At 59.9% G+C, this 102242-nt stretch carries 93 protein-coding genes, 2 pseudogenes and 1 riboswitch; of the genes and pseudogenes, 50 read left to right on the top strand and 45 right to left on the bottom strand.

The genetic code is table 11. The features are described 5' to 3' along the window. From RSF91_RS12240 to RSF91_RS12290, 11 genes are all read left to right on the top strand, one after another. The coding region (locus RSF91_RS12240) for a urate hydroxylase PuuD (RefSeq protein WP_332568682.1) at positions 1-1084 on the top strand (1084 nt) is incomplete at its 5' end. Positions 1085-1249: 165 nt separating this feature from the next. Continuing rightward, positions 1250-1888 carry a Crp/Fnr family transcriptional regulator gene (locus tag RSF91_RS12245; RefSeq protein WP_332568683.1) on the top strand — a complete coding sequence of 213 codons (639 nt, stop codon included), beginning with the start codon at positions 1250-1252 and terminating at the stop codon, positions 1886-1888. Between the two features lie 225 nt (positions 1889-2113). Then, positions 2114-4210 carry a sensor domain-containing diguanylate cyclase gene (locus tag RSF91_RS12250; protein ID WP_332568684.1) on the top strand — a complete coding sequence of 699 codons (2097 nt, stop codon included), beginning with the start codon at positions 2114-2116 and terminating at the stop codon, positions 4208-4210. Positions 4211-4351: 141 nt separating this feature from the next. Next, positions 4352-5284 carry a LysR family transcriptional regulator gene (locus RSF91_RS12255; protein WP_332568685.1) on the top strand — a complete coding sequence of 311 codons (933 nt, stop codon included), beginning with the start codon at positions 4352-4354 and terminating at the stop codon, positions 5282-5284. A 76-nt stretch (positions 5285-5360) separates the two neighbouring features. Then, on the top strand, positions 5361-6923 hold the full coding sequence (locus RSF91_RS12260; protein WP_332568686.1) for an ABC transporter ATP-binding protein: 1563 nt from the start codon (positions 5361-5363) through the stop codon (positions 6921-6923). Further along, positions 6916-8010, top strand: coding sequence for an ABC transporter permease (locus RSF91_RS12265; RefSeq protein WP_099736020.1), 1095 nt, complete (start codon positions 6916-6918; stop codon positions 8008-8010). Before RSF91_RS12260 ends, RSF91_RS12265 begins: the two co-directional genes overlap by 8 nt. A gap of 3 nt (positions 8011-8013) precedes the next feature. Then, positions 8014-8934, top strand: a complete 921-nt coding sequence (locus tag RSF91_RS12270) for an ABC transporter permease (RefSeq protein ID WP_332568687.1) — start codon at positions 8014-8016, stop codon at positions 8932-8934. Positions 8935-8986: 52 nt separating this feature from the next. Beyond that, positions 8987-10135: a BMP family ABC transporter substrate-binding protein gene (locus tag RSF91_RS12275; protein WP_332568763.1), complete on the top strand. Its 1149-nt coding sequence runs from the start codon at positions 8987-8989 to the stop codon at positions 10133-10135. Positions 10136-10327: 192 nt separating this feature from the next. Further along, on the top strand, positions 10328-11485 hold the full coding sequence (locus RSF91_RS12280) for a BMP family ABC transporter substrate-binding protein (RefSeq protein ID WP_332568688.1): 1158 nt from the start codon (positions 10328-10330) through the stop codon (positions 11483-11485). 79 nt (positions 11486-11564) lie between these two features. Next, complete coding sequence (locus RSF91_RS12285; RefSeq protein ID WP_332568689.1) at positions 11565-12539, top strand: aromatic ring-hydroxylating dioxygenase subunit alpha; 975 nt, start codon at positions 11565-11567, stop codon at positions 12537-12539. Beyond that, the gene (locus tag RSF91_RS12290) at positions 12539-13588 is read left to right on the top strand and encodes an adenosine deaminase (RefSeq protein ID WP_332568690.1); all 1050 of its coding nucleotides are present in this window, start codon (positions 12539-12541) and stop codon (positions 13586-13588) included. The genes RSF91_RS12285 and RSF91_RS12290 overlap by 1 nt, the downstream gene beginning before the upstream one ends. Before the next feature lie 106 nt (positions 13589-13694). Here RSF91_RS12290 and RSF91_RS12295 read toward each other — a convergent pair whose 3' ends face one another. Then, positions 13695-14726, bottom strand: coding sequence for a LacI family DNA-binding transcriptional regulator (locus RSF91_RS12295; RefSeq protein ID WP_332568691.1), 1032 nt, complete (start codon positions 14724-14726; stop codon positions 13695-13697). 351 nt (positions 14727-15077) lie between these two features. Here RSF91_RS12295 and RSF91_RS12300 point away from each other — a divergent pair, with 351 nt between their 5' ends. Genes RSF91_RS12300 through RSF91_RS12310 form a run of 3 tightly spaced genes read left to right on the top strand, consistent with a single transcriptional unit; the run spans position 15078 to position 19763 of the window. Beyond that, positions 15078-17888, top strand: coding sequence for a xanthine dehydrogenase family protein molybdopterin-binding subunit (locus RSF91_RS12300; protein WP_332568692.1), 2811 nt, complete (start codon positions 15078-15080; stop codon positions 17886-17888). Further along, entirely contained in the window at positions 17888-18457 is a 570-nt protein-coding gene (locus RSF91_RS12305; protein WP_332568693.1) for a (2Fe-2S)-binding protein, read from the top strand. Before RSF91_RS12300 ends, RSF91_RS12305 begins: the two co-directional genes overlap by 1 nt. Beyond that, a complete protein-coding gene (locus RSF91_RS12310; protein ID WP_332568694.1) occupies positions 18450-19763 on the top strand; it encodes a cytochrome c in 1314 nt (437 codons plus the stop codon). Before RSF91_RS12305 ends, RSF91_RS12310 begins: the two co-directional genes overlap by 8 nt. Before the next feature lie 202 nt (positions 19764-19965). Here the strand turns inward: RSF91_RS12310 and RSF91_RS12315 are convergent, their stop codons facing one another. The 3 genes from RSF91_RS12315 to dkgB form a co-directional block, all read right to left on the bottom strand. Continuing rightward, positions 19966-20406, bottom strand: a complete 441-nt coding sequence (locus RSF91_RS12315; protein ID WP_332568695.1) for an HIT family protein — start codon at positions 20404-20406, stop codon at positions 19966-19968. Positions 20407-20471: 65 nt separating this feature from the next. Further along, positions 20472-21644 (bottom strand): MFS transporter, encoded by a 1173-nt coding sequence (locus RSF91_RS12320; RefSeq protein ID WP_332568696.1) that lies wholly within the window; start codon positions 21642-21644, stop codon positions 20472-20474. Between the two features lie 28 nt (positions 21645-21672). Then, positions 21673-22476, bottom strand: a complete 804-nt coding sequence (dkgB, locus tag RSF91_RS12325) for a 2,5-didehydrogluconate reductase DkgB (RefSeq protein WP_332568697.1) — start codon at positions 22474-22476, stop codon at positions 21673-21675. A 150-nt stretch (positions 22477-22626) separates the two neighbouring features. Between dkgB and RSF91_RS12330 the strand changes: the two genes are divergently transcribed. Next, positions 22627-23526, top strand: coding sequence for a LysR family transcriptional regulator (locus RSF91_RS12330; RefSeq protein ID WP_332568698.1), 900 nt, complete (start codon positions 22627-22629; stop codon positions 23524-23526). 46 nt (positions 23527-23572) lie between these two features. Here the strand turns inward: RSF91_RS12330 and RSF91_RS12335 are convergent, their stop codons facing one another. Further along, the gene (locus RSF91_RS12335; RefSeq protein ID WP_332568699.1) at positions 23573-24814 is read right to left on the bottom strand and encodes an alpha-hydroxy acid oxidase; all 1242 of its coding nucleotides are present in this window, start codon (positions 24812-24814) and stop codon (positions 23573-23575) included. 99 nt (positions 24815-24913) lie between these two features. After that, a complete protein-coding gene (gene glaH, locus RSF91_RS12340; RefSeq protein ID WP_332568700.1) occupies positions 24914-25837 on the bottom strand; it encodes a glutarate dioxygenase GlaH in 924 nt (307 codons plus the stop codon). Between the two features lie 109 nt (positions 25838-25946). On the opposite strand from glaH, the gene RSF91_RS12345 reads away from it, so the two are divergent. From RSF91_RS12345 to dcd, 4 genes are all read left to right on the top strand, one after another. Further along, the gene (locus RSF91_RS12345) at positions 25947-26843 is read left to right on the top strand and encodes a LysR family transcriptional regulator (RefSeq protein WP_332568701.1); all 897 of its coding nucleotides are present in this window, start codon (positions 25947-25949) and stop codon (positions 26841-26843) included. 462 nt (positions 26844-27305) lie between these two features. Further along, on the top strand, positions 27306-28397 hold the full coding sequence (locus RSF91_RS12350; protein ID WP_332568702.1) for a BMP family ABC transporter substrate-binding protein: 1092 nt from the start codon (positions 27306-27308) through the stop codon (positions 28395-28397). Between the two features lie 207 nt (positions 28398-28604). Further along, positions 28605-29897 (top strand): guanine deaminase, encoded by a 1293-nt coding sequence (gene guaD, locus RSF91_RS12355; protein WP_332568703.1) that lies wholly within the window; start codon positions 28605-28607, stop codon positions 29895-29897. A 63-nt stretch (positions 29898-29960) separates the two neighbouring features. Beyond that, on the top strand, positions 29961-30527 hold the full coding sequence (gene dcd, locus RSF91_RS12360) for a dCTP deaminase (RefSeq protein WP_099736037.1): 567 nt from the start codon (positions 29961-29963) through the stop codon (positions 30525-30527). 69 nt (positions 30528-30596) lie between these two features. Here the strand turns inward: dcd and nadB are convergent, their stop codons facing one another. The 3 genes from nadB to RSF91_RS12375 form a co-directional block, all read right to left on the bottom strand. Further along, on the bottom strand, positions 30597-32123 hold the full coding sequence (gene nadB / locus RSF91_RS12365) for an L-aspartate oxidase (RefSeq protein ID WP_332568704.1): 1527 nt from the start codon (positions 32121-32123) through the stop codon (positions 30597-30599). A gap of 9 nt (positions 32124-32132) precedes the next feature. Then, on the bottom strand, positions 32133-33278 hold the full coding sequence (gene nadA / locus RSF91_RS12370) for a quinolinate synthase NadA (protein WP_332568705.1): 1146 nt from the start codon (positions 33276-33278) through the stop codon (positions 32133-32135). A gap of 225 nt (positions 33279-33503) precedes the next feature. Beyond that, a complete protein-coding gene (locus RSF91_RS12375) occupies positions 33504-34463 on the bottom strand; it encodes a delta(1)-pyrroline-2-carboxylate reductase family protein (RefSeq protein ID WP_332568706.1) in 960 nt (319 codons plus the stop codon). A gap of 167 nt (positions 34464-34630) precedes the next feature. Between RSF91_RS12375 and RSF91_RS12380 the strand changes: the two genes are divergently transcribed. The 3 genes from RSF91_RS12380 (at position 34631) to RSF91_RS12390 (ending at position 37626) form a co-directional block, all read left to right on the top strand. Next, a complete protein-coding gene (locus RSF91_RS12380; protein WP_332568707.1) occupies positions 34631-34960 on the top strand; it encodes a hypothetical protein in 330 nt (109 codons plus the stop codon). 151 nt (positions 34961-35111) lie between these two features. Beyond that, the gene (gene ypfJ, locus RSF91_RS12385) at positions 35112-35993 is read left to right on the top strand and encodes a KPN_02809 family neutral zinc metallopeptidase (protein ID WP_332568708.1); all 882 of its coding nucleotides are present in this window, start codon (positions 35112-35114) and stop codon (positions 35991-35993) included. 211 nt (positions 35994-36204) lie between these two features. Beyond that, positions 36205-37626, top strand: a complete 1422-nt coding sequence (locus RSF91_RS12390; RefSeq protein ID WP_332568709.1) for a DEAD/DEAH box helicase — start codon at positions 36205-36207, stop codon at positions 37624-37626. A gap of 61 nt (positions 37627-37687) precedes the next feature. On the opposite strand, the gene RSF91_RS12395 is transcribed toward RSF91_RS12390, so the two are convergent. Then, complete coding sequence (locus RSF91_RS12395) at positions 37688-38542, bottom strand: symmetrical bis(5'-nucleosyl)-tetraphosphatase (protein WP_332568710.1); 855 nt, start codon at positions 38540-38542, stop codon at positions 37688-37690. A 1396-nt stretch (positions 38543-39938) separates the two neighbouring features. On the opposite strand from RSF91_RS12395, the gene RSF91_RS12400 reads away from it, so the two are divergent. Then, the gene (locus tag RSF91_RS12400) at positions 39939-40229 is read left to right on the top strand and encodes an H-NS histone family protein (protein WP_099736043.1); all 291 of its coding nucleotides are present in this window, start codon (positions 39939-39941) and stop codon (positions 40227-40229) included. Between the two features lie 122 nt (positions 40230-40351). After that, positions 40352-41542: an FAD-dependent monooxygenase gene (locus tag RSF91_RS12405; RefSeq protein ID WP_332568711.1), complete on the top strand. Its 1191-nt coding sequence runs from the start codon at positions 40352-40354 to the stop codon at positions 41540-41542. Positions 41543-41615: 73 nt separating this feature from the next. Here the strand turns inward: RSF91_RS12405 and RSF91_RS12410 are convergent, their stop codons facing one another. After that, entirely contained in the window at positions 41616-42881 is a 1266-nt protein-coding gene (locus RSF91_RS12410) for an MFS transporter (RefSeq protein ID WP_332568712.1), read from the bottom strand. A gap of 115 nt (positions 42882-42996) precedes the next feature. Then, positions 42997-43872, bottom strand: a complete 876-nt coding sequence (gene kynA, locus RSF91_RS12415) for a tryptophan 2,3-dioxygenase (RefSeq protein WP_332568713.1) — start codon at positions 43870-43872, stop codon at positions 42997-42999. A 145-nt stretch (positions 43873-44017) separates the two neighbouring features. Here kynA and RSF91_RS12420 point away from each other — a divergent pair, with 145 nt between their 5' ends. Continuing rightward, on the top strand, positions 44018-44890 hold the full coding sequence (locus RSF91_RS12420) for a methylated-DNA--[protein]-cysteine S-methyltransferase (protein WP_332568714.1): 873 nt from the start codon (positions 44018-44020) through the stop codon (positions 44888-44890). 108 nt (positions 44891-44998) lie between these two features. Further along, a complete protein-coding gene (locus RSF91_RS12425; protein WP_332568715.1) occupies positions 44999-45970 on the top strand; it encodes a DNA-3-methyladenine glycosylase family protein in 972 nt (323 codons plus the stop codon). On the opposite strand, the gene RSF91_RS12430 is transcribed toward RSF91_RS12425, so the two are convergent. After that, on the bottom strand, positions 45971-46546 hold the full coding sequence (locus RSF91_RS12430; RefSeq protein WP_332568716.1) for a helix-turn-helix domain-containing protein: 576 nt from the start codon (positions 46544-46546) through the stop codon (positions 45971-45973). It lies immediately after the preceding gene. Positions 46547-46642: 96 nt separating this feature from the next. Here RSF91_RS12430 and RSF91_RS12435 point away from each other — a divergent pair, with 96 nt between their 5' ends. Continuing rightward, a complete protein-coding gene (locus tag RSF91_RS12435; RefSeq protein ID WP_332568717.1) occupies positions 46643-48043 on the top strand; it encodes an L-lactate permease in 1401 nt (466 codons plus the stop codon). A 68-nt stretch (positions 48044-48111) separates the two neighbouring features. Here RSF91_RS12435 and kynU read toward each other — a convergent pair whose 3' ends face one another. The 5 genes from kynU to RSF91_RS12460 all read right to left on the bottom strand — a co-directional run bounded on the left by kynU (position 48112) and on the right by RSF91_RS12460 (position 53105). Next, entirely contained in the window at positions 48112-49419 is a 1308-nt protein-coding gene (gene kynU / locus RSF91_RS12440) for a kynureninase (protein ID WP_332568718.1), read from the bottom strand. 71 nt (positions 49420-49490) lie between these two features. Beyond that, complete coding sequence (gene kynB / locus RSF91_RS12445) at positions 49491-50123, bottom strand: arylformamidase (protein WP_332568719.1); 633 nt, start codon at positions 50121-50123, stop codon at positions 49491-49493. 78 nt (positions 50124-50201) lie between these two features. Next, a complete protein-coding gene (locus RSF91_RS12450) occupies positions 50202-51581 on the bottom strand; it encodes an amino acid permease (RefSeq protein WP_332568720.1) in 1380 nt (459 codons plus the stop codon). A gap of 99 nt (positions 51582-51680) precedes the next feature. Further along, positions 51681-52472, bottom strand: coding sequence for an AraC family transcriptional regulator (locus tag RSF91_RS12455; protein WP_332568721.1), 792 nt, complete (start codon positions 52470-52472; stop codon positions 51681-51683). A gap of 9 nt (positions 52473-52481) precedes the next feature. Then, complete coding sequence (locus RSF91_RS12460) at positions 52482-53105, bottom strand: LysE family translocator (RefSeq protein WP_332568722.1); 624 nt, start codon at positions 53103-53105, stop codon at positions 52482-52484. A gap of 231 nt (positions 53106-53336) precedes the next feature. On the opposite strand from RSF91_RS12460, the gene RSF91_RS12465 reads away from it, so the two are divergent. Continuing rightward, positions 53337-54068 (top strand): Stp1/IreP family PP2C-type Ser/Thr phosphatase, encoded by a 732-nt coding sequence (locus RSF91_RS12465; RefSeq protein WP_332568764.1) that lies wholly within the window; start codon positions 53337-53339, stop codon positions 54066-54068. A 22-nt stretch (positions 54069-54090) separates the two neighbouring features. On the opposite strand, the gene RSF91_RS12470 is transcribed toward RSF91_RS12465, so the two are convergent. Further along, positions 54091-54411, bottom strand: a complete 321-nt coding sequence (locus RSF91_RS12470; RefSeq protein WP_198461616.1) for a YkgJ family cysteine cluster protein — start codon at positions 54409-54411, stop codon at positions 54091-54093. Positions 54412-54651: 240 nt separating this feature from the next. Between RSF91_RS12470 and RSF91_RS12475 the strand changes: the two genes are divergently transcribed. From RSF91_RS12475 to RSF91_RS12485, 3 genes are read left to right on the top strand one after another with little or no spacing between them, the layout of a single operon-like run. Next, positions 54652-54987, top strand: a complete 336-nt coding sequence (locus RSF91_RS12475) for a FeoA family protein (RefSeq protein WP_332568723.1) — start codon at positions 54652-54654, stop codon at positions 54985-54987. Next, positions 54984-56960, top strand: coding sequence for a ferrous iron transporter B (gene feoB / locus RSF91_RS12480; RefSeq protein WP_332568724.1), 1977 nt, complete (start codon positions 54984-54986; stop codon positions 56958-56960). Before RSF91_RS12475 ends, feoB begins: the two co-directional genes overlap by 4 nt. Positions 56961-56987: 27 nt before the next feature. Next, a complete protein-coding gene (locus RSF91_RS12485; RefSeq protein ID WP_332568725.1) occupies positions 56988-57182 on the top strand; it encodes a hypothetical protein in 195 nt (64 codons plus the stop codon). Between the two features lie 63 nt (positions 57183-57245). Here the strand turns inward: RSF91_RS12485 and RSF91_RS12490 are convergent, their stop codons facing one another. The 5 genes from RSF91_RS12490 to RSF91_RS12510 form a co-directional block, all read right to left on the bottom strand. Next, the gene (locus tag RSF91_RS12490) at positions 57246-57809 is read right to left on the bottom strand and encodes a dihydrofolate reductase family protein (protein WP_332568726.1); all 564 of its coding nucleotides are present in this window, start codon (positions 57807-57809) and stop codon (positions 57246-57248) included. A gap of 154 nt (positions 57810-57963) precedes the next feature. Further along, positions 57964-58329, bottom strand: a complete 366-nt coding sequence (locus tag RSF91_RS12495) for a YkgJ family cysteine cluster protein (RefSeq protein ID WP_332568727.1) — start codon at positions 58327-58329, stop codon at positions 57964-57966. Positions 58330-58452: 123 nt separating this feature from the next. Further along, complete coding sequence (locus RSF91_RS12500; RefSeq protein ID WP_332568728.1) at positions 58453-58707, bottom strand: hypothetical protein; 255 nt, start codon at positions 58705-58707, stop codon at positions 58453-58455. Between the two features lie 38 nt (positions 58708-58745). Further along, positions 58746-59669: an ornithine carbamoyltransferase gene (argF, locus tag RSF91_RS12505; RefSeq protein WP_332568729.1), complete on the bottom strand. Its 924-nt coding sequence runs from the start codon at positions 59667-59669 to the stop codon at positions 58746-58748. Between the two features lie 18 nt (positions 59670-59687). Continuing rightward, positions 59688-60884 (bottom strand): aspartate aminotransferase family protein, encoded by a 1197-nt coding sequence (locus RSF91_RS12510; RefSeq protein WP_332568730.1) that lies wholly within the window; start codon positions 60882-60884, stop codon positions 59688-59690. 238 nt (positions 60885-61122) lie between these two features. Between RSF91_RS12510 and RSF91_RS12515 the strand changes: the two genes are divergently transcribed. Next, positions 61123-61443 (top strand): DUF3579 domain-containing protein, encoded by a 321-nt coding sequence (locus RSF91_RS12515; RefSeq protein ID WP_332568731.1) that lies wholly within the window; start codon positions 61123-61125, stop codon positions 61441-61443. A 280-nt stretch (positions 61444-61723) separates the two neighbouring features. Here RSF91_RS12515 and rpsT read toward each other — a convergent pair whose 3' ends face one another. Next, entirely contained in the window at positions 61724-62017 is a 294-nt protein-coding gene (gene rpsT, locus RSF91_RS12520; protein ID WP_099736066.1) for a 30S ribosomal protein S20, read from the bottom strand. Between the two features lie 263 nt (positions 62018-62280). Between rpsT and murJ the strand changes: the two genes are divergently transcribed. Together murJ and RSF91_RS12530 are read left to right on the top strand one after the other, a co-directional pair. After that, positions 62281-63846 (top strand): murein biosynthesis integral membrane protein MurJ, encoded by a 1566-nt coding sequence (gene murJ / locus RSF91_RS12525; RefSeq protein ID WP_332568732.1) that lies wholly within the window; start codon positions 62281-62283, stop codon positions 63844-63846. 104 nt (positions 63847-63950) lie between these two features. Beyond that, the gene (locus RSF91_RS12530) at positions 63951-64799 is read left to right on the top strand and encodes a SirB1 family protein (protein WP_332568733.1); all 849 of its coding nucleotides are present in this window, start codon (positions 63951-63953) and stop codon (positions 64797-64799) included. 4 nt (positions 64800-64803) lie between these two features. Here RSF91_RS12530 and RSF91_RS12535 read toward each other — a convergent pair whose 3' ends face one another. Together RSF91_RS12535 and purM are read right to left on the bottom strand one after the other, a co-directional pair. After that, a complete protein-coding gene (locus tag RSF91_RS12535) occupies positions 64804-65862 on the bottom strand; it encodes an AI-2E family transporter (protein ID WP_332568734.1) in 1059 nt (352 codons plus the stop codon). A 37-nt stretch (positions 65863-65899) separates the two neighbouring features. Beyond that, the gene (gene purM / locus RSF91_RS12540) at positions 65900-66952 is read right to left on the bottom strand and encodes a phosphoribosylformylglycinamidine cyclo-ligase (protein WP_332568735.1); all 1053 of its coding nucleotides are present in this window, start codon (positions 66950-66952) and stop codon (positions 65900-65902) included. Positions 66953-67312: 360 nt separating this feature from the next. On the opposite strand from purM, the gene hda reads away from it, so the two are divergent. The 4 genes from hda to folK are packed head-to-tail and all read left to right on the top strand — an operon-like array spanning position 67313 to position 70858. Next, a complete protein-coding gene (gene hda, locus RSF91_RS12545) occupies positions 67313-68011 on the top strand; it encodes a DnaA regulatory inactivator Hda (protein ID WP_332568765.1) in 699 nt (232 codons plus the stop codon). A 57-nt stretch (positions 68012-68068) separates the two neighbouring features. Beyond that, positions 68069-68773: an HAD family hydrolase gene (locus RSF91_RS12550; protein ID WP_099736072.1), complete on the top strand. Its 705-nt coding sequence runs from the start codon at positions 68069-68071 to the stop codon at positions 68771-68773. Then, positions 68770-70338: a polynucleotide adenylyltransferase PcnB gene (gene pcnB / locus RSF91_RS12555; RefSeq protein ID WP_332568736.1), complete on the top strand. Its 1569-nt coding sequence runs from the start codon at positions 68770-68772 to the stop codon at positions 70336-70338. Before RSF91_RS12550 ends, pcnB begins: the two co-directional genes overlap by 4 nt. After that, complete coding sequence (gene folK, locus RSF91_RS12560; RefSeq protein WP_332568737.1) at positions 70331-70858, top strand: 2-amino-4-hydroxy-6-hydroxymethyldihydropteridine diphosphokinase; 528 nt, start codon at positions 70331-70333, stop codon at positions 70856-70858. Before pcnB ends, folK begins: the two co-directional genes overlap by 8 nt. 104 nt (positions 70859-70962) lie before the next feature. On the opposite strand, the gene RSF91_RS12565 is transcribed toward folK, so the two are convergent. Both RSF91_RS12565 and RSF91_RS12570 read right to left on the bottom strand, forming a co-directional pair. Beyond that, the gene (locus RSF91_RS12565; RefSeq protein WP_332568738.1) at positions 70963-71931 is read right to left on the bottom strand and encodes a Bug family tripartite tricarboxylate transporter substrate binding protein; all 969 of its coding nucleotides are present in this window, start codon (positions 71929-71931) and stop codon (positions 70963-70965) included. 120 nt (positions 71932-72051) lie between these two features. After that, positions 72052-73098, bottom strand: a complete 1047-nt coding sequence (locus RSF91_RS12570) for a CDP-6-deoxy-delta-3,4-glucoseen reductase (protein WP_332568739.1) — start codon at positions 73096-73098, stop codon at positions 72052-72054. Positions 73099-73267: 169 nt separating this feature from the next. Here RSF91_RS12570 and RSF91_RS12575 point away from each other — a divergent pair, with 169 nt between their 5' ends. After that, a complete protein-coding gene (locus RSF91_RS12575; protein ID WP_332568766.1) occupies positions 73268-74143 on the top strand; it encodes an SDR family oxidoreductase in 876 nt (291 codons plus the stop codon). A 62-nt stretch (positions 74144-74205) separates the two neighbouring features. Here the strand turns inward: RSF91_RS12575 and RSF91_RS12580 are convergent, their stop codons facing one another. Next, positions 74206-74892, bottom strand: coding sequence for a DUF4124 domain-containing protein (locus tag RSF91_RS12580; protein ID WP_332568740.1), 687 nt, complete (start codon positions 74890-74892; stop codon positions 74206-74208). A gap of 89 nt (positions 74893-74981) precedes the next feature. After that, positions 74982-75608, bottom strand: coding sequence for a hypothetical protein (locus RSF91_RS12585; RefSeq protein ID WP_332568741.1), 627 nt, complete (start codon positions 75606-75608; stop codon positions 74982-74984). 256 nt (positions 75609-75864) lie between these two features. Continuing rightward, positions 75865-76036, top strand: a riboswitch (FMN riboswitch). An 89-nt stretch (positions 76037-76125) separates the two neighbouring features. Here RSF91_RS12585 and RSF91_RS12590 point away from each other — a divergent pair. After that, the gene (locus tag RSF91_RS12590; protein WP_332568742.1) at positions 76126-76668 is read left to right on the top strand and encodes a 6,7-dimethyl-8-ribityllumazine synthase; all 543 of its coding nucleotides are present in this window, start codon (positions 76126-76128) and stop codon (positions 76666-76668) included. 242 nt (positions 76669-76910) lie between these two features. Further along, the gene (locus RSF91_RS12595) at positions 76911-78047 is read left to right on the top strand and encodes a branched-chain amino acid ABC transporter substrate-binding protein (RefSeq protein ID WP_332568743.1); all 1137 of its coding nucleotides are present in this window, start codon (positions 76911-76913) and stop codon (positions 78045-78047) included. A gap of 156 nt (positions 78048-78203) precedes the next feature. Here the strand turns inward: RSF91_RS12595 and RSF91_RS12600 are convergent, their stop codons facing one another. Next, a complete protein-coding gene (locus RSF91_RS12600; protein WP_332568744.1) occupies positions 78204-79130 on the bottom strand; it encodes a LysR family transcriptional regulator in 927 nt (308 codons plus the stop codon). Positions 79131-79238: 108 nt separating this feature from the next. On the opposite strand from RSF91_RS12600, the gene RSF91_RS12605 reads away from it, so the two are divergent. The 3 genes from RSF91_RS12605 (at position 79239) to RSF91_RS12615 (ending at position 82364) form a co-directional block, all read left to right on the top strand. Then, positions 79239-79898: an NAD(P)-dependent oxidoreductase gene (locus RSF91_RS12605; protein WP_332568745.1), complete on the top strand. Its 660-nt coding sequence runs from the start codon at positions 79239-79241 to the stop codon at positions 79896-79898. A 124-nt stretch (positions 79899-80022) separates the two neighbouring features. After that, positions 80023-81243 carry a sugar transporter gene (locus RSF91_RS12610; protein ID WP_332568746.1) on the top strand — a complete coding sequence of 407 codons (1221 nt, stop codon included), beginning with the start codon at positions 80023-80025 and terminating at the stop codon, positions 81241-81243. A gap of 71 nt (positions 81244-81314) precedes the next feature. Further along, entirely contained in the window at positions 81315-82364 is a 1050-nt protein-coding gene (locus RSF91_RS12615; RefSeq protein WP_332568747.1) for a porin, read from the top strand. 109 nt (positions 82365-82473) lie between these two features. On the opposite strand, the gene RSF91_RS12620 is transcribed toward RSF91_RS12615, so the two are convergent. From RSF91_RS12620 to RSF91_RS12630, 3 genes are all read right to left on the bottom strand, one after another. Then, entirely contained in the window at positions 82474-83442 is a 969-nt protein-coding gene (locus RSF91_RS12620) for a tripartite tricarboxylate transporter substrate binding protein BugE (RefSeq protein WP_198461585.1), read from the bottom strand. 127 nt (positions 83443-83569) lie between these two features. Beyond that, the gene (locus RSF91_RS12625; protein ID WP_332568748.1) at positions 83570-84820 is read right to left on the bottom strand and encodes a CaiB/BaiF CoA transferase family protein; all 1251 of its coding nucleotides are present in this window, start codon (positions 84818-84820) and stop codon (positions 83570-83572) included. Between the two features lie 265 nt (positions 84821-85085). After that, entirely contained in the window at positions 85086-86279 is a 1194-nt protein-coding gene (locus tag RSF91_RS12630; protein WP_332568749.1) for an acyl-CoA dehydrogenase, read from the bottom strand. Positions 86280-86472: 193 nt separating this feature from the next. Here RSF91_RS12630 and RSF91_RS12635 point away from each other — a divergent pair, with 193 nt between their 5' ends. After that, positions 86473-87429 carry a LysR family transcriptional regulator gene (locus RSF91_RS12635; protein ID WP_332568750.1) on the top strand — a complete coding sequence of 319 codons (957 nt, stop codon included), beginning with the start codon at positions 86473-86475 and terminating at the stop codon, positions 87427-87429. Between the two features lie 14 nt (positions 87430-87443). Here the strand turns inward: RSF91_RS12635 and RSF91_RS12640 are convergent, their stop codons facing one another. The 3 genes from RSF91_RS12640 to RSF91_RS12650 all read right to left on the bottom strand — a co-directional run bounded on the left by RSF91_RS12640 (position 87444) and on the right by RSF91_RS12650 (position 89571). Beyond that, positions 87444-88070, bottom strand: coding sequence for a TetR/AcrR family transcriptional regulator (locus RSF91_RS12640; RefSeq protein ID WP_332568751.1), 627 nt, complete (start codon positions 88068-88070; stop codon positions 87444-87446). A gap of 62 nt (positions 88071-88132) precedes the next feature. Further along, entirely contained in the window at positions 88133-88378 is a 246-nt protein-coding gene (locus RSF91_RS12645; RefSeq protein ID WP_332568752.1) for an AMP-binding enzyme, read from the bottom strand. 20 nt (positions 88379-88398) lie between these two features. Further along, positions 88399-89571: an aromatic ring-hydroxylating oxygenase subunit alpha gene (locus RSF91_RS12650; protein ID WP_332568753.1), complete on the bottom strand. Its 1173-nt coding sequence runs from the start codon at positions 89569-89571 to the stop codon at positions 88399-88401. A gap of 93 nt (positions 89572-89664) precedes the next feature. Here RSF91_RS12650 and RSF91_RS12655 point away from each other — a divergent pair, with 93 nt between their 5' ends. Continuing rightward, positions 89665-89787, top strand: a complete 123-nt coding sequence (locus RSF91_RS12655) for a hypothetical protein (protein WP_332568754.1) — start codon at positions 89665-89667, stop codon at positions 89785-89787. 399 nt (positions 89788-90186) lie between these two features. On the opposite strand, the pseudogene RSF91_RS12660 reads toward RSF91_RS12655, so the two are convergent. After that, positions 90187-91002: pseudogene (locus RSF91_RS12660) on the bottom strand (hypothetical protein); the annotation flags it as partial. Positions 91003-91338: 336 nt separating this feature from the next. On the opposite strand from RSF91_RS12660, the gene tenA reads away from it, so the two are divergent. Next, on the top strand, positions 91339-92022 hold the full coding sequence (tenA, locus tag RSF91_RS12665; protein WP_332568756.1) for a thiaminase II: 684 nt from the start codon (positions 91339-91341) through the stop codon (positions 92020-92022). Between the two features lie 757 nt (positions 92023-92779). Here the strand turns inward: tenA and RSF91_RS12670 are convergent. Next, on the bottom strand, positions 92780-93736 hold the full coding sequence (locus RSF91_RS12670) for a LysR family transcriptional regulator (protein ID WP_332568757.1): 957 nt from the start codon (positions 93734-93736) through the stop codon (positions 92780-92782). 93 nt (positions 93737-93829) lie between these two features. On the opposite strand from RSF91_RS12670, the gene RSF91_RS12675 reads away from it, so the two are divergent. Continuing rightward, on the top strand, positions 93830-94762 hold the full coding sequence (locus RSF91_RS12675; protein WP_332568758.1) for a DMT family transporter: 933 nt from the start codon (positions 93830-93832) through the stop codon (positions 94760-94762). Between the two features lie 48 nt (positions 94763-94810). Here RSF91_RS12675 and RSF91_RS12680 read toward each other — a convergent pair whose 3' ends face one another. Next, positions 94811-95551 (bottom strand): LrgB family protein, encoded by a 741-nt coding sequence (locus RSF91_RS12680; protein WP_332568759.1) that lies wholly within the window; start codon positions 95549-95551, stop codon positions 94811-94813. Then, entirely contained in the window at positions 95548-95949 is a 402-nt protein-coding gene (locus RSF91_RS12685; RefSeq protein ID WP_332568760.1) for a CidA/LrgA family protein, read from the bottom strand. Before RSF91_RS12685 ends, RSF91_RS12680 begins: the two co-directional genes overlap by 4 nt. 196 nt (positions 95950-96145) lie before the next feature. Here RSF91_RS12685 and RSF91_RS12690 point away from each other — a divergent pair, with 196 nt between their 5' ends. Further along, entirely contained in the window at positions 96146-96364 is a 219-nt protein-coding gene (locus RSF91_RS12690; protein ID WP_099736092.1) for a hypothetical protein, read from the top strand. A 1316-nt stretch (positions 96365-97680) separates the two neighbouring features. On the opposite strand, the gene RSF91_RS12695 is transcribed toward RSF91_RS12690, so the two are convergent. Both RSF91_RS12695 and RSF91_RS12700 read right to left on the bottom strand, forming a co-directional pair. Continuing rightward, positions 97681-97875: a hypothetical protein gene (locus RSF91_RS12695; RefSeq protein ID WP_332568761.1), complete on the bottom strand. Its 195-nt coding sequence runs from the start codon at positions 97873-97875 to the stop codon at positions 97681-97683. Positions 97876-99074: 1199 nt separating this feature from the next. Continuing rightward, positions 99075-99815, bottom strand: coding sequence for an integrase (locus tag RSF91_RS12700; protein ID WP_332568762.1), 741 nt, complete (start codon positions 99813-99815; stop codon positions 99075-99077). 94 nt (positions 99816-99909) lie between these two features. Between RSF91_RS12700 and RSF91_RS12705 the strand changes: the two genes are divergently transcribed. Further along, complete coding sequence (locus tag RSF91_RS12705) at positions 99910-100809, top strand: phage portal protein (protein ID WP_332568767.1); 900 nt, start codon at positions 99910-99912, stop codon at positions 100807-100809. A gap of 12 nt (positions 100810-100821) precedes the next feature. Here the strand turns inward: RSF91_RS12705 and RSF91_RS12710 are convergent. Next, positions 100822-102242, bottom strand: a pseudogene (locus RSF91_RS12710) (hypothetical protein); the annotation flags it as partial.

Consider the following 102242-nt stretch of genomic DNA (forward strand, 5'->3'; position numbering starts at 1 on the left):
TAACCTGCACTGGTTCTACTGGGAAAGCTACAGCACGTGGCTGTCCGGTTTTGCCTTGCTGACGGTTTCCTACCTGTGGAACGCAAACATCTACCTGGTCACTCCTGGTGATGCCAATGCCATGAGCGCACCTGCTGCTATCGGTTCGGCTCTGGCCTTCCTGGTAGTGTTCTGGCTGCTGTATGACTTCGTTTGCCGCACGTTCGGTCAAAAGAAGAACGGCGATGCGACGGTTGGTGCTCTGGTTCTGGTGCTGGTGTGTATTGCAGCTTACCTGGCTTGCCACATCTTCCCTGGTCAAGCAGCCTTCCTGCTGATGGGCGCGATGATCGCGACCTCCATGAGCGCCAACGTGTTCTTCTGGATCATTCCTGGCCAGCGCAAGGTGGTTGCCGCTCTGAAGGCCGGCGATCCCGTGGACCCACGTCACGGCCAGCGCGCCAAGCAGCGTAGCGTGCACAACACCTACTTCACCCTGCCTGTGCTGTTCGCCATGTTGTCGAACCACTATGGCTGGTTGTACAGCCACAAGATGAACTGGGTTGTGCTGATTGGCATGATGTTCGCTGGTGCGGCCATTCGTCAGTTCTTCGTGATGCGCCACGGCTACAAGCTGGGTCGTAACAGCCACCCATGGCCTTATGCAGCAGTTGGCGTTGCCGCTTTGCTGGCTGTGTTTGTCTGGCTCAAGCCCGCTCCTGCACCTGCCGCAGCAGCACCCGCTGCTGCTGTAACGACTGCTCCCGCAGCCGCTACTCCTGCAACTGAGGCTGCAGCCCCCGCCGCTGAGCCTGCAGCACCTGCAGCGGAAGCTGTTGTCGCTGCTGCACCCGCAGCCGGTGGCGAAGGCTTTGCCAAGGTCAACGGCATTTTCCAGCAGCATTGCGTGCTGTGCCACGGTGCTGCCATCCAGCAAAAGGGTATCCGTCTGGATTCGCCAGAAGCTGTGAAGTCGCACGCTCAGCAGATCTACCAACAGGTGGTTCAGCTGAAGAAGATGCCTTTTGGCAACCCAGGCGCACTGTCTGATGACGAGCGCAATCTGGTCAAGACCTGGTATGAGTCCGGCGCTGCCGTGAACTGATAGCACGCTTGTAAAGAGTAAAAAGGCCGCAGTTTCGACTGCGGCCTTTTTGTTTGTACCCATGCATTTTTTGCGATGCAGTTACGCAGAGGTTGCGAATACCTTCCTGCCTTGTTGACTTGGCTCAATGCAGGGCAGGGCGAAGCCCGGCACAGTGAGGCCTATATGTTTACCATGCCCTCCCTGTCGCAAGCTGCCTCCAAGTTTGGGCAGCCTGAGAGCTTTGCTCCAGGCTCATGGCTCAGGCAACGTCGCCAACCCATAGATTCGGTGCTGTATCTGGAAAGCGGCAGCGTCATGCTGGGCGTGGGCCAGGACTCCTCCATGCGCCACCAGCTCGGGCAGGTGGATGGGCCTGCATGGCTGGATGCCGCCTTTGCTTTGCAAGATCGCCCGTCTTGCTTTGATATGCAGGCCCAGACGGCAGGGCGCATCTACACCATTCCCTTGACCCGCTTTCAGGCAGCGGTGGCCGAGCTGCCAGTGACGGTGCAGCAACTGGTGAAAGACTTGGCCAAGGCCTATTGCTCGCAGACCGAGCTGGCCGTCAGCCGTCTGGCGCAAGATGCTGAAGCGCGCTGCGCCCAGTGGCTGTTGCACCATGCAACCCCCGCCGCAGATGGCGTGGGTCTTCGCGTCACGCTGAACGCCCGCAAGCGCCTGATAGCGGCTCAGCTGGGGATAGCGCCTGAAACTTTCTCGCGCGTGCTCAGGCAGTTGCGCGACCATGGCCTCATTGCTGGGCGGGGTAATGTCATTGAACTGCCCAAGCCGGGTGCACTGGAAGTGCTGGCGCTGGGGTAAGTCCCGGTGATGCCTTGCAGGCCATGCAGCGCTTGGCTTTGCGCTCCATGAGAGGCGGCTGGAGCAGTGTTTGCTAACAGTCTCCGGGGTTTACTCTCGTGAGCCAGTGTGCACGGGCTCTCTATATTGAAGCCTATGTCAGACACTGTTCCACTCTTGCAAGCAGAACCCCCATGGGTTGCTCCGCCGCAGCCTGTGGATTCAGCCTTGGGTGCACATGTCGGCATGCTTCGTAAAAGCCCCGGCCCCATGCTGCGCAGCATGGTATTGATCGCCATGATTGCGGTGCTACTGGTGGGGGCGGGCGCTGCGGGCTGGATGGCTTATTCCATGCGCAAGGTCGTCATGGAGGGCGCCCTGCCTGCGCAGACCAAGGCGCTGGAGTACGCGGCCCGGTCGCTGGCCTTTCGGGTCGAGCAGCAGCAAAAGCCTTTGCATAACTTGGCCATGGTGCTGTCAGAGCACATGCAGGACTCTCCGGAAGCGATGGAGGCCATGCTTGAGCAGCCGGCATCCTTGGCTCAGCAATTTGAGCAAGTGCAACTGGCCAATGGCAAGGGGCAGTTGCTGGTCAATCTGAATAAAGAGCAGGCCAGGCCATTGCACCAGCTGGATGAGCCGCTGCGCGAAGTCCTTAAGCGGGCGCTGGCCGAAGGCAAACCGATGACTCAGGCGTGGGTGCGTCCTGGTGATGCGGGTTTGCAGCTGGAATTTCATAGCGTGGTGCCAGTGCGTGATGCGCAGGGCAAACTGAAAGGCGTGCTGGGCGGCACTTACAAAGTGCCTCTGACGGTGCTGTTCTCTCTGGAAGTGGGGTCTGCCAATGCAGGCAGCCAGTTGCTGCTGATTGACCGTGACCTGCATCCTCTGGCACTCAGCAGCAAAGGCGAGTGGCAATTGCCTGCTGCAGGTGGTACGGCATTGCTCAAAGAGCTGGACCCCGTTTGGCTCAAGACCGCGCAGGCTGGTGCTGTCAGTGAACAGCGCAATAACAAACTCTTGAGCGCCATGCCCTTGCCCTGGGCGCAATGGACGCTGCTCAAGATGAGCGATGTTCAGGAATGGGTGCCCGGTATTTCATCAAAAATGATGGGCTGGCTGGCAGCTGCCTTGCTGGCCGTGGCGCTGGCACTGGGGGCAGTGCTCTGCCTGATTGCCTATCCGCTCACCGCCTTGTTCCGCACGGCAGAGTGGGCTGAGCGCCGCGGCCTGATGCTGGAAGTGGATTCTTCAGTTCGCGGTGCCAACTGGTGGCAGGCTCTGTCAGATCATGATTGGGGTGAGGCGCAGACCCTGCGCACGGCATTGCAGGCCCTGGGCGGTGGCTATGAAGTGCATGGTGAGCGAGAGCGTCAGCTGGAGCTGCAACTGCAAACGCTGATGGACTATGCCCCTGTGGGCCTGATCGTGACGCATGGCTCCAAGGTGCAGCGCGTGGGCATGCAGGCCGCCAGAGTTCTGGGTTACCAGCCCAGAGAAATGCCGGGGCTGCCGGTGCGCGCCCTGTGCGCTACAGATGCGGACTACGAAGACTTGATGGAGCGGGTTCGCCGGGCGCTTGATACCTACGGCCAATTTGATAGCGAGGTCTGCTTTGTCCGAAAAGACTCCAGGCCGATATGGGTGCGCATTCACGGGCAAAGCATGCAGCGCATGAGCCGGGTGTGGGAGCTGACAGGCAAGGAGCTGGATGAGCATTACCTGGTCTGGGAGCTTGAAGATGTGACCACGCAGCGCCAGTTGCGTGAGCAATCCAGCTGGAAGGCGATGCATGACCCACTGACGCGCCTGCCCAACCGCACGGCCTTTGCCTTGCGCCTTAAAGAGTGGCTGCGTGAATATGCCTCGCCCGACTATCTGGAGAGCCTGAGCGCTGCGGGCGCTGTCAGCCGTACGTCGGCGGAGCCCGCAGTGCACGGCATCGTGCTGTATGTAGACTTGGATCACTTCTCTCAGGTCAACCGCCAGGGAGGCCGCGAGGTGGGGGATGAGGTGCTGGGCCATATTGCCCGGCTCATTGAATCCACAGTGCGCCCGCATGGCTGGGTGGCCCGTGTGGGCGGCGATGAATTTGCCATTCTCATGGCTGGTGTCAGCCGGGAGGAGGGCATGCGCCACGCGCAGCTGCTGTGCATGGCCATTCAGGACTGGGATGGTTCCTATCAGGGCCAGCGCTATATGTTGAGTGCAAGCATTGGCATGTTGCTGCTGGATGCCAGCTATCACACCGCCGCTACGGCCTTCAAGGGAGCGGACATGGCCTGCTATGCCGCCAAGCGCAAGGGGCGCAATCGTGTGGAAGTGATGGCTGCATCGGTGTGAGCGCTCGTTTCATGCATCTGGAACATGGCTGTTGAGTCCATCACTTGACGGATTGAACGTGCTGACTGAGTTACGCTCTGATACTGCTTTTTGACAAAATAAAATAGGCCCAGCCAGCCAATGGTCGGGTAGCCGAGACCCATGCGTGACCAGACCTTGTTTGACAAGATAGACCTGCACCTGATCCGGGTGCTGCACACGGTGCTGACCGAGCGCAGTGTCTCTCGTGCTGCTTTGCGTCTGGGCATGCATCAGCCAGCGGTATCGGCGTCACTGCGCCGCTTGCGTGAACTGGCGGGCGACCCTTTGCTGGTGCGCTCGGGCGCGCAGATGCAGCCTACCGATGTGGGGCTGGGCATGGTGCAGCCATCGGCTGACATTCTTCGCGCCGCCGAAGGTCTGTTCAGCGATGCGCGCCAGTTTGATCCTCGGACCTCTACCCGTACCTTCCGGATTGCAGCCAGCGATTATCTGGACCCGCAGTTTCTGCCCCGGCTGATGTCAACCCTCAAGGCACAGGCACCCCATTGCCCGGTGGATTTTCTGCCGCTGAGTGCCGAGGCGCATTACGAAGGTCAGCTGGCCGATGGTGAAATTGATGTGGTGATTGGCAACTGGCCCCAGCCACCCGAAGGGCTGCACATGGCCAAGCTGTTTGAGGATGAGGTGGTCTGCCTCGTCAGCCCCAAGCACCCGGCAGTGCGCCGAGGCTGGGATGTGTCGCAATGGCTGCAGGCCGAGCATATTGCGCCCACCCCGGCTTATCCCGGTGCTCAGGGTGTGATTGACGAGCAATTGGCAGGCATGGGGCTGAGCCGCCAGGTGGTTGCGCGTTGCGCGCATTTCAGCCTGATCCCTGACATGGTGGCATCAAGCTTGCTTGTGATGACATCGGGCCGACTGTTCTGTGAACGCTTCAGCGAACGCCTGCCTTTAGCCATCTTGCCGTGCCCCGTGGAATTTCCGCCATTGGTCTATTACCAGCTCTGGCACGCCCGTTCGCATGCCGGTGCAGCCACGCGCTGGTTGCGTGAGGTGGTGAGAAATGTGGCACTAACGCTGCGAAATCAATAGCTTGTATCCCGTTCCTGTTCAGCGCAGAGAGCCTGTTTGAGTCAATTTGTTATTTGAATTGAGAGACAATCCAGCGATGAATCCCCCCCCAACACAATCCCCGTCTGCGAATGCCCCTGCGCGCCTGCAGTTGGAGGGTATTACCAAGCGGTACCCAGCTGTTGTTGCGAACAGCAAGGTATCGCTGAAAGTCAAGCCCGGCGAGATCCACGCCATTCTGGGCGAGAACGGCGCTGGCAAGTCCACGCTGATGAAGATCATCTATGGTGCCGTCAAACCTGACGAAGGCACCATTTTGGTGGACGGCAAGCCGGTCCAGATCCGTAACCCGCAAGAAGCCCGTGCACTGGGCATTGCCATGGTGTTCCAGCACTTCAGCCTGTTTGACACGCTGACCGTGGCCGAGAACGTCTGGCTGGGTCTGGATAAGAGTATTTCCCTGGCCAAGGTCATAGAGCGCGTGGAAGCCACGGCGCGTGATTACGGCCTGGATGTCGATGCGCATCGCCCTGTGCACACGCTGTCTGTGGGTGAAATGCAGCGTGTGGAAATCATCCGTGCTTTGCTGACCAATCCGCGCGTGCTGATTCTGGATGAGCCAACTTCGGTGCTTACGCCTCAGGCCGTCGAAAAGCTGTTTGTCGTGCTGCGCCGTCTGGCCGCCGAAGGCTGCTCCATTCTCTACATCAGCCACAAGCTGCATGAAATTCGTTCGCTGTGCACGGCCTGTACCGTGCTGCGCGGTGGCGTGGTGACGGGAGAGTGCAACCCGGCCAATGAAACCAATGCCTCGCTGTCGCGCATGATGATTGGTTCGGAGCCGCCAGAGCTGGAGCACCGCAGCGCCAATACTGGCGATACCGTGTTGCGCGTGCAGGGCCTGTCCATCAAGACGCAAGAAGCGTTTGGTGTGGATCTGCAGGGCATTGCGCTACAGGTCAAGGCTGGTGAAGTGGTCGGCATTGCCGGTGTGTCTGGCAATGGCCAGAAAGAGCTGATGTATGCGCTGTCGGGTGAAGACACGCGTGCCGAGCCTGAAATGGTGCAACTGCTGGGTAAGGGCGTAGGGCGCATGGGCCCCGGCCGCCGCCGCGGCATGGGTCTGCATTTTGTGCCTGAAGAGCGCTTGGGACGCGGTGCCGTGCCCAGCATGGGGCTGGCTCACAACCTGCTGCTGACCCGCAAGGATGCACTGGGCAAGGGCAGCTGGATTCGCATGAGCCAGCTGCAGGTTCAGGCCAAGGACATCATTGCGCGCTTCAACGTCAAGGCCGGTGGCCCGGCCTCGCCAGCGCAGTCGCTGTCAGGCGGCAACCTGCAGAAATTCATTGTGGGTCGTGAAATTGACGCCAAGCCGCGTCTGCTCATCATCTCTCAGCCCACCTGGGGGGTGGATGTGGGAGCTGCTGCGCAAATTCGTGGCGCCATTCTGAAGCTGCGTGATGAAGGCTGCGCGGTGCTGGTGCTCAGTGAGGAGTTAGACGAGTTGTTTGAGATATGTGACCGCCTGCATGTGGTGGCCAAGGGGCGTCTGAGCCCTTCGGTGCAAAGAGCGGATGCCACGGTGCAGCAGATTGGTGAATGGATGAGTGGCCTGTGGGAAAACACGGGCGCAGCGCAGGGAGCCGCCCATGCTTAAGCTGGAACAACGACCTCAGGCTTCCAAGTTCTGGACTTATGGCTCTCCCATTCTGGCGCTGCTGATTACGGTGCTGGTGGGCGTGTGCCTTTTTGCCCTGCTGGGCAAAGATCCTGTGAAGGGCCTGCAGGCCTTTTTCTGGGAACCCATCAAGTCTGGCTACGCTTTGGGTGAGCTGGCCATGAAGGCCACGCCGCTGCTGCTGATTGCGCTGGGGCTGGCCGTGTGCTTTCGCTCCAATATCTGGAATATTGGTGCCGAAGGCCAGTTTGTCATTGGCGCCGTGGCCGCAGGTGGCATGGCGCTGCTGGCGGACAAGACCACCGGGCCGTGGATTGTTCCCGCTATTTTGATCGCCGGCATGCTGGGCGGCATGGTCTGGGCGGGCATTGTGGCGTTGCTGCGTGATCGCTTCAACGCCAACGAAATTCTGGTCAGTCTGATGCTGGTCTACGTGGCCGTGCTGGTACTTGGCTATCTGGTCTACGGGCCGTGGAAGGACCCCATGGGTTACAACTTCCCCCAGACCAAGAGCTTTGAGCGTGTGACACAGATCCCGCGTCTGGTGCAGGGCATGCGCATGAACATCGGCGTCATCATTTCGCTGGTGGGTGCCGGTCTGCTGTGGGCGTTTCTGTTCCGCACCCGCGCTGGCTTTGCGCTGCAGGTGGGCGGTCTGGCCCCCGCTGCAGCACGCTACGCCGGCTTTTCCTCGCGCAAAGCACTGTGGACGGCGCTGCTGATCTCTGGTGCTACCGCCGGTCTGGCAGGTGCGCTGGAAGTGGCAGGCCCGCTGGGTCAGCTCACGCCCTATGTTCCGGCTGGCTACGGCTTTGCCGCCATCATCGTGGCCTTTGTGGGCCGCCTGCACCCTGTGGGCATGATTTTCTCGGCCATTCTCATGAGCATGTTCTATATCGGTGGTGAGCTGGCGCAGTCGCGTCTGGGCCTGCCCAAGGCGCTGACGGGCGTGTTTCAGGGCCTGCTGCTGTTCACGCTGCTGGCCTGCGATACGCTGGTGGCTTACCGCATTCGCTGGGTGGCGCAAAAAGCCAGCGCCGCTATTTCTGCAGTGAAGGGAGCCTGATCCATGGAATCCTATGCACTGCTTCTGGGCTCCACGCTGAGCGCTGGCACCGTTCTGGCGCTGGCGGCTCTGGGTCTGCTCATCAACGAAAAAGCTGGCATCGTCAATCTGGGGGCTGAGGGCATGATGCTCTGCGCCGCCATTGCGGGCTTTGCCGCCACGGTTCACTCTGGCAGCACTTTGGTGGGTTTTGGCGCGGGCATGCTGGCTGGCGCGTTGCTCGCTGGCATCTTTGGTGTACTGGTGATCTGGCTCAACACCAATCAGTACGCCACCGGTCTGGCGCTGTCGCTGTTTGGCGCAGGCTTCTCGGCCTTTGTGGGTCTGGGCTATGTGCAGGCCAAGCTGCCTGAGCTGCCCAAGTTTGCCATTCCCGGTCTGGCTGATCTGCCTGTGGTGGGCCCTGCGCTGTTCACCCTGCACCCGCTGGTGTACGGCTCGATCGCTCTGGCTGCTGTCATGGTCTGGTTTCTGTACCGCACGCGTGCTGGCCTGGTGCTGCGCGCCGTGGGTGAGTCGCCTTCGTCAGCCCATGCACTGGGTTACCCCGTGCGCCGCATTCGCCTGATGGCGGTGATGTTTGGCGGTGCCATGTGCGGTCTGGCTGGAGCCTATATTTCGGTGGTCTACACACCACTGTGGGTGGAAAACATGGTGTCGGGCCGCGGCTGGATTGCGCTGGCGCTGACCACCTTTGCCACCTGGCGTCCGGCCCGTATTTTGCTGGGTGCTTACTTGTTTGGTGGCGTGACCATGCTGCAGTTCCACCTGCAGGCCACGGGCGTACAGATTCCGAGCCAGATTCTGTCCATGCTGCCGTACCTGGCCACCATCGTGGTGCTGGTGCTGATCTCGCGTAACCCCGCGTGGATTCGCGCCAACATGCCTGCATCCCTGGGAAAACCCTTCTACCCTGGAGCTTGACGCCCAGATGTGGTGCAATCCGTTTTTTAAAAAATACATGAGGACAATGACAATGAACACTCTGGGCAAGCGCGCTCTGATCAAGATGATTGGCCTGTCGGCTGTTTCCATGGCCGTTCTGACAGCCTGCGGCAAGAAGGAGGAGGCTCCTGCCGCCCCCGCTGCTGCGCCAGCAGCTGCGGCTCCTGCTGCAGACAAGCTCAAGGTTGGCTTCATGTATGTGAGCCCCATCGGCGACGGCGGCTGGACTTTCCAGCACGAGCTGGGTCGCAAGGCCATTCAGGAAAAGTTTGGCGACAAGATCGAAACCTCCATGGTTGAGAGCGTGCCTGAGTCCGCTGACGCCGAGCGCGTGATGCGCGACATGATCGGTCAGGGCAACAAGCTGGTGTTCGCCACGAGCTTTGGCTACCAGGACTTTGTGCAGAAGGTCGCTGCCGACAGCCAGGGCGTGAAGTTTGAACACGCTACCGGCTACAAGACGGCCGACAACGCTGCCGTGTACGACACCAAGACCTTTGAAGGTGCCTACCTGGCCGGTATCGTGGCTGGCGCCATGACCAAGACCAAGACTGTGGGCGTGGTGGCATCGGTGCCAATCCCTGAAGTGGTGCGCAACATCAACTCCTTCGTGCTGGGTGCCCAGAGCGTTGATCCTTCCATCAAGGCCAAGGTGGTCTGGGTGAACGAATGGTTTGCGCCTCCCAAGGAATCTGAAGCGGCCAACAGCCTGATCAACGGCGGTGTGGACGTGATGTACCAGAACACTAACTCTCCCGCTGTGCTGAAGACGGCTGAAGAGCGCGGTGCACGCGCCTTCGGCAAGGACGGCGACATGAGCGGCTTCGCACCCAAGGCTCACCTGGGCTCGGCTGTGATTGACTGGGCTCCTTACTACACCAAGGTGGTGCAGGACACGCTGGACGGCAAGTGGCAGACCGGCAACTTCTGGTGGGGCGTGAAGGAAGGCGCCATCGATCTGAAGAAGATCGCTGACGATGTGCCCCAGGAAATCAAGGACAAGGTCGAGAAGGCCAAGGCCGGCATGAAGGATGGCACGTTTGCTGTCTGGACAGGTCCCGTCAAGGACAACGCTGGCAAGGAAGTGCTGGAAGCCGGCAAGGTGGCCGATGATGCCTGGCTGCGCAGCATCAACTTCTATGTGAACGGTATCGAGGGCAAAGTGCCCGGTGCCAAGTAAGCATTGTTTGCAGGACGCCTGAGAGGCGTCCGTCCAAGGCCCTTCGGGGCCTTTGTTTTTGCGCTGTCGTTTTAGAGATACCCGTCTGCAACTTGGCTCAATTTATGCATATATTGATTAAGGCGCGATGGGGTTCTGTCTGACATCGCGTTTGCATTGAATAACTACCTCAACTTATCCAAGGAAAGACGAATGACTGATTTCAACAAGCGTTCATTGATCAAGGTCGCCGCCCTGACAGCCGTGGCTTCGGCAGCTCTCGTGGGCTGCGGCAAGAAGGAAGAAGCACCTGCACCGGCCGCTGCTCCTGCTACCGCACCAGCTCCTGCAGCGCCCGAGGCCCTGAAAATCGCTTTCGCGTATGTGGGCCCTGTGGGTGATGGTGGTTATTCGTTTGCACATGATCAGGCCCGCAAGGCGCTGGAAGCCGCTCTGGGCGACAAGATCAAGACCTCCTACGTGGAAAGCGTGCCCGAAGGCGCTGACGCCGAACGCGTGCTGCGCGACATGGCGGCTCAAGGCAACAAGCTGATCTTTGGCACCACCTTCGGCTACATGGACACCATCCAGAAGCTGGCCCCCGAATTTGCCGATGTGAAGTGGGAACACGCCACTGGCTACAAGACGGCTGCCAATGCCAGCACTTATGACTTCCGTACCTACGAAGGTGCGTACCTGGCTGGCGTGATCGCTGGTGCCATGACCAAGACCAACACGCTGGGCGTGGTGGGCTCCGTGCCAATTCCTGAAGTGCTGCGCAACATCAACAGCTTCACGCTGGGCGCTCAGTCCATGAACCCCAAGATCAAGACCAAGGTGGTCTGGGTCAACGAATGGTTCGCTCCTCCCAAGGAAACAGAAGCTGCCACCAGCCTGATCAACGGCGGCGCCGACATCCTGTTCCAGAACACAGACTCGCCTGCCGTGCTCAAGACCGCTGAAGAAAAGGGCAAGCGCGCCTTTGGTTGGGATTCGGACATGACCGCCTACGGCCCCAAGGCTCACCTGGCATCGGCCATCTTCAACCCCACCAACTACTACATCCAGACCGCCAACTCCGTGCTGAACGGTACCTGGAAGAGCCAGCAATCCTGGTGGGGTGTGAAGGAAGACGCGATCGACCTCGTTTCCATGGCTGAAGACATCCCCGCTGAAGCCAAGGCAAAGGTTGAGGAAGTGAAGAAGGGACTGAAGGACGGTACATTCCATATCTGGAAGGGCCCGATCGCCGCCCAGGATGGCAAGGAACTGGTCGCTGCGGGTGCAGTGGCTGACGATGCCTTCCTCAAGGGCGTGAACTTCTACGTCAAGGGCGTGGAAGGCAAGGTCCCCGGTGGCGACTCCAAGTAAGCGCCGTTAACCAGCACTCTTGTGCTGTGACAGGGCCGCCGCAGAGCGGCCCTTTGTTTTGATAAAAATGAGTAACCCCATGACTGAACGTACCCTCTGGCATCCTGTTGCCAAAAATTCTGAAGTAGTGAGCGCACCCTTGTCCGTTCAACTGCTGGAGCAGCCTGTGGTGCTGTGGCGCAATGCTGAAGGTGAGGTCCAGGCCTTTGTGGATCGCTGCCCCCACCGCGGCGCGCGCCTGTCCATGGGTCGCGTGGAAAACGGCAATCTTGAGTGCCCTTATCACGGCTGGCAATTCTCGACGGGCGGCCAGTGCGTCAAAGTGCCCGCAGTGCCTGACTTCACGCCCCCCGCGTCGCAGCGCGTCAAGGCCTTTGAAGTGCAGGAAGCCTATGGTCTGGTCTGGGTGCGTCTGGAATCTGGCGACAGCCAGTTGCCCGTGTTCGCTGCCGAGTCTGATGAGCACCTGCGCAAAGTGAACTGCGGCCCCTACGACGTCGCCGCCAGCGCACCCCGCATCATCGAAAACTTCCTCGACATGTCCCACTTCGGCTTTGTGCACGAAGGCTGGCTGGGCAGCCGCGATGCCACGGCCATGGCGACTTACAAGGTCGAGGCCAAGGATACGGGCGTTATCGCCACAGGCTGCAAGGCCGTGCAACCTCAGTCCAACCTGCACTCCACACAGCCAGCTGAAGTCGAATACACCTACGAGGTGACGGCTCCCTACACCGCCGTGCTGACCAAGATTCCGGAAGAAGGCAGCTCCAAGCAAGGCTGGCGCGAACAGATTGGCCTGTTCATCTGCCCCGTCACCCCGGAAATCAGCCGTGTCTGGTTCCGCCTAGCTGTGGCAGACTTTGAATCGACCGACGAGCAGCTGCAAACCTTCCAGCACACCATCTTTGTGCAGGACCAGCCCGTGCTGGAATCGCAACTGCCCAAGGCTCTGCCACTGGACCCGCGTGCGGAAATGCACTCGGCAGCTGACCGTATGTCCTCGGCCTATCGCCGCTTCCTCAAATCTCAAGGTATCACCTTCGGAGTTTGCTGATGAAACATTCCGTCCCCCCTATCGAGACTGCGCGCCTGCCCGAATTACTGCAAGCCATGCCCAAGGCAGAGCTGCACATGCATATCGAAGGCTCGCTGGAGCCTGAGCTGATCTTTGCGCTGGCCCAGCGCAACAGCGTGAAGCTGGCCTATGACAGCGTGGAAGCGCTGCGTGCCGCCTATGCTTTCACCGATCTGCAGAGCTTTCTTGATATCTACTACGCGGGTGCCAGCGTGCTGCTGCACGAGCAAGATTTCTACGACATGGCGCGCGCCTACCTGAACCGCGCCGTGGCCGATAACGTGGTGCACACGGAAATTTTCTTCGACCCCCAGACCCATACCGAGCGCGGTGTGGCCATGGAAACCATCATCAACGGCCTGTACCGCGCCTGTCGCGATGCGCAGATTGAGCAAGGCATCTCGGCCACGCTGATTCTGAGTTTCTTGCGCCACCTGAGCGAAGAAAGCGCTTTGCAGACGCTGGAAGCCGCACTGCCGCTGCGCGACCGCTTTATCGGAGTGGGGCTGGACAGCAGCGAGCTGGGCAACCCGCCAGAGAAGTTTGAGCGCGTGTTTGCACGCTGCAAGGAACTGGGCCTGCGCCTCGTCGCACATGCGGGTGAAGAGGGCCCGCCCGCCTATATCTGGGGCGCGCTGGATGTGCTGAAGGTGGAGCGTATCGACCACGGTGTGCAGTCTGAAAAAGACGAGCAGTTGATGGTGCGACTGGCCAAGGAGCAGATTCCGCTCACGGTCTGCCCGCTGTCCAATCTCAAGCTCTGTGTGGTCAAAGACCTGGCGGATCACAACTTGCCGCGTCTCTTGAAGGCAGGCCTCAAGGTCATGATCAACTCGGATGACCCGGCCTACTTTGGCGGCTATGTGAACGAGAACTACACCCAGCTCTTTGCCGCGACGGGCATGGGCGCAGATGAGGCTTACCAGCTGGCGCGCAATAGTCTGGAAGCCAGCTTTGCCAGCGATGCTCAGAAGAGCACCTGGATTGAACAGCTGGACGCGGCCTTTGCGCGTTTTGCTGCTGCTTGAGAATTGGGGTGAAAATGGCTTGAAGCCAAATACTGGAAAGCGCAAGCAGCTATTGTTTTGATAGTTTCAAGCGCTGAGAGACATTGCAAAGCCTCGTTGAAGAGATTCAGCGGGGCTTTCTTTGTGTGGACCGGCGCAGCGCCAGACTGGGCAGGGGGCTGCTTGCCGTGCGCCGCGTCATGTCGCCACGCAGATGCTCGAACAGCAAGTCCACGGCCTGCTGTGCCACGGTTTCCAGATGCAGGTCCAGAGCCGTCAACGGCGGCTCGCAGCTGCGTGCACGCAAGCCGTCATAGCGGGTGGCCAGCATCAGCTCTTCGGGAATGCGCCGTCCTGCCTCCTGTGCATAGCGGGCTGCGCCCACGGCAAAGGCATCGACCATGACCAGCATGGCATCGAGTTCGGGGTGCTCCGTCAGCAACTGACGGGCTGCGGCATAGCCGCCATCCTCTCCCAGCGCTTCATCCAGGCGCAGCGTCACGGGCTGCATGCCGTGGCCGGCAGCCATGGCTGCATAAGCCTGCTCGGCCTGGCTGTACGAGGTGCGTTCCGAAGCGCCAACCACCAGCGCAATACGCTGCGCGCCCTGAGCCAGCATATGGGTCAGCAGCATTTGCGTGGCCGGGCCGGACAGCAGATCCACATAGGGAACGTCGATGTTGTCGCCGCCAGGGCGGCCAATCGACACCACGGGCAGGCCCTGTGCCAGCAGCGCAGCCAGTTGAGGATCGCCGGCCTGCGGCTCTATGACCAGAGCGCCATCTATGTCGAGCAGGTTCAGCGAGTTTTGATCGGGTCTGTGGGGTGGCACCAGAGCCATGACCAGGCCGCGCTCCAGCGCCGAGGTGGCGGCGACTGATGCCACTTCCATGAAAAACCCCAGTCGTGATGGCCCGCCCGAGACGGTGAAGGGCATGGACGACAGCAGCGCAATCATGCTGGTGCCGCCAGTGCGCAGGCGCTGGGCATGGCGGTTGGGCCGGTATCCCAGGCTGCGTGCAACGTCCTCTACCTTGCTGCGGGTGGCGGGATCCACCTGGCCGCGGCCGTTGAGTGCGTGCGAAACCGTGGTGCGTGAAACACCGGCCTCTCGGGCCACGTCGGCAATGGTGATGCGTTGGGCGGATGAGTCGGCCATGGGGTTTCTCGGAAAAAAGCGGTTGGATCAGACCTGCGCTGCCTCGCCAGTGGACTGGTCCCTGCAAGCGCTGGTGGTCATTTCAGCAGGCTCAGTCGGCATGAGTAAAGGTTTTGTATACTTTACTTTGCCCAAATCGATTTGGGTAACTTGCTTTACTGCCTGTTCCTTATATATGGAACTGTTGAAATGATCTTCAAATCGATTTGGGGTTCATCCAGGTGGCAGCACGGACTGCCCACCACAGAGGACTGAACAGCAAGCACTGTTCTTGGGCGGGTTGCGTGGCAGGAATGAATCAATCGCAACCACGGCGCTGCAGCGCGGCCGCTGCTGTTTGCTCAATGGAGAATGAATGTGCCCAAATCAGATTTGAGTCGGCGCAGCTTTTTGAAGGCTGCCGCCGCTCTGGGGGTGATTGCCGGCGTGCGCCCGCTGGAGCAAGCGCTTGCCGCCATGGTCGAGCCTGCTGCAGGGCAGGATGGCGGCTGGCTGGCAGGCGGGCAACTGCGCTACCGGCGCGATGGCATGGCCAAGGTTACGGGGCAGAAGCTGTTTGCCATCGATCTGCGTGCCAGAGACATGACGGGCTGGCCTGCCCAGCAGTCCTACGCGCTCTTGATCATGATTCCGCGCGCCGACTGCATCTACGAAGGTCTGGACCTGTCGGTGCTGGGCAAGGAGCTGGCACCCGATGTGCTGGTGGATGCGGAACGCGCCGAGGCCGATGGCGTGCGCATGCCCGAACCGGGTTTTTACGGCAGCTATTTTCTGCCGCGCGGCCAGGTTTCGCCCATGCTGGGTCAGCCCGTGGCACTCGGTATCTGGCATGACTACGAGCGCTATCGTCAGGCCGTGCGCCTGCTGCGCTTCAATGAAGGCATCTTCAAATATGGTGCGGCGGCTACGCCGCCCCAGCGCAAGCCTTATGTGGCGGCGCGCTATGTGCGCATGGGTGCCGAAAAACATGACGAACCTGATCTCTACGCGCCGCTGACGGACGGGATTATTCGTCCCCAGCTCACCGGCCCTGAAGTCCAGTGGCCGGGTGTGGACCACCCCAAGCACGGCAAGGCCATGCAGTACTCGGCTGACATTCAGCAACTGCTCAAGCAGCCGCCTGAAGGGGTGAAGGTCTTCTCACGCGACTATCACAGCCAGTCCATGGAGCCTGCAGCGCTGGAGCCGGAGAACGGTCTGGCCTGGTACGAGCCCACCAAGGGCGTGATGCACATGGTCGGTGCCACACAGGCACCTTATGCCACGGCGGGCCATATGGTCGGCATGGTCAAGGCCAGCCGCTTTGCGCTCCATGAGATGGACTACCTGAGCGCTTTCACTGTGGGCTACGGCCAGAAGGAGCACCACTCCTTCCCGTATTACGTGGCACTGGCTGCGTTGTATGCAGAAGGTCGGCCCGTGCGCCTGGCGCTGGACCGCTGGCAGCATTTTCAGTTCGCGCTCAAGCGCCATCCGTTCGATCTCAAGACCACGATTGCCGTGGATGCTGCAGGCCAGTTTCAGGCGTTCTCGGTGGACATGCGCGGCGACGGCGGCGGCACCATGAATTTCAGCCCCTCGGTGGGCACACTGGGCGTGGCGTCCTCGCAGTCCGTGTACTACTTTCCCAAGAGCGATCTGTCCGTGGCGGTCTACCCCAGCAGCGAGGTGACGGCCGGGTCGGTGCGCGGCTACGGTACCTTGCAGTCCATGGCACCCACCGAGATGCTGGTCGACGAAATTGCCGAACAGCTGGGCATGGATGCGATTGCGCTGCGCCAGAAAAACATGCTGCGCACAGGTCTGCGCAACACCCAGGGAGCCGTGCCCGCAGGTCATCTGCGCATTGGCGAAATCCTGGCGCTGGCAGCGAAAAATTCCGTGTGGACGAACCGCGCCAAGCGCAAGGCCGAGTACGAAGCCGCCAACCCCGGCATGCGCTATGGCGTGGGCTTTGCCTCGGTGCAGAAAAGCTTTGGTACCGCCGGTGAGGCCGCGCTGGCGCTGATTGAGCTGTCGCCCGAGGGCAAGCTCAAGATGAAGCACATCACGGCAGAAATCGGCACGGGCACCAGTACCGCGCAGATGCTGGCGGCCCAGCCTTTTCTGGGTCGCCCCGTGGACGAGGTGGAGTTCGCCGCCCAGAAGTGGCCCGAGATGCCGGTGCACACGCAGGAGCAGCCCAATTCCACGCCCCAGGCCGATGAAGACCGTCAGTCGCAGGACCCGTACTGGGTGCCCAGCTTCACATCGCCACAGTCGGCCTCCAATTCTGCCTATTACTTCACCCACACCACGCGTCAGGCGGCCAAGCTGCTGCTGGCCCACGGTCTGTGGCCTGCGGCGCTGTCCATCTGGGGCAATCCGTTTGGTGGCCCGCTGCAGGGCATGCCAGTTACGCTGGATCAGGCCGAATGGGTAGACGGCAAGCTGGTCGCCGGAGCGATGGAGCCTTTGAGCTTCGAGCGCCTGGCCGCGCGAGCCCATGAGCTGGGCCTGGTCACGGGTGTCTGTGTCCATACCTTCAACCGCCGCTCCTGGGCCAGTGCCGAGTTCGAGCTGGGCGGTCAGCGCTTCAGCGCCGAGATTGACGCTCTGTCCGTGCGTTTTGGCAAGGGTGCCGATGCCGCCAAGAAAGCGGCCATGGACAGCGCCGGTTATGCCTTCCAGCCGCGCGTCAAGGTCAGCTATCCACCCGTGCATCGCCTGGCGGCGGGAGCGGTGTATTACGCACCTTGCGCCACCCTGGTGGAGCTGGCTGTGTCTACCGGCACCGGCAAAGTGAGCTTGCTGGGCCACAAGACCTGGCTGGAATGCGGCTCGCAAATCGTGCCCGAGCTGGTCTCGGGTCAGCTGCAGGGCGGCGTGGCCATGGGCATAGGCCATGCGCTGTACGAAGAGCTGCCGCTGGGCCCCACCGGCCCCGGCAATGGCACTTGGAGCTTCAATCGCTATCACCTGCCGCGCGCCAGCGAGCTGGCCGTGTGGACGGCCGAGGGCCATGTGCTGCCGCCGGTCTCGCGTACCGATCCGCCCAAGGGCATGGCCGAAGTGGTGATGATTCCCGTAGTTGCTGCCTGCGCCAATGCCGTGGCCCATGCCACTGGCAAGCGTTTCTATCAATTGCCGCTGAGCGCGGAACGAATCAAGAAGGCATTGTGATGCAGCAACGTATCCAGTTTTCCGCCACCATCAACGGTCAGAAGACCGGTCCGCACGATCTGCCGCAGGACCTGATGATGATTGAGTTTCTGCAGGAATATCAGGGCCTGACCGGCACCCGTCTGGGCTGCGGCCAGGGCGTGTGCCGTGCTTGCACCGTCATCGTCGATGAGCCCGGAAAGGGCTCGCACACGGTGCCTGCCTGTGTGACCGGCGTCAGCTGGCTCAACGGCAAAAGCATCCGCACTATCGAAGGTGCGGCCAGCACCGATGACAAAGGCCAGCCCGTGGCCTCGGCCGTGCAACAGGCTTTTCTTGAGCATTTCTCTTTCCAGTGCGGCTATTGCACACCGGGCTTTGTGAACTCGGCCACCGTGCTGATGGAGCAACTGCGCGCCCAACCCGTGGCTGCCAATGCGGTGGAAGAGGTCGTGGAAGCCGCGCTGGACAAGCACATCTGCCGCTGCACCGGCTATGTGCGTTACTACCACGCCGTGCGCGACCTGATTCTGGCCACGCCCGGCCTGACCATGGGCCAGCGCACGCGGGAGGTCAGCCGTCATGGATAAAACCCAACGTAGCAAGTTGACCAAGATTGCGGTGGGCATTGCCGCTGCTGCCGTGGTGGTGTTGGGTGGTATGTACATCGCCGGCAGCTCAAGCGGCAGCGTGCCTGCTGCCACGGTGGACTTTGCCAGCATCAGCCCCGAGCAAAAGCAGAAGCTGTCTGACCGCGGTCTGCAGGTATTTCGCGCCGCCGACTGCGCGGCCTGCCACAGCTCGCCCACCACGGGGGCCGAGCTGGCGGGCGGCATGGCCATGGTCACGCCCATGGGCACGCTGTACGGCACGAACATCTCGCCCTCCAAGGAGCATGGCATCGGCAACTGGTCGGCTGACGACCTCTACCGCGCCGTGGCGCGTGGCATGGCTCCGGGGCGCAAGAACCTGTACCCGGCCATGCCTTACGCCAGCTATCACGACATCACACGTGCCGACGTCGATGCACTGTGGGTCTGGTTGCAGGACCAGCCCGCGGTGGAAGTGGCTAACCGCCAGCCCGAGATGAACTTCCCGTTCAGCATTCGCCCCGGTCTGGCGTTGTGGAATGCGCTGGAGCGCCCTGCCGGCGAGCAAAACCTTGGCGGTGTGCCTGAAGCCGCCAATACGCTCGATCGCGGTGCCTATCTGGTCAACACCCTGGGGCACTGCGGCGAATGCCACACACCGCGCACCGCCAGCTTTGCCATGGACCTCAAAAAGTCGCTGGCAGGCAATGTGATCGAAGGCGCTTATGCCCCCGATCTGCGCCCCAAGGCCATGGCCGAGCGTGGCTGGAGCGAGCAGGAACTGGTGCAGTTTCTGCGCACCGGCCTGTCGTCCCAGGGCGTGATGACCATGGGCATGTTCCCCGTGCTCGAGCATTCCAGCTCGCATCTGGACGAGCGTGATCTCAAGGCCATGGCCGCCTACCTGATGCAGGGTGAGAAGCCGCAGCTTGCACCAGCCCTGCCTGCCGAGGCACCGCAAACGCCGGTGTCGGCCAATGGCGAGCGTGTCTATGTCGGTCTGTGCGCGGGCTGCCATGGTGTCGATGGTCAAGGCCAGCCGCATTCGTCGCTGCGCCTGGATACCAACACCACGGCCATGTTCCCCACGCCGTTGAATCTGGTGCGCGTGATTCGCGAAGGAATGCCCGAGCGAGACCTGGCTCATGGTGAGCGCATGCAGGCCATGCCAGGCTTTGCCGAGCAGCTCAGCAATGAAGATATGGCCGATCTGGTCAACTACATGCGCCAGCGCTGGGGTCGGCAAAAGGGCGATGTGACGCCATCGCAAGTGTCGGACGTCATCAAGACAGCCGAATCCCACTAAGAGCCACTCACACCGCCCTTGATACGTCGTTGCTTCGCCTTGTCGTACGCTTGTACTGCCTGCGGCTTCGCGCCTTGTCTCAACCGCAAACCTTCGGTTTGCTGGGCGGTGTGAGCGGCTCCCAGCTATGGTTTCAAGTAAAAAGAGCTGCCAGCGCTTATTCATCAAGCGCTGGCAGCTCTTTTTTTAATAGTGATTCGATTTAAGCCAGTTCGGCCTTGATCTTTTCGGCCAGTTCGCCCAGCACGGCGAAGCCGGGCTCCTCGCGCTGCCAGACGACCGATAGGCCATCGCCCTCGAAACGCGGCAGCACATGCAGATGGAAGTGAAACACCGTCTGCCCCGCCGGTGCGCCATTGGCCTGGAAGATGTTGATGCCGTCGGGATCGAAAGCCTTGTTCACCGCTGCCGCCACGCGCTGGGCCGTCTGCATCACCGCGCCAGCTTCTTCCTGTGTCAGCTCCAGCAGATTGACCGCATGGCGCTTGCTGGCCACCAGCACATGGCCGCGTGTGGCCTGGCCTATGTCCATGAAGGCGATGGTCAGATCGTCCTCATAGACCTTGGCCGATGGGATTTCCCCTTTTGCGAGCTTGCAGAAAATGCATTCACCAGCGGGTGAGTGGTCTACAAACATGGGCATGACGCTCTCCTTTTAGTTATTTAAGCGCCCTATCTTAGAGGTGCCTGCGGGTGCCGATGCATAGCTTAAGCCGAGGCCAGTCTGCGAGCGCTTCGTGATCCGCCAATGACCAGGCTCAAACCCGCAGCCGCCAGCACGGCTCCGGCCCAGCTCACCGATGCATAACCCCAGCCCGCCGAAATCACTGCGCCCCCGGCGGCAGCGCCCAGCGCATTGCCCAGATTGAACGCGCCGATGTTGACTGAGGCTGCGAGGCCGGGCGCTTCTGCCGCAGCCTGCATGACCCGAATCTGCACCGGTGGCACGATGGCAAAGGTCGCAATGCCCCAGACCAGCAAGCCAAGCAGCGCTCCGGCCTTTGAAGGAAGAACAAAGGGCAATGCCAGCATGATGAGCGCCAATGCAGCCAGGAACAGCTTGGTGCTGCCATCCAGTGACCAGTCGGCTAGCCGACCGCCCAGCCAGTTGCCAATCGTGAAGCCCAGGCCGATGATGACCAGCGACAGAGTGACAAAGTTTGGCGTTGCCTCCGTCATGCTTTGCAGCACTGGTGCGACATAGGTATAGAGCGTGAACATACCGCCTGCGCCCATCACGGTCGTCCCCAGGGCCAGCAGAACCTGGGGCCGGGTCAGTACACGCAACTCGCGGCGCACGTCCGGCATCTTGCCTACTTCGCCGCGTGGCAGCGTGATGGCCAGTGCTGCCATGGCAACTACACCCAGAGCCGCCGTCAGCACAAACGCCATGCGCCAGCCAATTTGCTGGCCCACCCATGTGGCTGCAGGGACACCGCCGATATTGGCAATGGTCAGGCCCAGAAACATGGCAGCCACCGCACTGGCTTGCTTGTCTTTGGGCACCAGGCTGGCAGCGAGCACGGAGCCCAGGCCAAAGAATGCGCCATGGTTCAAGCTGGTCACCAGCCGCGCCATCAACAGCGTGGAGTAGCCGGGAGCCGCCGCCGCCAGCATGTTGCCGATGACAAAAATGCCCATCAGCGATATCAAGGCGGTTTTGACGCGAATGCGGCCCAAAGCCAGCGTCATGATGGGAGCCCCGATCATGACGCCCAGCGCATAGGCGGTAATCAGCATGCCCGCTTCTGGAATGCTGGCACCCACGCCATCGGCAATGACTGGAAGCAGGCCCATGGGGGTGAATTCCGTCATGCCGATGCCAAAGGCACCCACGGCCAAGGCCAGCAGCGGCCAGCGTGGATTCAGGTTTTTTTGCATAAAGGCGATCTTTTTGCGGTGTGCCGACTCAGTCCCAGAGGGGGGCGAGTCCTTCGGGGTTGACCTCACGTCCATTGCGCTCCAGTCGGGCCATCTCTGCCATTTCGCTGTCTGTCAGCTGCAACTTCTGCGCGAGCAGATTGCTGGCCAGATTCTCGCGTTTGGTGGAGGAGGGGATGACGGCAAAGCCGCGCTGCAAGGCCCATGCCAGCGCTACTTGTGCCGGCGTTGCCTGGTGGTTCTGTGCAATCTGTGCGATGACAGGGTCGCCCAGCACCTTGCCGTAGGCCAGCGTCATGTAGGAGGTCACATCAATGTTCTGGCTTTGCAGAAAGCTCACCAGCTTGGGGTTTTGCAGATAGGGGCTTAGCTCGATCTGGTTGGTGGCGATTTCGCTTTTCCCAACGGCGGCAATGGCTTGCTGTGTCAGGTCGATATTGAAGTTGGAGACGCCGATGAGACGCGTCAGGCCCTGGGCTTTGGCTTCGGCCAGTGCCGTCATGGCCTCTTCCAGAGTGACGTTCTGAAAGGCGGGCCAGTGAATCAGTGTCAGGTCTACCTGCTCGGTACCCAGCTTGCGCAGGCTGTCCTGCAGGCTGGAGATGAGCTTGCTGCGGGAGAAATTGTCCACCCAGATCTTGGTGGTGATGAAGAGCTGCTCGCGTGGAATGGCGGCTTCTCGTATGGCTTGGCCTACTTCTGCTTCATTGCCATAGATCTGTGCCGTATCGATAGCCCGGTAGCCGACTTCGAGTGCATTGCGCACGGAATCAACAACGACCTGGCCTTGCAGGCGAAAAGTGCCCACGCCGAAAGCTGGAACATGGTTCATACAAAAAACTCCTTGAGGGCGTTCCTTGGCGGAACCCCGGTTGCGATAACGATCAACCCCGTGCTGGGCTGAGAACTGCGCAAGTGTGTTCTTTTGTTTATTAACTAAAAAGACATGTATGGGTAAAAAATATTTGATAAAAATTCAAATATGAAAATCACACTCGATGAAATGCAGGCCTTTATCACGGTGGTGGACAGTGGCTCCATCACCGGCGCGGCTGAGCAACTGGGGCAAACCATTTCGGCCACCAGCCGTACGCTGGCGCGGCTGGAAGCCAAGCTCAATACAACGCTTATGCGTCGCAGCACCCGGCGGCTGGAGTTGACCGAGGAAGGAGCGACATTTCTGACGCGGGCAAGGCAGATCGTGGAGTCTGTGCAGGAGACCGAGGAGCTGATGACGCTGCGCCGCAAGCAGCCAGAGGGGCGGTTGCGGGTGGATGCCGCCTCGCCGTTCATGCGCCATGTCATCGTGCCGCTGGTGGCCAGCTACCGCGCGCGTTACCCGCGGGTGCAGCTTGAGCTGACGAGCAACGAGGGTGTGATTGATCTGCTGGAGCGGCGCACCGATGTGGCGATTCGTATCGGTAGCCTCAAGGACTCAAGCCTGCATGCCACGCCCATTGCCACCAGCGGCATTCGTGTGCTGGCCAGCCCAGCCTATCTGGTAGAGCACGGTATGCCGCGCAGTGTGGAGGAGCTTACGCAGCACCCGCTGCTGGGGTTCATGCAGCCAGAGTCTCTGAATGACTGGCCGCTGGTCGGTGCTGATGGCCAGACGCTGCATATAGCGCCGACGGTACGCGCCAGCAGCGGAGAAACATTGCTGGAGCTGGCGCTTCAAGGAGCAGGCATTGTCTGCCTGTCGGATTTCATGACCCAGACCGAGCGACAAGCCGGGCGATTACAGCAGCTTTTTCCGGACCAGACTCTGGAGGTTCGCCAGCCTATCAATGCGGTGTACTACCGCAATACGGCTTTGTCCTCCCGTATTGCGTCATTCGTGGATCACCTCAAAGATGCTTTGTCCGCAGGATTTGAGGTTTGAGCGCGTGCGGATCGCGCAGATCATTCGCACGCTCGCTGACTTGAGGTCAGGTCGACTTTTTCCGTAAGCAGTCCTTGGTGATTTCGGCCATGGAAGTCGCGCCCAGCATGGCCATGTTGCGATCGACTTCATCGCGCAGCAGCGTGATGGCGTGATCCACGCCCTGTGCGCCACCCACGGCGGCGGCGTACATGAAGGGGCGACCCAGAAACACCATGCGCGCACCCAGGGCCACAGCCTTGAGCACATCGCTGCCGCGGCGGATGCCGCTGTCCATCATCACGGCGGTGCGGTGGCCTACGCGGTCCACCACATAGGGCAGCATTTGCAGCGGGGCGACCACGCCGTCGAGCTGGCGGCCACCGTGGTTGGAGACCACGATGCCTTGCGCGCCGATGTCCGTGGCCATTACGGCATCGTCTTCGTTGAGGATGCCCTTGATGACAAGGTTGCCCTTCCAGCGCTGGCGAATGCGTTCGATGTTCTTCCAGTTCAGGTGGTCACGGCCGGCGGTGTCACGGATGGCAGTGTTGGACAGCAGGGGCGCGCCGCGTGTGGCAAATGAGTTCTCGAAGTGCGGCATGCCGTGATTGATGAGTGTGCGCAGCATGGTGCCCACCATCCAGCGCGGGCGGGTGATGCCGTCATAAGCCAGGCGCAAGGAGGGGCGCAGCGGCATCGAGAAACCGGTGCGCACATTGTTTTCGCGGTTGGCCCAGACAGGTATGTCCACGGTGATGACCAGGGTGCCAAAGCCTGCCGCTTCGATACGGTCGATCAGGCCATCAATGCGCGAGGTGTCGCCGGGCAGATAGGCCTGAAACCAGGTGGAAGGCGCGGCCTTGGCCACTTCTTCCATGGGGATGAGGGAAGTGCCGCTCATGATGGCGGGAATGCGGTTGGCGGCAGCCGTTTGCGCCAGCACCAGATCGCCCCGGTAAGCGTTGATGGCGCTGATGCCCACGGGTGCTACGCCAAACGGAGAGTCCCAGGTCTGGCCGAACAGCTCGACTTTCTGGTTGCGCTGCGACACATCGACCATGACCTTGGAGCTGAAGCCGTATTGCTGAAAGCTGTCACGGTTGGCCTGCAGGGAGACGCAATCTTCGGCTGCGCCCGAGACATAGCCATAAAGAGGGCGGGGCAGGTGTTTGCGGGCAGCGGCCTCGAAGTCCTGCAGCGACAAGATGTTCTGCAGATGACGGGGGAGCCCTGCGCGTTGGCCGTAGGCGGCTTGCGCATTAGGGGCGGGTGCTGGGTTTGCAGAGGGAGCTTGTGACGATGCCATGGTAGGAGCTTCGAGAGCGAAAGTCAGGGGTCTTAACTGGCTACGCCCCCGCACACTTGCGGTGCACGGGGGCGTGACAGAAACATCTAATGTCAGGCGTTACTGAGCAAATGTGCCACGTTGGCGCATCAGCTCGCGGTGCAGTTGCTCGTTGCGCTCAAAAGGTGCGCGGCCGTGGACGTAGAAGTAGTTGTTCAGCACCACCAGATCACCTGCGGGCAGGCTCACGGTGCGGGTGCCGGGTGAATTTTCCATCGATTCCGACAGATTCTGCAGGTAGTGGGCTTCTGCCTCATTGGCGGGCTGCACAAACTGATCGATGAAGGACATGGACAGGCCGAATTCGCCATGGAAGAACACGGGGCGCTCCACGCGCTCGTTCACGTTCTTGGAGCCAGGAGCCTTGTACAGCAGGGGCTTGGCACCCATGGGGTCTTGCACAAAGCGGTCCAGCTCGCTCCAGTCGTCCAGGTGCAGGAAACGCGACTCGCCGCCCACGGCGTTCTTTTCGTCGAATTTCATCATCAGCAACCAGTCGGTGGCTTCGGTCACGAAGGTGCCGTCGGTGTGCATGGTGAACAGGCGGTAGGCCTGACGCAGGTAGGAATCGCTGGCGTCCGTGTGCTTGACCAGGAAGCGCGCGTAGTACTTGTTGGACATGGAGTCGTGGTTGCTCGGGCCAAGGATGTGGCCGATGGCGGTACCGAACTTCACGTATTCGTCGCTGTCCTGTGTCAGGCCTTCCAGACCCAGCACAAAGCCGCCGTGCTTGCGGTCTTTGATGATGCGCACCAGCGTGTCCGCAAAATCCTGACCCAGATGGGCAATCAGGCGGCGGGCCATGTGAAAGCGCATGAAGGGTACGTACTCCAGGTTCTGCACGTCGATGCTCTTCACGTCGGCGAGGTAGGCGGACAGTGCTTCAGCGTTCAGAGTCAGCTTCAGCAGGCGAGGGTGCTCTGGGTGGGGAGCGATCTCGTAATTGGCTGGCTGGATCAGGTTCTGGGGGGTGGTAGCGTTCATGGCGGGTGGGTACTTCAATCAGGAATGGTGTGATTGAACACTTCTTGTTTGATACGATCTACGGGTTGAAATGCATTCTTTAATAATTAATTCAGATTAAAAGGTTTTCATGCTCAGCTACAGGCAACTAGAGCACTTCGTCACAGTGGCCCAGGAGCTGCATTTCTCTCGCGCCGCAGACAAGCTGGGCGTGGCTCAGTCAGCGGTTAGCGTGCAGGTGCAGCAGCTGGAGCAGCAATTGGGCGTGCGTCTGCTGCAGCGCAACAAGCGCAAACCCATTACGCTGACTGATGCGGGTGAGCTGCTCTATGAAGAAGCCGTGGCTGTGCTGCGCCACATGGAGCGCGCCCAGCAAATCGGCCAGCTGGCCGCTCAGGGCATGAGCGGCCATGTCAAGCTGGGCTATATCTCATCGGCCGTGACCTCGGGCATGCTGGCGCGGGTGCTGACCCGGTTCAGGCCCGGTCATGAGCAGGTACACATGCAGGTGCTGGCCATGGAAACACCTCGCCAGCTGCAGGCCCTGCAGCAAGGCGAGATTGATGCAGGGCTGCTGCGCCCGCGCCGCCGCTACCCAGAGGGCGTCAAAGCCATCATCGTGCACAGCGAGCCTTTTATGGTCGCCATGGCCGAGAACCACCCGCTGGCGCGCAATGACACCATCAGCGCTGCCGACCTGCGCGGCCAGACCTTTATCGCACCGCAGTTTGTGAATGAGAGCGAGGGCTTTGCCGACGTGCTGGCGCGGCTGGCCGAAGCGGCAGGCTTTTCAGCCCGCGAGGCGTATCGCGTCAACGACTTCATTACCGCCACCAGTCTGGCGGCTGCGGGCTACGGCATTGTGGTGCTGCCAGAGTCCAACCGGCTGGTGAACCAGCCCGGCGTCATCTTCAGGCCGCTGAGCGACTTTAAAGAGCAGGTACACATGGCGCTGGCCTACCGCGAGCGAGAAAACTCCCCCGCCGTACGCGCCTTTCTTGCCGTGGCCAAGGCCTGTATTGAGTAAACAGGGTCGAAGCAGGGCGGTGCGATAAAGCCACTGCCTCCCTCTACGGGAATCGCTGCAGCACGCCACTCGTGGCCTGAATTGGCGGGACAATAGGGGCTCGTGTCTGCACGCCCTGCCGCGCAGACTGTCCCATTCGCTATCCCGTCGAGGTAGTCCATGAAGAGCGTTACTTCTAAAATACGCAGACAAATCAACCACCTGTGCGTGGGCGATGATCTCTGCATCCGATTTGTCTTTCAAGCTGCCGCTGCGCCACGTTCTGCTGGCCGCGCCGCATAAGCACCCCACGTTCAAATCCAACTTCTGTTCGTGAGCGGTGCATGGCTTTTGCACATCCGCTTCGTTCGCCCTGATGGCGCTGCACCTGCTGGTGCGTGCATTGGTGCGACGGCTTGCCGCCTTGTGCAGCCCTGACCCAACTCCGAACGCTATGAGTTGCTTTACGCAATCCACATCATGATGTTCAAAAAAACCCATCGCCTGGCCCAGCTGGCTGCCGCGCTGCTGCTGACTTCCAGCGTCGGCATGACCTCCGCCGCGCAGCCGCTCAAAGCCGCCTTTGTCTACGTCACCCCCGTGCTCGATGCTGGCTGGACGCGCCAGCATGAAGATGGCCGCAAAGCCATGCAGGCCGCGCTGGGAGCCCAAGTGCAGACCAAGGCCGTCGATAACGTGGCCGAAGGCGCAGATGCCGAGCGTGTGCTGCGCGATCTGGCTGCCAGTGGCAACCAGCTGATCTTCACCACCAGCTTTGGCTATATGGAGCCCACGCTCAAGGTGGCGCGAGATTTTCTCAACGTGAAGTTTGAGAACCTCACCGGCTACAAGCGCACGGAGAACGTGGCCACGGCCAATGCCCGGCATTACGAGGGGCGCTACCTCTCGGGCATCGCCGCAGCGCGCGCCAGCAAGACGGGCGTGGCGGGCTTTGTGGCGGGCTTCCCCATTCCTGAAGTGTTGCAGGGTATCAACGCTTTCGCTTTAGGCATGCGCAGCGTCAACCCCAAGGCGCAGGTACGCGTGATCTGGCTGAACAACTGGTTTGACCCGCCGCGCGAGCGCGAGGCAGCCATGGCGTTGTTCAATCAGGATGTCGATGTGGTGGCGTTCCAGGTCGCATCCACGGCTGTCATGCAGGCCGCGCAGGAGCGGGGCAAGATGGCGATTGCCTTTCACTCCGATATGCGCAAGGTCGCGCCTGAGGCGCAACTGCTGGCCGTCACCCACCGCTGGGGCAAGTACTACGAGCAGCGCGCCAGGGCGGTGCTGGACGGCAGCTGGAAGAGTCAGGACTTCTGGGGCGGCGTGAAAGACGGCATGGTGGGCGTGGAAGGCTTTGGCCCCAAGCTCAGCAAGTCGGCGCGCGATGAGGTGCTGATGCGCGAAAAGCAGATGGCCAAGGGCCAGCTCGTGCCATTTGCCGCAGGCAAGCAGGCCGTGCGTGACAACACTGGCGCTGTGCGAATCCCCGCCGGAACGTCGCTGACCGACGCACAGATTCTGGAGATGAACTGGCTGGCCGAAGGCGTGATTGGCGCCTTGCCACGCTGATGGCCGCTCTGCAGTGCTTTTAAAATCGTAGCTGCTTGCGCTTGTATTTATGGGGTTTCATGTCGAAAGATGCATGAATTCTATGAATAACAGGCGCAAGCAGCTTTGTTTTTAATAGCGGTTAAGCGCAGGCCTGCGCTCAATCGTATAGCCCCTATAAGCGCCGCCGTGTTCCGCTTGCCGGGTCTGGCGCGTAAGCTCTTGCTCATGAAAATCTACCGTAGTGCCCTGCTGCGCTTTGCCGATGACGGCCAGGCTGTTTATGACTCCGACGCCCTGCTGGCCGTGGCGGCAGATGCCTCTGGCCGTCAGCGCGTGGTGGCTGCGGGCAGCTGGCAGGCGCTGGCCGATCAGTACATTCAGCGCGAAGGGGTGGAAGTCATTCACCTGCCCGGCAAGCTGCTGGCGCCGGGTTTTGTGGATATGCACATTCACTACCCGCAGACCGATGTGATCGGCGCACCGGCCCCCGGCCTGCTGCCCTGGCTGGAGAACTACACCTTCCCGCACGAGTCGCGCTTTCATGACCGCGAATACGCCGATGGCGTGGCCGAATTCTTCATGGATGAGCTGCTGCGCAATGGCGTGACCACGGCGCTGGCCTTTGCCACATCACACCCCGCATCGGTCGATGCCATCATGACGGCGGCGCAAAAGCGCAGCATGCGCATGATTGCCGGCAAGGTGCTGCAAGACCGCAACAGCCCCGATGGCGTGCGCGACGATACCGAGCAGGGCCTGATCGACACCGAGACTCTGATCAATCGCTGGCATGGCGTGGACCGCCTTGGCTATGCCATCACCCCGCGCTTTGCGCCCACCAGCACCGAGGCGCAATTGCGCGGTGCGGGCGAGCTGGCGGCCAAATATTCGGATGTCTGGATTCAGTCCCATGTGGCCGAGAATCTGGACGAAATCGCCTGGGTCAAAGAGCTGTTTCCTGCGGCGCGCAGCTATCTGGCCGTGTACGACGACTTTGGCCTGATGCGCGAGCGGGCGGTGTACGCGCACAGCATCTGGCTGGATGAAACCGATCGCCAGTTGATGCAGAGCACCCGCTCGGCAGCCGCGGTGAGCCCGACCAGCAATCTGTTCCTGTCCAGCGGCTACTTCGACTATCTCAAGGCTGACGAAGCCCAGATGCTTTACGGTTTGGCCAGCGATGTGGGCGGAGGCATGAGTTTTTCGCCGTTTCGCACCATGCAGGCCGCCTATGTGGTGGGGCGCGAGGGCCATGCAAAGCAGGGTCAGAGCCTGTCGCCACAAAACCTGTGGTGGCAGCACACGGCGGGTGCCGCTCGGGCGCTCGGGCTGGCGGGCGTGATTGGCAATCTGCAGCCGGGCTGTGAGGCGGACTTCGTGGTCATCAACCCCGCTTGCACGCCGCTCCTGGCGCGCAAGACGGCGCAGGCGCGCAATCTGGATGAGCTGCTGTTTGCCATGATCATCCTGGGAGATGACCGCCTGATTGAGCAAACCATTGTTTCTCAAGCAAAATAGCGGTCTTGCGCTGGTTACATAGCCGTATAGCGCTATCAAAAACCAAGCGATACAGGATTTCCAATGAGCATCAAGAGCGACAAATGGATCCGTCAGATGGCGGAGCAGCACGGAATGATCGAGCCCTACGAGCCCGGCCAGGTGCGCCAGGTCGACGGCAAGAAGGTCATCAGCTACGGCACATCAAGCTATGGCTACGACATTCGCTGCGCGCGTGAATTCAAGGTCTTCACCAACATTCACAGCACCGTGGTTGACCCCAAGAACTTCGACGAAAAAAGCTTTGTCGATATGGAGGGTGACTACTGCATCATCCCGCCCAACAGCTTTGCGCTGGCCCGCACGGTGGAGTACTTCCGCATTCCGCGTGATGTGCTGACCGTGTGCCTGGGCAAGAGCACTTACGCGCGCTGCGGCATCATCGTCAACGTGACGCCGTTTGAGCCCGAGTGGGAAGGTTATGTGACGCTGGAGTTCTCCAACACCACGCCGCTGCCCGCCAAGATTTATGCGGGCGAAGGCTGCGCGCAGGTGCTGTTCTTCCAAGGGGACGAGCAGTGCGAGACCAGCTACAAAGACCGCAACGGCAAGTATCAGGGCCAGCATGGTGTGACCTTGCCCCGCGCCTGATGGCCTAAGCGCCTCATCAAAAAAAGCCCGCTGTATTTGCAGCGGGCTTTTTTTGTTTTCAGCAGGTACTCAAGCTGCAGCGGCTTCCCGCATGGGCCAGTCCAGATTGCAGTGCGCGCCTACGCTGGCGTGGCGCTGCAGGGCGGCGTCCACCATCAGGCTGCACAGCACGAGCTGGTTGCGCAGGGCATGGTCTGCACCACGCCACTGTGATCGCCACAGCACCAGTTGTTTGGCAGCGGCAATCAGGCTGTGGTTGCTGCGCACAATGCCTACGTTTTGCTGCATGAGCTGCTGCAGATTGAGCTGCATCTCTTGCTGACTGATTGGGCTGAAACCGCTGCTCTCATTGCGCTGGGTGCTATGAATTGTGGGGTGTTTAAGCAGGGGCTGATCAGCCATGCGCTGCGCAGCGGCACGGCCCATGACCACGCATTCCAGCAGGGAGTTGCTGGCCAGCCGATTGGCACCATGCAGGCCGGTGCGGGCCACTTCGCCAATCGCCCACAGTCCGGCCACGCTGGTGCGCCCATCCACATGGGCCTGCACGCCGCCGCAGGTGTAGTGGGCGCAGGGCGCCACGGGAATGGGCTGGGTGGCAATGTCAATGCCGTGGGCCGCGCACAAGGCCATGACGCCGGGGAAATGCTGGGCCAGCCAGTCGCGGCTCTGATGGGTAATGTCCAGCAGCACATGGGACAGTTGGTGCACCCGCATTTCGGTATCAATGGCGCGGGCCACGATGTCGCGCGGCGCCAGTTCGGCCCGGGAGTCATGGCGCAGCATGAAGCGTTCGCCGGGGTTGCCGTTTTTGCCGGGCAGGCGCAGCAGCGCACCTTCGCCGCGCAGGGCTTCAGACACCAGACCCACAGCCTTGCCATTGATGTGCAGTGCCGTGGGGTGGAATTGCATGAATTCCAGATCACGCACCGCGCAGCCTGCGCGCCAGGCCATGGCAATCCCATCGCCCGTCGTGGTGGCGGGGTTGGTGGTGCTGGGGTAGATCTGCCCCATGCCGCCGGTGGCCAATACAGTATGGCTGGCCAGCATGCGCTGGTGGCGGCCATCAGCATTGCGCACGGTGGCGCCCACGCAGCGGTGCTGGGCGTCTTGCAGCAGTTCAATGGCGGTGCAGTGCTGCAGCAGGGTGATGTGGCCAAGGCGCTGGCAGGCCTGCAGCAGGCGCTGGTGCACGGCCAGCCCGGTGCGGTCTGTGGCGTGGACGATGCGCCGCGCGCGGTGGCCGCCTTCGCGGGTCAGGTGCAGCTGGCCATTGGCCTGAGTGCTGAAAGGCACGCCATGCTGCTGCAGCCAGGCAATGGCGTCAGGGCCTTGCTCCAGAATGCGGCGCACGGCGGTTTCATCGCACAGGCCTGCGCCGGCGATCAACGTGTCTTGCACATGGGCTTCAAGGCTGTCGCTGGCATCCAGCACGGCGGCAATACCGCCCTGAGCCCATGCGCTGGCGCATTCATCGGCGCGGCCTTTGCTGAGCAGGGTGATGCGCAGCGTGGCAGGCAGACTCAGAGCCAGCGACATGCCGGCCAGACCGCTGCCGATGATGAGCACATCGGTGCAGGTTTTGGAGTGGGGCATGACGGGCTCTCAGGCGGGGCCGAAGTTCTGGAACAGGGCGGTGTCTTGCACCATGTCGCCGCTTGCCTGCACGCGCTGGCGCTGGGCAGCGGCGAAGTCGAGCATGCGCTGAATGGGCTTGCGGGCGGCAAGTCCCAGGGCTGCATCCAGCTCAATCACGCCTTGGCGGTGCAGCAGGGCCTGTTCTACGCCGTGCAGGCTGTTCATGGCCATCCAAGGGCAAAAGGCGCAGCTTTTGCAGCTGCCGCCCGTGCCTGCGGTGGGCGCGGCCAGAAAGGTCTTGCCGGGGTAGCGCAGACGCATATCGTGAAGAATACCCAGATCGGTGGCGACGATAAAGGTACTGGTGGGCAGGCGGCCCACGGCGGCAATCAACTGGGTGGTGGAGCCCACCACATCGGCCAGGGCAGTGACTTCGGCAGGCGATTCGGGGTGCACCAGAATGGCGGCTTCGGGATGCAGGTCTGCCAGCGCCTGGAGCTCATCGGCCTTGAATTCATCGTGAACCACGCAGCTACCTTGCCAAAGCAGCATGTCGGCCCCGGTCTGCTTCTGGATATGGCTGCCCAGATGGCGGTCAGGAGCCCAGAGGATTTTTTCGCCGCGCGCATGCAGGGCGGCCACGATGTCTTGCCCCACCGATGAAGTGACGACCCAGTCGGCCCGCGCCTTCACCGCGGCGCTGGTATTGGCGTAGACGACTACGGTGCGGTCGGGGTGGGCGTCGCAGAACTGGCTGAATTCATCGGCCGGGCAGCCTAGATCGAGGGAGCAGGTAGCGTCCCCATCGGGCATGAGTACGGTTTTTTCGGGACTCAGAATTTTGGCTGTCTCGCCCATGAAGCGTACGCCTGCCACTATCAAAGTGGTAGCGGGGTGCTCGGCGCCAAAGCGTGCCATCTCCAGCGAATCGCCCACGCAGCCCCCGGTTTCGCGGGCCAGATCTTGTAGTGCGCCATCCACGTAATAGTGGGCCACCATGACGGCGTTGCGCTCCTTGAGCAAGGCTTTGATTCGCTGGGCAGTCTGGTACTGCTGCGCCTGATCTTGCTCGGGCAGCACTCTGGCCCAGGCCTGACCGATGCTGCATTGGGCGCTGCCATTGGCATTGGCGCCCAGGGCGGGCTGGTCGAATTCCACGGTCTTGATTGGCATTGTCTCCATCCTGAGTTGTTCTGTTAAATATTTATACTCAATCTGAGTATTATTAAAACGTGTTTTTCAGAATTTGTCATCTGTGCTGAAAGTCAGGGCTGATTTGACTGGCTGACGATGCCGCCGGATGGGAGGCGATATTTCAATGAAAAGTGGCTGTAGCGCTTATATATCAAGCGCTAGATGCTTCTAAAATAGGAGCGTTGCGCCGAGCCACTTCAGTGTTTATGCCACTTGCGCAGACTGGTGTTGTCGCAGGGCCAGGCGTGTGGCAGCCAGGTCCCACCCGCCCCAGCCGCAGGATTTGAAGAGCACAGGGCCAGTCGGCCGCGCCCAGTTTTGCTGCACCACGGTGGCCAGATTGGGCAGGGCGGTGACATCAATGCCGGCTTGCAGCAGGTCGCCCGCTTCGTGCTCGGCATCTTCGGTATCGACCACGATCTGGCTTTGCTGCAAAAAGCGCTGGCATAGCTCGGGGGCCAGCTCCACCATCTGCGGCGTAAAAGCGCCCACGGCGCAGACAAAGGCATCAGGGCGGGGAGCTTCGTGCAAGACCACGGCCTGTGCGGGTGTGCAGGTCACGATCAGAGGGCAGTGGCGTGCTGCCAGTGCCAGATCATCGGCAATCTGCGCACGTAGACCCATCGCCTGTGCTTGTGCCAGCAGGTTTTGTGCACTGCGGTGGCTGCGCGAGTGAATCCAGACCTCTTGCGTGCCCAGCCCTTGGGCAAAGGCTTGCAAATGCGCGCTGCCCTGCACACCTGCTCCGATGATGAGCAAGGGGCCATCCGGCTGCGCAGCCAGCTTGCGCGCGGCCAGCAAAGACACGGCGGCGGTGCGGCGAGCGGTGATGGTGGGGCCATCCAGAATCAGCTGGCGCTCTCCCGTTGCGGCATCAAAGACGACGATATCGCCCTGAATAGTGGGTCTGCCCGCCTGTGCGTTGCCGGGCGTGAAGCTGATGAGTTTGGTCATGATCACCTGCCCATCGGTAGCGGGCATGCAGAAAAGGCAGTTGCCGGGCGCAGTCGGCATGACGATGCGTGGCGGAACCGACACACTGGAGCTGTTTTGCAGCTGACGCAAAAGTGCTTCTACCTCGTCGGCCAGAGCCGTCCACGGCAGCAGTGCCGCAGTGGCCTTGGCATCGAGAAATGCAGAGCGGGGCTGGGAGTGAGTGTTCATGGTCATGCGGGCAAGTGGCAAAAGAAGGAACGTGGTTAGAGACAGAGCTTACAAAAATGCAAGCCGGGCCCGGTGTTGGCCGACATGAGATCACTGCATCAGCGCTTTGGGAGGGTGTGACCTGCGCGCACAATATCGTCTGTTTTATTGATTGATTTTTTGCACATATGTTTGGCTCATCTTCTCGAACAGAACAACGCAAAGACCCCTCCTGGACACAGGCGCCTTCGAGCCACGGGCAGTCCGAGCCAGTCTGGCGAGAGGGCGGCGCTGCGCAGGCCTACGAGCCGACCCAGCAGCAGACGGCTGCAGTGCGCAAGTCCTCGTCTGGCAAATTCTGGATATCTGCCATTCTCGCCATCGTGGGCCTGCTGGCCGTGGCCTATCTGCTGCTGAGCATGGTGAATGTGGTGGAAGAGCAGATGGCGCGCAACCAGCCGGAGGCGGCGCAAAGCCCTTCTGGTATGACGCTGGTTTCAAGCCCTGCAGGGCGCTGAATAGCGCTAAAGCTCAAACTAAAGGTGAACAATGGTGGGCAGAGTTTTCCCAAGTGACAAAAGCACAGCCTGATACGTCAAATTTGAGCGGAAGCCCTTAATATCGCCACCCGGCGCAGGCCATGTGCAACACAACAAAGGAGTAAGCACCATGAAATGGGAAGGCAACCGCGAGTCAGATAACGTCGAAGATCGCCGTGGCGACGGTGGTGGTAGTGGCGGTGGTGGTTTTCCCATAGGCGGCCGAAGCATTGGCATCGGCACCGTGGTGCTGGCGCTGGTCGGCTGGGGTGTTTTTGGCATCAACCCGCTGACGACGATTGGCATGCTCTCTGGCGGTGGCTCGCCCCAGGTGCAGCAGCAGGCGCCTGCGCAGCGCCCTGCGGCGGATGATCAGGGCGCCAAGTTTGTCTCTACCGTGCTGGCTTCGACCGAAGATGCATGGAGCCAGATCTTTCGTGATGGCGGCGCCAAGTACCAGAGCCCAAGGCTGGTGCTGTTCACGGGTGTGACGCGCACGGCCTGCGGCACAGGCCAGTCGGCCATGGGCCCGTTTTACTGTCCCGGTGACTCCAAGGTCTACCTGGATATGGACTTTTTCAACACCATGAGCCGCCAACTGGGCGCTCCTGGCGAATTTGCCCGTGCCTATGTGATTGCTCATGAGGTAGGTCACCATGTACAGAACCTGCTGGGTATCTCTGGCAAGGTCGATGCCATGCGAGGCCGCGTGAGTGAGCGTGAGCAAAACGCCATGTCCGTGCGCCTTGAGTTGCAGGCAGACTGCCTGGCGGGCATCTGGGCCAACAAGTCGCAGCAGGCCAAGAGCTGGCTGGAACAGGGCGATATCGAATCGGCCATGAATGCCGCCCAGCAGATTGGCGACGACAAGCTGCAGCGCGAAGCCACTGGCACCGTGCGCCCTGACAGCTTTACCCACGGCTCCAGCGCTCAGCGTGTACGCTGGTTCACACAGGGCTACAAGACTGGCAGCGTCAAGGCCTGCGACACCTTCGCTGCCCAGTCGCTTTAAACGTTCTGCTTGTCTGACAAAGGCGTGTGCTCGGTCACACGCCTTTCTTTTTTGGGAGTTACCCTGCTGAAATCCGGGTTATCCCGGTAAATTGCACGGGGTATTGAACGGCCTGCGTGTCTCTGTAAACACAGGGCGCAAAGCTGATCGGACGCCAAAAAATCACAAAGCCAACGCGAAAAACCCACTCGGTGCGACAATAACGCCCTCAATGACAAGCTCTTTCTCCAATCTTCACTTGGCTGAGCCCCTGGCTCGCGCTGTTGCCGACATGGGCTATGAGTCCATGACTCCGATTCAGGCGCAGGCCATTCCGGTTGTATTGACCGGAAAGGACGTCATGGGCGCTGCCCAGACGGGTACAGGCAAGACAGCGGCGTTCTCTCTGCCTTTGCTGCAGCGACTGATGCGCCACGAAAATGCTTCGGCGTCCCCTGCCCGCCATCCGGTGCGTGCGCTGGTGTTGTTGCCTACGCGTGAGCTGGCCGATCAGGTGGCGCAGCAAATTGCGCTGTATGCCAAGCACACCAAGCTGCGCAGCACCGTGGTGTTTGGCGGCATGGACATGAAGCCTCAGACTATCGAGCTCAAGAAGGGCGTCGAAGTACTGGTGGCAACTCCGGGCCGCTTGCTGGATCACATCGAAGCCAAGAATGTGGTGCTCAATCAGGTGGAATATGTGGTGCTGGATGAAGCCGACCGCATGCTGGACATCGGCTTTCTGCCCGATCTGCAGCGCATCCTGTCGTACCTGCCCAAGACGCGTACTACGCTGCTGTTCTCAGCGACTTTCTCGCCAGAGATCAAGCGCCTGGCCAGCAGCTACCTGCAAGACCCCGTCACGATTGAAGTGGCTCGCCCCAATGAAACCGCTTCCACCGTGGAGCAGCGTTTTTACAAGGTGACGGACGACGACAAGCGCTACGCAATTCGCTCCGTACTGAAAGAGCGTGAGATTCGTCAGGCCTTCATCTTCTCCAACAGCAAGCTCGGTTGTGCCCGCCTGACTCGCGCTCTGGAACGTGATGGTCTGCGCGCCGCTGCCCTGCATGGCGACAAGAGTCAGGATGAGCGTCTGAAAGCGCTTGAGGCCTTTAAGGCTGGTGAGGTCGATCTGCTGGTCTGTACCGATGTGGCGGCTCGTGGTCTGGACATCAAGGATGTGCCGGCGGTCTTTAACTACGACGTACCTTTCAACGCCGAAGACTATGTGCACCGCATTGGCCGCACCGGTCGTGCTGGCGCATCGGGTCTGGCGGTAACGCTGGTCACCGACCATGACAGCCGTCAGGTCGCCGAGATTGAAAAGCTCATCAAAAAGAAGATTCCGGTGGAGCCAGCGCCTATGGCTGACTTCCGCCCAGCGCGCCAAAGCCGTAGCGCTGAGGAGTTCCGCCCCCGTCGTGAGCGTGAGTTTGACAGTGCTCCCCGCACCAGCCATCCCCATCGCCCATCGCGTATGGCACCTCGTGCATCTGCTGATCCGTTCTTCGATAAGCCTTATGAAGCAAGCGCTGTTGCTGAAGCTGCGGCCTGGGATAGCCGCACGGCCCCCGTCAAGAGTGCTGGCATCAAGCCCAAGCGCAAGGTTGCGGCCTTGTTCAAAGCTCCAGTGCAAGTAGCCGTCTCTTAAGCAAGAGCTGCATTGAAAAACGCCTGCTGATTGCAGGCGTTTTTGTTGGTGCTGGCAGTTTTTAGCCCTTGCCGCCTGGCACTTGCGTCTGAGGACATTGCAGCTGAATCAGCTCGCGCTCATTCATGTTTTCACCAATGCGCATCATGCTCAGGCAGCCACCCCAGATACAGCCGGTATCCATAGCCATGAGGTTGGGGCGATTGATGTGACCCAGTGTGGACCAGTGGCCAAATGCGATGGGCGTGTCGGCAGTGAGCCGCCCTGGAACATCAAACCAGGGCGTCAGTCCCTCAGGGGCCTGATCGGCAGATTCTGAGCTTTCAAAGTCCATCACCCCTGCTGAACTGCAAAAGCGCAGCCGGGTAAAGGCGTTGACGATGCAGCGCAGGCGATCATCGCCTTGCAAGTCGGCTGACCAGCGGTCTGGCAGATTGCCGTACATGTTCTGCAAAAAGCGCGCAAAGTCCGCTTCTTGCAGAACAGCTTGCACCTCTGCATTCAATGCCATGCAGTCTTGCAGACTCCATTGGGGCAGCACACCTGCATGCACCATGAGCAGGTTCTCTCCGCTGGCATTGGTGTGCAGGCGGCTCAGAGGCTGCTGGCGCAGCCAGCCCAGCAGGGCGTCACGGTCAGGTGCATCAAGCACCTGGGCCAGCGTATCGCGCTTGCTCTGGCGACGCAGGCCTTGGGCGGCAGCAAGCAGGTGCAGGTCATGATTACCTAGCAGGGCGCGCATGGAGTCTCCGGCCTGCATGCAGCGGCGCAACACTTCGGCAGACTTGGGGCCGCGATTCACCAAATCACCAAGCACATAAAGCGTATCCCGGCTGGCGGAGAAACCCACGGTTTGCAGCAGTTGCTCAAAGGCGTCGTCGCAGCCCTGAATATCACCGATACAGTAAAGAGCCATGGTCTTCTTTCTTATGAACGATCCATGGATTTTCTGCGGAACGCATGGCTTACGCTGCCAAGCGGTGTTTTTGCGATGTCTTGCTTGGCATGGGTATCCCGTTGCGAGGCTCGGCAGCTGGCGTGCACCGGTGACAGAGGGCGCAGGCCTTGCGTGAAAAGTTGGCGCAATTCCTTTATTTGCTTCAACTGGTAATTACATCGAGGGGCTCTGCTGAACGGCATTTTGACGAAACAGGATGGTTGACTTCTCTGGAAATCTCTGAAGAGGCTGCCTCTATTTCGGTCGCCGTTATTGTTGTGACTGCTATTACATTTATAACGATTAACTTATGGAGCAGGCTTTGATGCGGGTGGGGTAACTCTATCTGGTGCTGATTTCGCCCTTTGTTGCGCGACCTATGACCTTGATTACATGCGTAGCACATCCATTTTTCATTTGCTGGCAGTTAAATACATGCCATTTTGGTCTTGCTGAAAATTAATGAATCAGAAAGCTGAACTGTGGGCGAAGAGGAAATAGCTTCGAGCCTTTAGAGATGCGTAAAGCCGGTTCGATAGAGGTCAGTGAACACAAGATGCTGCAGAACGTATTTCATTTGGACGACAGGCCTGCGACACCTTTAATCGTGTCACGCGCTGATGTGCATTCGCTGGATGGCGAAATGACGATAGCCCAAGCTTTTCGGCTCTGTGCTGACGGGTGTGAAATGGCTAGCTATTCTTGGTATCCGTCAGCCTGGGATTGCTGAATGAGCGGTTGGGCTAGATCCATGTTTGCGAAATGAAGGCAGTAGACTCAGATTCACAAGAATTTTTCTGAGAGCGTGTGCTAGCTTCTTGATTTCCTCCCTGAACCTTGAGGGACCTAAAGTTGCGGGCTCCTCTGCGCTCCTAAACAGATGGAATGGTGTGTGGTGGATGAGTGCGGCGTCGTTCAGGGCGAGCGTGACAAAGAATGATTTGTGGGGAGCCATCGCTGGAGAACTGCACCTGATGGAAGCAAGCCAAGCCTGAATGATCCTCTGTGATGATGGTTCTTGGCGGCTTGATACCTGCCCTAGAGTTGAAAGGCTTGCTGGCAGTTCTAGCTTTCCCGGATGAAGGTAAAGGGCTCTATAACACCCTCGTAGGATTACTTTTGGCGGACAGCAGGCATTTGCCTGCTCCTGGCGACAAGGTCTTTTGCGGTGAATAGGTATTTTGGGTGATCTATTTTGATAGAGGGCGTATCGACAGGATATTGGCAAATCCAGATCAAGAAACGCTAAATTATTAACATGAAGTTACATTTCATAAGCGTCTTTAATTGTGGTTATTGCTTACTCGTTAATTCATGCATTTGAGATTCAAGCATTTATAATGATTTCACTTTAATCAACTAAGAAGCGCAAATCATGAGCACTTACAAGGAACTCCTGAAGCAGAGAGAAGACCTGGAGCAGCAAATCAACGAAGCCCGTACGCGAGAACTCGCTGACGCGGTGGGCAAGGTTCGTAGCCTGATTGCTGAATACGGTTTGACTGCTGAAGATGTCTTTCCTCCTGCTCGTGCGCGTGCTTCCGCTAATGCGGGTGCCAAGGTCGCTCCCAAGTACCGTGATCCAGTCACGGGTCAGACTTGGACTGGCCGCGGCAAGCCGCCAAAGTGGATTGCAGACCAGGATCGCGAACAGTTCGTTATCTAACCTGTGGATTGCGCACGTTGAAAAAGCCCGCCTTGGCGGGCTTTTTTCATGGTGACTGTTTTGCGCCAGCGCAAATCAAAGTTCTCCTTCATTACGGTATTGAAGCGGCACAATCAGAGCCCATGAATAAGCAGGTGTTGATTGCGGGGGGCGGTATCGGTGGTCTGGCGGCGGCTATTGCGGCGGCTCGGGCAGACTGGGATGTGCGCCTTTTTGAGCGAGCCACAGAATTTTCTGAAGTTGGGGCCGGTATTCAACTCGGCCCGAATGTGGTGCGCAGGCTTCAGGCCTGGGGCCTGCAGCGGCCTTTGCAGCAGGTGGTGGCTTCACCTTCCGCCTTGCGTGCCTGTAGCGCGGTGACGGGGAAAGAGTTAGGCCGTTTGTCGTTGGGTCGCGATATGGTGCAACGCTATGGCGCAAGCTACGCCACCATTCACCGTGCTGACCTGCACGAGATCTTGCTACAGGCCGCGCAAAACTTGCCAGAGGTGCACCTCAACCTCAATCAGACGGTTAACAGCTACACCGAGCAAGATGGCGTGGTCACCATTCGCACCAGTGCCAACAAGCTGATTGAAGGTGATGCGCTGATTGGCGCGGATGGGGTGCGCAGCGCTGTGCGTGCCCAGATGCTGGGCGATGGCCCGCCGCGCGTGACCGGGCATCTGGCGTATCGCGCCATGGTGCATCAGGCCCAGTTGCCCAAGCGCCTGCGCACCAGCGAGGTGACGGCCTGGCTGGGTCCGAACCTGCATGCCATTCAATACCCCGTGCGCCGGGGCGAGTTACAGAATCTGGTGGTGATTGTGCAAGGCCCGCCGCCTGTCGATCTGGATCATTGGGATCACTCCGCCAACCTGCCTGACTTAATGCAGCACCTGAAAGGCACTTGCAGCTATCTGCAGGACCTGGTGCAGCATGTGCCTGACTTGGGGGGCGAATGGCGTCTGTGGCCAGTGGCTGACCGGGTACCTGTGGCCTCTGAGGCGCAGATGGCGCAGGGCATGGTGGCTTTGCTGGGTGATGCGGCGCACCCCATGCGGCCTTATCTGGCCCAAGGAGCGGGCATGGCGATTGAAGATGCGGCAGAGCTGCAGAGCGCGCTGTCCATGCATGACCTGGATGTCACCCTGCGGCTGCGCCGCTATGCCCTGAACCGCTGGCAGCGCAATGCGCGGGTGCAGGAAAGGTCGCTGCGCAATGGGCGCATCTTCCACGCCACAGGCTTGGTGCGCTGGGGCCGGGATCTGTCGCTGCGTGCACTGGGCGGGCGCATCATGGATGTGCCCTGGCTTTATGAGGGGGCGTTGTAGATAAAGGCTGAGGTCTAGCCACTATCTAAACAATAGCTGCTAGCGCATATGGATATTGCGCTAGAGTCGATTTTTAATGCATGACCTTCTGCAGCAGCGGCGAGGGTTTGATGACCCGGTAGGCCAGTACACCCATGCCCAGCATGGAGGCCACCATCAGCATCACGGCCTGATAAATGTCCGAGCCCTGACGCTCCGCAACGCCTGCCACAACGCCTGACAGCCACTGCATGAGCGCCGCCCCCAGAAACATGGCCATGGTGAAGATGGACAGCGCACGACCTGTGGTGGCGGGCGGGTAGGACGAGCGCACATCGGCATAGATCAGCGTACCGTAGCCCGAAAGCGTGCTCATGACCAGCAGCAGAACCACGCTCCACACAGGGTGGTGAACCAGAGCCAGTCCCACAAAAGTGGCCGCCATGAGGAGGGCAAAGCGTGCGATGCGCTGGCGGCGCAAGGCGGGGCCGGGGTCGAGGCGGCCGAACATGGACGGCACGAACAGCGAAATGACGGAAGCGGCCAGCGCCACATTACCGGTGGTGACCAGCGAGAACTGGTATCGATCCATCAGCATGGGGCTGAGCCAGAGGCCGCGCACCGTCAAAAACGATGCATAGCTGACCATGCCCAGCAGCACAATGCCCCAGGTGTGGGGCAGCAGCAGCAGGCTGCCAAAGCCTTGCAGCGCTTCGATAAAGCCGGGCTTGGGCTGGGAATCGCTGGCTATCTTGGGCTCATGCACTTTGAAGAAAATCAGCAGCCAGGACAGCACGCTCAGCACTGCCAGCAGCGCAAACCCCGCGCGCCAGCCCATGTGCTGCACCAGCCATGCCATGGGGGTTCCGGTAAACAGCAGCCCCAGCCCGCCCAGACCTAGGCCAATACCGGACATGTAGGCAAACTTATCTGCCGGGAAGTGGCGTGCAATAAACATGGTGCTGGCCAGAAAGGCGGGCGAGCAGCCAATGCCAATCAGCAACTGCCCCAGCATCAGCCAGGAATAGCTGGGTGCCATGGCCGACAGCACAGCACCGGCGATTGACAGCGGAAAAGTCATCAGCACGGTGCGGCGCAAGCCGTAGATATCCATGCCAATGCCCATGATCAGCTGGGCCACGCCGAAGGACAGCGCAAACAGCCCGGCAAACGAGCCCAGAGACTGGGCAGACAGCCCAAAGTCGCTGCGCAGACCATCGGCAATGATGGAGGTGACGGTGCGAAACGCCTGGCTTAGTGCAAAGCCGGTGAGCAGGCAGACCAGCATGGCCCAGACGGTGGAGTCTGGCGCTTGTTTGCTATCAGGGTGGACGGGAGAGGCGCTCTGAACGGAAGGCATGGGGGATTTTGTTGCGATGTTAGGTTTTTCCCTCAGCCTAAAGAATTCAGGCTGTCCGCGCTGTCACTTAAGAGCAGCAGGGACAGCCTGATTGGCGATGGCGAGGAGATGCTGCTTACAGCTCGGTGCGCAGGCTCCAGATTTCGGGGAACAGCACCACATCCAGCATCTTCTTCAGATAACTCACGCCGCCGGTGCCGCCGGTGCCGCGCTTGAAGCCGATCACGCGCTCCACCGTGGTCAGGTGGCGGAAGCGCCACAGGCGGAAGGCATCCTCAATATCGGCCAGCTTCTCGCCCAGCTGGTACAGATCCCAGTGTTTGTGCGGGTCGCGGTACACGGTAATCCAGGCCTGCTTCACGCCTTCGCAAGCCTCATACGGCTGCGTCCAGTCGCGCTGCAGCTTGTTGGCTGGAACCTCAATGCCTTCGCGGGCCAGCAGTTGCAGAGACACGTCATACAAAGAAGGCGACTCGTATGCCGCCTGTACCTGGGCCAGCAGATCGCTGCGATGTTCGTGGGGCTTGAGCATGGCGGCATTCTTGTTACCCAGCGAAAACTCGATGCTGCGGTATTGGTAGCTTTGAAACCCGCTGGAGTTGGCAAGGTAGGGGCGCATGGCCGTGTACTCAGGCGGCGTCATGGTCGAAAGCACGGTCCAGGCGCTGACCAGCTGCTCCATGATGCGGCTCACCCGGGCCAGCATCTTGAATGCGTCGGGGCGGGTTTCGCCCGAGGCATTGGCAATCGCCGCCGTGGCCGCGCGCACCTCGTGCAGCATCAGCTTCATCCACAGCTCGCTGGTCTGGTGCTGGATGATGAACAGCATTTCGTCATGCGCGGGCGACAGCGGGTGCTGGGCCGTCAGAATCTGGTCCAGATGCAAATAGTCGCCATAGCTCATGTCGCGGCTGAAGTCGAGCTGGGCCTTCTCGTCGCGGACGATGGATTCGCCGCCATGCATGGGGCAGCCAGAGGATTCGGTGGTCATGGTGGAATTTTTCTGAATAGGTCAGTGGTGGCAGCGTAACCGAATCCAGACGCATAAAGGCTGCAAGAACGTGGATGCAAGACGCAAAAGCTTTGCGTAAAGTCATCTCTGTTATTGACGCCAAGCTCTTGCCCAGATTCAAGCCATGCCCAGCCCTTCGCCTTCCCACTCTGCTGTTGACTTTCAAATAGATGAGCGCATCACGCAATGCTGTCGCTGGCTAGAGGCCGAAGAGCCCATGCCTGCGCTGGAAGAGCTGGCGCAGCGCCTGGGGCTCAGTCCCTGGCAACTGCATCGCAGCTTCAAGCGTGTGACGGGGCTCACGCCCAAAGCCTACGCCAAAGCGAATCGCGGCAAGCATTTGCGTGCGGCGATGACGCCAGAGTCCAGCCAGTCGGTCACGGATGCTGCGTACCTGAGTGGCTATGAGGCCAGCAGCAGTTTTTATAAAGATGCCCCCGCCATGCTGGGCATGGCACCGAAAACCTATCGCCAGCGCGGGCAGCACCAGACGATCCGGTTCGCACTGGCCGAATGCTCTCTGGGCAGTCTGCTTGTCGCAAGTACGGCGCAGGGCGTGTGCTGCGTGCTATTGGGTGATGACCCGCAACGGCTGATTGAGGATTTGCAGCAGCGCTTCGCGGCAGCGGAGTTGATTGGGGCGGACGGCCAGTACGAGCAGACCGTGGCCCAGGTGGTGAGTCTGATCGAGCAGCCCAAGCTGGGGTTGGCCCTGCCGCTGGATATTCAAGGCACAGCTTTTCAGCAGCGGGTCTGGCAGGCCTTGCAGAAGATTCCGGCGGGTCAGACCCTTAGCTATTCAGAGCTGGCGCGGCAGATGGGTATGCCGCAGTCCACCCGCGCTGTAGCCAGCGCCGTGGCGGCCAACCCGATAGCGGTGGCCGTGCCCTGCCACCGCGTGCTGCGCAATGATGGAAGTATCTCGGGTTACCGCTGGGGCGTGGAGCGCAAGCGTGCGCTGCTGCTGCGGGAAGCACAGCAGTGCAGCCCTGTTTGATCTGAAAAGCATAGCTGGCAGCGCTTGATATCTCTGCATTTCATAATGATTTGAATGCAATATCTATGAATATCAAGCGCAGGAAGCTCTCAAAATCATACGAACTGCATGCAGATCGAATGCCAACAAAGCCTGCCTCAGCCCTATCGCTGGCATGAGTTTCTGGCCTTTCACGGGCGGGATGTGCAGCAGCGCTCGGAGCTGCTGCAGCCCCAGTCGCGGCGATTGTTTAAGGCCTTGGTCTGGCATGGCCAGCCCGCCTTGCTGGTGCTGCAGTGGGATGAGAGGCAAGTCCAGGCGCGGCTGCACCGGCCCGAAGGTGTGGTGCAAGACACGGATGCGCATCAGCAGCACCAGCAGCAGTTTCAAGTCCTGTTGCAGCGCATGCTGGGTCTGGCCTGGCCGCCCAGCGCATTGCTGCAGGCCCATGGCCGTCATGCCGAGCTGGGGCCACTGCTGGATCGGCAGCGCGGGCTGCATGTGCCAGCATCGCCCACACCGTTTGAGGCACTGAGCTGGGCCATCATGGGTCAGCAGATATCGGTAGCTGTCGCCGTCAGCCTGCGGCGTAAGCTGATCGAAGCGGCGGGCTTGCCGCTGGATGCACTGATTCAGCAGCAAGTGCCAGAAGCGGCGCATCTGCTGGCATATCCCGATGCGGAGCAAGTGATACAGCTCAGTATGGATCAGCTGAGGGCCTTGAGCTTTTCGCAGGCAAAGGCTCAGACGCTGCTAAGCGTGGCGAGGGCGGTACAAGAGGGCTTGCTGCCGCTGGATGACTGGGCGCAGCAAAGCGCGCGGGGGCTGTGGAATGAGCAAGCCGTAGAGATCGTGGCCCAGCAGTTACTGGCCGTCAAAGGCATTGGCCCGTGGACGGTGAACTATTGCCTGCTGCGCGGCTACGGTTGGCCCGACGGCAGCCTGCATGGCGATGTGGCCGTGCGCCGCGCCATCGGGTTGCTGACCGGCACCGACAAGCCCGATGCCCGCGCAGCCAGCGACTGGCTGGAGCAGTTCAAGCCCTGGCGCGCGCTGGTGGCAGCGCACCTGTGGGCTTCGCTGGCCGACAAATCCTACTGATCAGGCCAGGGGCGAGAGCACCAGCAGCAGCAGGCGCGCGGTGGTGTCGGCGGCATTGGCTAGGCGGTGTTCGCTGTCCACCACCAGCGTGGCCGTGTCGCCTGCGTGCAGCAGCACCTGCTCTTGCGCGGTAAAGACCTCGATGCTGCCTTCCAGCACATGGAAAACCTCGCGTGTGCCAGCGCGGTGGGCCGCGAAGTGGCTTGAGACGGCGCGCGGCGGAAAGCGGTAGTGAACCAGGCTCACGCCCGCACTGGGGCTGGCCAGGGCCAGGCGCTCTACGCCGCTGGCCTCGTCGACAAAGCGCAGGTTCTCGCCGGCGCGCGTGATTTGCGCGGTCGGCGTGCTTTGCACCAGCTCGCCCAGCTCGCAGCCCAGGCCGCGTGCAATGGCCATGGCATTGCGCAGGCTGGTGGCCAGCAGGCCCCGTTCCACGCGTGACAGGGCTCCCGGTGAGACGCCACTGGCCTGCGCCAGCTGGTCCAGCGTGATGCCCAGCTGCGCGCGGCGCGCGCGTACGGCGGCGCCGAAAAGCACATCTTGCTCCGATGCTTCCGATGCGGTGGTGGAGTTCAAGCCTCGCTCCTTGTCTTGCGTCTGTGATTGCGTCAATGAATTTCCTATGAGAAAATAATTTTGCGTATAGGAAATTATTTTTCAAGGGTGAATGCAATGTACATGCTTCTGAGCGCCTTGCCCGTGGTCAGCGTCATTGCCGCGCTGCTGGCGGGATGGCGATCGCTTTATGCCTCCCTGGTGGGTGTGGCGGCAGCGCTTCTGGCCATTGCCATGGCATTTGCGCAGCCTGCATCGACCTGGGTGGCGGCTGCCATTCACTGGTCACCGGTGTTGCTGGAGGTGGTGCTGATTGTGGGCGGCGGCTTGCTGTTGTCTGAGGTGCTGCGCCAGTCGGGCGCACAAAAGGCCTTGGCCGACTGGCTGCTACTGCGCGCGGGCAGCGGCACAGGGGCCGTGCTGCTGGTGGTGCATGGCATCACGCCGTTTGCTGAGTCGGTCACCGGCTTTGGCGTGGGCGTGACCATCGGCATTCCGCTGCTGGCGCACTTCGGCCTGCCGGCGCGCAAGGTGGCTCTCATCGGCCTGCTGGGCCTGTGCGCCGTGCCATGGGGCTCGATGGGGCCGGGCACTCTGGTGGCGGCCACCATGGCCGATTTGCCGTTCAAGGATCTGGGTCAGGCCTCGGCCTTGGTCAGCATGATTCCGTTTGCCATCACCGGCATGGTGGCTGCCGGGCTGGCCAGTGCGCCCGGTCAGCCCGGCCTTGCATTGCTGCAGGGCCTGTTGTCCGGCCTGTTGCTGACAGCGGCGGTGGCGCTGATGAATGCCGTGGCCGGCACGGCACCTGCTGGCGCGCTGGGTGCCTTGGTAGTGGTGGGCTTTCATTTGTTGCGCATGCGCCGGCCTCAGCAGGCTCAGCCCTTGCATCCCTTGGGACGACGGGCGCTGGCGGCCTATGTGTTGCTACTGGGCGGGGTGCTGGTGGCCGGGGTGTTGGTGCGAGTCTTGGGTTTGCCGGGCCTCTGGCATGGACTGGCTTCACCGGGTTTGTGGCTGCTGCTGGCAGCCGGCTTTTTCGCACGGGGTCTGCCGGAGCGTGAGTCGCTGCAGCGCGTCTGGCGTTCCTGGGCTCAGGTGGCACCGGTGACGGCGTTGTTCATCACATTGGGGGTGTTGATGGCGGTCTCGGGCATGGCCGCACAGCTGGCGCATGCGCTGGCTCAGAGCGGGCCTCTGTACCTGCTGGCCGCCCCTTTTGTCGGGGCGCTGGGCGGTTTTGTGACCGGCTCCAACACCGGTGCCAATGCCATGTTTGCCGCTACCCAGGCTGAGATCGCCCGTGCGCTGAATGCACCGCTGTTGCCCTTTATGGCCGTGCACAACGTCAGCGCTTCGCTATTGCTCATGGCTTCGCCCGGCAAGGTGGAGATGGCGGTGCAACTGGTGCCCGAGGGTACGGCACAGCGGCGCTGGGTGCAGCAAAGCGTGCTGGCCGTGGATCTGGTCGCTGTGGCGCTGATGGGGCTGCTCAACCTGGCCTGGGCCAGGGTTTGAGGCTGTAAGCGGGGTAGCGCAGCTTGCCGCCGTCCTTGTCAAAAGGCGGCGGCGTGGCGGCGAGAGGGTCAGGTCACCGCATTGATGGTGTTGAACTCGGCCTTCTTCCACTCGCCCGATTCCAGCACCTGGCGCAGATGCTCGACGGCGTGCCAGACATCTTCAAAGCCAACGTATAGCGGCGTGAAGCCGAAACGCAGAATGTCTTTGTGCTTGCCGGTACCGCCGTCTCCCTTGCGGAAGTCGCCAATCACGCCACGGGCAATCAAGGCCTGAACAATGGCGTAAGCGCCGCTGCCCTGGCCATCTACGCCCAGACCTTCGTCGCGGGTGAGGCAGACCTGCGAGCCGCGCTGTGCATGGCTGCGCGGGGTGGCGAGGCCGAGACCGTAGCCTTGGCAGCGTTCTTCAACCAGCTTGATGAACAGGTCGGTCAGCGCCAACGATTTGGCGCGCAGCGCTGCCATGCCGCCGAAAGCTTCGGCTTCGGTAAAGATGTCTACGCCGCACTGCAGCACGCTCATGCTGATCATGGGCTGGGTGCCGCAGAGGTAGCGCTGAATGCCTTGGGCTGGGTGGTAGTCGGGCACAAACTTGAAGGGGTCGGCATGGCCGAACCAGCCCGACAGCGGCTGCCAGAAGCGGTTGATGAGGCGCGGGTGCGCCCAGACAAAAGCGGGCGAGCCGGGGCCGCCGTTCAGGTATTTGTAGCTGCAGCCGACAGCAAAGTCGGCGTCTGCACCCTTGAGGTCGATTGGCACGGCACCTGCGCTGTGGCACAGGTCCCAGACGCAGAGAATGCCCTTGGCGTGTGCTGCAGCCGTGACGGCAGCCATGTCATGCATGGCGCCGGTGCGGTAGTTGACATGGGTGAGCATGGAAATCGCCACGTCGGTTTGCAGCGCATCGGCGATTTCTTCGGGCTCCAGCAGCACCAGCTCCAACCCATATTCTTGGCAGATGGACTGGGCGATGTAGAGGTCGGTGGGGAAGTTGCTGCGCTCGCTGATGAGTTTTTTGCGGTTCGGCGCATCTTCTCGGGCGATGCGCGCTGCGGCGCTGAGCACTTTGTAGAGGTTGATGGAGGTGGTATCGGTAAACACCAGCTCACCTTCGCCCACGCCCAGCCAGGGCGCGAACTGGTTGCCCAGACGCTCGGGCAGGGTGATCCAGCCGGCCTTGTTCCAGGAGGTGATGAGGTCCTTGCCCCATTGCTGCGTCACGACTTCTGCAGCGCGGGCGGCAGCGCTTTTGGGCTGAGCACCCAGAGAGTTACCGTCCAGATAAATCACACCCTCGGGCAGGGCAAAGCGCTCGCGCAGCGGGCGCAGTGTGTCCTGGGTGTCCAGGGCCTGGCAGTCTTGCAAAGTAGTCATTGTCATCCTTGTGTTTTTAATAGCTGCAAGCGCCAATTCTGATTGGGCTTGCGGGCAGTTTTTATGCAAATTCAGGCCAAGGCCCGCAAAATCGCTCTCACCGGCGATGCATCGGCTTCGGTGAGTTTGAGGGGCAGGGCGATCAGCTCGTAGTCGCCTTCGGCCACATCGTCGAGCACCAGATTTTCGAGAACGCGCAGATTGCGCTGGCGGATGACCATGTGGCTGTCCAGCGTCTTGCTGCTGGCCGGATCGATGCTGGCGGTGTCGATGCCGATGAGCTGGACGCCCAGGTCGGCCAGCTTTTGCACGGTCTCAGGTGCATAGGCGGCCAGATCAGGGTCCCAGCCAGCGAGAGCCTGCTGATAGGTACGTACCAGCACGCGCTGGGGCAGGCTGGCGTTGATGGCATGTTCAATATGCTGCCACTCGATCAGCGGTCCGCAGCCAATGGCGTGAATGACGCGGCAGGGGCCGAGAAAGGCATCCAGATCCACCATGCCAATGGCAGCGCCCTGCGGGTCGTAATGCAGCGGCGCATCGGCATGTGCACCCACATGGGGTGAGAGGTGAATGGCGCTGACATTGACCGGGCAGCCCGGGCCAATGCTGGCCACCCATTCCTGGCTATAAGGCGTATCACCCGGAAATACCGGCGCGGCAGGGTGAATGGCGGGGGAAATGTCCCAGAGTTGGCGTTTCATGGTGAAGGCTAGCACTTTGAATAGTTACGACTGGCTGGCAAGTGACGTGGCTTTAGCCAGAGACACCAGGCAAGAGCCTCAGGGGCTAACTTTCTTCTTTCTGTACCACAAAGAATAGATGAGGAAGAGCACGATGAGGAACGGCACACCCACCAGCGTTGTCGTATGGAACTCTTTGGTAAACAGCGTGGTGACGATCACCCCCGCCATCAGCAGCGCGCCGATCAGCGTCAGTACCGGAAAGCCCCACATGCGGAATTCGAGCCTCTGGCCCGGGTGCTCGCGCTGCCAGCGGGGGCGGAAGAACAGGTGCGTCACAAACACCATGAACCACGCAAACATGGCGCCGAACATGGCAATGGACATCATCAGTTCCAGCGACTCCTTGGGCTTGAAGACATTGAGCACCATGGCCACGCCCATGCCAAGACAAGACACGGCAATCGCGCCCAGTGGCACGCCGCTTTTGCTGAGTCTGCTCAGGCGCTTGGGCGCATAGCCACCACGCGAGAGGCTGAACATCATGCGCGAGGTGACATAGAGCTGGCTGTTCATGGCAGAAAGCGAGGCCAGCAGCACGACAAAGTTGAGAGCAGCCGCCGCGCCGGGGATCTGCAGAATCTCCATCACCTTCACGAATGGGCTCTTGTCTGTGCTGGCGTGGCTCCAGGGCACGATGGCCAGCATGAGCGCCAGCGACAGCAGATAGAACAGCACCAGACGCAGGACCGTGCTGCGGAAGGCGCGGGTGACGGCTTGCTTGGGGTTCTGGGCTTCACCCGCCGCAATGGCGATGGATTCCAGACTCAGGTAACTGAAAATGGCCACGATCACGCCCACCCAGGTACCCCACCAGCCGTTAGGGAAGAAGCCGCCGTCGACAAAGTAGTTGTCAAAACCCACGCCTGCGGGGCGCGTGCCAAACACCACATAGGCGGCGATTAGGATAAAGGCCACGATGGCAATGACCTTGACCATGGAGAACCAGTACTCCACCTGACCAAAGGCCTTGACGCTGGTGGCGTTGACGGCCGCCAGCAGTACGGAGAACAGCAGCACCCAAACCCATTGATCGACGGCAGGGAACCAATAGGCCATGTACTTGCCCACGGCCGTGACTTCCATGCCTACGGCCAGCACCACGGCGCCCCAGTAGGCGTAGCGGACCACAAAACCGGCCAGGGGGCTGATGTAGTGCTCGGCATAGGCACCAAAGGAGCCCGAGGTGGGGTGGGCCACCGTCATCTCGGCCAGGCAGCCCATGAGCAGCAGGCCAATGAAGGCGCCGATGGCGTAGCTGATCAGCACGCTGGGGCCGGCAAAGCCAATGGCGAAGGCACTGCCCATGAAGAGGCCGGTGCCAATGGCACCGCCAATGGCAATCATGGTCATCTGGGCCGAGTTCAGGTGCGGCTGCAACCCGGTTTCGCGTTGCTGAATACTGTCAAAGTTGGCCATTGCTTACTTGCGGGCTCTGAAAATGGGAGGAGCAAGTATCCCGCGAATACTCAGGGCAAGTGATGCTTGGCCGAATGCCCCGGAGCCTGTTCTGGCTGATCAGCGTATTGCCTGCGCGTAATTGCCGGGCGTCAGCGCGTGGTGGGCTTTGAAGGTGCGTTGCATATGGGACTGGTCGGCAAAGCCCATCTGGTGGGCGACCGCGGCCAGTGGCTGGCCCTGGGCCAGCAGGTGACGTGCCGCATTTAGGCGCAGATTGAGCCGGTAGGCCCCCGGCGTAACGCCGGTGATGGCCGTGAAGCGGCGAATAAACCGGCTGGGGCTCATGCCGCAGCGCAGTGCCAGGGCCTGCACGCTGGTTTCATCTTCGGGGTTGCTGTGCATGTGCTGTAGTGCAGACAGCATGGCATGGGGCGGATCGGTGCGCGGCTGGGCGGTGCTGCCCAGCAGGCGCATAAATTCTCTCAATGACTGCGTATGGCTTTGAATGTCTGAGGCTGTGCTTTCGCTTGCAAGCGGGCGGCAGAGCTGGTCGGCCCAGCGTGAAATGTCGGGCTCATCAAGCGCATGCTTTGTAAAGTGCAGGGCGCTGACTCCGAGCTGCTGGTGCACCCAGTCGGCCTGCACAAACAGCATGCGGTATGACCAGGGCTGCGAGGTCTCGGGGTTGCAAGCGTGCCAGTGCCCAGGCTCGATCAAAACCACGTTACCGGCTTTCAGCGCTTCGGGGCCCTGGTCATGGAGAAACAGGGTCTCGCCTTCATCCACGATGCCGATGGAGTACTGGGCATGGGCATGCAGCCGGTAGCTGTAGCAGGACTGGTGGCTGATGCGCAGCTCCGACCAGGGCGTGGCCGGGTGGCGGTGAAATTGATGGCTGGGAGCTGGCATGGCGCTTCATCATGCCAGCATGCTGACCACGCTTATCAGTAGCAGCAGGGCCAGTGTTTGATTCAGGCGTTGCTGGCGTTTGGGAGTGTTTAGCCATTGGGTAAGAGTGCGACCCAGCGCGGCCCAGAAGCCGATTCCCAGCAGGCACGCCAGCAAAGAGATGGTGCAGAACAGCAGCAGCGCTGCTTCCAGTGGCATATGAGGGGTCGCGAGTGGCGCGACAAAAATGCCCACGCCGGCGAGTGCTACCAGCCAAGCCTTGGGGTTGAGGCTCTGAATCGCCACACCTTGCACAAATGCTTTGGCTAAACCCGTTTGCAACGCGGCAGAGGTATTGGCTTCCGTTGAAGAGCCGACAGGGCTATATGCCAGCCGCCATGCCAGCCATAGCAAGTAGGCGGCGCAAATACGCGGAGCCCATCGCAGCACTTCAGGCAGCTTCAGCAGCCAATGCCCACTCTGGCCCATCAGCCAGACAATGGCGGCATAACTGAGGCTGGCCCCGAGTACATAAACAAAAGCGGTGACCCGGCAGCGGCCGCCACCGTGGCGCAGGGCGATCAGGTTCACGGGGCCGGGTGTAATGGCGCCCGCCAGCGCAAATCCGGCCATGGCCAAGAATGAAGAAAGCATGAGAAAGCCCGAAGTGCAAGGCTGGCAAGTCTGGGCTTTCTGCGCTGCGAGGTATTGAACAAAATTGCGCCTTTGACCTGGGAAGAACTGAAAAACGGCGTCTTTTCAGACAAGTTATCACGGCAACTTGCGTTACGCTTAGATTCCTTTTCGCTCATCTGCTTACTGTCTCCGTCTTCCATGTCATCCGCTAAAGCCTCTTCTCCTCCCCGTATCTGGCCAGCGGTGCGCATGGTTGCGTGTGCCGATATGGGTATGAAGCGTCACAACAATGAAGACGCGGTCGGCATCCAGCCCCTGGCTGAGCCCTGGCCTGTGGCCGTGCTGGCTGATGGCATGGGCGGCTATAACGCGGGCGAGGTGGCTAGCGCCATGGCCGTTGACCTGATTACAGCCGCTGTGCGCAATGAAGCGTGGGCGGACAGCTCTGCCAAGGTGGCGCAATGCGAGCTGACCGATGCCTTTCACATGGCAAATCTGGCCATCTTCGGGGCCGCGCAATCTGCGCCTGAATGTCGCGGCATGGGCACCACCGTTGTTGCTGCGCTGGTGCTGGAGGATGAACTCCTGGTGGCTCACCTGGGTGACTCCCGTGCCTACGCCTGGCGCGAGGGGCAGTTGCAGCGCCTGACGCGCGACCATTCTCTGGTGCAGCAAGAGATTGATGCGGGCCTGATCACGCCCGAAGAAGCTTTGCATTCGCGCTACAGCCACCTGGTCACCCGTGCTCTGGGGGTCACGTCGCTGGTCGAGCCAGAACTCACGCACTGGCCACTGCATCATGGCGACCGCATCATGCTCTGCTCAGACGGGCTGACCGATATGCTGCCCGATGCCTGCCTGCAATCCTTGTTTGAGGAGAACCTGCCGCTGCAGGAGTTGCTGCTCTCGCTGATCGCTGCGGCGAATGCGGCGGGTGGCAAGGACAATATTGGTGTGGTGCTGATCGAGGAAGATGCCTGAGCCTCTATCTAACTAGAGCGGTCTAAAGCAGTCCACTTTCCAATTCAGTCATGCCATGGCGGCGGCGCACGCGGTTGCAGGCGTCCGAGCCTGCAGCAAACTCGCGGCAGGGCGAGGGGCGCCATTCATAAATGCCGCAACTGGCTTTTTCTCCCACTTTGCCAATCAAGGCCGCGCAACGCGGCTTGGCCCAGTCCGTGCCGCGCATGCGGCAGGTGTAGTCGGTGACTTCTTCGGACAGCCCCGAGGGAACACTGCCCCCTTGCTCCTGGGATTCATGGACGGAAAAGTCCACACGAAATGATGCGCAGCAGGCACCGCAGGTCAGGCAGGGATGGGTCATGGCTGGGCCAGAAAAAGAGCTGGGGCGGATTTTCTCTGCTGCACGACGCGCGGCGAGGCGTCGTTTTGAAAATCCGACTGTGCTGCAAGGAAACAACCCGCTCAAGGCTTCAAGGCAGAGCAAGCGCAGACTAATGTGCCTCTTTCGGGCTGAAAGCCACGAGCCTGCGGCACTGCGGCGCACTGGGACTCTGAAGACGTCTGAACCATAATGAGAATTAAACTCAATAAAATAGCGCCCATGAGTATCTTGCAGTCCTTGGCCTCGGATAGCGCGGCCCCCGTTTTTGCGTCGGATGACGCACCAGTGACCGCGCAGGCTGCGATCAGCCTCGACACGCTGGCTGCCAACACCTCTGCCCGCGTGGTAGATCTGGTCAGCGCCAGCAATGCGGAGGAGCAAGAGCTGATGCTGCGCCTCATGGAAATCGGTTTCCTGCCTGGCGAGCATGTGCGCATTGTGGCCACCGGCTTTCCCGGTCCCGACCCACTGGCCGTGCGCGTGGGTGCGGCCACGTTTGCACTGCGCCGTTATGAAGCGTCGCGGGTCATGGTGGCGGTGGAGGCCAAGGCATGAACGCGCGTGACAACCCGAAAACAGAGCAGCTCGTGCAAAACATCTCTCTTCAGAATCTGAATACTGGCTCTGCCTCTGCTGCAGACCCGAATGCGCCGCTGCGCGCCGCCTTGCTGGGCAATCCCAACTGTGGCAAGACCGCGCTGTTCAACCTGTTGACTGGCGCACGCCAGAAGGTTGCCAACTACGCCGGCGTGACGGTAGAGCGCAAAGAAGGCTGGCTGAGCACACCGGGCAAGCGCCGCGTGCGCCTGCTGGATCTGCCAGGCACCTACAGCTTGCATGCACACAGCGATGATGAGCGCATCACCCGCGACATCGTCAGTGGCCTGCATGGGCGCGAAGCACCGCCCGAGCTGCTGATCTGCGTGACCGATGCCACGCACCTGCGCCTGAACCTGCGTCTGGTGCTGGAAGCCCGCGCCTTGGGCCTGCCCATGCTGCTGGTGCTCAATATGAGCGATATGGCGCGCCGCCAGGGAATTGTGGTGGATAAGGCCAAACTCAGCCAAGCGCTGGGCATGCCCGTGATCGAGAGCGTGGGTGTGCGACTGGACGGAGGCAAGGAACTGCTGAACTGGCTGGACAGCGAGCAGGCCCGCTCGCTCAAGGCTCCCTCGATGGAAGGGCGCTGGAAGCCCAAGGCAGGGCTGGGAGCCAAGGAGCAATTGCTGAGTCTGCACCAGCAGGTGGCGGACATGATGCGCGAAGCCGTGCAGGAGCCGCAGGTGGACAACCAGCGCGCAGACCGCATTGATGCGGTGGTGCTGCACCCTGTCTGGGGCACGCTGCTGCTGCTGGTGACGCTGTTTCTGATTTTTCAGGCGGTGTTCAGCTGGGCCGAGCCGTTGATGGAAGGCATTGAAGGCGGGGTTGCCAGCTTTGGCCAGTGGGTCGGCCATGTAATGCCAGACGGCGTGCTGCGCAGCCTGCTGGTGGACGGCGTGATTGCCGGAACGGGCGCGGTGCTGGTGTTTTTGCCGCAGATTTTGATTCTGTTCTTCTTCATTCTGGTGCTGGAGGATTCAGGCTACCTGCCGCGTGCGGCTTTTCTGCTGGATCGCATCATGGGCACGGTCGGCCTGTCGGGGCGTTCTTTCATTCCGCTGTTGTCCAGCTTTGCCTGCGCCGTGCCGGGCATCATGGCTACGCGCTCGATTAGCAGCTGGCGCGACCGGCTGCTGACCATCATGATTGCGCCGCTGATGACTTGCTCGGCGCGCCTGCCTGTGTACGCGCTGCTGATCGGCGCCTTCATCCCCGAGCAAACCGTGGGCGGCCTGTTCAATCTGCAAGGTCTGGTGCTGTTTGCGTTGTATGTGGGCGGTATCGTCAGCGCCATGGCGGTGGCGTGGGTGGCCAAGCTGTTCAGAACCAACAAGGCGCGTACACCGCTGATGATGGAGCTGCCAGCCTACCGCAGGCCCAGCATCCGCAGTCTGGCTCTGGGTCTGTATGAGCGCGCCATCATCTTCTTGCGCCGCGTGGGTGGCATCATCTTGACGGTGAGCATCGTGCTGTGGTTCCTGGCCAGCTACCCGGGTGCCCCCGAGGGCGTGACCGAAGGCGCGATCCGCTACAGCTTTGCCGGCCAGATTGGCCGCTGGCTGGAAGTGGTGCTGGCACCGATTGGTTTCAACTGGCAGATCGCCATTGCACTGGTGCCCGGCATGGCCGCGCGTGAGGTAGCCGTGGGTGCACTGGGGACGGTATACGCACTGTCTGCCTCCAGCGATGACGCCATGGCCCAGCAGCTGGGTCCATTGATTGCGCACACATGGTCGCTGGCAACGGCCTTATCGCTGCTGGTGTGGTTTGTGTTTGCACCCCAGTGCATCTCCACGCTGGCCATCGTCAAGCGCGAGACCAATGGCTGGCGCTACCCGCTGATCATGACCGGCTATATGTTTGGTCTGGCCTATTTGTGCAGCTTTATCACCTACCGTGTGGCCGTGGCCTTCGGTGCGGGCTAAGCCGAGCCTGAAGAAAGGAAACAGCAAATGCAGGAAATCATTGTGGGATTGATTGTGGCGCTGGCTGCCGTGGCTCTGGTCTGGCGACTCATGCCTTCGGCCCTGAAGCGAAGGCTGGCGCAGTCGCACCCCGCGCTGGCGGGTATCAACAAGGACAGCGGCTGCGGCGGCTGCAGTGCTTGCGGCGGCGATAGCTGCGCGCCCAGCGCTAAAAAGCCCTGAGGCTTTAGAGCCCTCAGGGGCAGGCTGCTTAGTCAGATAAGGCTTGAGGCGCTTTGCGGTGCCTCAGGCCTTTTTATTTTTGGGTACGTTCTCCAGCGCGTAGTGGCTTTGCACCAGGCCAAAGTCCCAGCTGCGCGTGGCCAGGTGGCGCAGCTGTACCGCGGTTTGCCCGGTGCCCAGCGGGCCAAACAGTGGCAAGCCTTCACCCAGTAACACGGGGATGCGGGTCAGGGTGATTTCGTCGAGCAAGCCTGCAGCAATAAAAGACTGCAGAGTCAGGCCTCCATCCACATACAGGCGCGGCTGACTCTGTGCCGCGGCATGAGCGACGAGTTCGGCCGGAGTGCCACTGAATAGCTGCACGCCAGCAGGCGCGTCGGGCAATTCCTTTAAACTGCGGCTCAGCACATAGACCGGCTTGTCATATGGCCAGGGCGTGAAGCCACGCACCTTTTCATAGGTGTTGCGCCCCATGACCAGAGCATCAATGCCTTGCATGAAGTCGGCATAGCCGCAGTCTTCGGGCGGGGTGATGCGGGCCTGGGCGGCGTCCAGCCAGTCGAGCCTGCCATCGGGGCGGGCGATAAAACCGTCAAGGCTGGTGGCGATATAGGCGTAGCAGGGCATGGTTTGAGTCCATTAAAACAGGAGCTGATTGCGCTTGTTTATAGCTAACTTCAGCCTTTAATGGCGCTGAAACGCAAGATAGACAGTCGCAACCAGCTATCAAAATAAAGGGCGGTCCTTGAGTCGGATAGCTGCCCTGAGCGGCTCACGCTGATCACGCCGCTTCCTGCCACTGCTCCACTTCCTGCTCTTGCAGCACGGGCAGGCCAAATTTCTCGCGTGTGTCGTGGCAGCCATACGATGCAAACGGAAAGTCGCGGCAGGGCTTGGAGCGCTGCTCGTAAATGCCGCAACCCAAGCAGCCTTCGCCCACCTCGGGCAGCTCGCGCAGGGCCACGCAGCGCACGGGGTGGCGTTCCGTGCCATTCATGCGGGCACGGTTGCCCTTGCCGGGTACTTCATGGGCCAGCTCATCAGGCACGGTGCCGCCCATGGATTGCAGCTCGTAGATAGAGAATTCAACGCGGTAGTTCTGGCAGCAAACGCCGCAGGTCAGGCAAGGGTGAACGGATTCGGTCATCGGGTTTCTTCGATTTTTCAGGCATCAGCAACGACAGCCCTTGCTTTCCTTGAGGAAAGGGGCTGCGCTCGGTCAGGGATGAAGAGAGGGGGCTGCGCAAGCGCAAACCCGGTGCCTGAGCCACTAGGTGTGGCCTTGAAGAAACTTCAGATAGAAGGTGTGGATGCGCACATAAAGCGCGCGCACCCGGGCCGCAAAGCGCTTGCGCGGTCCGTAGCAGGAGGGCACGCTCCAGTGGCGTGCCACGTGGGGCTGGCGCAGGGCGCTGGCGCCAAAGTTGTGCCTGAACCCCGAGGCTGCGCGGTGCACAAACGCAAACACCGCCTGCGGGTGCGGTACCAGCAGGCGGTGTTTGAATGGTGTATGGCTCAGGTGCATGGGTGTGTAGGTATGCAAATGAGCCAGGGCGTGGGGGATCAGTCTGGCTGGTGGCCCAGCAGCAGGTACTCCATCAGTGCTTTTTGCACATGCATGCGGTTCTCTGCCTCGTCCCAGACCACAGATTGCGGGCCGTCGATGACGTCAGCTTCCACTTCCTCGCCGCGGTGGGCGGGCAGGCAGTGCATGAACAAGGCGTTGCCTTGGGCGGCAGCCATCATTTCTGCATCTACGCACCAGTCGGCAAAGGCCTTCTTGCGCGCTTCGTTTTCAGCTTCATAGCCCATGCTGGTCCACACGTCGGTGGTGACCAGATCAGCGCCCTTGCAGGCTTCGAGCGGGTCTTTGAAAACTTTGTAGCAGCCGGGGTTGAGGGGCTTGCCGTTGAAGGCCAGTTGCTCATCCACCTCGTAGCCGCCGGGTGTGCTGACGTGGACGGTGAAGCCCAGCAGGTCGGCGGCCTGAAGCCAAGTGTTGGCCATGTTGTTGCCATCGCCTACCCAGGTTACAACCTTACCCTTGATGGAGCCGCGGTGCTCGATGAAGGTAAAGATGTCGGCCAGAATCTGGCAGGGGTGGAACTCGTTGGTCAGGCCGTTGATGACGGGCACGCGCGAGTATTCGGCAAAGCGTTCAATCTTGTCCTGGCCGAAGGTGCGAATCATCACCAGATCGGTCATGCGGCTGATGACGCGGGCGCTGTCTTCGATGGGCTCGGAGCGGCCCAGCTGGCTGTCGCCGGTGGTCAGGTGAACCACAGAGCCGCCCAACTGGTACATGCCGGCTTCAAAGCTGACGCGCGTGCGCGTGCTGGCCTTCTCGAAGATCATGGCCATGGTGCGGTCGGTCAGAGTGTGGTGCTTCTCGTAACCCTTGAACTTTTTCTTGATCAGGGCAGCGCGTTCCAGCAGGTAGTCGTATTCATCTGCCGTGAAGTCGCTAAATTGCAGGTAGTGCTTCATGCGGAATTCCTTGGAAGGTCAGGCAGCCAGTACGGCTTGAACCAATGGCTTGAGCTTAGCGACGATTTCATCAGCTTCAGTCTTGCTCAGGATCAGTGGGGGCACCAGACGGATCACGGTGTCGGCGGTCACGCTCAGTAGCAGGCCAGCTTCGGCCGCCTGGCCAATCAGCTGACCGCAGGGCTTGGTCAGCTCCACGCCAATCATCAGGCCCTGGCCGCGTACTTCTACATAGCCTTCAAGGCTGCTCAGAGCTGCGTGGAGCTGGGCCTTCAGGTACTCGCCCACTTCAGTAGTGTGAGCCAGCAGGCCGTCTTCTTCCATGATACGGATGGTTTCAACACCAGCGCGCATGGACAAGGGGTTGCCACCAAAGGTGGAGCCATGGTTGCCGGCAGTCAGTACCCTGGCGGCGGCATTGTGCGCCACTACGGCGCCCACGGGCACGCCAGAGCCCAGACCCTTGGCCAGTGTCATCACGTCGGGCGTAATGCCGGCCCACTGGTGGGCAAACCACTTGCCAGTGCGGCCCATGCCGGCCTGCACTTCGTCCATCATCAGCAGCCAGCCCTTGGCGTCGCACAACTCGCGCACCTTCTTCAGGTAGTCGGCGCGCATGGGATGCAGGCCGCCTTCGCCCTGAATGGGCTCCATCATGATGGCGACGATATTGGGGTTGCCTTCGGTGGCGTTGATCAGGGCTTCGTAATCATTGGGGGCAATGCGGGTGAAGCCGTCGAGCAGATCGCCAAAACCGTTGCGAACCTTGGGGTTGGCGGTGGCGCTCATCGTGGCGATGGAGCGGCCATGGAAGGCGTGGTCATAGACCACGATTTCAGGCTTGGCAATGCCCTTGTCCACGCCGTATTTGCGGGCGATCTTGATGGCTGCTTCGTTGGCTTCAAGGCCCGTGTTGCAGAAGAACACATTGGTCATGCCCGAGCGCTCGGTCAGCAGCTTGGCCAGAGTTTCCTGGCCGGGGATATGGTAGTAGTTGCTGGTGTGGATCAGCTTGGCTACCTGCTCTTGCAGGGCTGGCACCAGCTTTGGGTGGTTATGGCCCAGCGTGTTGACGGCAATGCCGCCCAGCGCGTCCAGATATTCCTTGCCATTTACATCCCATACGCGGCAGCCCTGGCCTCGCTCCAGCGCGATAGGGACGCGGCCGTAGGTGGGCATAACGTGGGGCGAAGCTGCCTCGATGAAAGCGGTCATTGCAAGAATCTCCTGGAAAAGGAAGGTCAACGGTGCGCACTGGCACCTTAAAAATGCGAGGCTTGATTTTAGAGTGCCCTGATAACCCCAACATTGCGGATTACGCATCGTTGCCATGCAATGAGCCTAGGTCATTGTGGGGTTGACAGCGCGGCTCTTATACAAGAGCTAGAATAATCCTTTGGGTATGTTGGCGGAGATCCCGCCCGGTTGCCCGGTTTTATTTAGCGAATATTTGATGGTTACCCCTTCCAGCAAAGAACTGTTCATCATGGGTATGACCCATGCCGGCAAAACTTTTCGACCCAGCGACTGGGCCGAGCGTCTGGCTGGGGTCATGAGCCAGTTTCGCCCTGGCGGAGCCTGCGCTGGCAGCCATCTGAGCTACTCACCCTGGTGCGTTCCCACAGTGATGAACGGCACCAAGTGCGTGGTGATTAACCGAGACCTGCGCGACTATGAGCCCATGGCCTGGGACTTCTGTCTGAACTTCGCCAAGGACAACGATCTGCAAGTTGCTGAAGCCTGCCTGATCCCTGATGACCTCAAGAAAGACTGATCGTCTTTCTTTCCAATCCCATTATGAATAACGCACAAAGGTGCGTTTTTTTATGCCTGCTGAACGCTGATAAGGCCTGTCTCAGATCAGCGATGCTGAGCAAGATCACGCTTCGTGACGATGCCGTCGTTCCATGAGTGAAGGAGCGAAGCGCCGCAAAGGGAGGAAATGATTTGCCCACAAAAAAACCGCCCGAAGGCGGTTTTGATGTTTTTGCTGACAGCGCACCCATTACAAACGGCAGATGACCGAAGTCATCCGTGCTTGAGGGAGGCTGGTATTAAGCAGCCAGAGCCAGGGTCTTGACCTTGGCGGACAGGCGGCTCTTATCGCGAGCTGCCTTGTTCTTGTGGAAGATGCCCTTGTCGGCGATCAAGTCGATCACGGACTGAGCCTTGGCAAACAGTTCAGCTGCCTTGGTCTTGTCGCCGGCCACAACAGCCTTTTCGACATTCTTAACAGCAGTACGGTACTTGGAACGCAGCGAAGTGTTAGCAGCGTTCAGCTTGACTGTCTGGCGGGCGCGCTTGCGGCCAGAAGCCAGGCGGGGGTTCTTTTTGGCTTTAGTTGCCATGATTTATTTCCTTGTGTCTGAGGATGATGTCAGCAAAACAATAGATTGTACCACTCCCTGTTCCGCTTCGCGGCTTCCCCCTTTATCGCTTCGCGGGAGAAGGCAATGCCCTCGCTGCGGGGCAGCCTTGGCTTGGCATCACTAATTTGCGGCATGCCTGACTGGCGCGATGCCATCTGCATCGGCTCTGCATGTTTGCTACAGAGTGAAAAGCACCACAAATCGGCCTGCAGCCGCTGTCGTGAACGCATACACTTCGCTGCGTGTCACTGTTCAAAGCCGCCTCCACCGTATCCCTGATGACGCTGGCCTCCCGTATTTCGGGGCTGGTGCGTGATCTGCTCATGGCCTCCATGTTCGGAGCCAATGCGCTCACAGACGCGTTCAATGTCGCCTTCAGAATTCCCAATCTATTCCGGCGTCTGTTCGCCGAAGGTGCTTTCAGTCAGGCCTTTGTGCCGGTACTGGCCGCCAGCAAGACCAAAAATGGTGAGGATGCCACGCGCCAGCTGATTGGGCATGTGGCCACGATTTTGTTCTGGTCGCTGCTCGTCGTCTGCGTGCTTGGCGTGGTGGGGGCACCGCTGCTGGTGTGGCTGCTGGCCAGCGGCATGCGTCAGTCCCCTGATGGTTATCACGCTGCCGTGGTGATGACGCGCTGGATGTTTCCCTATATCGGCTTCATGTCGCTGGTGGCGCTTTCGGCGGGCGTTCTTAATACCTGGAAGAAATTTGCCGTGCCTGCGGCTACGCCTGTGTTGCTCAATCTGAGCATGATTGCGGCGGCGCTGATTGGTGCCCCCTGGCTGCAAAAACAGGGCATTGAGCCGATTTATGCGATGGCCGGTGGTGTGATGCTGGGTGGCGTGCTGCAACTGGCGGTGCAAATTCCTGCGCTGCGCGCCATGTCGCTCATGCCGCGTATTGGCTTTTCGCCTGCGGCTATTCGCGCTGCATGGGATGAAGCTGGTGTGCGCCGCATTCTTGCGCTGATGGGGCCGGCCTTGCTGGGTGTGGGCGTGGCGCAGATTTCGCTGATGATCAACACCCAGATTGCCTCTTATATGGCGCCGGGCAGTGTGACCTGGCTGTTCTACGCTGACCGCTTGATGGAATTTCCCACGGCCTTGCTGGGCGTGGCGCTGGGCGTGGTGCTGACGCCGCAGCTGGCTTCTGCCAAGGCTGCGTGCGATGACGAGCGTTACTCCAATATGCTGGACTGGGGTCTGCGACTGGTTGTGCTGCTGGCCGTGCCTTGCGCGGTCGGCCTGTTGACGTTTGCAACGCCGCTGGTGGCCACGCTGTTCCATCGCGGTGCGTTGCATGACAGCGATGTGGGGCAGATTGCGCTGGCCTTGATGGGCTATGGCGCGGGCCTGCTGGGTCTGGTCGCCATCAAGGTGCTGGCACCCGGTTATTACGCCAGTCAGGATATTCGTACCCCCGTGAAGATTGCGGTCGTGGTGCTGGTCATCACCCAGCTGCTGAATCTGGCTCTGGTGCCCTGGCTCAAGCACACGGGATTGGCCTTGTCCATTGGCCTTGCTGCGTTGATCAATGCCACCTGGCTGCTGATCGGCCTGCTGCGCCGAGGCACCTACAGGCCCAAGCCCGGCTGGCTGAAGTTTATTGCACAGGTGATCGCTGCCAGCGTGCTACTGGCCGTGCTGCTGCTCTGGGGCAGCCAGCATTTTGACTGGGTAGGTCTGCGCAGCAATGGCTTGCTGCGTGCAGGCCTGCTGGCCGCCATGATGGCTGGAGCTGCCGTGCTGTACTTTGGCGTGCTGATGCTGTCGGGGCTGAATTTGCGTCAGTTGCTGCGCCGTTAACGGCTGTGCTGCTCATGAAAATGTGAGCGGCTTGCACATGGTTTATCGGTGTATCAAGGGAATTTTGCTTGCAACTCGCTCATAAGGGGCTTACAAAGCCGCTTATGAGCTGGACGATTGACGAGTACCCCACTGCCCTGAATTATTTTGCGTCTCTGGTGCAAAGCGACGATAACTTTGCATTGATGGAGGCTGCCATCAGCATTGCGCAAGATGCCGAGCCTGATCTGGATCTGCAATCAGCGCAGGCAGAGCTAGACCGCCTGCAGGTGCGGCTGGTGCAGCGTCTGGCGGGCGAGGATGACGGCTTGCGCAAGCTCAGCGCACTCAACAAATTCTTTTATGGCGAGCTGGGCTTTGCGGGCAACCTCAATAACTATTACGACCCCGCCAACAGCTATATCCACCATGTGCTGCAAACGCGGCGCGGTATTCCCATCAGCGTGGCGCTGATCTGGCTGGAGCTGGCGAACAGTATTGATTTACCGGTGGAAGGCATCAGCTTTCCCGGTCACTTTCTGGTCAAGGTGCGCTTGCCGCAGGGGCAGGTGGTGCAAGACCCGCTGACGGGCGACTCCTATTCAGCCAATGCGCTGGCAGAGCGGCTGCAGCCTTTTCTGGATCAAACAGGCATTACGCCTGAAGATGCGCCGCCGCTGGGTCTGTACCTGCAGGCAGCCCATCCGCGCGATGTAGTGGGGCGCATGCTGCGCAATTTGCAGGAAATTCACCATGCCCAAAAAAACTGGGCCATGCTGGTGGCCGTGCTCAACCGCCTGATCTTGCTGCAGCCCGAGCGCGATGAGCTGTACCGAGACCGGGGTATGGCCTATGCCCAATGGGGAGTGCCTGCAAGAGCGCTATTAGATCTGGAGCGCTACGCGCTTGTTGCGCATGGGCTAGAGGCTGATTTGATCTCCAAGGCTATCGCCAGACTGCGTCAAGCGGATTGATGACTCATACCAGCTGCGCCGCTTCCAGCTCTTTCTTGAGGTAGGCGTAGAACAGCGGAGCAGCCACCAGACCAGCGGGGCCAAAAACGGATTCAGCTACAAACATCACGGCCAGCAGCTCCCATACGCCCATGTGGGTGCGAGTGCCCACTACTTTGGCGTTGATGACGTATTCGGCCTTGTGAATCAGAATCAGAAAGCCCAGGCATGCTGCTGCAGCAACGGGCGAGACCGACAGGCCCACCAGCGTCAGCACGGCGTTGCACAGCAGATTGCCGACGATGGGAATCAGTCCGGCCACAAAGGTCAGGGTGATCAGGGCTGGGGTGTAGGGCAGTTGCAGATCCCAGATCGGCAGGATGACCAGCAAAAAGATGGAGGTCAGCAAAGTGTTGAAGGCCGCAATCCAGAACTGGGCCGCCACGATTTGCTTGAAAGCCAGCGCGAAGTGGCCTATGCGCTGCTGCAAGGCGCAGACCAGCGGGGGGCGGCGTGCGGCAACGGGGCGTACGGCGGCCAGCGCGCCAATGATCAAGCCCACATAGGCGTAGAGCAGGCCGGTCAGCCAGGCGCGGCCCGCATTGGCCAGTACGCCGGCTTTGGCGGCGAGGTAAGTCGCCAGCTTGCGCTGAATGTCCTGGGCGCCGTCAGGCAGTTGATCGGCAATGTCTGAAGGCAGCTTTTCGCGCAGCTCCAGCACCGTGGTTGCCAGGTAGTCCAGTAGTTCTTTGTACTGGGCTGGCGCTTCTGTGATGTAGGTGCGGGTGTGCGACAGGGCGCCGCTAAGCAAGGCCAGCGGAGCCAGAATCACGATGGTGGTTGCGACCACCTGGGTCCAGCGAGGGAGCTGGTTGCTGTGAAAGGCGCGAGGATTGACCCGTGACAGCAGGCGAGACAGTGCGCGGGTGAGCATGAAGCCCACGCACACGCACAGCAGGCCGGGGAGTATCCCCTGATGCATGACGAGCAGCAGTGCCGCTCCCATCAACAAGTAACTGGCCAATATGACCTTGGGCGAAGGACCCGGTTGCGTCGTGATGGGGGCTGGCAAATGCTGCGTCATTCAAGCTCGGGGTAGAGGGGCTGTATTGAAGATGTGCTTAGCGTACTTCAACCGGCTTGCCTGCACCAATTTCTGTGATGGCACCGATGGTGTAGACCTTCTCGCCCAGCTCGGCCAGAGTGGCTGCTGTAGCGGCGGCGTCCTCTGCTGCCACCACAACCACCATGCCGATACCGTTGTTGAACGTGCGGTTCATTTCGATATCGTCAATGCCTGCTGTCTTTTGCAGCCAGGCAAACAGCTCAGTCTGGGGCCAGCTACCGGCTGTCAGGTGAGCGGCAGTGCCTTCGGGCAGCACGCGGGGAATGTTTTCCAGCAGACCACCGCCGGTGATGTGGGCCAGCGCCTTGATGGGGTGCTTGTCCAGCGCCGCCAGCACGTTCTTTACGTACAGACGGGTGGGTTCCATGATGGCGGCCTTGAATGGCTTGCCGTCCAGAGTCTCGGGCACGGAGCCCTGGGCTTCAGCGCGCTCGATGCACTTGCGCACCAGCGAGAAACCGTTGGAATGCACGCCGTGCGAGGCCAGGCCCAGCACCACGTCACCGGGCTTGACGTTCTGGCCGGTCAGAATCTTGGACTTTTCGACAGCGCCGACGGCAAAACCTGCCAGGTCGTATTCGCCATCGGGGTACATGCCGGGCATTTCAGCGGTTTCGCCGCCGATCAGTGCGCAGCCAGACAGCTCGCAGCCCTTGGCGATACCGCCGACTACGGCAGCAGCCGTATCCACATTCAGCTTGCCGCAGGCAAAGTAGTCGAGGAAGAACAGGGGCTCGGCGCCTTGCACCAGCACGTCGTTCACGCTCATGGCTACCAGGTCGATACCCACGGTGTCGTGCATATTCCACTCGAAGGCCAGCTTGAGCTTGGTGCCCACGCCGTCGGTGCCGGAGACCAGCACGGGTTCCTTGTAGCGCTTGGGCACTTCAAACAGCGCGCCGAAGCCGCCGATGCCAGCCATCACGCCTTCGCGCATGGTTTTCTTGGCCAGAGGCTTGATGCGCTCAATCAGTGCGTCGCCAGCGTCGATATCAACGCCTGCGTCTTTGTAGGAAATGGGGGTAGAGGAGGATGCGGAAGAGCTCATCGATGGGTCCGGTGCGGGGAGCGCCCTGCATGGGCGGGAAACCCCGGGATTCTACGGCGCTTACCTTGGCCCCGGGTGCGGGCCGACATGCGCCAAAGGGTTTTGCTGGAGCATTTATGGCCTGACGACAACAACGGCAGTAGGCAAAATCAGCCTGAACCGGCTCAGGGGCTGTCAGTGCAGACTAAAATTAGTGCTTTTGTTACCGCGCGATCGAGCCAATGCATTTTTGCTGGGCCTGATCGGAATGCACATCCAGGCCACCGTCTCCTCCACATTGATGCTGATAAATCTCCTGTCAGATTTCGCCGCATGGGCTGTTGAATGCCCAGGAAAGGGGGCGCTGCGCGTATGTCGCAGATGAAGCAACTGGCTCTGGATATCAGTACGGCGCCCGGCCCGACCTTGTCGCGCTTTTTTGTGGGCCCCAACGCTGCCCTGATTGACCATCTGCGTCATTGGGTGGGCGATGGACAGCTTCAAAAAACAAGAACGCCAGTGCCCACTTATCTCTGGGGTGAGGCGGGATCAGGAAAGAGCCATTTGCTCAAGGCCGTGCGTGAAGCGCTGCGCGAGCAGGGGGCCATGGTGGGCTGGATGGATGCCTCCACTCCATTTCCTCCTGCGTTTGATGAGCGCTGGGTTGCCGTGCTCATGGACGATGTGGACATCTACACCCCTTTTCAGCAGGCTCGGGCCTTCAACTGGTTTGTGAATGCCACAAGCCCTGCGACCGGCTTGCCGCGCTGGGTGCTGGGTGCCGGACAATTGCCGGTGGCTGACCTCAAACTGCGTGAAGACCTGCGCACCCGCCTTGGCTGGGGCCATGTCTATCAGCTGCATTTGCTCGATGAACCAGCACGCCGCGCCGTGCTGCGACAGGAAGCCGATGCCCGCGGTGTGTTTCTGAGTGACGAAGTGATGGATTACATGCTCAGACGCTTCTCACGCGATCTGGGCTCTTTGATGCAACTGCTGGACATGCTGGACGGCTTTGCATTGCGTAGCAAGCGAGCCATCACCATCCCGCTGCTCAAAACCATGCTGGAAACTGAGTGAAGCCGAGTGCCTTGCTCCCCGCTTTGGCCATGCCACAGCACTTTTTGTTGGATTTGCATGTCGACTGCTTCTGAATTGCCGAATAAGCCAAAGTTGGCCCTTTTTGATCTGGACCACACCCTGCTGCCGCTGGATTCTGACCACGGCTGGGGCGAGTTCTCCATCGCTATTGGCTGGTGCGATCAGGAGGCCTTTGGCCGCCAGAACGATGCTTTTTTTGAAGACTATCAGGCTGGACAGCTCAATATTCCCGACTATGTACGCTTTGCCACGGCTGCCGTGGTCGAGCATGGCGAGGCGGAATCGACTGCAGCTCATCAGCGCTTTATGGACGAAGTGATCCGTCCAGCCATGAAGCCTGCTGCCATTGAGCTGGTGCAAAAACATCTGAATGCGGGCGATACCGTGGTCATTACCTCGGCCACCAATGAATTTGTGACGGGCCCGATTGCCAAGGCTTTTGGCGTACAGCACCTGCTTGCCACCGAGCTGGTGCGCGATGCCAAGGGCTGGTTTACGGGCGAGATTGCTGGCATTCCAAATATGCGCGAAGGCAAGGTCGTGCGCATGACCGAATGGCTGGCAGAGCGAAACCTGCGCTGGGAAGACGTGGAAGCGACCTTCTACAGCGACTCCATGAATGATGTGCCCCTGCTTGAAAAAGTGGATCACCCTGTGGCCACCAACCCCGATGCGCGCTTGCGTTCCCTGGCCGAGGAACGCGGCTGGCGCATCGTGGACCTATTTAGCGAAGCACCATGATCAAGACCATTATTGACAAGCTCCTGGGCAAGGCCCCTGCGGCCCCCCGTTCGCGCAAGCCCAAGTTCGGCAAACGTGATGAAGTGCCGGTGCAAGTGCACGGCATTGACCCGAACCTGGTGGATCGCCGTGCCGTAGATGTCGTGCAGACCCTCAAACATGCAGGTTTTGAAGCCTATGTGGTGGGCGGTGCCGTGCGCGATCTGTTGCTGGGTCTGCGTCCCAAGGACTTTGACGTGGCGACCAATGCCACTCCCGAGCAGGTCAAAAACCTGTTTCGCCGTGCCTTCATCATCGGCAAGCGTTTTCGCATCGTGCACGTGGTCTATGGCCGTGGCCGCGAAAACGAGGTCATCGAAGTCTCGACCTTCCGGGCCTTTCTGGATAACAGCGCGGCCGAGCAAGTCAGCGGCAATGAGCGTACCAGCAAGAACGAGCTGGCGGGCATGAAGCATGCCGTGGATGCCAGCGGCCGCGTGCTGCGCGACAACGTCTGGGGTCCGCAGGACCAGGACGCCACGCGCCGCGACTTCACCATCAACGCCATGTACTACGACCCCGAGACACAAATCGTGGTCGACTATCACGGCGGTATTGCAGATGCCAAGAAGAAGGTGCTGCGCATGATTGGCGACCCGGCTACGCGTTACCGCGAAGACCCGGTGCGCATCATCCGCGCTGTGCGTTTTGCCGCAAAGCTGAGCAGCAAGGACTTCAAGCTTGAAGCCAAGACCGCCAAGCCGCTGGTTGAATGCGAGCCGCTGCTGCAGGAAGTGCCGCAAAGCCGCTTGTTCGACGAAATGCTCAAGCTGCTGCAGACTGGCCACGCCATTGCATCGGTGGAGCAGCTCAAGGCGCTGGGCCTGTCGCGCGGCATCTACCCGCTGCTGGATGTGGTGATGGAGCGTGCCGACCACCCGTTTGTGCAAGCCGCACTGATGGATACCGACCGCCGTGTCGCCGAAGGCAAGCCCGTGGCCCCCAGCTTCTTGCTGGCCTGCGTGCTGTGGCAAGACGTCAAACAAGGCTGGGAAAAGCGACTGGGCAAGGGCTATCACCCCTTCCCCGCGCTGCAGGAGTCTATTGACGAAGTCTTTGACCAGCGCATTGGCGACGTGTCGGGCCGTGGCAAACTGGCTGCGGACATGCGCGAAATCTGGGTCATGCAGCCCCGCTTTGACAAGCGCACGGGTGCAACGCCTAACTCCATGGTGGCGCAGCCGCGCTTTCGCGCCGGTTTTGACTTTATGCGCCTGCGTGCCGACATTGGCGAGGTGGAAGAGAGCCTGGCCAGCTGGTGGCAGGAATTCCAGCACGCCGACGATGACCGCCGTGCCGACCTGATTGCTCAGGCCCGCGATGAGCAGCGTGCCCGTCAGCGTACCCAGCAGCAGGCAGCACCCAAGGTGCACCGCGTGGCCAAGAAAAAAGCCGAAGGTGAGGCTGTGAGCAGTCCGCTGGAGGAAGTCGCTAGTGAAGTCAACGAGGGCGATGCGCCTAAAAAGCGCCGCCGTCGCCGCCGCAAGCCCGCAGCAGGCAGTGCTACCACCGGTGGTGATGAATAAGCCAAACACCGCTTTGGCTGCCTTGGCAGCTGATACGGTGGCCATTGGTCTGGGGGCCAATCTGGGGGATGCGCAGCAGACGCTGAGCTGGGCCGTGCAAGCCCTGTCTCAGCTGGCGCAGACACAGTTGCTGGCCGTTTCTTCGCTCTACAGCACCAAGCCCATTGATTCGTCAGGGCCAGATTACCTGAACGCTGTGGCGCTGGTGCGCACCCGGCAGGCACCGCTGGAGTTTTTGCAGGCGCTGCAAGCGCTTGAGCTGCAGGCAGGACGCGAGCGGCCATACCGCAATGCACCACGCACGCTGGATCTGGATATCGAGCTCTGGGGCGAATGGCGCTCAGACGCTCCGGTGTTGATCGTGCCCCACCCCCGCATGTGGGAGCGCGCTTTTGTGCTGGTGCCGCTGGCTGAAATTGCATCTCAGTGTGTGAGTGCAGAGCAGCTACAGGCCGTGGCCGATCAGGGTATTGAACGCAGCCAGTCGCAAGGCTGGTGGCAAAATAAACTACTATTTTGATAGCTGCTAGCGCTTATGTATAAAGTGCTAGAGCCCTGAAACATCAAAGCCCCGGAGCATCGCTGCTGCCGGGGCTTTTTGTATTAGCGTATCGCTAGATTGGGTCAGTCCACCTTGGCGCCAGAGGCCTTGACGATGGGCTGGTACTTGGCGCGCTCTGCAGCCATGAACTTGTCGAACTCGGCAGGCGTGGAGCCCACGGGTTCAGCCATGAGTATGCTGAAGCGCGTCTTGGTCTCTGGGGCTTGCAGGGCGTCGTTGAAGGCCTTGCTCAGCTTGTCCAGCACGGGCTTGGGTGTGCCTGCGGGGGCGACCAAGCCCCACCAGGTATCAATCGCAAAACCGGGGTAGGTCTTGGACAGCGCTGGCACTCCGGGCAGCAGGGGCGAGGCGTTGAGCGATGTCACGGCCAGCGGCACAAGCTTGCCGCTCTTGATATTGGGTGCGGCAGCAGCCAGGTTGTCGATATTGAAATCCACCTCGCCCGACAGCAAGGCCAGCTGGGCAGGGTTAGCACCGCGATAAGGCACGTGCAGGGCGAAGATGCCTGCCTTTTGCTTGAGCATTTCACCGGCCAGATGGCCTGCAGAGCCATTGCCGCCACTGCCGTAGTTCAGCTTGCCGGGGTTGCTCTTGGCGTAGCTGATGAGGTCAGCCATGTTGTGAATCTTGAGCTGGGCGGCCTTGGCGGCATTCATCACCAGCACATTGGGTACGCGCACCATCTGGGTGATGCCAGCAAAGTCCTTGCCTGCGTCGTAGGGCATCTTGGCATAGAGCCAGGGGTTGACGGCATGGGTGGCGGTTGCTGCCAGACCAATGGTCAGGCCATCAGGCTGGGCCTTGGCAATCGCGTCGGCACCGATGTTGCCGCCCGCACCTGCCTTGTTGTCGATGACGACAACGCCCAGCGAATCACGCACGCGTTCAGCCAGAGCGCGAGAGGTGATGTCCAGCGGACCACCGGGCGCATAAGGCACGATCAGACGAATGGTTTCTTGGGCCTGGGAGAGGGGGGAGGCCAGGGCAGCAACAGCCGCCATGACCGAGAGAAGGCTGTTTCTACGGTTCATGGCTCACTATTGTGCAAAAAATTGCAACCCTGTCAGACAAGGTAGTTATTCAAACAGGAATTTTGCGCGTAAACCCCGATGAGTGATGGAAAGCATCGGGGTTCGCGCTAATAAAGATACTTACTTGTCTGCTTCGGAGGTGAAAGCATCCGCATAGAACTCTTCGGCAGGCAGGGCGCGTTCGCTGGTATAAGCGGCGCGGGCCGAATCTACCACGATGGGCGCGCCACAGGCGTAGACCTGATGGCCGGACAGATCGGCAAAGTCGGCCATTACGGCCTGATGCACAAAGCCGGTGCGGCCCGTCCAGGCGTCTTCAGGCAGAGCGTCCGAGATCACGGGTTCGTACTTGAACTGCGGCATGGCGGCGGTGTGCTCGGCAATCCATGTCGCGTCATACAGGTCGGCAGGGCGGCGGCCGCCCCAGTACAGCGTGGTGGGGCGGTTGATGCCCTTGTGGCGCATGTGCTCGATCAGGGCCTTGATGGGGGCAAAGCCGGTGCCAGAGGCAAGCAAGATGATGGGCTTGTCCGAATCTTCACGCAGGAAGAAGCTGCCGAACGGGCCTTCCACGCGCAGAATTTCTTTTTCCTTCATGCCGCCGAAGACATGGTCGGTGAACTTGCCGCCTTCCATGTGGCGAATGTGCAGTTCAAGGCCGGGTGTGGTTTCTTGCACATGAGGGGCGGTGGCCATGGAGTAGGCACGGCGGGCACCGTCGCGCAGAATGAATTCCACATACTGGCCGGCGTGGTACTGGAACTTTTCGCTGGCGGGCAGTTGCAGGCGAACCTGCATCACATCGTGCGATTTTTTCTCCAGCGCGGCCACGCGCACGGGCATTTTCTTGATGGGGAAAGAGCTGGCATCGGTCACCTGGCGTGACTCCAGCACCACATCGCTGTGGGGCGTGGCGCAGCAGGTCAGCACATAGCCGCTGGCTTCTTCATCGGCGCTCAGAGCCTTGTCCGAATGGGTGCCGTGGCTCACATCGCCGCTGATCTTCTTGCATTTGCAGGAGCCGCAGGCACCATCTTTACAGCCGTAGGGCAGGCCTACGCCAGTACGGATCGCTGCGGCCAGAATGGTTTCAGCGCCTTGAGTGGCAAATGAACGTCCGCTGGGCTGGACGGTAATTTCAAACGAAGCGTTGGCAATCTCGGTCATGGCGTTTTCTAGGTATCCTTGAAGGCGTAACTGGCAGTCATTGCCCAGCGTTGCTGCAGTCGCAGCAGCGTGGATGACCCTCTATTCGTGTACGCAGCAGGCCCCGATTTTGCCCTCAAACCAAAGCCCATTGGGTGCGCTACCAGCGCGCTTTCGTCGTGAACGTGTATTGATCGTAGGCTATGGCGATGTCGGCCAGCGGGCGGCCCGGCTGCTTGACCGGACAGTCAAGGTGATGGCGTTGAGCCGCAAGCCCGAGCGCGCAGCTCAGTTGCGGGCGCAGTGCGTGTTGCCGCTGTGGGGTGATCTGGATGACATGAGCAGCTTGCGCCGACTGGCGGGCATCGCCACGCGGGTGCTGCATCTGGCGCCTCCACCTGCGCTGTCGGAGGCGGAGGAGGGCTGGTGGCTAGATGCGCGCACCACGGCGCTGCTGCAGGCCCTGCGCTTGCGCAGTCTGCCGCGCAGACTGGTCTATGCATCGACTTCCGGTGTGTATGGCGACTGTCAGGGGCAATGGGTGACTGAGACCAGGGCTGTCGCGCCCACCACAGGCCGGGCGCAGCGCCGCGTGAATGCAGAGCGGGCTGTGCGCTTTGCCGGGCGCTCAGGTCTGCGGGTCAGCATCTTGCGCATTCCCGGCATTTACGCGCCTGACCGTGAGGGCGGCACGCCGCGCCCGCGTCTGCAGCGGGGCACGCCGGTGTTATTGGCGGCCGATGATGTCTATACCAACCATATTCATGCCGATGATCTGGCCCGGGCCTGCCTGCGGGCGCTGTGGCGCGGAAAGCCGCAGCGCATCTATCACGCCAGTGACGATACGCAGCTGAAGATGGGTGATTACTTTGATCTGGCCGCCGATCTGTACGGCATGGCCAGGCCACCGCGTATTTCGCGTGAGCTGGCACAGACCGAGCTGCCGGCCAGCTTGCTGAGCTTCATGAGCGAGTCACGAAGGCTGTCGAATCAGCGGCTCAAGAAAGAGCTGGGGCTAAGGCTGCGCTACCCCACAGTGCTGCAGGGCTTGCTTGGAAAAGCATAGCGGCCAGGCAACTGGCTCGCGCAAACGCAGCGATGCCCACTAAGCGCCGCCGCTCAGGGGCATCAAGGTATCGGGTGAACACCGCCGCGGTCGTCGTAGCAGCGGAAGACATTGCAGTTGACGATTTTGGCCGGCGGCTGTGATGGAGTCGGGCGCACAGGCGGATATGCATGGGGTGGGCGGCCATAACCCCATTGCGGGCGGTTGATGGCATTGGGCTGCAGCGCCCGGCTTTGCTGCAGCTGCTGATAGGCGGCTGCGCCCAGGCAGCTTAGCTCCATCTGGGCTTGTGCTGCCTGGCTGCGCTCACCCCATGTGGCGGGGTCGGGGTTGGCTTCGGCCAAGATAGCGTTGTAGCGTTCACGAGCCTGGCGGCAGGCGGGGGAGTTTTCCAGGCTGCCACCGGCGCGGGCCTGCGCTTTCTCGGCGGCTTCGCGCTCCTTGCGCTCCTGCTCTTCACGCTGGCGGCGCTCTGCCTCAGCGCGGGCTATCTCGGCTTTGCTGCGCTCCCGGGCCTTGAGTGCGCGGGCACGCTCGGCTTCAATTTCTTCGGCGCTTTGTGGGGCCTGAATCTGGGTGGTCGATTCGCCTGAAACACAGCGGCCGTTGGTATAGGTCACCTCGCCGGTCTTGGCGTCAATGCAGCGCAGAACCTGGGCTTGCGCTGTACCGGTCAGTGCCGCCAAACCCAGCAGCAGGGCTAGCGAAAGCATGCGCATGACCGGTTGCAGGGAGTTGAACTTCGGCATGACCAATCCTTTGATGGCTGTAAATGCCTGCAAATTATGAGGGGCTGCAAGAAAAAATTGAAGCGCAGCCCTGCTGCCAGAACAGGCGATTAGCGCCAGTCGCCGCGTGGAGGAAAGCCCTGTTGCTGACCTTCGCGCTGGCGTTGTTGCTGGCGCTGGTCACGATCTCGATCACGTTCTTGCTGCTGCCTGTCACGGACTTGTTGCTGGCGGTCGCGCTCGGCCTGCATGCGGTCACGGTCGCGTTGCTGTGCCTGTTGCTGCATTTGCTGCTGTTGGTCGCGCTCCTGCTGGCGGCGATTCTGCTCCTGGTCTCGGCGGTTCTGGGACTGCTGACGTTCCCAGTCGCGGCGCTGCTGTTCTTGCTGGCGCTGCTGGTCGCGCTGCCATTGCTGGCGTTCACGGTCTTGCTGCTGATGCTCACGCATGTGCTGGGCACGGTCGCGTTCCTGCTCGCGCTGGCGCTCCCACTGGCGACGCTCGCGCTCACGAATCGCCCATTCGTTGCGGTCTTGACCTTGATAGACGGGATAAGCCGGGTAGGCTGGCTGGCTGCTGTAGATGGGGGTGGAGCCGTAGCTGCCCCCGTAACTGCCGCTGTAGCCGGAGTCATATTCACCAGGAATCGCGACGCAGGCCGTGCACAGCGCAGCCAGCGCACCGATGGTGGCCCAGCGTGTGGAGGTTGACAGCAGCGCCTGCAGGGACTGTTTCATGACTTGCCTTGTGAGGTGATCGTCAACGCGAAAGGCGCTGACTGGATCTTGCTGTGTTTAACGTGTGGCTGCCAGTCGAGGTTGACTTCCGGGTCGCGTACTTCAATTTGATAGCTGCGGGCTCTTTATTTACATGCGTTTCAAGCCATTTTTTCTTAATTTTTCGAAGTGACGCAATAGTGACCCTTTTGCCAAAAGCTGCGTCAAAGCGTCGCTAGAATGACTTTGTCTTGTGGTGAAACCATTCACCGCAAAGCAGCGTTCTCAGGGCGGGGTGTAATTCCCCACCGGCGGTATCTGCAGCCAGACCCTATGGTCCGGACTGCAGCAGCCCGCGAGCGCCTGCGGTCTCGTCAGAGCCCGCAGGGTCAGCAGATCTGGTGAGATGCCAGAGCCGACGGTCATAGTCCGGATGAAAGAGATCGCGCAGCATTCGCCTTTGGTGCAGCCATTGCTGCCGCATGGGTGGGTGTCTTTGCGCACGCCCTGATTCATTGGAAATTTTGGAAATACCACCATGAATCAGACCCCTAGCACCATGAACTTTGAAACCCACGCCACTTCCGCAGGTACCCCCTGGAAGACTACGGCGGGCCGCAGCCGCATTGCCATCATCAGCGCCAGCTGGCACACCGAAGTGGTGTACCAGGCCCGCGATGCAGCGCAGGCTGAACTGCAGGCGCAAGGCGTGCAGGCAGGCAACATCCAGCACTTCAGCGTCCCCGGTGCTTTTGAAATCCCCCTCATGGCCAAGAAGCTGGTGCAAAGCGGCCGCTTTGATGCAGTGATTGCCTGCGCGCTCATCGTCAACGGCGGCATCTACCGGCACGAGTTTGTGACAACGGCCGTGATTGACGGCCTGATGCGCGTACAGATGGATTCTGAAGTGCCCGTGTTCTCTGCCGTGCTGACACCGCGTGACTTCCACGAGCATGGCGACCATGTGGAATTCTTCCGCCAGCACTTTGTGAAAAAGGGCGCAGAAGTGGCCCACGCCTGCCTGAACACGCTGGATCAGCACGCCAAGCTGGATGCCCTGCTGCAGGCCAAGGCTGCCTGATCTGCACTGAGATAGTGCGCGCCATGCCCAGCGCCTGGGCATGGCGTTGACAGGAAACTCCCCAAATTCCTGCATCCGTTTTCTTGCAGTTTTTACAGCACAGCTGGGCAGCCTTGCCGATCCCTGAAAACACTGATTGTTGTACCGGTGTAGCACTCCTTGCACCTATGTGATTGCCTCATTGCCAACTGCCTGTAACGAGGCATAAGGTAGCGCCTTGTCTCAACCGAGTGGAGTGCGCAATGAAGAATTTTGGCAAGTTGTGTATCGCGGCAGCAGTAACAGCAATGGCGGGGGGCGCCATGGCCCAGGAGCAGGTCATCAAGATCGGCCACATTGGCCCGACCTCTGGCCCTCAGGCGCACTTCGGCAAGGATGATGAAAATGGCGTGCGTATGGCCATCGAAGACCTGAACGCTAAGGGCATGGAAATTGCCGGCAAGAAGGTCAAGTTCGTACTGGTGGCTGAAGACGACGTGGCTGACCCTAAGCAGGGCACGGCTGCTTCGCAAAAACTGTGCGATGACAAGGTGGCGGGCGCCGTGGCATTTGTGAACTCCGGTGTGGCGATTCCTTCGTCCAAGGTGTTCAATGACTGCGGTATTCCCATGATTACCGGCGCGGCGACCAACCCTGATCTGACCAAGCCCGGCTGGAACACCACCTACCGCGTGATCGCCAACGACAATGCCTTGGGCGCGGCGCTGGCCACTTATGCGGCCAAGACCCTCAAGCTCAAGAACATTGCCGTCATCGACGACCGCACGGCCTACGGCCAGGGTCTGGCCAATGTGTTCAAGAAGGATGCCGAAAAGCAGGGCATCAAGATCGTTGCCAACGAGTTCACCAACGACAAGGCCACGGACTTCATGGCCATCCTGACCTCCATCAAGGCCAAGAAGCCTGATGCCATCTTCTACGGCGGCATGTACGGTCAGGCTGGCCCCATGCTGCGCCAGATGGCTCAGCTGGGCATGAATGACGTCAAGATGTTTGGCGGCGACGGCATCTGCGTGACCGAGCTGGCCAAGGTGGCCGCAGGCGCCAAGCCGCTGGACAACGTGGTCTGCGCCGACGGTGGTGCATCGCTGGCCAAGATGCCTGGCGGCACCGAGTGGAAGAAGCGCTACGACGCCAAGTACCCCGGTCAGTTCCAGGTCTACAGTCCGTACTTCTATGACGGCACCATGCTGCTGGCTGACGCCATGAAGCGCGCCAACTCCTGGGACCCCAAGGTCTATATCCCCTTCCTGCAGAAGTCGGACTTCCAGGGCGTGACCTCCAAGATCGCTTTCGAGAAGAACGGCGAAATGAAGAACCCCAGCTACACACTGAGCCGTTACGTAGCTGGCAACAAGACGCCTATCGAGCTGAAGTGATCTGAACGATTGAGTGCATCCGGATTGGTTGCCTGATTGGGTAGTCCGGAATTTCAAAGCCTGCTGATGCGATTGCATTGGCAGGCTTTTTTGTTGGAGTGAAAACAGCTTTTTGCGCTTTTCTGCAAAGCGCAGGCAGCTATAGAATTGATAGTTTTATGTCAAGGCGGCTGTGCTCTGCACCCCATCAAGCTGGGCAAAGTACTGGCGCAGTACGTTGATGGCTTCACGCACCTTGGCGGGCAGAGTGTCGCGGCTGGCGGTGACGGCCCAGATGTCCAGCATGCCCATGTCCCAGTCGGGTAGCAGGCGCACCAGCGTGCCGTTTTTCAGGCTGGCAGCCACGTCATGGGCAGAGAGCAGGGCGATGCCCAGACCGGCTTCGCAAAACTGCTGAACAGCGCTTCTGTGGTTGCTGACCATCTGCGGTAGCACCTGCAGCCGGTACTCCTGCCCGGTGCTGTGGTGGTGCCACAGAAAGTCGGTCTGCACCTCCTCATTGCGGCTTAGCTCCAGCCAGGGCAGTTGCGTCAGCTCTGCGGGGTGTTGTGGTGTGCTGCCGTACGCCCGCAGCCACTGGGGTGATGCACACAGTACGGTGGCGCTGCGGCCCAGGTGGCGGGCGACCCAGCTGGAGTCTTGCAGATTGCCAAAGCGCAGTGCCAGGTCCACCCGGGCTTGAATCAGGTCAATTGGCGTGTCATCCATCAGTAGGCGCAGCCGCAGTGCGGGGTGTGCGGCTAACCATTGGCCCAGCGCAGGCGCGGCATGCTGGGTAAAGCCTGCGGGAGCGGCGAAGCGCAGCTCGCCACTGGGCAATTGCAGCTCGGCAGCCAGCTCGGCCCGTGCGCGGCTGGCGGCTTCACACATGGCGGCGCACTGGGCGTAAAAGCGCTGGCCGGCGTCGGTCAGTGTCAGCTGCCGGGTCGATCGATGTAGCAGCGTCACGCCCGCATCCTGCTCCAGCTGGCGAATGTGCTGGCTGACGGCCGAGGGTGACATATCCAGCTGGCGCGCAGCCGCGCTCATGCTGCTGCGCTCGACCACCGTCGCAAAAATCGCCATGCGTTTGAAATCTTCCATGTCTCTATTTTGAAGCTGTGCTTCAAGGTCATGGTGTCTGAAGGGGGTTTTTCTGCGGATTAATGCCGATTAATCTTCAGTCTTGTTGAACACACAAGGAGTTAGTAAATGAAAGTTGCATTGATTGGCGCTACGGGTTTTGTGGGTGCAGGCGTGCTGGAAGAGCTGCTGCACCGTGGTCACGAGGTAGTGGTGCTTGCGCGCAAGCCCGAAGCGTTTGCCGTTCGTGAGCATGTGCAGGTCGTTCAGGCCGATGTACTGAACGCCGACGAGGTTCAGCGCGCTGTGGCGGGCTGCGACGCCGTGCTCAGTGCCTACAACGCGGGCTGGACCAACCCCAATATCTACGACGACTTCATGAAAGGCTCGCGCGCCATTGTTCAGGGTGTGAAGGCCGCAGGCATCAAGCGCTATCTGGTGGTGGGCGGCGCGGGCAGCCTGTATGTGAATGGCCAGCAACTGGTGGATTCGCCTGATTTCCCGGCCTTCATCAAGCCCGGTGCATCGGCAGCGCGCGACATGCTGACGGAGCTGGAGAAAGAAACCGATCTGGACTGGACACTACTGAGCCCTGCTGTGGGCTTTCACGGTGGATCGGCTGCGCAGCCCAAGGGCCGCACCGGCCAGTACCGCACCGGCAAGGATGAGCCCCTGATGCAGGCCGATGGCCAGCCCGGCGATATCTCGGTGCAGGATCTGGCCGTGGCTTTGGTGGATGCACTGGACAAGAACGAGCACATCCGGGCCCGCTTTACCGTGGCGTATTGAGTGGCTGACTAGCGGGTCCAACCCCGGCGCTTGCCGGGGAAAGGCCGTGCTGTCTGCGTACTGTCTTGGTGCACGCGCACAATTCTGGGTTTTGTGGCGCAGGGCGCCGGCACGCTTTTTTGGCATGACAGAACTTTCTACAGACCCCATTGCTTTGGCACCAACCTCGACAAGAACCCCGACCCAGGCCTGGCTCAGCGTAATTGCGCTGGCGCTGGGCGCTTTTGTTTTCAACACCAGCGAGTTTGTGCCCGTTGGCCTGCTCAGCAGCATTGGTGCCAGCTTTGACCTGCGTGTCGAGCAAGTGGGGCTGATGCTGACCATCTACGCGTGGGTGGTGGCGCTGGCGTCGCTGCCCTTCATGCTGCTGACGCGCAATGTGGAGCGGCGCAAGCTGCTGATGGGCGTGTTTGCGGTGTTTGTGGTCAGTCATCTGCTGTCGGGCGTGGCGTGGAGCTATGCCTCGCTGGTCATTAGCCGCATCGGCATTGCGCTGTCGCACGCCATCTTCTGGGCCATCACGGCCTCACTGGCCGTGCGCGTGGCACCCCCGGGCCGCAAGGCGCTGGCACTGAGCCTGCTGGCCACGGGCACATCGATGGCCATGGTGCTGGGCATTCCTCTGGGGCGCATTGTGGGTGAATGGCTGGGCTGGCGCATGACGTTTCTGGCCATTGGCGGCGTGGCTGCCGTGGTTATGGTGACGCTGGGCAAGTTGTTGCCGCTGCTGCCCAGCGAGAACGCCGGTTCGCTCAAAAGCGTGCCCATGCTGTTCAAGCGCCCGGCGCTGGTGGGCATTTATGTGCTGCTGGTGCTGGTGATTACCGGCCAGTTCACGGCGTACAGCTATATCGAGCCCTTTGTGCAGAACATTGCCGGCCACGCCGCTGATGTGACCACGGCCGTGTTGCTGCTGTACGGCGGCATGGGCATTGTGGGCAGCGTGCTGTTTAGCTGGCTGGGCCTGCGCTTCCCGCGCGGCTTTTTGCTGGCTGCCATTGCCGTGCTGGCGCTGAGCCTGCTGCTGCTGGCAACGAGCAGCGCGCATGAGTGGAGCCTGTACCTGCAAAGCTCTATCTGGGGCATTGCCATGATCTGCTTTGCGCTGACCATGCAGTCCAAGGTACTGAACCTGGCCCCTGATGCGACGGATGTGGCCATGTCCATGTTCTCGGGCATTTTCAACATCGGCATTGGTGGCGGTGCGCTGCTGGGCAGCATTGTCAGCCAGCAGTGGGGCATGGGGTATATCGGGCTGGTGGGCGGCCTGTTGATTGGCGCAGGTGGTGCGCTGTGGCTGTTCATGATGCTGAAGCTGGCCGACAGCTTTCGACGCAAGCCTTAGCTTTGTATACAAAACTGGCCTGACTTTTGCATGGGTGGTTTGTCTCAAATTTTTAAGAGAGGAAATCATCCATGAAAGCGTTTGCCGCAACCTTTACCACTATTGCCTTGGCTGCAGCCAGTCTGTCGGCCCAGGCCCAAAGCTCGGTGCAGCTCACCGGTACTGTCGATACCTACGTGGGCTCCATGAAGATGGCCGGGCAGGAGCGCGTGGCTTCGGTCGGCTCCGGTGGCCTGACCACCTCGTGGTGGGGCGTGAAGGGTGTGGAAGATCTGGGTGGTGGGCTCAAGGCCGACTTCAATATCACCAGCTTTTTTCGTGCCGATACGGGCACTCCCGGCCGCTTTGATGCCGACCCCTTTTTCTCGCGTGATGCCAATGTGGGTCTGGCTGGCAGCTTTGGCCGCGTGAGCCTGGGCCGTGGTCTGGCACCGAACTTTCTGCCCACCGTGCTGACCAACCCGTTTGGCGACTCCTTCACGGTCTCTCCTCTGGTTCTGCATGCCAATATGACGACAGCGGCATGGGGCAATGACAGCCTGACCACGGCGTCCAACACGGGCTGGAGCAATCAGATTCTGTACACCACGCCCAGCTTTGGCGGTCTCAAGGCGAATGTGCATTACCAGTTCGGTGAGCAGACCAGCAGCGGCAACAAGGGCAAGAAGAATGTGGGCCTGAACCTGATGTACTTCGGCGGCCCGCTGAGCCTGACCGCTTTTTACGAGCGCGCGCAGATCAACAACCCGGTCTCTCTGGCAGTGATGCCGACCAAGAGCAACTGGATGGTCGGCGGTAGCTATGACTTCAGCGTGGCCAAGCTCTATGCCACCTACGGTCAGGCCAAGATCAATGCGCAGAACCGTGAAAACACCACGGTCTCGCTGGGTCTGGATGTACCCGTCAGTGGCACGGCAGGCACCATCAAGGCTGCGGCTGCACGCACCAAGTCTGAAGTGGGCAGCGTCAGCGGCACAAGAACCACCGTTAGTCTGGGCTATGACCATTTTCTGTCCAAGCGCACCGATGTCTATGCCGTGGCCATGTATGACCGCGTGAGCATGGACATTCCCAATAAATCCGGCACCAGCGCGGTGGTGGGTATCCGCCATCGTTTCTAAGCTGCACCAGTTTCATGCACCAGCACCTTGCTTGTGCATGAGCGGTACATAGAAAAAGTCCTCGCAGGCATTCACACCTGCGAGGACTTTTTTGGGGGGATGAAGACGCTTAGTCTTCCATCTTCAGGTTCTGCTTTTGCACCACGTTCTTGTAGACGACCAGCTCTTCAGCCATTTGCTTGGCAAAGGCATCAGGTGTGTCGGCCATGATGATGGAGCCGCTTTCTTCAATGCGCTTTTTCACCGCAGGATCTTGCACGGCCTTGCGCACGGCGGCGTTGATCTTGTCCACCACTTCCTTGGGCAGGTTCTTGGGGCCAACGATGCCGTAGTACGCCATGCGGTTGACCTGGGGCAGACCCATTTCCTTGAAGGTGGGCACATCAGGCAGTGCAGCCAGACGCTGGGGAGCTGCGACGACGAGGGCCGTCAGGCGCTTTTCCTTGACGAAGGGCAGAGTGGAGGGCAGGTTGTCAAAAATCAGAGGCACCTGGCCGGCAACCGCATCGTTCAGCGCAGGACCCGATCCACGGTAAGGCACGTGGGTCATGTCGGTCTTGGTTTCCAGCTTGAACATTTCCATCATCAGATGGGTGATGGAGCCTTGACCGGGTGATGCGTAAGAGTACTTGCCGGGGTTGCTCTTGACCTCAGCCAGGAAGCTCTTGTAATCCTTGCCCGCAAACTTTGGGTTGGCGGCAATGATGTTGGGCGTGGCGGCGATGTTCACAATGGGCGTGAAATCGGTGGCGACGTTGTAGGTGATCTTGGGGTTGATGGCCGGGTTGGTGGCCGTGGTGGACACGGTGGCAATGCCCAGGTTGTAGCCATCGGGCTTGGCGCGTGCCGTTTCAGCTGCGCCAATGGTGCCGCCGCCGCCGCCCTTGTTTTCCACTACAACGGACTGGCCCAGCTCACGGCTCAGAGGTTCTGCGATGACGCGGGCAATCAGGTCCGTCGTGCCGCCAGCCGCAAAAGGTACCAGCAGGCGGATTGGCTTGTTGGGGTAGGCACCTTGAGCCTGTGCTGCGCCGCAAAGCGCGAGGGTTGCCAGAACGGTGGCAGTGATTTTGAACATATCTGTCTCCTTGGAAGTGTGATGTGCAGTGCGCTTCTTTTGAAAGCTGGCTGCAGTTTTTTGGGGCTTTTGCCCTCTGTTTTTTATTGGGTGGATCGTTCAGACCGGCAGGCTTTCAAACCATGGCTTAAACCACGTTTTGTGCATGCAGATCAGCGATGGTTTGCTCATCCAGCCCGAACTCACGCAGCACCTCATCGGTGTGCTGGCCCAGGGCGGGTGGTGCGCGGCGGTAGGTAACCGGTGTGGCCGACAGGCGCATGGGGCTGGCAACAGTGGCAATGTGGCCAATGCCGTCGCCTGCATTGCGCGGCAAGCTTTGCTGAATGCCGCGCGCTTTGACCTGTGGGTCTTCAAATGCTTCGGCAATGGTGTTGATGGGGCCGCAGGGCACGGCCTTGTCTTCCAGCAGCGCAATCCAGTCTGTGGTGCTGCGTGTCAGCATCACGGGCTTCATCAGCGCCAGCAGCGCGCTGCGGTTTTGCACGCGGGCGGTGTTGGTGGCAAAGCGCTCGTCCTGTGCCCAGTCGGCATGCTCTATGGCGGCGCAGAAGCGAGCGAACTGCCCGTCGTTGCCAATGGCCAAGAGCACATTGCCGTCCAGCGTTGGAAAGTCCTGATAGGGCGCGAGGCTGGGGTGAATATTGCCGGCGCGGCTGGGCACCTGGCCGGTGGCCAGAAAGCCTGCGGCCTGATTGGCCAGCACGGCCATGCCCACATCCAGCAGCGCCATGTCGATGTACTGGCCTTCGCCTGTAGCGTGGCGCGCATTGAGCGCCGCCAGAATTGCGTTGCTGGCATACAGGCCGGTGAACACGTCGATCACGGCCACGCCCACCTTGAGCGGGCCGCCGCCGGGCTCGCCATCGGCATGGCCGGTAATGCTCATCAGGCCGGTCATGGCCTGCACCATCAGGTCGTAACCGGCGCGCTCGGCATAAGGGCCGTCCTGGCCAAAGCCGGTGATGGAGCAGTAGACCAGGCGCGGGTTCAGTGCCTTCAGGCTGGCATAGTCCAGCCCGTATTGCTTGAGACCGCCGGTCTTGAAGTTCTCCACCACCACATCGGCCTCCTGCGCCATGCGCAGCAGCAGGGCGCGGCCTTCGGGGTGGGCCATGTCTATGGTGATTGAGCGCTTGTTGCGGTTGCAGGCCGTGAAGTAACTGGCCTCGCGCGTGTCGTTGCCCGCATCGTCCTTGAGGAAGGGAGGGCCCCAGTGCCGCGTATCGTCGCCCGCCACAGGGCGCTCGACCTTGACCACATCGGCGCCCAGATCGGCCAGCATCTGCGTGGCCCAGGGCCCTGCCAGCACGCGCGACAGATCCAGCACCTTGATGCCTGCCAGTGCGCCGGTGGGAGTGGAGGAGGTTGTGTTCATGCCGAGTAGCCCGATCAAGCGAAACAATGAAATAAATAGCTGCTTGCGCTTTATTTGTCTGAGTTCTGGGCTGAAAACTATTCAGAACCCAGACAAATCAAGCGGTACCAGCTCATTAATAGATAGTGAGCAGAAAGTGTTGGTGACGGCAATCTTTGCCATCGCCCCGAGGTGAGGGCAGCAAGCAAGAGCCGCCTCGCGGCGAAGCTGCCGTCCCCCTCCCGAAGAGAGAGGGGGAAGCGGCGCAGCCGCTCAGGGGGAGCTATCAGTTCGCAAACGCTGCGATGCCGGTCTGGGCGCGGCCCAGGATCAGGGCGTGCACATCGTGCGTGCCTTCGTAGGTGTTGACCACTTCCAGGTTCACCAGATGGCGGGCCACGCCGAACTCGTCGGAGATGCCGTTGCCGCCCAGCATGTCGCGGGCCATGCGGGCGATGTCCAGCGACTTGCCGCAGTTGTTGCGCTTGACCAGCGAGGTGATTTCGATCACGTTCTGGTGCTCGTCCTTCATGCGGCCCACGCGCAGCACGGCTTGTAGGCCCAGCGTGATTTCGGTCTGCATGTCGGCCAGCTTCTTCTGAATCAGCTGGTTGGCGGCCAGAGGGCGGCCGAATTGCTTGCGGTCCAGCGTGTACTGGCGGGCGGTGTGCCAGCAGTCTTCAGCCGCACCCAATGCACCCCAGGCAATGCCGTAGCGGGCGCTGTTCAGGCAGGTGAACGGACCCTTGAGGCCGCGCACATCAGGGAAGGCGTTTTCTTCAGGGCAGAACACGTCTTCCATCACGATTTCGCCGGTGACCGAAGCGCGCAGACCCACCTTGCCATGGATGGCGGGGGCGGACAGGCCCTTCATGCCCTTGTCCAGAATGAAGCCGCGGATCTGGCCCACGGTGCCGTCTTCGGCCACTTCCTTGGCCCAGACCACAAACACATCCGCCACGGGGCTGTTGGTGATCCACATCTTGCTGCCCTTGAGCTTGTAGCCGCCGTCTACCTTGTAGGCGCGGGTGGCCATGGAGCCGGGGTCGGAACCGTGGTCGGGTTCGGTCAGGCCGAAGCAGCCGATGAACTCGCCCGAGGCCAGCTTGGGCAGGTACTTCATCTTCTGCGCTTCGGTGCCGAATTCGTTGATGGGCACCATCACCAAGGAGGACTGGACGGAAGCCATGGAGCGGTAGCCGGAGTCCACGCGCTCGATTTCGCGGGCCACCAGGCCGTAGCTCACATAGTTCAGGCCCGATCCGCCGTACTGGGTGGGGATGGTGGGGCCCAGCAGGCCCAGCTCGCCCATTTCACGGAAGATGGACAGGTCCACAGACTCATTGCGGAACATGGCTTGCACGCGGGGCTTGAGCTTGTCCTGGCAGTACTCGCGTGCTGCGTCGCGGATCATGCGTTCGTCTTCTGTCAGCTGTTGATCGAGCTGGAGGCAATCGTCCCACTGGTAGCCATGTGCCATGTTCATCTCCTGAATACAAAGTGTTGATTTGCAGGCCGTTGCCTGAGTGCTTGCAAACATATTAGGTTTGTGAAACAGGGCGAGGCAAACGATGAATAATCATCAATTGATGAGTAAAACGCATGTATAAAAGCATTTATCAGGGTTTATACCTTGTTTTATTTTTTATTGATGCGCTGAAAGCATAAAAACTATGCGAAGAGTTCTTCCCTCCACCCAGGCGCTGGCCTGCTTTGAATCGGCGGCCCGCCATATCAGCTATACCAAGGCGGCGCAGGAGCTGTCGCTGACGCAAAGCGCTGTCTCGCGCCAGATCATTGCGCTGGAGGAGTTTGTGGGTGTGGCCCTGTTCAAGCGCACCCGCCACGGCGTGCTGCTGACCGATGCCGGCCAGCACTACGCCACGCAGGTCAGCCGCTGGCTGCAGGGGCTGGAGCGTGACACGCTGGATTTGATGAGCCATCAGGGCGAGGGCGGCCCCATCAACCTTGCCGCCGTGCCCACCTTCGCGACGCGTTGGTTGTTACCGCGCCTGCCGCAACTGGCCCAGCAGCACCCGGATATCACCGTGCACATCGACGTGCAGACCCGACCTTTTCTGTTTGCCGATACGGTGTTTGACGCCGCGCTATACGCCGGTACGCCCGAGCAGGTGGCGCGTTGGCCCGGCGTGCAGGCCCAGTGGCTGATGGATGAAGAGGTGGTGCCCGTGTGCAGCCCGCAACTGCTGGCCACCGCCCAGCAGCGCGACCCGGGCCGCGCCTGGCTGCCCGTGGGCCCGGAGGTGATTGCCAAAATGCCACTGCTGCAGCAAAGCACGCGAGCCCACGGCTGGCGGCAATGGTTTGAAGCCATGAACGTCGATGCACCGCGTGCGCTGGATGGCATGCGGCTAGAGCTTTTTTCCATGCTGGCCGTGGCCGCCCGCGAAGGGCTTGGCGTGGCACTCATCCCGCCCATGCTCATCGAGCAGGAAATTGCCCGTGGCGACCTCATCATTGCCTGCCCTCAGCCGCTGCGCGGCAACCGTGCCTACTATCTGGTCACGCCAGAGCTTGCGGCGGATGCGCATCCCTCGCCGGCGCTGCGCACCTTCAGCCATTGGCTGCAGGGCTGCGCGCAAGAAGCGCGTGGCGGAAAAGCCGAGTGAGTGAAAGGGTGGCTTTATGCCTTTTTCAAGGCGGAGCCTGAAGCGCTGATGAGCAGCAGCACATCCGCAGCAATCCTCTGCATCCAGTGGCTTTCGCTTTTGAGGTCGGCTTCTGCAAAGGCTTTGCTGAAGGTGGGCCGCACAATCTGCGCGTAATTGAGGCTGCCCAGAATAATGGTCAGCAAGGCCACGGCAGAGATATCGCTGCGCACCAGAGCTGCGGCTTGACCTTCTTCAAGCAAGGCTACGCTCTGGAGCAAAAAGGCTTCCAGCGGCCGGGTCTGGGCTTGCTCAATGCGCTCGGAGTTGTCCAGCAGCTCGCGGGTGATGAGCTTGAACCCTGCCGGGCGGGCCTGCATCCATGCGACCTGCAGAAAGATAAAGGCCTGCAGGCGGTGCTGCAATGGGTCGCCGGACTGCACGCCTTGCTCCATGCGCTCCATCAGCTCGCGAGCCTGCACCTCAAGCACGGCGCGGTATAGCACTTCCTTGCTGGGAAAGTGGTGCAGCAGGCTGGGGTTGCCGATCTGGCAGTCCCGGGCAATGGCCGAAAGTGAGGCTCCCTGAAAGCCGTGGTCGGAAAAATGCTGTTCGGCACGATCCAGAATGAGTTCTTTGCGGGAGAGCGGTTGGCAGGGCATTCAGTGATTATAGAAATGCGGTGATGCACAGGCGGGAGTGGCTGCGCCTGTGTCTCCCCCGTTCAGTTGATGGCCCGCTCTTGCCCCGCCCAGTACGGTGCACGCAGCTGGCGCTTGAGCAGCTTGCCCGATTCTGTGCGCGGCAGGCTTGTCAGAAATTCCACGCTTTTCGGGCATTTGAAGTGAGCCACCTGCTCGCGCATAAAGCCGATCAGCTCGTCTTCGCTGAGCGTGGCGCCCGGGCGTAGCACGACGCAGGCCTTGATGCGGACGCTGAGGAGCCGGTATCTGTAGAGGGTGTGGCTCAATCAACTGCAGGAGGGCGGAGTCAAGTCGCTACGGTCTTTGCTGCGCGGGACTGAAGCGAATCCAGCTGCTGCCTGAGCTGTGCATGAAAGCGTGGCGCGCTGTACTCGAAAGTGCCAAAGGTGAGGTGCTCATTGGCGCCCGAGGCGAGGCCTGCCTGTATGGACTCGGCCAGTGCGTAGTCTTCGGCCAGAGTCCGGCGGTACAGATCCACATTGGCATTCCAGTAGGCCGTAGCCTTTTCCGTAGTCGGCTCAGTCGGGATCAGTGTGAGCTCATGCACCCGCGTGCGGGAGGCGCTGAGCGGCTCCACGTAGCTGAGCTGCCCGTGGTCGGGCTGGACCAGAACGATGGTGTTGGGGAAGAAGTAATAAGTCAGGTTGCCGTACTTGCGCGGCTCGAAGTCGTCTGCTTCGGGTTGCTCTTTTGGAAAGCGAGACTTGATGAGGTACAGGCGCCGGTTCAGGTCAAAATCGTCCACCAGCTGCAAGTTGTTCATGAACATGTGAGCGATGGTCTGGCGGTGCGTAACCTTGAAGTGATAAGCCTCAAAGATGCCGTCGATCAGCAGCTTCCAATTGGCGTTGACATCGTAGGAGCGCTGCGCGTAGGACACCGGTGAGTGGAGTCCGTCCAGCGACTCCAGGTTCTCCATGAGTGGGCCCAGGTGGGTGTCGATATCGCTAATCGGCGATGCGGGATCCAGCACCACCCAGATAACGCCTCCTCGCTCAACGGCGGCCAGTCTTTTGAGGCCGGAGTCTTCTTTCTTCAGGCAGGGGAAGCCAAAGGAATCGGGCACCCCCCGCAAGCCGCCATCGGGCTGGTAGGTCCAGGCGTGGTAGGGGCAGGTAAAGGCTCGTGCTTCGGTGCCGCTGCCTTCAGGTACGACGCGTGCGCCGCGGTGGCGGCAGACATTGATAAACGCGTGGATGGCTCCGTCAGTCTGCCTGACCAGCAGCAGCGGAGCGCCAAATTGCGTCAGCGACAGCCAGGCACCGGGCGAGGGGATGGATGAACTACCGGCCACGGGCTGGGGGAACTGGCGCAACAGGCGTAGCTCCTGCGCAGTCTGCTCATCGCTGGTGTATTGCGAGACGGGCATCCGCTCGCCCTGTCCATCAGCATCAGCCAGTCCGGTTTGCATGGCCAGCGTGGCCCGACGGTGAAGCTCGCCCGCAAAGTGGGTATTCATCTTGGCACCTTCCAATGAATGAGATGTTTTTGGTGATTCCTTGATGCAAGTCTATAAACTGACTGATCAGTCGGTCAATGGGGTTGGAGAGATATGGCTGAGTTTGATGGCTATGGTTTTCCCCTTGTTCATGGGTTGCCGTTGACCTATGCCAACAAGGCCTTGTTCGAATGCACGCTGGAACTGCGCTTCGATCAGGAATTGGCCGCTTGCTGAGTCAGGAGCGTTTACGTCACGACCTGATTCATGACGCGCACCATCTTGTGGTGTATGGCCGCGTTGCTATCTTGCTTCTGGATTGATGCCGAAATGGGGCGGCATTGCTGCATGCTCTGTCAAGGGCAAGTCGCATCAGGCTTTGGGTGAGACTTGCGCCAGGGAAGGATTGCCGCAACCGTGCCGGCGATCTGGGTGCACCGGAGTTTGCGGGCAGTGTCCAAGTCTCCGGCGCTCAAGGTTTTTAGGCGTGGCTCAAGCTTAATGCAGTAGCATCAGCGAAGGAAGTAACAGCTTTTGTAATAGACCCCCGCTACTAGGGGCTTGCTCAACTGCTGCCGTTGGTGTTGGTGTTGGTGTTGGTGTTGGTGTTGGTGTTGGTGTTGGTGTTGGTGTCGTGTTACTGCCCAACTGGCCTCCGCGACCGATGCCGCCACTCAACTCTTGTGCTTTGTAGCTGCGCAATGCGACCACCATTTTGTTGTAGGAGTCCACAAATGCTGCGACTGTGGCTTGTCCCTCGGGCGTGCGAGAGAATCCTCGCAGGCTGGCAGATGCACTATCGCCAAAGATGCTCAATGCCCCAGAGATATTCCGGGTGGTGGAGTTTCCTTCTGACATCGACAGCTGAACGCCGGTGCGAATATCAAACAAAGACATGGTGACCACGGAGACTTTGGTTTCTACCTCGCCACCAATGGAACCAGCAATATTGGACATCAAGCCCTTTGTTTCACCCTTTGCCTTGCCTGTAAAACGGCCTACGGTCTCATCATTAATGATGATCCCAGACTCCAAGAAATAGTCACTGGCCACGCGCTGTCCAACTTCAAGATTCGAGTCTTCTCGGTAGTCTTCAGACCGACGCTGCAGATGGCTAATGCGACCAATTTTTTCGCCTGTTTTTCCGACACCGGAGGCCGTGATAACAAAACAGTTGGACTGCATGACGGTGAGACGAATCAGAGGCTCAATCGTTGTAATTTTGGTTCTTCTACTGAAATCACCATACCAGCCTCTTTCGCGGTCATCATCAATAACCAAGGTTCCCAAAGGAACTTCGCATCGCTCCAAGCCGCTATTGGAGCCAACCACAGTGGAGCCGGCTACTGCACCGCTGGCTGCCGTAGGATTTTTTCCTGTAGTTACACAACCGCTTAATGCCAACGTTGCTGCGAGTCCTAGAATGGTTAATGATTTATTAGAGAAAAGCATTTCTTTAAATTTAAGTGCAATTAATAAAGGTTTATAAATGGTGTAAATATTTTCAGACAATTGTACATTGCATTGAAACAATTTGTATCATTTAATTTAATGTGTTGAATACTAATTTTCATGAGATGTGAGCACTTAGTTATTTGTTTTCCGTGGATTTTCTAAAGAATTTTATGAAAAGATGTTTAAAGATTTTATCAATAATGCATTGAATACAATATTGAAATATTTAACGATTATTTTTATTTTCTAAAATAAATTAATATTTTTAAATATAATAAATTATTTGAATTAATAGCCTAAAGTAAAAGAAGTTTTCGCAATTCAGGAGTCGTAATGTCTAACCACTTATCTTTTAGCCAAAGCCTCTGGGATGCCAATAAGGCCCTGTTCCAAAGCACGCTGGAGTTGCCCTTCAATCAGGAACTGGCCGCAGGCACGCTGAGTCAGGAGCGCTTTCGTCACTACATGATTCAGGACGCACATTACCTCGTCGCCTACGGCCGCGCGCTGGCGGTGACGGCTGCGAAGTCCGACAACGCCGAAGGCGTTGTGCAGTTTGCCAATGCAGCCAATGAAGCCGTGGTGGTCGAGCGTGCCCTGCATGGCGGCTTTATGCGTGACTTTGGTGTGAGCGCTGAGCAGTTTGCCGCCACACCGCTCTCGCCTGCCTGCCACCACTACACCAGCTTTCTGGTCTCTATCGCCTGGAGCGCACCATACCCCGTGGCCGTGGCCGCGCTGCTGCCATGCTTCTGGATTTACGCCGAAGTGGGGCGCGACATTCATACGCGCTCGGCGTCTGACAACCCGTATCAGGCTTGGGTAGATACCTATGCCAGCGAAGAATTCCATGCCGCTGTGCGCGGTGTCTGCGCCACGGTCGATCGCCTGGCGGAAGATGCCACGGAATCCACCCGCGCCGCCATGCATGCGGCTTACCGTGATGCGGCAAGGCTGGAGTGGATGTTCTGGGATAGTGCTTATCAGTTGGCCGACTGGCCCAAGCCGCTGCGTTAAGCGTTTTACTGCCTGAATTTCAGCCTGAAGAGGGTGCTGCTTAAAAAATAAGCGGCGCCCTCTTTTTTGTTGCATGACAAAGAGTTAGCTGGCTTGTTCAGCAGCTTGCTGGGGTTTGTCCACAAGCTTGTAGCGATTTTTTGGGGAGAACTCGCCTCAAGCCCAAGTCCATAGCGCGATAGCTGCTATGAATTGCGGAGTTTTTGCCGCAATTCTGGGTGGTCAGTGGTTGCGCACTGTGGGTGTGTTCAACGTGTTCTCTAGTGTTTTGCCTTCCCTGTGCAGCTGGAGCATTGCTTTCGAGGTGGTGTTGATTAAAAAATAATCAGCTCTTGCTTTGTTGTTGTCTGACAAGGAGTTAGATCGCTTATCAAAGGTCTTGGCGGGGTTTGTCCACAAGCTTGTAGTGATTCTGTGGGGAGAACTGCCCGCCAGCCCATGTCCAGAGTGCGCAGGTTGCTATGAATTGCGTAGTTTGAGGGCTAGGAGGCCTGTATGGAGTGATTTGCTTAAAAATTAAGCAGCAATAAAGAAGTCGTTTGATAACAACGGCTTGAGTCGCTTATCCAGCTACCCGGCGTGCTTTGTCCACAAGCTTGTAGAGGTTTGACGGGGAGAACTCTTTGTGGGTGCTTAAGAGGCGCTAACACCACCCAGAAAATCGCAGATTTGCGGTTGAGACGAGGCATGAAGCCGCAGGCAGTACAAGCGTACGACAAGGCGAAATAACGACGTATCAAGGCTGGTGTTAGCGACTCTAAGTGTGCTTTCCGGCCTCGATCAGGTGATCAATAAGCGCCCTGACCTTGAGAGGCAGATGGCGTGATGGCGCATAGACGGCATAGGCGGTGCGCGGGGCGTAGTTGCCGGTAAGGCTCCACTGGGGCAGTACTTGAAGCAGTGCACCGCTTTGCAGCGCGGCGCGGGCGGCAAAGTCGGCGACCAGGCCAATGCCTTGGTGCTGCAGCGCCAGATGAATGATGCCGGTGCTGCTGCCAATAGAGATGGGGGTGTGAATGGCGACCTCCACCACATCGGTGGCTGTGGGTTCTGGAGCAGCGCCCGGGCCGCGCACCCATTGCAGCTGCTTTTGAAATTCGCCATACCCCAGCGTGATGCATTCCACGCCCTGCGATGGAGCTAGATCCGCAGGGTGATCGGGCTGCTTGCACAGGCCTTGCAGATAGGCGGGTGAGGCCACGGCGATATAGCGCACCGTACACAGCTCGCGGGCCACCATATTGGGCGCAAGCTGGTGGGCGCGGGTCAGCCGGATGGCCAGGTCCAGCCCCTGCTGGGCCAGGTCCTGCATCTGATCGCTCAGGCTGATGGCAACCTCCAGTTCAGGCCACTGGCGCCGCAGAGCGGGTAACTGGGCAGTCAGCCAGATCTCTCCAAACACCGTGGGCGCAGTCAGCCGCACCGTGCCGCGCGGCACGCCGCTGTAGTGGCCGGCAATGGCGTGGATGTCGCTGGCGGTCTGGCTCAGTTGGCTGCAGGCGGCGTAGACCTCGGCGCCTAGCTCCGTGAGCGACAGCGACCGGGTGGTGCGGTGCAGTAGCTGCACGCCCCAGTGCGCCTCCAGTCGGCCCACGCTGCGGCTGACGGCCGAGGAGGTCAGCTCCAGCTGCCTTGCGGCGGCGGCAAAGCTGCGCAGCTCTACCACCTTGGCAAAAACCAGCATCTCGGGGACCAGTCGGGGCTCTGTGCTCATGGATCAATCTCTTGGCTACTGTTGATTTAGAAACAATAGTAAGTGGACTTGGTACGCATTGATGAATTGGAGTCAATGAATAAAGATCAAAGCATGACTCTCAATGCTTCTTCCTCATCCCCGGGCGCTGTGCCTGATGTGCCTCATGCATCCTTGGCAACTGCTGCGTCTGGCGGCGGCACTTGGCGCATGGTGCTGGCCATGGCCTTGTCCGGCACGATTGGCCTGCTGGTGGTTGAAAGCGGCTTGCCTGCGCTGTGGGTGGTCTGGCTGCGCTGCATTCTGGGTGGACTGGGGCTGGCGGTGTGGGTGGCGGTTTCACGCCAGTGGCGAACGCCGACGCGCACTGAGTTGAGGTGGCTGCTGCTGGGCGGGCTGGCGCTGATCGTCAACTGGCTGTGCCTGTTTCGCGCCTATCACTACAGCGGCATTGCCATTGCCACGGTGGTCTATCACGTACAGCCGTTTTTATTGCTGCTGCTGGCGGCCTTGTTGCAGGGCGAGGCGTTGCCGCTGCGGCGCATGCCGTGGCTCTTGCTGGCGCTGGTTGGCGTGGTGCTCAGCAGCGGCTTGCTGGGAGCTGATAGCGCCCATCAGGCATCGTGGGAAGGGATTGGCCTGGCCTTGCTGGCCGCCAGCCTGTATGCCGTGGCCACGCTGACCACCCAGCGTCTCAAGCGCATCGCCCCGGCGCAGATTGCCATGCTGCAAATGGGCGTCGGGGCTCTGGCTTTGCTGCCATTTGTGTGGGAGTTGCGTGCCGATGTGGTCTTCAGCCCCAAGGCGTGGGCTGCCGTGCTGTTGCTGGGACTGGTGCACACGGCCTGGATGTATACGCTGATGTACACGGCGTTTCAGCGCCTGAAGGCGCAGGCCATTGCCGGCCTGTCTTATATCTACCCCGTGATGGCTTTGCTGGTGGATCTGCTATGGTTCGGCGCCAAGCCACAACCCGCGCAGTGGCTGGGCATGGCGCTGATTCTGGGCGCCGTCTGGGTCTACCGGCGCGGCGAGCAAAAAACTTAGCCAAAACTGCTGCTAATGCTTATAGATAAAGCGCTAGCAGCTATCTTTTTAAATCCAGGGGGCGATGGCCAGTACAAGCGGCATCAGCACCGCCGTAGCGACACCGTTCAGCCCCATGGCCAGCGCCGAGAACGCGCCCGCCGTGGGGTTGAGCTGAATGGCACGCGCGGTGCCAATCGCGTGGGCGGTCAGGCCAATGGCAAAGCCTTGAACGGCCGGGTCTTTAAGGCGCAGAAAACGGCACAGCAGCGGTGCCATCATGGTGCCGCTGATGCCGGTGATGGCTACGGCCACAGCCGCCAGAGAGGGCTTGCCGCCAAAACGCTCGGCCATGGGCAAAGCGATGGGGATGGTGGCTGATTTGGGTGCCACGGCAATCAGCGTCGCCTCAGAACCGCCAAACAACCAGGCAATGCCCAGCGCAGAAAACAGCGCCACCAGGCAACCCACAAACAGCGCCACGCTGATGGGCAGCCACAGCTCCTTGATACGTTCACGCTGGGCGTAGAGCGGAATCGCCAGCGCCACCGTGGCCGGGCCAATCATCAGCCCCAGGAGTGACACGCCGCTGCGATAGGTCTCATACGGCGTGCCCGTCACCATCAGAATCCCGACGATGACCACCACACCGGTAAACACTGGAATCAGCGTGGGCCGGTTGCCGCTTTTTTTGTAGATCGCCATGGCAGCAAGGTAGACGATCAGCGTCAATACCAGCCAAGGCAGGGGCGAGCCTTCGGCAAGGCTCAGCCAGGTGGTGTGCAGGCGGTCAAGCAGAGGCGTGCTCATGCGGGCTGCTCCTGCTCTGGGGCTCTTTCATCGTTGCCTTCATTGCTGCTCTGAAGAGTGCGCTGGCGCTGCAGAAAAAAGCGGAAAGTGAGGGCGGTGGCCGTAAATGTGATCGCAGCACCTGCCACGCAAGCCAGCACAAACGGCAGCCATTCGCGGCGCAGGTGGTCAAATTCCAGCATCACGCCCGCGATGACAGGGATAAACAGCAGCATCATGTTCTGCAGCAGCACCTGCGCGGTGTCTTCCAGCGGCTTGGGCAGGCGCTTGTAAAACAGCAGTCCAACCAGCAGCAGCAAAGTCCCAACGAGTGCTCCGGGCAGTGGCAGGCCGCTGATGCGCACCAGAAACTCGCCCAATAACTGAAAGGCGAAAAGAACAGCAATCGCATACAACATGTGGGTAGCTAGCTCCTGAAATAAGAGTGGTGGACTGGCGCTGGATGTAGGGCTGTATGGTGTCTGAGGGCTTGATGAATTTAGGTAAAGCCGTCAATCAGCTATTGCGCGTGGCAAATGAGAGGTTTATCTTGAGTCCCAGGCGCTTCGGGGCCGGAGCGACCAGTCTCATCAGACGAGCTTAGGAGAAATCACCATGCAAACAGCAGTCTATCGTGCACCTGTGTATGAACCTACGGTCGATGAATTGGAAACGCTCAAAAAGCTGGAGCTGGGCGAAGATGTCTCGCTAGGGGCGGCCGTCAAGGAATACCTGTCCAGGCGCCTGCTGGAGCGTGGCTTTGTCGTGCAGGACGAAGAAAAGCATTGGCATATCACCGATACCGGCCGTTTGCTGATCCGGCGCACCCTCTGAAAGATCAAGGGTTAACCCTTTATTGGGCATCTGCCTGATTTGAAGGCAATCAACCGGCAAGGACGTCAATACAAGGGAGAGGAAGCCTGCATTGATGGAATTCCACTGGATATCCACGGAATTATCAACAGGATCTGTGGAAAAAAGCGCCGCGAGAATCGGCGCTTTTTTTCAGGGCTGAATCAGGAGCAGGGTTGCTCTGATTGACAGCCACCTTTGGCTTCGACAATACGCTCGCTTTGACGCTGAAAAGACATTTTTCAGAGGAAGCTGCTGTGCAGTCGCAGGCTTGAGCAGCTTTTCTTGGGTGAATAGCTGGTCGGCTTCAGAGGCGCAGAAGCACAGTTTTGAAGCGAGAGGCGGCACATTCCCATGTGCTCACAAGGGCCTGATTGCAAAAAGTTATGCACAGTTGCCGCACTCTTTCTGAAAAGTGAGCAGATAAGGCAGATCCTGCCTAAGCCCGGCAGCGGGAAGACATGGATAAAAGGATAGGGCGATGTACCCGATTCGCCGTTTTCTCTGGAGTCAGAGAATAGAAAAGCCGAGAAAGTGAATTCACTTTCTCGGCTTGGGTATCTGGTGCCGGGGCCGGAATCGAACCGGCACACCTTTCGGTGGGGGATTTTGAGTCTGACCACTTACCCTTGAGTGGACGTGGATTGTAGCGCGTTTTTTGCGCAAAAAATTGCTAAAGTCTCATTCGAGCAATATGGCATTGCGCCTACGCCTTTTATTGCACGACAGCATGGCGGAGGGACGTCGGCGACTTAGAGTGTTATGAAAAAGTCGATTTAGCTGAATGCTGAATCGACCATTCAGGTCAATGAGTTATTGCGACCTTCACTCGATAGAAAGCGGCGGTTTGACCGTTGCTGGCAGGCCTACATCCACCGGCTCTACCTTTTTTAGAGGCCATACCAGATTGGTCGATGTGCTTGGTCCACAGGATGGGTTGTCGATTCCCTCTATGCCACCGGCTCCGAGTGAGACGGTTAGTGATGTGCCGTTACTTTCTACAGTGCTCGGGACCATGAGGCTATCTAGCGATCCTGAAAACAACATCCACTTGCCGTACATAGCAATGGGGGGGTTGGGGACACCATTCCTTAGGGCGGATCCGCCAGAGTTGAAGTAGGCAGTGCCACCACACTTAAGTGTGTTTGTGTCATGGGAAGAATAGTAAATCTGGGCAGCTGGGTAAGTTCCTGTCCAGTTGATTTTGGTCTGATGGCCTGTTGAGGTTTGGAAAGTCACTTCTAGATTTGTTGAGGAAATCACGGATCCCAGCGTAACCCCATTGGCGTCCTTAAGCTTTAGCGCGCCAGAGCCGGCAGGACCTGTTGCCCCTGTAGGGCCAGCCGGGCCAGTTGCTCCAGTTTGACCAGTTGCTCCAGTCTGACCAGTTGCTCCAGTTGCTCCTGCGGGGCCAGTTGCACCATCTGCACCTGCAGGACCCACAGGACCCACAGGACCTTGATTTCCTTGAGGTCCTTGCGGACCAGTGTCACCTATCAGCGAGGTGCCTACTCCAGGCCATGCTCCATTGGTCTTGGGACCGAAAATGAACTTGCTGGTTGTATCAAAATAAAGATCACCATCGATTCCGATTCCACTTCCTGGAATACCTGCGCCGGAGATGATGCTTGCTCCGGCAGCTCCTGTGACCCCAGTAGAACCGGGTGCTCCAGTTGCTCCAGTTGCTCCGGTAGCACCAGTAGCACCAGTCTGCCCAATCAGCGAGGTTCCCGTCAGAGGCCAAGCACCAGAGGCCTTAGGGCCGATGAGTAAGCCGGCAACGGAATCGATATAGAAGTCGCCATTCGCGCCAATCGAATTGCTTGGTGCTCCCGATCCGCCAATAAGGCTGGCCCCAGGTGCTCCGGTTGCCCCTGTTGGTCCAGTCGCTCCAGTAGGCCCAGTTGCTCCGGTCGCTCCGGTCGCTCCAGTCTGACCGTTTGCCCCAGCAGGGCCAGTTGCACCAATCGGGCCAAGTGATCCGACGATGCTGATACCGGTAGTGGGCCAGGCACCGCTAGCTTTGGGACCGTACAGAATCTTGCTGGAAAGGTTTATATAGAAATCGCCGTCAAGGCCGATCGTGTCAGCTGGGGTGCTTGTCCCGCTGTAGAGCCCAGGGGAGGTGCCGCCAGCGCCGGCTGCTCCAGCAGGACCAACCGGGCCTGTTGGTCCTACTAGCGACAGGCTGGCGGCCGGCCATGCACCACTGGTTTTTGGGCCATACAAACGACCACTCTTGTAGTCGAGGAAAAATGCTCCGTCCGATCCGACTGTTGAGGCAGGCGCCTCTGTACCACTCAGCAATTTCAGGTCGGATACCTGATTGCCAGTGCTGGGGGCGTTTCCGCTGTCACTACTAGAGTCGCTTCCACCACCACATGCAGCCAAAGCGGCAACGGCAACCAGCGTCATAGCTAGAGAACTAATTCTCATCATTTTTCCCAATTAAAGAGGTGATTCAAATCGTATCAGGTTGCAATTAAATGTTGTAATTTCATGAGTCCATGCGGTTTGTGCATGTTGGTGCTCGCCAACAGATTCACTCTGTAAGGCCAGCGCTCCAATCCAGCTTGGAGTTTCCGAAGCATTGATTGACTGCACCCTGAAACTTCGGGCGTGTAAGGTAACAGCGGGACCCTTGATCTAATATTTCAGAAATGCATGCAGAAGCTGTGTGCGGCAATTAATTTCAGCGCACTGCCTTCAACCGCGTAGCCCGCATCCGGTAATGCTTGCGCGTCACGTTCACGCTGCTGTGATCCAGCAGCTTTGATGCTTCATCAATGTCTTCGGCCAGGTTGGCGGCGAAGCTGCGCATGTCGCGCAGGTACATGGCGCGGATCTGTTTGCCGCGTTCGGTGTCGCCGGCGACTTCGGAGCGGTAGGCGGCCGCGTCGCGGGCGTCTTCCCAGCGGCGGGAAATCATGCGGTAGGTGACCGGCCGACCATCGGGCAGCACCAACAGGTTGGGGCAGAGCGTATCTACCAGTTCGCGGCGCTGGACGATGCGGGTAAGGACTGGCGATTCGGTGATGTCGAACTCGATGGCACCTTTGACTTTCTGAGTCTTGTTGGCGATGCGCTTGAGCAGGCCATTCTTGGGCATCTCTACCGCGATCACATCCTTCAGTCGCATGCCCGTGGCAGACGCCATATCCATGCCGTCGCGCAGCACTTGATCGGCCTGGGCGTAGACGGCTCGGAATAGCTCGGGCGTCACTTCGAAAACTCTCGCGTTCTCCTCGTTCTTCCAGCCGCGTATGCCCTCGGCTGGCCAGGGGCTACGCGTCATGCCCCAGAGCTTGGCCTTGCCCCAGATCAGGCGCAGCAGCGACATTTCACGGTTGCCCTGAGTTTTGGCAGTGCGAAGGTCCAAGTACTGGCGCAGCGTGGGCAGATCCACCTCATCCCAGACCATCTGGCCAAACACAGGGCGGATGGTGCGAAGGTTCTTCAGGTAACCGGCATATGTTTCCGCGCTGTACTTGGGCAGCCGCCTGCGCTTACTGGACTATGTGGAAGCGATGTTTAACGGTCGCTGGTATGAGCCGCCGTTTCCGCTCGATGGGCTGGCGGATGCTTTCCGGGCATCGCCGCACCACAGCTCTGCCATCTACCTGAAACGCAACCTGCTGACTGCGAGCTTCATTCCGCATTCGATGATGTCGCGCGAAACTTTCAAGGCCTGGGCCACGGACTTTATGGTGTTCGGCAACGGATACCTTGAAGCCCGCCGCGCTTTGTCCGGCCGTACCATGCGCTTTGAGCATTCGCTGAGCCGGTACATGCGCCGAGGCCAGGAGAAGCGCTATTTCTACGTGCCCAACTGGCGCGAAGAACATGAGTTTGTGCCTGGCTCTGTCTTCCATCTGCGCGAGCCCGACATCAATCAGGAGCTGTACGGCCTGCCCGAGTATCTGAGCGCGTTGCAGTCGGCGCTGCTTAATGAGTCGGCCACGATCTTCCGGCGCCGCTACTACGAGAATGGCAGCCATGCAGGCTTCATCATGTACCTGAGCGACAGCGCTGTGAGCAATGAGGATGTGGAGAAGCTGCGCGAGCAGCTGCGCAAGTCCAAGGGGCCGGGAAACTTCCGCAATCTGTTTGTCCACGCCCCAGGCGGCAAGCCCGAAGGCCTCAAGCTGATTCCCGTCAGCGAGATAGCCGCCAAGGATGATTTCAGCGCGATCAAGAATGCCAGCAAGGACGATGTGTTGGCCGCGCATCGCGTACCGCCGGGACTACTGGGCATCATCCCCAACAACACGGGCGGGTTTGGCAATGCCAGCCAGTCCCTGCAGGTGTTCTACGAGAATGAAATAGTCCCGCTGCAAGGGCTGTTTGAGACATTCAACGAGTGGGCGGGGCTGGATGTTGTGAGGTTTCAGCCTCGCATAGAGAGTTCTACGCGAGGCGAAAAATAGTCTGCGAAGCAATCAGCTTTCTATGTGTGCTGTCTCAGTGCTCACTTTCGGAATCAATGGAGTTGCATCTTGGCAAGTGCGTGAGGCTGCTGAGACGGGCGCGGCTGAGCAGCAACATGCTACTGGCTTGGGTGGTTGAGGTAACGGTTTTGGGGGGCGAGGTTTAGGTGCAGGTGTAGGTGCAGGTGTTTGAGTGACAGGCTGCTTTTCTCCACAAAGCTTGATCAGGGCCTTATCAAGCTCGTTGGAAGTGGACTTATCCTTTGACGTTGCTTCCAAGTAAACCAAGCTCGCAGGAGGAGCAGGTTTAGCTGGGACTCCTTTGTCTGCATGAACTCCAACTGAAGTCAGCGTGCTCCAAGCCAGCAATGTCGACTTATCGAGGATCACTCGCTTGCGAGGAACGGTGCTCTGAGGAGAGTTTTTGTAGTCACGCCAAACCAATTGGCGTTCTTTCAGATTGTTATCTCCCGAGTTATCCTTTTTTTCGTCTCCCGAGTCATCCTTTCCCGAGGACGTCGCTGGATGCAACTCCATCGGTGCGACCTCTACCAAAATTTGTGCACCAATCCGAGAGCGCAATGCTACTGGGCACAACACGGTGGGCTCGTCATCTTTGACCTCTGCGCAATGCATTTCGCCTAAAGCTAAGTTCAGCTGTTTACAGCCTTTGCCACTCAGGACTAAGCGTGTTGCCTCGATCTCGCCAGCTCCGAGATGTCCAACCACGATGGCCGAAGGCTTGGAGACCGATTGAGTTATCAGTAGCAAACCTAGAAGCAGTGCTAAACCAACTACAGCCATCAAGCGGATTGCCCTGCCCCATTCCATCTTCTTCTGAAAGAGTAGAGGAACTGAAGCACTAATCAACAGCTGCGCAGCGATAATTGAGTAAGCTGCTGCGCCTTCTTCTCGCAACGAACCATCTCGGCCTAGGCCAATAGTTATCAAGACGACGGTGAGTAATAAGATCCACTGTGCACACGCTGTGAGTGCCACCATAAAAGCGGCGTTGAATGGACCCCATTTGGATTTAGACTGATTTTTCTCCTCTTTTTTTGTAGATTCTGAGCCTTCTGTTTGCTGTGTTTGGTCTGCTATGGAACACTCATCCCCGGCCATGATTCGTGCCACTGCAAATGCTGCCAAAGCAGCTACGATGAAACAAATAGGAAGGCTTGCTTCCAGAGAGGCTTGATTTCCAAGTTCGAGCCCCATACTTGCTATCAACGATAGAAATGCCGCGCCTCCCGAAAGGCCTAAAGCCCAGGCATCCGTCAGCTTCCCTTGCTGCTGATAGTCATGCCACAAGGCCTTGGCCACCAATGCCGGCATAACCAAATAAGCAGCCAACACCAGCACAATAAACAGACCAAGTACGGCGTTGTTGCACAAATCAATTTGAAGTCGAGTGTCCCCTGACCCGGGCGTAG

Origin of the sequence: Comamonas sp. (assembly GCF_036643215.1) — a bacterium.
Taxonomy (GTDB): Bacteria; Pseudomonadota; Gammaproteobacteria; order Burkholderiales; family Burkholderiaceae_C; genus Comamonas.

What these genes read in the sequence shown, in the direction of transcription:
- nadB (WP_332568704.1), bottom strand. Translation starts at nt 32,123, where the DNA reads ATGCCCCACTCCAAAACCTGCACCGATGTGCTCATCATCGGCAGCGGT.
- RSF91_RS12515 (WP_332568731.1), top strand. Translation starts at nt 61,123, where the DNA reads ATGGTTACCCCTTCCAGCAAAGAACTGTTCATCATGGGTATGACCCAT.
- RSF91_RS12260 (WP_332568686.1), top strand. Translation starts at nt 5,361, where the DNA reads ATGAATCCCCCCCCAACACAATCCCCGTCTGCGAATGCCCCTGCGCGC.
- kynA (WP_332568713.1), bottom strand. Translation starts at nt 43,872, where the DNA reads ATGACCACCGAATCCTCTGGCTGCCCCATGCATGGCGGCGAATCCATC.
- RSF91_RS12420 (WP_332568714.1), top strand. Translation starts at nt 44,018, where the DNA reads ATGCCCAGCCCTTCGCCTTCCCACTCTGCTGTTGACTTTCAAATAGAT.
- RSF91_RS12400 (WP_099736043.1), top strand. Translation starts at nt 39,939, where the DNA reads ATGAGCACTTACAAGGAACTCCTGAAGCAGAGAGAAGACCTGGAGCAG.
- RSF91_RS12650 (WP_332568753.1), bottom strand. Translation starts at nt 89,571, where the DNA reads ATGAATACCCACTTTGCGGGCGAGCTTCACCGTCGGGCCACGCTGGCC.
- RSF91_RS12465 (WP_332568764.1), top strand. Translation starts at nt 53,337, where the DNA reads ATGGTTGCGTGTGCCGATATGGGTATGAAGCGTCACAACAATGAAGAC.
- RSF91_RS12625 (WP_332568748.1), bottom strand. Translation starts at nt 84,820, where the DNA reads ATGAACACAACCTCCTCCACTCCCACCGGCGCACTGGCAGGCATCAAG.
- RSF91_RS12450 (WP_332568720.1), bottom strand. Translation starts at nt 51,581, where the DNA reads ATGGCCAACTTTGACAGTATTCAGCAACGCGAAACCGGGTTGCAGCCG.
- RSF91_RS12635 (WP_332568750.1), top strand. Translation starts at nt 86,473, where the DNA reads ATGCGAAGAGTTCTTCCCTCCACCCAGGCGCTGGCCTGCTTTGAATCG.
- RSF91_RS12405 (WP_332568711.1), top strand. Translation starts at nt 40,352, where the DNA reads ATGAATAAGCAGGTGTTGATTGCGGGGGGCGGTATCGGTGGTCTGGCG.
- kynU (WP_332568718.1), bottom strand. Translation starts at nt 49,419, where the DNA reads ATGACTACTTTGCAAGACTGCCAGGCCCTGGACACCCAGGACACACTG.
- RSF91_RS12295 (WP_332568691.1), bottom strand. Translation starts at nt 14,726, where the DNA reads ATGGCCGACTCATCCGCCCAACGCATCACCATTGCCGACGTGGCCCGA.
- RSF91_RS12580 (WP_332568740.1), bottom strand. Translation starts at nt 74,892, where the DNA reads ATGCCGAAGTTCAACTCCCTGCAACCGGTCATGCGCATGCTTTCGCTA.
- RSF91_RS12395 (WP_332568710.1), bottom strand. Translation starts at nt 38,542, where the DNA reads ATGGCTCTTTACTGTATCGGTGATATTCAGGGCTGCGACGACGCCTTT.
- RSF91_RS12500 (WP_332568728.1), bottom strand. Translation starts at nt 58,707, where the DNA reads ATGCACCTGAGCCATACACCATTCAAACACCGCCTGCTGGTACCGCAC.
- RSF91_RS12535 (WP_332568734.1), bottom strand. Translation starts at nt 65,862, where the DNA reads ATGACGCAGCATTTGCCAGCCCCCATCACGACGCAACCGGGTCCTTCG.
- RSF91_RS12470 (WP_198461616.1), bottom strand. Translation starts at nt 54,411, where the DNA reads ATGACCCATCCCTGCCTGACCTGCGGTGCCTGCTGCGCATCATTTCGT.
- RSF91_RS12640 (WP_332568751.1), bottom strand. Translation starts at nt 88,070, where the DNA reads ATGCCCTGCCAACCGCTCTCCCGCAAAGAACTCATTCTGGATCGTGCC.
- RSF91_RS12245 (WP_332568683.1), top strand. Translation starts at nt 1,250, where the DNA reads ATGTTTACCATGCCCTCCCTGTCGCAAGCTGCCTCCAAGTTTGGGCAG.
- RSF91_RS12485 (WP_332568725.1), top strand. Translation starts at nt 56,988, where the DNA reads ATGCAGGAAATCATTGTGGGATTGATTGTGGCGCTGGCTGCCGTGGCT.
- purM (WP_332568735.1), bottom strand. Translation starts at nt 66,952, where the DNA reads ATGAGCTCTTCCGCATCCTCCTCTACCCCCATTTCCTACAAAGACGCA.
- RSF91_RS12350 (WP_332568702.1), top strand. Translation starts at nt 27,306, where the DNA reads ATGTTCAAAAAAACCCATCGCCTGGCCCAGCTGGCTGCCGCGCTGCTG.
- RSF91_RS12600 (WP_332568744.1), bottom strand. Translation starts at nt 79,130, where the DNA reads ATGGAAGATTTCAAACGCATGGCGATTTTTGCGACGGTGGTCGAGCGC.
- RSF91_RS12305 (WP_332568693.1), top strand. Translation starts at nt 17,888, where the DNA reads ATGCAGCAACGTATCCAGTTTTCCGCCACCATCAACGGTCAGAAGACC.
- RSF91_RS12530 (WP_332568733.1), top strand. Translation starts at nt 63,951, where the DNA reads ATGAGCTGGACGATTGACGAGTACCCCACTGCCCTGAATTATTTTGCG.
- nadA (WP_332568705.1), bottom strand. Translation starts at nt 33,278, where the DNA reads ATGCCAATCAAGACCGTGGAATTCGACCAGCCCGCCCTGGGCGCCAAT.
- RSF91_RS12380 (WP_332568707.1), top strand. Translation starts at nt 34,631, where the DNA reads ATGTTTGGCTCATCTTCTCGAACAGAACAACGCAAAGACCCCTCCTGG.
- RSF91_RS12345 (WP_332568701.1), top strand. Translation starts at nt 25,947, where the DNA reads ATGCTCAGCTACAGGCAACTAGAGCACTTCGTCACAGTGGCCCAGGAG.
- RSF91_RS12670 (WP_332568757.1), bottom strand. Translation starts at nt 93,736, where the DNA reads ATGAGCACAGAGCCCCGACTGGTCCCCGAGATGCTGGTTTTTGCCAAG.
- RSF91_RS12675 (WP_332568758.1), top strand. Translation starts at nt 93,830, where the DNA reads ATGACTCTCAATGCTTCTTCCTCATCCCCGGGCGCTGTGCCTGATGTG.
- RSF91_RS12310 (WP_332568694.1), top strand. Translation starts at nt 18,450, where the DNA reads ATGGATAAAACCCAACGTAGCAAGTTGACCAAGATTGCGGTGGGCATT.
- RSF91_RS12270 (WP_332568687.1), top strand. Translation starts at nt 8,014, where the DNA reads ATGGAATCCTATGCACTGCTTCTGGGCTCCACGCTGAGCGCTGGCACC.
- RSF91_RS12285 (WP_332568689.1), top strand. Translation starts at nt 11,565, where the DNA reads ATGACTGAACGTACCCTCTGGCATCCTGTTGCCAAAAATTCTGAAGTA.
- RSF91_RS12605 (WP_332568745.1), top strand. Translation starts at nt 79,239, where the DNA reads ATGAAAGTTGCATTGATTGGCGCTACGGGTTTTGTGGGTGCAGGCGTG.
- RSF91_RS12255 (WP_332568685.1), top strand. Translation starts at nt 4,352, where the DNA reads ATGCGTGACCAGACCTTGTTTGACAAGATAGACCTGCACCTGATCCGG.
- RSF91_RS12630 (WP_332568749.1), bottom strand. Translation starts at nt 86,279, where the DNA reads ATGGCACATGGCTACCAGTGGGACGATTGCCTCCAGCTCGATCAACAG.
- RSF91_RS12655 (WP_332568754.1), top strand. Translation starts at nt 89,665, where the DNA reads ATGGCTGAGTTTGATGGCTATGGTTTTCCCCTTGTTCATGGGTTGCCG.
- rpsT (WP_099736066.1), bottom strand. Translation starts at nt 62,017, where the DNA reads ATGGCAACTAAAGCCAAAAAGAACCCCCGCCTGGCTTCTGGCCGCAAG.
- RSF91_RS12585 (WP_332568741.1), bottom strand. Translation starts at nt 75,608, where the DNA reads ATGAAACAGTCCCTGCAGGCGCTGCTGTCAACCTCCACACGCTGGGCC.
- glaH (WP_332568700.1), bottom strand. Translation starts at nt 25,837, where the DNA reads ATGAACGCTACCACCCCCCAGAACCTGATCCAGCCAGCCAATTACGAG.
- guaD (WP_332568703.1), top strand. Translation starts at nt 28,605, where the DNA reads ATGAAAATCTACCGTAGTGCCCTGCTGCGCTTTGCCGATGACGGCCAG.
- RSF91_RS12705 (WP_332568767.1), top strand. Translation starts at nt 99,910, where the DNA reads ATGTTTAACGGTCGCTGGTATGAGCCGCCGTTTCCGCTCGATGGGCTG.
- dcd (WP_099736037.1), top strand. Translation starts at nt 29,961, where the DNA reads ATGAGCATCAAGAGCGACAAATGGATCCGTCAGATGGCGGAGCAGCAC.
- RSF91_RS12275 (WP_332568763.1), top strand. Translation starts at nt 8,987, where the DNA reads ATGAACACTCTGGGCAAGCGCGCTCTGATCAAGATGATTGGCCTGTCG.
- RSF91_RS12435 (WP_332568717.1), top strand. Translation starts at nt 46,643, where the DNA reads ATGTACATGCTTCTGAGCGCCTTGCCCGTGGTCAGCGTCATTGCCGCG.
- RSF91_RS12610 (WP_332568746.1), top strand. Translation starts at nt 80,023, where the DNA reads ATGACAGAACTTTCTACAGACCCCATTGCTTTGGCACCAACCTCGACA.
- RSF91_RS12490 (WP_332568726.1), bottom strand. Translation starts at nt 57,809, where the DNA reads ATGCCCTGCTACGCCTATATCGCCACCAGCCTTGACGGTTTTATCGCC.
- RSF91_RS12570 (WP_332568739.1), bottom strand. Translation starts at nt 73,098, where the DNA reads ATGACCGAGATTGCCAACGCTTCGTTTGAAATTACCGTCCAGCCCAGC.
- argF (WP_332568729.1), bottom strand. Translation starts at nt 59,669, where the DNA reads ATGAAGCACTACCTGCAATTTAGCGACTTCACGGCAGATGAATACGAC.
- RSF91_RS12375 (WP_332568706.1), bottom strand. Translation starts at nt 34,463, where the DNA reads ATGAACACTCACTCCCAGCCCCGCTCTGCATTTCTCGATGCCAAGGCC.
- RSF91_RS12290 (WP_332568690.1), top strand. Translation starts at nt 12,539, where the DNA reads ATGAAACATTCCGTCCCCCCTATCGAGACTGCGCGCCTGCCCGAATTA.
- dkgB (WP_332568697.1), bottom strand. Translation starts at nt 22,476, where the DNA reads ATGAACCATGTTCCAGCTTTCGGCGTGGGCACTTTTCGCCTGCAAGGC.
- RSF91_RS12300 (WP_332568692.1), top strand. Translation starts at nt 15,078, where the DNA reads ATGAATGTGCCCAAATCAGATTTGAGTCGGCGCAGCTTTTTGAAGGCT.
- folK (WP_332568737.1), top strand. Translation starts at nt 70,331, where the DNA reads ATGAATAAGCCAAACACCGCTTTGGCTGCCTTGGCAGCTGATACGGTG.
- RSF91_RS12320 (WP_332568696.1), bottom strand. Translation starts at nt 21,644, where the DNA reads ATGCAAAAAAACCTGAATCCACGCTGGCCGCTGCTGGCCTTGGCCGTG.
- RSF91_RS12685 (WP_332568760.1), bottom strand. Translation starts at nt 95,949, where the DNA reads ATGTTGTATGCGATTGCTGTTCTTTTCGCCTTTCAGTTATTGGGCGAG.
- RSF91_RS12680 (WP_332568759.1), bottom strand. Translation starts at nt 95,551, where the DNA reads ATGAGCACGCCTCTGCTTGACCGCCTGCACACCACCTGGCTGAGCCTT.
- RSF91_RS12455 (WP_332568721.1), bottom strand. Translation starts at nt 52,472, where the DNA reads ATGCCAGCTCCCAGCCATCAATTTCACCGCCACCCGGCCACGCCCTGG.
- RSF91_RS12550 (WP_099736072.1), top strand. Translation starts at nt 68,069, where the DNA reads ATGTCGACTGCTTCTGAATTGCCGAATAAGCCAAAGTTGGCCCTTTTT.
- RSF91_RS12460 (WP_332568722.1), bottom strand. Translation starts at nt 53,105, where the DNA reads ATGCTTTCTTCATTCTTGGCCATGGCCGGATTTGCGCTGGCGGGCGCC.
- RSF91_RS12390 (WP_332568709.1), top strand. Translation starts at nt 36,205, where the DNA reads ATGACAAGCTCTTTCTCCAATCTTCACTTGGCTGAGCCCCTGGCTCGC.
- RSF91_RS12335 (WP_332568699.1), bottom strand. Translation starts at nt 24,814, where the DNA reads ATGGCATCGTCACAAGCTCCCTCTGCAAACCCAGCACCCGCCCCTAAT.
- feoB (WP_332568724.1), top strand. Translation starts at nt 54,984, where the DNA reads ATGAACGCGCGTGACAACCCGAAAACAGAGCAGCTCGTGCAAAACATC.
- RSF91_RS12595 (WP_332568743.1), top strand. Translation starts at nt 76,911, where the DNA reads ATGAAGAATTTTGGCAAGTTGTGTATCGCGGCAGCAGTAACAGCAATG.
- RSF91_RS12690 (WP_099736092.1), top strand. Translation starts at nt 96,146, where the DNA reads ATGCAAACAGCAGTCTATCGTGCACCTGTGTATGAACCTACGGTCGAT.
- RSF91_RS12250 (WP_332568684.1), top strand. Translation starts at nt 2,114, where the DNA reads ATGCTTCGTAAAAGCCCCGGCCCCATGCTGCGCAGCATGGTATTGATC.
- RSF91_RS12330 (WP_332568698.1), top strand. Translation starts at nt 22,627, where the DNA reads ATGAAAATCACACTCGATGAAATGCAGGCCTTTATCACGGTGGTGGAC.
- tenA (WP_332568756.1), top strand. Translation starts at nt 91,339, where the DNA reads ATGTCTAACCACTTATCTTTTAGCCAAAGCCTCTGGGATGCCAATAAG.
- RSF91_RS12315 (WP_332568695.1), bottom strand. Translation starts at nt 20,406, where the DNA reads ATGCCCATGTTTGTAGACCACTCACCCGCTGGTGAATGCATTTTCTGC.
- RSF91_RS12475 (WP_332568723.1), top strand. Translation starts at nt 54,652, where the DNA reads ATGAGTATCTTGCAGTCCTTGGCCTCGGATAGCGCGGCCCCCGTTTTT.
- RSF91_RS12620 (WP_198461585.1), bottom strand. Translation starts at nt 83,442, where the DNA reads ATGTTCAAAATCACTGCCACCGTTCTGGCAACCCTCGCGCTTTGCGGC.
- RSF91_RS12510 (WP_332568730.1), bottom strand. Translation starts at nt 60,884, where the DNA reads ATGACCGCTTTCATCGAGGCAGCTTCGCCCCACGTTATGCCCACCTAC.
- RSF91_RS12495 (WP_332568727.1), bottom strand. Translation starts at nt 58,329, where the DNA reads ATGACCGAATCCGTTCACCCTTGCCTGACCTGCGGCGTTTGCTGCCAG.
- RSF91_RS12265 (WP_099736020.1), top strand. Translation starts at nt 6,916, where the DNA reads ATGCTTAAGCTGGAACAACGACCTCAGGCTTCCAAGTTCTGGACTTAT.
- RSF91_RS12565 (WP_332568738.1), bottom strand. Translation starts at nt 71,931, where the DNA reads ATGAACCGTAGAAACAGCCTTCTCTCGGTCATGGCGGCTGTTGCTGCC.
- RSF91_RS12410 (WP_332568712.1), bottom strand. Translation starts at nt 42,881, where the DNA reads ATGCCTTCCGTTCAGAGCGCCTCTCCCGTCCACCCTGATAGCAAACAA.
- hda (WP_332568765.1), top strand. Translation starts at nt 67,313, where the DNA reads ATGAAGCAACTGGCTCTGGATATCAGTACGGCGCCCGGCCCGACCTTG.
- pcnB (WP_332568736.1), top strand. Translation starts at nt 68,770, where the DNA reads ATGATCAAGACCATTATTGACAAGCTCCTGGGCAAGGCCCCTGCGGCC.
- RSF91_RS12590 (WP_332568742.1), top strand. Translation starts at nt 76,126, where the DNA reads ATGAATCAGACCCCTAGCACCATGAACTTTGAAACCCACGCCACTTCC.
- RSF91_RS12280 (WP_332568688.1), top strand. Translation starts at nt 10,328, where the DNA reads ATGACTGATTTCAACAAGCGTTCATTGATCAAGGTCGCCGCCCTGACA.
- RSF91_RS12425 (WP_332568715.1), top strand. Translation starts at nt 44,999, where the DNA reads ATGCAGATCGAATGCCAACAAAGCCTGCCTCAGCCCTATCGCTGGCAT.
- kynB (WP_332568719.1), bottom strand. Translation starts at nt 50,123, where the DNA reads ATGAAACGCCAACTCTGGGACATTTCCCCCGCCATTCACCCTGCCGCG.
- ypfJ (WP_332568708.1), top strand. Translation starts at nt 35,112, where the DNA reads ATGAAATGGGAAGGCAACCGCGAGTCAGATAACGTCGAAGATCGCCGT.
- RSF91_RS12615 (WP_332568747.1), top strand. Translation starts at nt 81,315, where the DNA reads ATGAAAGCGTTTGCCGCAACCTTTACCACTATTGCCTTGGCTGCAGCC.